Source organism: Lujinxingia sediminis, assembly GCF_004005565.1.
Lineage (GTDB): Bacteria > Myxococcota_A > Bradymonadia > Bradymonadales > Bradymonadaceae > Lujinxingia > Lujinxingia sediminis.
Map to the genome: position 1 here is coordinate 115,344 of NZ_SADD01000007.1, position 114,095 is coordinate 229,438.

Below are 114,095 nucleotides of genomic sequence, written 5' to 3' on the forward strand. Positions count from 1 at the left end.
GCGGAGCGCAAAGGGCTCCATCGCATCGCCACGCTCCCAGCTCGCATACGCCACCGCCCGGGCCAAACGACTGAGTTCCAAGCGCGTGAGCAGCCCCTGCCTCTCGTAGCGCACCTGGCCCAACCAGGCCTCCAGACGCTGTGGCCCCTCGACCACCTCCTCAACCAGCTCCACCAGGCGCAGCGCCGCGTAGCGCTGCAAGGGGTGAGGCGAATGCTCGCGAAGCATCGTCGAGAAGATCGTAAACGCCCGCTCTTTATCGCCCTCCCACAGCGCGATCTCCCCGGCGCTAAGCAACGCCTCCACCCCGGCGGCGTCCTCAAGACGATCGACCTCCGCGCCAGAAAGCCACGCCTTGAGCGTCGTCTCCGATGGGGAGTCGCTCTCAAAGCTCCACTCCTGGGGGACAGGACCAGGACCACCGGCACAGCTGATGGCCAGAGCCATGATCATCGCGAGCACAAGCGCTCGTACCATCTTTTGAGCACTCTTCATCGCACACCTCCCTCACCCACCAGGCGAATCGTCTGATTGAGCGCCGTATGAAGCTCACCGACGAAGGCCCGAAACGCCTCATACTCCTCGACCGGCACCCGCTGGACCTTAACGCTGAAGTCCACCTCAACCACCAGGTCCTCGCCGGCCGTCGAGTAGCTCACGCGCAGATCTCCGAACTTCGAGCGCACCTCCACCTCCTCGGGCACCCGCTCCACCCTGCGCCCCTGACCAAGCACGTAGCGCATCTGCGTGCTCTCGGCGAAAGGCACGCGGAACATCCGATCCTGGCGCCGTGTGCCCTCGGCCGCATACGCCCCGAGCGCATCCTCCGGCGAGGCCAGCGGATAGAGATAGCCCTCACCCTCACCACGCACGACGTCGCCCAGTTCGGCCTCAAAACGCACCTTCGCCGGCGCGCCCAGAGTCTCAATGCCCTCATATTCGGCGCGCGTGAGCCTGACCCCCGGGTAACGCCTGGCGAGCTCCCTCTCGAATGCCTCATCGCGGCGTTGGGGATCTTCGAGAAGTTGGCGATAGCGCACCGCCCGCGACCCCACAGCCTCGACCTCACCGCGCAGCACCGGGCGCTCGCCACGAAGATCGATCTCCAGACGCTGCGCCAGGCGGTTCGTCTCCGGCGCATCGATCGGCATGGCAACCCAGCGGGTCTGACCGCCGTCTTCGACAATCAGCGCCTGGGCCCCCTGATCCATCGAGGTCAGCTCAAAGGCCCCGTTGTACTCGGCGGTCGCATCCAGAAAGACATCGAGGCCGGGCACATAGGTCACCGCGTGGTTAAAGACGTGCATGCTCGCCACCGACCCGTCGACCTCCCCTAAGCGGCGGGTCCGCACGAGCACCATCTCGGCCTCAACACCGGCCTCTTCGAGCATCACCTTGAGGAGCGCGGCTTTGTCTTTGCAGTCGCCGTAGCGATTTTGCATCACCGCCGAGGTTCGGTAGGGCTTCCAGCCGTGGATGCCCAGTCCCACATGCAGATAACGGGTGTTGCGGGCCACGTAGTCGTAGATCGCCTCGACCTTCTCCTCATCATTGCCCAGCCCGGAAGTCAGCCGACGGACCTCTTCGCGAATCGCATCGTCGACGACGAGCTGCTCCTCGATGAGCCCCCACCACCAGCGCCCGATGGCGTCGTAGTCGGCTTTGTTGGAGACCATGATGTAGTCGTAGATCTCGGTATAACCGGGCTGGTCATGCTCGGTGTAGACCCGAGGCACCTCGCGCAGCTCAAAACTGCGCGACTTCATGCCCTCGACCGCCTCTCCGGCCGGAGTGACGCCATCGCGAACCTCGTGGGCCAGCGCCGGCGGCCGAAAATAGAGCTCCCAGCTCTCGGGATAGAGCAGCGCGTAGCGCACCAACGCCGCCGGCCGGCCGTGCTGCACGTAGCGCACCGCCCCAAAATAGTCGCCGCGGAAGTTCTCATTGGCCACCTGATGGACCACGTAGCGATACTCCACCAGATCGCCCACCTCCACATTGCTGGCGCGCAGGTTGATCTGCTCCCGATCGTTATACGTCGTCGACTGCTTGCGGGCCTGGCCACTTCGCCACGCGTCGTAATCTTCGCTGAGCGTGCCGTCGGCCTTATGCACGCGCACGCCCAGCACCTCCACGCGCTCATCGCCCGACTGAAAGGAGACGCCCAACTGCCGCGCGCTCTGAATGCCGCGCGCGTCGATCACCCGCTCCACCTGTTGCACAAAACGGCGAGCAAGCCCGGTGGGCCCGACCTCGACGACCGCCTGATCGATGAGGATGTCGTAGTCGTGGGGGCCAGGCGGGTGCGCGTCGGCCAGGGCGCGCACATCCTCTTCGATCCAGGCATCGTAGAAGTTCGCACCGGGCGGGCGCATCAGCTCGGCGCGGGCGCGCAGCGCGCTGTCCTGAGGCCGCAGGCTCAACGCCTGCTCCATCGCCTCGACCACCCCCGCCCGGTCCTCCTGCAGAAGTCGCAACTCGGCCTTACGCTCCCACAACGACGACTCGCCAGGGTTGCGCGCGATCAACGTCTCCAGCACCTCCCCGGCCTGCTCAAGCTCACCGGACGCCTGCAACGCCCGGGCCACCTGCAGCCCCCAGGCCGACGACCAGGGGTTGGTCGTCCAGCGCTCCCGGGCGATCGTCAGCGCCTGGTCAAGCTCCCCCTCGGCCAGGGCTTCTTTCATCATGTCCCAGCGGTACGCGCCGGAGAATTGCGTCTGGCTGAGCACCCTCTCGCGCAGCTCGCGAGAGCGTCGAAGATCGCCTGTAGCCTGTTGCACATCGATCATCGCGCGTGCCCAGGCCACAACCTCCTCGCGATCGCCCTCCTGAGGCCCCTGCCAGCTCTCCAGAAGCCCTAGAGCCTGCCCATCAAGCTCACGATCTTCGTAGAGTTTAGCGAGCGTCAGGAGAGCTTTGAGCGAGCCAGGGCGCGCCTTCACGACCTCTTCAAGAAGGGTGCGCTGACGCTGCCACTCAGCCCGCGCGCTGCCTTCGCCGTAGGCCGCCGCAAGGGCCAGCGAGACGCGCTCCCACAGCGCATCGTTGGCCGGAGCAAGCTCGCGGGCGCGCTCCAGGAGGCTGACCTGCCGCCAGCGCTCCTCAAAGAGCGGGGCGGCTTCAAGCAGCACCTCGGCTTCTTGCGCCGCGCTCGACGCGCCGCCTTTTAGCTCGGCGATGACCCCGCGTGCCACATCCCGCCAGGGAGCGGCGCTGTCGGCGGGTTGCAGGCGCTGCCAGGCGGCCGCAGCCCGGATCTTTGCCAGCGGGCTCGCGCGCCGCGACGCCGTGGCTTCGCGCACGGCATAAAGTGCGCCGGCGCGCGCCTCCGGCGCGCTTGCACGCATCGGACCGAGCGCCACCCGCGGGGCCTCGGCCCGGTGCTCCACCTCGGCCAGCGGCTGCCCCCCGGCATCGAGCAGGCGAGCTGACCACGCCAGGCTCCCCTGCCCGGTGGAAGCGAGCTTGACCACCACTTCATGGTCCCCGGGGCTCAGGCGCACAGGCCAGCTCTGCACATCGAGCCCCGCGCCCCGCTCCCCATCATCGCCGCCCACCTCTCGCCCGTCGATCCACACCCGGTAGGCACCCGCCGCCCCCACCAAAAGCTCCCCGCGCAAGGCTTCATTGAGATGCACGCGGCTCGCCAGAAACACCACCGCGGAGGTCGAAGGGGTCACGAAACTCCCCAGGCTAAAGGCACAAAAATAGTCGGCCGGCGCAAGCTCGCGCCAATCCACCTCCCCGAAGCGACCTTCATAGGGACCGCTCAGCTCATGCTGTGGTCCGATCTCCTTATAAAACCCCTCCATGGAGGGGTTTTCCAGCGGCCCGACCAGCGACCAACGCGTCAGACACCCGGCCTCACTGGCCAGAAGCTCGCCTTGCTCATCCCCTTGTTCCATGCGGGCGCGAGCCAGCTCGCGTTGGACCGCAAACGCCACGACCGGCCAGCGCGACGCCGCACCTGACGCACGCTCAAGCTCGGCCTGATACACCTCGGGCACCACCATCCCCCGCGCCTCTTCGAGCCGGTTGGCGAGCCCCAACGCCTCCCCCTCAAAGCGGGCCTCTTCAAGCGCATCGACCAGGCGCGCAAGCTCCTGCGCATCGCCCGACGTCACTTCGGATTGCGCCCACGCTGTCGCGCCCCAGAGGCATACCAGCGCCCCGCTCACCACCGCCCCAACCCTCGTGCCAACTCTCATCGCCGCTCTCTCGATAGAACTTCGCAGGTCTCGCTTACATGCACCTGCCAGGCGGACCGCCTGTTTCTAAACACCTGGCGCATGCTCCTGGCCACAACCCCACACCCTCCCCCGGATCTTCCAGCCGGGTCCGCTCAGCCCTGCGAGTTCATCGCCCCCGCTTTCGTCAGGCTAGCGCGTCGTGCGCTTCACCCACGTCCGGCCCGCCACAATCAGCGCCAGCACAAACAGGGCCTTCAGCCACCCGGCAACTCCGCCTTCGTCTGACGCGTCATCGCCCCCGGTCTTCGCATCGTCCAGGGCCCCATCGACTGACTCCACCGCCGCGCCCTCCTCCAACGGAAGGTTCACCACGTAGGTCGGAAAGGACACATCAAAGACCATCGGCCAGACCCGATCGCCGGCCTGCGCGCGCCCCATATGTCGGTAGCCTCCGGGCCCCTCCATCATCACCCGATTCTCCAGGGTGATCGCCCGCGCCCCCGGCTCACAGCGCGAGCCCACATGCAGGTGCACCCGGGCGTCCTGCCCCATCAGGTTCACGAAACGCGAGCTCTCCAGCTTGCAAGGCGCCTCATCGGCCCACACCCGCAGCCGCCTGACCATGTACGACTCCAGCTCCTCGGCCCCCTCTTCAAGCCGCGAGCGCTGGAGCTCCTCATCATGCCCCACCCACCCCATATGGTGCCCCAGATCACCCGCCGAGATGCTCACCAGCTGTTCGACCAACCCGCTCTCGGCGTGGATCTCCACCAGGTGCGTGCTCTCATCGCTCTGGTGGGCGAACGCCAGAGGCATCCCGAGCAAGAATCCCGCCACCATCGCTCCAACCGCATACATACTGGCCCATCGCTTCATATTCAGTCTCAACGTCTTCGCCGCTCCCTCTCAAAGATGTACACCGCACCTCCCTCACAGGCACAGACCAGACGCCGAGCCGAGAGGCTCAACGCGTGAATCGGCGCCGGCACCTGCACCTCCTGCACCGGCTCGCTGCCCCCGGGCGCATAGATGAGCATGCGCCCGTCTTCGCCGCCGGTCACCAGATACCCGTCCTCGCGGTAGGCCAATGCCCGCCCCTCACCATGATGCCCTTTGAGCTTACGCGCTCGACTGTCTCCCTGGCGCATCACGCGGACCGCCCCGCTGGCCTCCACCCAGGCGACCTCTCCCTCAAACGTGGCCAGCGCCGTGACGCGGCCCTGCCCTTCGAGCTGGTCGATCAAAAAGCCCTGGGCGTTCCAGAAGCGCACCTGTCCGTCGGCGCTGGCGCTGATCGCGCCGCGCGTGCCGAAGGCCACCGCTGTCACCGGGCTTCCGTGAGGCGCTAGCCTCCCCACGCATTGGCCGCTGGCTACGTTCCACAAGCGCACGCGCCCTTCCTCATTGCCGGTAAGCACGCGGCGCGCCGCCACATCGATGGCCGCACAGCGTAGCGCGGTATCTCCCGTGGCAATGGTCGCCTCGGCCACCCGCGAGGCCTTGCCCAGCGCGGCCCGGGGCAACATCCACATCCACAGCTCGCCAGACTCCGCCACCCCGCAGAGCGAGGCTTCATCGCCCAGAAAGGAAAGCGCCACCAGCGGCCCCTTCACCTCGAACATCATCTCAAGCTCACCGCGGGCCTGCCACAACGTCAGGTCCCGACTTCCGCCGCAGAGGGCCATCCGCCGACCGCTCTCCACGCTGGCCAACAGCAGCGGTCCACGCTCCTCAACCCGCAGCTGCCGGGCTGGCGCATAGTCGCCCAGCGCGCCGACTTTGCGCTTCAAGATCGCCATACCCGGTGCGGCCGCCGTGGCCCTGTCCCAGAACTCCTCCAGGCTCAGGCTCAGCCGCTGCGCACCCTTCTCGCGGGAGGCAGCCGCGACCTCGGGCACCACAAGCTCATCGGTGCGCGCCGCTCGCCCGGGCTGAAGTCGCGAGGAAACCTCCGAGTCGGCCGGCCCCATCAGGGGTTCCGGCACGCTCTGCGCGCTGGTCGACGCATCCCCCAGGGTCATCTCCGGCAGCGCCTCTTCGCTGCGCAACATCCCGCGGACCGGTTCGCTAAAACGGTCGCGCCGCGGCGCCTCCGCCTCACTGGCCCCGGGTCCTCGTCCGTGGGTCTTCTCGCGCCGCGCAAACGCGCTCACATCCTGCACCTGTGTCAGCTCTTGACCCGGTCCCGGGTCCCGCACACCACCAGGTGCATGAAAAAGCCCGCCCCACATCTGCGTGGAGTTACCGTAGGCTTCATCCACCTCGGCCCCGCTCTCCTCGGCCCCGCTCTCCTCGACGATGCTATCCGCCCGCGGAGCGACCGGATCATCGTCTTCGACCTCGAAGATCGGCGTCATCTCCTCGCCCGACACCGCCGGCTCAGCCCCCTCGCGAGCCGGGGCACCGCGGCGTGCGGTGCGGTGGAAGTTGCGCTCCTCGGCCCAGGGGGCCGAGCTGGCCACCGGAGGCAGCGCATCGGCGTCGAGCATCTGCGTGGCCCCCTCCCAGGCATCTACCCTATCCTCCTGTTCTTGCTCGACTTTCAGGGGATCCACCGTGTCCCATCGAGCCTCACTGGAGGCGGTCGGCCAGCGCGCTACGTCCTCATCATCACGTACCGCCTCATCACGCACCGCCGAGCCCAGAAACGAGGTCAGCGTGCGCGCCCCGGAGACCTCGCCAGGCCGCTCGTCCACCGCCAACACATCCGCGCGCTCCATGGCCGGGCCATGCTCACCAGCGCTCTCCCCGCCCGTCGCCTCCCTGAAGGGCATCCGGGCGTCACGCTCGTCATTCCCATCACGCTGGTCCGTGCCGACAGCCTCCTCGCCACTGACACTGGCGGCCACCTCCGGGTGCACCTCAACACGACCGGTGAGCGCATCGTCTTGCAGCGCCGCGATGCCTGGCGAGGTCACAGACGCGCCGTCTTCATCCATCTCCGCGGCGGCCGCCAGCGCCTCCACTTCGGCCACACGCAGCTCATGGGTACTGTCGGCACCCGACGCTTCCGGTGAATCCTCGTCCACTTCGGAGGGCGCAGAATCCCCCTGCAGCGAGGTCGCTGCCACCACGCGCTGCCCCGGCACCACCGACTCCGAGACAACATCTTGCCTGCGCCCCTTCGACCTCGCGTTTGCCTCCTCGCCGGCAGACACCTCATCAGCCTCATCCCCGCCCGGCAGGCCACCCTCGACGGCATCACTGGCGGACGCCTCCGGCACAACTTCCCCTGGTGAGTCCTCGCGACCAGGCTGTACCGCCTGGCCCTCTTCCCCCCCAAAGGCCCCGAAGACCTCATCAAAAGCCAGCTCGTCGGGCACCAGATCGGCGATGGCGTCCCCCGGCTTAACAGGCACCGGATTGTAATTCGGATCCACGCCCATGGGTTTCGGCATCGCGGCCGGGCTGGCCGCTTTCGCGCCCGGGCCCCGAACCGCCTCCGAGGGCAAGTCGAAGGCCTCCCCCATAATATCCAGAAGTCGACTCTCGGAGTCGGCTGCGGCCGCGCTCTCCCCCTTCATCTGCTGCTCAGCTCGCTCGGCCTCCTCTTGCTTCAACTTCAGCGAGACCGCCTTAAGTCGCGCGCGCAGCGAGCGTTTTACGGCTTTTGGGGGCTCGGGCTCGGGAGGAAGGGTTGCTGGCGAAGTCAGCACCGGCTCGACCGCATCCCGGGCAGCAGCTACGCCGCCGCCATCGTCGCCTTCCGCGCTCTCCTCGCTCTCCTCGGGCTGCGAAGGCTCCGTCTCTACGATCTTCGAGATGGCGTCACGCACCAGATCGCTGAGCCCGGCACGCGCTGCGTCCATGACGAGCGGCGAGTCTGCGGCTGGCTTGAAACGCGAGGAGAAGGCAGCGTCGGAAGGTCCCGACTCGGCCTGTGCCGCACCATGTACTGACGCTACCGGGGCGGAGGCCGGAGGCTCGGCAGGAGCAGCGAGCTCCCCATCATCGTCCTCGGGTGCCTGCTCCGGCATCGACTCCGAGTCAGCGCTCGCCACCATCAGCCCCGCGTCGGTCAGCTCGCGGACGCCTTCGGGTTCGCTGAGCGGGCCGGACTCACGGATCGCCGCGCCCGGGCTGATGTCGGGTTCGTCGGCGGACATCGTGCTCACAAGGGGCGATGTGGCGGGACGATCAAACGTGCCGCTGTCCGGGTGCTCGTTGCTCCAGGTGTTTAACCAGGAGTCCGCCTTGCCGACCTCCCCCACCTCACTGAGCGCATCAAGGGCGTCTTCGATCGCGTCGAGCTCCGCGTCGAGTTCATCCAGGGAATCGGACTCGACCGGAGCATCGCTTTGAGACTCGCCATCACCCTCGACAGATTCACCTATCTTTTCAGACAGATAACCCGAACCGCCCCCCTCTACATCCGCCACACTGGCGGCCTCATCCTCCCCATCGAAGCGCTCCACTGCAGACACGCCATCGGAGCCACCGGAAGGCGTCGAATGCTCTAAAACCTCGGAGCCCGCACCTGGCCGAGCCCCCTCGGAGTCCTGCGCAAAAACACTGCGGGCGGAGTCTATCGCGTCGTCCATCATCGCCAGAGCGGTGCGGTGCACGCCATCCTGCCAGCGCTCTCCACGGCCATCAAAGCGGCGCACCGTTGCCGTGGCCAGCTCCGCCTCATCGCCCGCCAGGCCAGCGTGAGAACTCTCCGTGCCCACCCCGAAAGAGGCCAGGTCAAAGCGGCCGCCCAGCTCAAAGCGCTCCACCGGCGCGCGTCCCAGCACCACCTCGCAACGCATGGTTTTCAGCGACCAGATTCGGGCGGTGCGGTCGCTGGAAAGACTCGCCAGGCGCCCGCGCCCCAGCCACACCATCTCGGTGACCCAGTCGGCGTGCCCGCTGAGGACGCCTTCGAGCTGCCCCAGGGCCCAGTCCCACACGGTGAGGCGGCCGTCGTAGCTTGCGGCCACCACCAGAGTGGTGCGCGGCACGGCCATCAGGCGCACGACGTAGTCGGCGTGAAAGCCCATCAAAAAGCGCGGTTTGAGCGGCGTGGCACCAAAAACCCCCACGCAATTATCCCAGGAAGCGCTGATGATGACGGCGTCGCCGCCGGCCCAACACACGTCGTCGACCCAGCCGGCGTGGTCAAAGCGCACGGCCTCCAGGGGCTCTTCGGCCTCCAGATCCCAGAGGTAGACGCCGTTATCCATACACCCGCTGGCCAGGCGACGATGATCGTCGGAGAAGGCCAGCGCCAGGGGCCAGCCCCCCGAGCCGCGAAGCTCGCGCACAAGGTTGAGCTCCCCCTCCTCGCCGAGCTGGGTGGACCAGATCGCGATGAGGCGGTCGCGGGCGGAGCTGGCAAGGCAGGTGCCGTCCTGCGCAAAACTCAAGACTTCGATTTTGTCGCGATGGACCGCGCCACGGGCCAACTTCGGGGCGCTCTCTCCACGGAGTCCCAGGAGCAGCACCTGGCCGGACTCGGCACCCATGGCGAGCTGAAGGCGATGCGAGTTACCCCGGTGGTGGGCGGCACAAACCAGCCTTAAGCCAGTGTCGACGCGCCATAACGAGCGCACCGCCGCCTCACTCCCCTCCTCCATCAGCTCACTCAAATCCCAGCCAGCGACCTCCCCGCCGCTGAGCACCGTGACCAGCACCTGCCCCTCAAGCGCAAGCCCCACGACCTGGCCTACCCCGTCGAGACGCAACTCGCCGGCGGCCTCTTCCTCTCGGGGGACCTCCCCTGCAGCGGTATCGGGTCGGGCTCTCCAGATCTGCACCGGCGAAGAGCCCACCGCCATGGCGAACAGACTCGACTCGGGGTCGTGTGCGTACAAGGGGCGCTGTACCATATCCCTCTACCTTCGACTGCGACGACACGCGCTTCAAGGGCGAAGCCACGCCTCCCACCCGACGCTGCCAGCGGCGACGAGCGCGTGGCCCCCGGCCGCCACACAGCTGTGGGGACGGCGAAACTCTACGACATCGCCCCCACGCTGAAAAGACCGCCACCGCATCCGCACCCGGCAACTCTCCCTCGACACCGCGCACCGAGTCGGCTTGAATATGACGAGCATCTCAACGTCTCTCGCCCACCGGGCTCGCCACACACCTCCCCCCCCGACGATCGAGCTTCCCCTATGTTTTATGCGCCCCGTCGGCCTGCCTTTGCCCCTCTGCATCTTCTGGCGTTGCTCATCGCGCTGCTCTCCTTGAGCGCCTGTGAGCAGCTCCAACAGGTCGCCGAGTTCGTCGACTCGATCAGCACCGGTGCCCCCTGCGAGAGCGGACTGGAGTGCCTGGGTGGGTATTGTTTTGAGGAGGAGCGGGGCTTCCCCGGCGGCTACTGCTCCGAGCTCAGCTGCGAAGAAGAGGGGTGCCTGGGATTCTCGTCCGAATGCCTGGTGCTGCCCCTGGAAGGCTCCAGCGGCGCGGCGGCCTGCTTTGAGCGTTGCGACCGCGATAACTCCTGCGAGCGCGCCGGCGAGGGCTACACCTGCACGCTGGTCGACGACACGCCGGTATGCCTTCCGGCCGACCTCGCGGTGGGAGGTGAGCCCGGCAAGCCCGGCGCGCCCTGCACCAGCGATGTGGCGTGTGAAGAAGGTCTGACCTGTCTGACCAACCTCTACGGCGGCACCTGCGCACGCATCGGCTGCAACCCCGACCAGGGCTGCGAGGATGGCGCCTGCGTCACGCTCAACCCGGAGGCCGCGGCCGACGACGTGGTCTTCGCCTGCATGGCCGCCTGTCAGCGCGACGAAGACTGCCGCTTTGGCTACACCTGCCTGGCCAATGACGAGAGCGAGCCGAAATACTGCCAGGAAAACGAGCAGCCCGAAGGCCCCCGAAACCCCGATGGCGCCGACGACGGTGAGCCCTGCGGCGCCAACCTGGGCTGCAAAGGCGGAAGCTGCATTCGCGAGGTCGAAAAAGACCAGGGCGAGGCCTCCTTCCCGGGCGGCTACTGCACCACGCGCTACTGCGGCGATGACGAGGACTGCAACGGCGGCATCTGCCTTGTGCAGAACAACCAGCCCACCTGCATGGCCGGCTGCGCCACCGATTCGGACTGCCGCCAGGGCTACAGCTGCCGCACCGGTCGCGAGGGCCGCTCCTTCTGCGACTCCACCACCGCCCCGCCCGAGATCGATGCCAGCGGCGCCCCGGCGCTCGAGCTGGTCTGCGGCTCCCAGAAAACCTACCCGGTCGAGGTGGAGGCCGGCGCGGTGGGGTTCTTGCTCACCCCCTTTAACCCGGGCGGACTGGCCATTGAGCCGCGCACGCTGCGCCGCCCCGACGGTTCCACGCTCAACATTCAGAACGACTACGCCTTTCACGCCATCAACCCGGCGATCCTCACAAGTCTTGCACCGATGCTCTTCCCGGCCACCAACGATACAAGCCTGGCCAACACGTTTGGCGGCGGCACCTATCAGATGGGCGTGGCCTCCAACGCCTCGGAAACCTGCCACTACGTCATCGCCCAACCCTCGGCCGGCCGCACCCTGCGCCTGCGCTTCTACCTTGTGGGCGTGCCCGGCTTAAGCGCGGCCACCGCTCCCTCCAACCGGGATCTGCAGCAGGCCATCGCCACCATGGCCACCATCTACGACGCGATGAATATCGAGGTGGAGGTCGCCGCCTACGCCGAGCTCTCCGATGAGCTCACAGCCTCCTACAGCATCATTCGCACCCTGGACGACGCCTTCGATCTGGTGGCGCTCTCCGAGGCCCCGGGCACCACGCTTGATGAGAACCTTGTGGTCAACGTCTTCCTCATTGACGACTTTGCCGTCGAAGACTCCCCGGGCCTTCTGGGCATCTCAGCCGGGCTCCCGGGGGCGGCCGGCCTGCACGCCAGCCCCGCCTCCGGCCTGGTCTTCTCGACGGCTGGCCTGGGCGAAGATAACGCCACCATCGGTCAGATCCTCGCCCATGAAGTCGGCCACTATCTGGGACTTCGCCATACCACCGAGCACCTGGGGAGCGCCCAGGATCCCATCACCGACACCCCGAGCTGTCTCTTTCCTAACCTGGGCTATTTTTGCGACGACGCCGAAAACTTCATGTTCCCCTTCTCGCTCGGGCCCGATCAGCGCCAGACCACCGCCGGCCAGTCCTTTGTGCTGCGACGAAACCCGCTGGTGCGCCCCTGACACGCGCCATTGAATCTTAAGGTCGCGCAGCCGGTCTTACCCCTGCGCGACCTGAATCGCCTCTACGTTGCCCACAGCCCTTCCCGGGAATGTTATGCATCCGACACCACGCACACCTGTCGCCCTTGCGCTTTTTCTGGGCGCGCTCCTGCTGGCCGCCCCCGCCGCCGCGCAGTCCTCACCGACCCATGGCGACCACGACCTCCCCACGCGCTCCGATCGCGATGAGCCCGCGCCTGACGCGCACGGCGCTCCCCACGCGCAGGGCGCTGAACGTCTGGCGTTCTTGCTCTCCGGCTTTGAGCACGTCCCCGATCGCCCTGAACTCGACCGGGTCGGCACTCCCACCGAGGTCGTCGGCTGGCTCAACGCATTCTTGCAAAACCCCGCCGAGCGCACCGTGATCCGCCTGCGCGCCCTCGATCTCCTCAGCCTCTATGTGAGCGAGGAGGCCCGCGCCCCGCTTGCCAGGATCGCCGCGGCCAACCACCTCGCCGACGACCACCCTCTCGATGCCTCGGCCCGCACCCGCGCGCAGGCTCGCCACCGCGCGCTCACCGCGCTGGCCCGAAACGAGCATCCCCGGGCCTTTGAGATCTGGCGCGAGGCGCTCGCCAGCGATGACATCCAGATTCGCATCACCGCCATCGGTCTTCTGCGTCGCCACGCCCCCGAGCGTGCCCTGCCCCTCCTGGAAAAGCTGGCCTCCGAAGACACGCGTCCCGCCGTACAACGCGCCTTGAATCGCCCGTTCGGGGGAACCCAACACGCCCCCACGCACCGGATCCCATAAACCCACAACACCCCGGAAAACCTCGACTTTTAGCGCCCTCTCTCGCCCACCTCACGCGTGCACAAGAACGCCGCCCCCCGGGTTGCCTGCACCGCGCAAGTTCAGTATCCTTCAGCTTGATGATGTCCCCCTCCATAGTGATACGTGATCTTCGCCCGCATCCACCTCGTTGACGGGCTCGCGAGCCATGCAACCCCGGCGCGTCCCTTAAACCCGCTGCTGACGGCGACCTGATGACCGACGAGCATCCCTACGACCACGACGATCTCTCGGAGAGCTCCGAGGCGACGATGATCGTCGACGCGAACACGTTGCGACAGGCCCGCGCTCAGCAGAAGCAGGGGCGCGACCAGGCCTACCTCATCGTGATTTCCGGGCCCCACACCGGCAAGATGTTCAAAGTCGACAAGGACCAGGCCACTCTGGGCCGCTCCTCGCGCGCTGAACTCCACGTCAACGATGTGGGCATCTCGCGCAACCACGCCCGCATCATCACCTACGGCGACGACGTCTTCGTCGAGGATCTCCAGAGCGCCAACGGCACCTACCTCAACGGTGACCGCCTGATGATCCGCCAGCAGCTCAAAGACGGCGACAAGATCACGCTGGGCTCCACCACCATCCTCAAGTTCACCTACCACGATGAGCTCGAGGAGAATTTTCAAAAGCAGATGCTCGACGCCGCCCTGCACGACGGGCTCACCGGCATCTACAATAAAAATTACCTGCTCAACCACCTCTCCACCGAGTTGGCCTTCGCGCTGCGCCACGGCACCTTCCTGAGCGCGGTCATGTTTGACGTCGACCACTTCAAGCCGGTCAACGACACCTACGGCCACCTGGCCGGCGACATGATCCTCAAAGGCCTGGCCGAGATCACCTCCGGGGTGCTGCGCAACGAAGACGTCTTTGCCCGCTACGGCGGCGAGGAGTTCACGATTGTCTGCCGCGGCACGCCGGTGGATCAGGCCCAGGCCCTGGCCGACCGCGTGCGCATGGTCATTGAGCGCCACGACTTCGTGTTCGAGGGCACGCACATCCCCATCACCATCAGCCTGGGTGTGGCCGGCCTGCCCCACCACACCGCCCGCACCCCCGAGGAGCTCATCGGCCTGGCCGACCAGGCCCTCTACGACGCCAAACGCGGCGGTCGAAACCGGGTGGGGGTGGCGCCTTTTTGACGGGGCGAGCCTCGGAATGACGCTTGGTGGCGATATGAGGGTTGGTGATGATGCAAGCCTCGGAGTGACGCTTCGCGATGATGCGAGGGCCGGAGTTACGCACGGCGAATTTGTAGGCGCACATCGAGATCGAGCGAACAATGGTTGGGCGTAAGACAGCTAGGCAGAGTTATTGGAAAAGCCCGGGCGGGAGCTGCGGGCTTTTTTGTTTTCTCACCCCATCAACAAACACTCGCACCTTTTCGTTGCCATACATAGATCCTCGTTGCCGCCTATCCAAGGCTTTGTCAGCTTAGCTGATGGATGTTGTCACCCATATTTCGCCAAATGTGGCGGACAAAGCCCGTTGTCCTCCATGGATGAGCGACAAACTCCGTTGTCGCTCATGAAACGCGAAATATGACGGACAAACCGCTTTGTCACCCACCGGTGAGAGGCAATAGCGTTTGTCACCCATGAAACGCGTTTCGTGGGTGACAAACCGGTTTGAGCTTTATGGGTGGGGGGACAAGTTGCGAGGTGGACGTCGTTTGGGTTTCCAGAATCATTTCGACTAATCCATTACGATGCGCCTCCGCCCATTCGGGGTAGACAAACGCACAGATTTCCGGCATTGTAACAACTCGTTCATTTGTGCATCCGGGTGTGAGATATACGTGGATTAAATAATCCACAATTGCAATCTTGGGATAAGTTTCATCCATCAAAACCTAAGCAATTATGGAGCAAAAATGACTGATGTAGTGTCATTTCATAATCCTGATCGATATATGACTGATTTACGACATATTCTTTCTCAAGGTCGAAAACGAATTGGTATTCTACTTGGCGCAGGTGGCCCAGTATCTGTAAGAACCGATGAACACGGCGAAATATGCACTAAAGGAGCGCCATTAATCCCCGCAATTGCAGGATTAACCAATCAAGTAAAACAAAGCCTCAAAAAGGACGATAAAGATCTGTTAGAACTTATTGAATCGGAACTCGATCCTCCTGCGAACATAGAAGCAATTCTGTCTCGTACACGAGCTTTCGCAAAATTATTGAAAACTGGCGAAATACATAATGCCACAGGACCCCGTTTCAGCAGTTTAGCTGAAAACATTTGTAAAATCATTGCCGACATTGTGGAGGTTGATCTTCCTGCTGGCGACAATGCATATACTCAATTAGCCGCTTGGATTTCAGGAACAGAACGCCCCTATCCAATTGAGATATTTACCCCAAACTATGATTTATTAATAGAGACGGCATTGGAGCGAAATCGTATTCCATACTTCGATGGATTTGTCGGCTCTAAGGAACCGTTCTTCGACCCCACAGCCGTAGCAAAAAATGCTTTACCAAGTCGTTGGGCTCGACTGTGGAAGTTACACGGCTCACTTGGGTGGGAACAAAATACAAAAGGAAGGGTAATCCGAAGAGGTAACAATAGTGCAGCAACACTCATTTACCCTGATCACCTAAAATATGATCATACACAAAAACAACCATACACTACACTATTTGACCGATTACGCACTTTTCTATCGTCGAGCGACTCTATTCTTATAACATCTGGATTTTCATTTTTTGACACACACATAACCGCCGTGATTGAAGAAGGACTTTCCGCGAATCCAAAGGCGAGTCTAATCGCGTTTCAATTTAGCGAATTGCACCACGAAAGATGCGCGATTGACCTAGCAAAACGGCGGCCAAACATGAGTGTATATGCATTAGACGGCGCTGTCATTAACACAATTTCAGCCAAATGGAAACCTGAAGAATATCCAAGTAAGAACTGGGAGCCTATTCGAGACACATTTTGGCGCAGCGGAGATCAACCTGGTTTTATCTTGGGAGATTTTACTTCTCTCACAAACTTTCTTATAAATTCCAACTCAACAGACTTTATGCATTCCCCAACACTTAAAAAAGACAATACTAGCGGACTTCTGGCATCAATAGCTACGTTAGCCAAGGCGGAAACATGAGTGCACTACCTACGTTCATTGGTCGGGTTACAGAAGTTAATGGGTCTGCCATTAATGTACAAATATCAGACTTTATTTCTTCGGGCCTCTCTATAATTCGAGGCACAACTTATAGGATTGGCCAGGTCGGCAGTTTTGTACGGATTCCTTTAGGGTATATAGACCTCTTTGGAATTGTCAGCGAAGTTGGCATGAATGTTATAAACACTACAACAGAAGACAATATAAGCGGTGGTGCTAAATGGCTACGAGTCCAATTGGTCGGCGAGGCACTTGGCAATCTATTTGAAAGAGGAATCGGACAATATCCAAATGTTAATGATGAAGTCCATGTCGTTACCGAAGAAGATCTACGTAAAGTTTACGGCGCTCCCGGTACAGGACAGATTCCTATTGGTAAACTTTCAGGCGCCGAGAGTATCGAAGTTTGTTTAGATTTGGACAAGCTAGTAACCCGACACTCTGCCATTTTAGGTTCTACTGGCTCAGGCAAGTCAACAACCGTCGCAAGCCTCCTCCGCTCAATTGTAGGAGAAGACAAAAAGTCTTACCCAAGTTCCCGGTTACTTCTTCTTGATGTACATGGTGAATACTCAAATGCCTTAAAAGATATAGCAAAAACATTCCAAATCAACGCTACTCATAATGCGGAAGAGCTGAACGTTCCATTTTGGGCACTTGAAACCAGCGATTTAATTCAATTCATAACCGGCGGCGTAGATGAAAAACATGAAATCTCGATTTCGGACAAAATTCTTTCGTTAAAAGAAAAAACTATTCAGCACCAACCAATCCTATTTTCAAGCAATCATCCTATCAACATAAATACCCCCATTCCGTTTAGCCTTAATCAACTTTGGTATGAGTTGATTGACTTTGAATTAATGACCTTTCATGACACCGCTTTAACACAGTCTACTCATATAAAAAATGGGAATGCTCTCACATTAACCCCTCCCTTATACCAACCTCACAATGCGGGTTCGAAAGGCCCTTATCTAAATCGAAATGCGTTGGGCATCAAAAGACAGTTAAACATATTACGCTCTAAACTTATAGATCGCCGCTTCGACTTCTTGCTAAAACCAGGGGCTTGGACACCTGATCTAAACGGAAAAACAAACAAGACCTTAAGTGATCTATTAGAAAGTTGGCTCGGCCACAACAAACCCATTACAATTTTAGACTTATCTGGCGTCCCCAGTGCAATAATGGAACGCCTTATCGGCTCAATACTTAATATTATTTATGAGGCGATATTTTGGAGTAGAGAGAAAAGCGAGGGCGGGATTGAAAGACCACTCTTAATTGTTATGGAAGAAGCGCATCGCTATTTATCTGGGTCTAATAAAAACTTTGCAAAGGAAGTTGTTCAAAGAATTGTTAAAGAGGGAAGAAAGTTTGGGGTAGGTGCAATGATAGTAAGTCAACGCCCATCAGAAGTCGACGAGACAATTCTTTCCCAATGTGGCACATTTTTTTCCATGCGCTTGTCGAACCCAACAGACCGCGGTAAAGTAGCTGGAGCAATGCCCGATAACTTAACGAGTCTCTCAGATATGTTGCCGGTGTTAAGAACTGGAGAAACGATTGTTGTTGGAGAGGCAGCACGCTTACCGTTGAGATGTAGAGTTCGATTACCCGCCAAAGATATGTGTCCAGATAGTGGTGATCCCTTGGTTTCTGAGAAATGGAAGCTAAAACGACGTCAAGAAGACTACCGTCGAGTGGTGGCATCATGGAACGCTCAATCTCCACGAGCGGTTACTCATAATCAGACTATTGTCAGGGTGCCCGTAAGCGACGGAATTGATACGCCTACCCACCAAGAACATACAGAACTTAAGGAGGATTAAATGGAAAGAGAATTTGTTCATTCATCAAATGTCGTTTCAGTTGGCTATTCAGAGTCGGAAATGATTCTTGAGGTAGAATTTCACGGCGGTTCTGTCTATCAATATTATGGGGTTCCTGAATTCGTTTACGAGGAGATGATGACTGCTCCCTCAAAAGGAAAGTTTTTAGCTGCGCAGATAAAGAATCAGTATGCTTTTTCCCGAGTGGAGTGAAGGACCACCAAGGCCACGGATCAATGTCCCTATCCAATGACGTGTGAATGTCAATTTATTATGTGGGTTAATCTTGAAAACTGCCTAATCTCGCAATTTGTTTTCTTGCCCTCCCCCCATCTCCCGGTACCCTGCCGGGGCCATGCATCCTTTACTCGCACATATCCATCCGGCCCTTCGCACAGCACTTCTGGCCTGGCTCACAAGTCGGGCGGCGTTGTGGGCGGCGCTCTTGCATACGGGCACCTGGGAGTCGCTGCGCCTCTCAAACTCGGCGCCTCTCTCCGGGGTCTTAAGCCACATCTTCGAGGTGGCTCTGCAGACCGCGCCGGCCGGTGCCGGAACCGCCGCGCTCACGCTCGCCCCCTGGGTGCTGCTGGAGCTTGCCACGCTCTGGGCCGCGCTGTGCGTCTACCGTTTTGCCCGCAACACCGAGCTTCCGCAGGTCGCCGAGCGGGCAGCGTGGCTCTGGTGTTTTAATCCCCTGCTGGCGCTCAACGCTACCGACTGGACCACCTCGATGGCCGCAGCCCTGGGCGCCGGTGCCCTCGCCTCGATGGTCACCTACGCGCCGCGCCGCGGAGCCTTTGCGGCGCTGGTGGCGATGGGACTTCGCCTGGAGTTTGTGGTGATGTGGCCGGCTATGATGATCGCGGGCTTTAAGGCGCATCGACCCGGCAAAGATCCGCAAGACACCCCCTGGCTGGGGGCGGTCGTGCCGCCTCTGGCCTTTGCGGGCTGGATGGCTGTGGCCTGGCATACCGGCCAACTGCGCCATCTTCATGGCGATGCGGCCTGGCGCGACTTCGGCGCGCTGAGCCTCCCGAAGACGCCGGAGATCTTACTGCTGGCCTGTGCGCTGGGCGCAGCACTGCTCGCCATGCGCTACGCCTCGCGCCACCCGGGCTGGTATCTGCTGGCGGCACTCCCCGCGCTGGCCTGGCCCTTTTTGCAGGTGCCGGCGGCCTTTGCCGCGGTGACCTTCGCCTGGGCTCTTCCCACCGCGGTGCATCTGGCGCTGGCCACCGACGATCGTGCCGTGGAGCGCCCCCTCTTCGCCGGGCTGATCATTGCGTTTATGCTGTGTCTGCCCGGGGTCTCCATCGGGCCTATCTAGCCTGCCGACGCCCGGCCGTCTTTCGGCGAGCCGCATCCCTCTTATCCCCGAGGCCTTATGGCCAGCGACCCGACCACCCGCATCTACACCATTGAGCGGGTGCAACACTGCGACGATCAGCAGCGACGCCATCAGCTCGACGACCTCCTCGTCATCGAAGAGCCCATGGAGCTGCGCATCGACTACGCCATCGCGGGCAAACGCGCCTCACGCAGCCTGGCGATCACGATGCGCACCCCCGGCGATGACGAAGACCTGGCGCGGGGATTCTTGCTGACCGAGGGCATCATCGCCTCCGAAGCCGATCTCGTAAGCCTCAAACGCTGCACCGACGGCCAGGGGGAAGAGAGCCCCAACATCTGGCGCGCCACGCTGGCGGCGAGCTGCACGTTTGATCCGGGCAAGCTGCAGCGCAACTTCTACAGCACGTCGAGCTGCGGGGTCTGCGGCAAGGCTTCCCTTGATGCTCTCCACCACCAGGGTGTGATGCCCGTGGCCCCCGGCCCCACCCTCAATGCGGCGCTCCTTTTGCAACTTCCCGACCTGCTGCGCGCCGCTCAGGCCACCTTCGATCGCACCGGCGGCCTGCACGCCTGCGCCCTCTTCAACGCCCGGGGCGAACTTCTCGATCTTGCCGAAGATGTCGGTCGCCATAACGCGCTGGACAAACTTCTGGGCCGCGCGCTGCGTCGAGGCGAACTTCCCTTAAACGATCGTATCCTTGTCTTGAGCGGTCGCGCCAGTTTCGAGCTGATCCAGAAGTCGCTGGTCGCAGGCATCGGGCTTGTGGCCGCCGTCGGCGCTCCCTCCTCCCTTGCCGTCGACCTCTCGGACACCTACGCTCAGACCCTGGTCGGGTTTCTGCGCGACGCCCGCTTTAATGTCTACACCCATCCGGCGCGCCTGACCTGATGGCTTCAATCATGCAGCACATCCACCGAGTGAGAGCAGCACGATGAGCGACGACACTTCGTCCAAAAATTCGCTGGCCCGAATCACGTCGGCCGATCTGAGCGACTACAAAAAAGCCGCCGGCGGCCTCGACGCGCTCATCTCCACCACCCGCCATGTTCTGGAGCAGCCGGGCCTGATTCGCGGCACCCGCGCCCTGGTCAGCCTCAACCAGACCGAGGGGTTTGATTGCCCGGGCTGCGCCTGGCCCGACCCCGACGACCGCTCCACCTTTGAGTTCTGCGAAAACGGCGCCAAAGCCGTCGCCGACGAGGCCACGCGCTTTAAGGTCGGACCCGGTTTTTTCGAAGCACACAGCATCAGCGACCTTCGTAAGGAGTCCGACCACTGGCTCAACAAGCAGGGCCGCATCACCCACCCGATGGTGCGCCGCGAGGGCGCTGATCATTATGAGCCCATCGCATGGGACGAGGCGTTTTCGCTGATCGGCGACGCTCTGCGCGAGCTCGATCACCCCGACCAGGCCATCTTCTACACCTCGGGGCGCACCTCCAATGAGGCGGCCTTTCTCTACCAGCTGCTCGCGCGCCAGCTGGGCACCAACAACCTGCCCGACTGCTCCAATATGTGCCACGAGTCCAGCGGCACGGGCATGAACGAGTCGCTGGGAGTAGGCAAAGGCACCGTCTCACTCGAAGATGTCGAGACCACCGACGCGCTCTTTATTTTCGGGCAAAATCCCGGGACGAACCACCCGCGCATGCTCAGCGCCCTGCAGGCTGCCAAACGCCGCGGCGCCACCATCGTGGCCATCAACCCGCTCAAAGAGCCGGGGCTTGTGGCATTTCAGCACCCCAAAGAGCTCTACCGCCGCCCCACCGACCTGGCTGACCACTACCTGCAACTTCGCACCGGCAGCGACATCGCGCTCCTCAAGGGCCTGATGAAATGCCTGCTCGCTGCCGAAGAAGAACGCCCCGGCGAAGTTCTCGATCACGACTTCATCAACGCCCAGACCTCCGGCTTTGAGGCTCACCTGGCCGACCTGGAGGCCACCTCCTGGGAGACGATCCTTGAAGAGACCGGCCTTGAGCGCGCCGAGATCGAGGCCGCAGCCCGGGTGGCCATTGAGGCCAAAAGCCTGATTGCCTGCTGGGCGATGGGTTTGACGCAGCACAAACACGGGGTGGCCAACATCCAGCAGGTCGTCAACTTTCTGTTGATGCGCGGCTTTATGGGCCGCCCCGGCTCCGGCGCCTGCCCGGTACGCGGCCACTCCAACGTGCAGGGCGACCGCACGATGGGGATCTGGGAAAAGCCGCCCGAGGACTTCCTCGATCGCCTGGGCGCACACTTCGGGTTTGAGCCTCCGCGCGAACATGGTTTTGATACCATCGCCGCCATTGAGGCGATGGAAGCAGGCAAGGCGCGGGTCTTTGTGGCCATGGGCGGCAACTTCGTGATGGCTGCCCCCGACACCGAGCGCACTGCACGGGCGATGGAGTGCTGCGAGCTGACCGTGCAGATCTCCACCAAGCTCAATCGCTCCCACCTGCGCACCGGCAAGACCGCGCTGATTCTCCCCTGCCTGGGGCGCACCGAGCGCGATATGCAGGCTGGCCGCCCGCAATTTGTCACGGTCGAAGACTCGATGAGCGTGGTACGCGCCTCCCGCGGGCATCTTCCCCCGGCCAGCGACGCGCTCTTCAGCGAGCCTCGCATCGTCCAGAAGATCGCGCAGGCTACCTTTGAGGCCGACACCTCGCCGGTGAACTGGGATCGCTTTGAAGGCCCCTACGATCCGATCCGCGATGCCATCGCTGCGGTGATCCCCGGTTTTGAAAGTTTCAACCGCCGGATCCGCAAATACCCCACGGGCTTTTTGCTGCCCAACGGCGCGCGCGATCGCGACTTCAACACAAGCACCGGGCGAGCGAACTTCGTGGTAAGCCCCATCGAGCCGGTCGCGCTGGACGAGGGTCAGCTGATCATGATGACAATCCGCTCCCACGATCAGTACAACACGACCGTCTACGATCTGAACGACCGCTACCGGGGCATCGCCAACAAGCGACGGGTGGTGTTGCTCAACCCCGGCGACATCGAGCGCCGGGGGTTGAGGGTGGGTGAAACGGTCGACCTCTTCAGCCATTTTGAAGGAGAGGAGCGTCGCGCAGATGGCTTCGAGGTCATCGCCTACGACATCCCGCGCGGATGTGCGGCGACCTACTTCCCCGAGGCCAACGCGCTGGTGCCGCTTGGCCACTACGCACGAAAGAGTCGCACGCCTGCCTCCAAATCGGTGGTCATCAGCCTGAAGACCTCGACCTGATTCATAAGCCTGTTCAACTTCTGAACAGGCTTTTTTTATCCGGGCAAAGGCTCACCGCGCCTGCTCCTCCTCGATCATCTGGCGGGTCTCATCGTAGGCGCGCTCGGCGGCAGCCTGGGCCTTTAAGCGCACTTCCCGAGCCTTCTGCGGGGAGATGCGATCAAGCAGGTGCATCTCCATCGTCACATCCCGCACCTCCCGGGCGGCCTCCCCGCCGCGCTCCGAGCGCATGAACTGCCAGGCACAACGCTGCGCGCCGGCGGCCCGACCGTACACCGCGTAGCGCTCCTCCACCGAGGGGCCACGAGCACGCCAGCCGGTGCGCACCTCCAGCGCGCTCAGATCAATGCTCACCCCCTCAAATCCCTCCTCCCAGAGGTGCTGCTCAGCCCAGGGCAACAGCGCGCCGCATCCCAGCGGATACACCATCGCGCGAACCCCCTGTTCAAGATGCGCCTCGTAGGTCTGATCGCGCACCTGGCGCGCGTATCGCTCCGGGGCGCTCACACACCCCACCATGGACGCAACCAGCACCAGGACCGCCACGGACCCCGCTCGCCACCTTGATCGCCCACCTCCCTCTGTCTTCATCACCCCTCCTCGCCGCCCCTGTTCACAGCCCCACAGACCTGTTCAAGATCCCTGCACCGCCTGCATAGTGCCTATCACACCTGTTCATACACCTCTTCAAAACACAACATTCGGCACTTGAACACCCCTGAAGAACGCTATTTTTGAAAACTATTAGGTAAATGACGCGTCGTGTCTAAATTTTAGAACATCGACAAAAAGCACGGACTTTCAACACCTTAACACATCAACCCCCTGTCTAAGCGGGGGCAATGGGGGAGAATCTACCGATCTTCGCTGGGAATACGTGCGAACTTTGAGTATGTTCTGAACAGGACATCGGGAGCAGGGCCTGTTCATAAGGCTTTCAAAATTCGCGAACCGTCAAACCTCGGACCTTCACCATGATGACGTAAGCGCAGTGACCACGACGTTTTCGCACCCAAATCACTTCTATAATGAACGGGATCTTGCATATGAACATCGAATCAAACGTCACTGAACGTCAGCCCTCCAACCTGGCCCACCTCTCGGGAGATCTGAGCCTGCCCATGCTCTCGGAGAGCAAGCTCAACATCAGCGCCGATACCGACGCGACCAGCGCCTACCTGATGCGTCTCAATTACATCGAGCCGCTTCCCGCCGAAGAACAGCAGCAACTCGCCGAGCGCTACGTCAACGAAGGCGACGGGGAGGCAGGGCGCATGCTCATCCTGACCAACCTGCGCCTGGTCGTGAAGCTGGCCCGCGAATACTCCCGCCGCTGGTCCAACCTGCTCGATCTGATACAGGAAGGTAACGTCGGTCTGGCCGAGGCGCTCAAACGTTATGACCCGTACCGCGGCGTCAAGTTCACGAGCTATGCCCAGTACTGGATCCGCGCGATGATCCTCAACTACCTGATGAATCACGTGCATCCGGTTAAGATCGGCAGCTCGCGCGCCGGCCGCAAGCTCTTCTACAACCTCAAAAAAGCCCGTCGCGCCCTGATCAAAGAAGGTCATGAGAAGCCTTCTCCGGCGCTGATTGCGGAGTACCTGGATGTGGATGAGAGCGAGGTGGTGCGCGTGGCCGCCCAACTCGACGCTCCCCCGGTGCGTCTGGATGCCGAGGCTCCCGGTTTTGAAGCCACCACCATCGGTGAGCGCATGGAGTCGGATGCGGCCACCCCCGAGGAGCTCGCCAGCGACCGCGATCTTGCCACCCGCCTGCGCGGGGCCATCGACGCCTTCGGCCGCCAGATCGATACCGATCGCAAACGCGCCATCTGGTTTGAGCGCATGATCGCCGAAGATCCCAAAACCCTCGTCACCCTGGGCGGGGAGTGGGATGTCTCCAAGGAGCGCATCCGTCAGGTGGAGGTGCAGATCCGCGAGGAGTTCCGCAACTTCCTCTTCGAAAATCTCGGTGAGAGGGTGGAACTGGAGTTCCTCGAAGCGATTTAAACCTTCAAGGATCCCCCGGAATCTCTCCCACTGCGCCGCCGGGGTCGCCACCGTCGGCGCCGAGCTCCGGGAGAGTAACGACCGCCCCCACTCGGGGGCGGTTTTTTTGTTCACGCTGGCTGCCGGCATGAAATCATTTCGCTTCAGGTCCTGCATACGGTAACCTTGCGCCATACTTGAGGCTTTCCGGTCCGCTGACTTTTCTCGCCAGGCAGGCGACGTCGGGCCGTACCTCCAGAAGTTTCATAGCCTGCGCCAGAGCCAGCCGTGATGCCTTCTTCCCTCAACGCCACCCTGCGCCCCGCTCGCATCGCCACGATGCTCTCGCTGGGCTACCTCCTCCCCTCCCTGCTCTACATCGTCGTATCCTCCACACTGACCTCGGAGGTTGCCACCGACCCGGAGAGCGCTGCCACCATTGAGATGCTCAAGGGCTCGCTCTTTGTCCTCGTCAGCGCGATGCTCATCGGGGCGCTCTCCTACTGGATGCTCAGCCTGGTGCAACGGCGCCAGTCCGACAGCCAGCGGCTGCGCGAGGCGCTGCTCAGCGCGGAGCGGCGCGCCACCACCGCGCTGCTGTCGGCCTCGGTGGCCCATGACGCCCGCAATGAACTTGCCGTACTCAAGAGCAACCACCAGGTGCTGGTGCAAAACCCCGACCTCTCCCCCGAAGATCTCGAAGATCTCTACAACGACCAGGCCCTGGCCATCGAGCGCCTCGAAGCGCTCACCGAACGCCTGGTGTTGAACTGCCGCAACAGCATTGGCAACACGCCCCACCAGGCCGACATCAGCGAGCTGATCCGTCAGGCCACTACCGCGCTGCACACGCACACCAAACTTCGCGACGTCGATCTCCGGCGCACCCTGCCCAAAGCGCTCTCGCTGAAGACCTACCCCATCCTCGTTCACCAGATCATCATCAACCTGGTGCTCAACGCCGCCGAAGCCATCGACGCCGCCACCATCAAAGATGGCGTCATCCACGTCATCGCTCGCAGCGAGGGGCAGAAGGTCATCCTGGAGGTGCATGATAACGGCCCGGGCATCCCCGAAGATCTGCGCGAGGCCATCTTCAGCGCCTTTGTCTCCACCAAAGCCGAGGGCAATGGTCTGGGGCTGATTTCAGTGCGCGCCTGCGCGTCGAGCCACGATGGCGAGGTCGACATCGCCACATCCCCCCTGGGCGGCGCGCTGGTACGGGTGAGCCTCAACCCGGTGGGAGATGCCCCCTTTGACAGCGCCCGTTTTCATCGCGCGCTTCTGGCGGCCTCTGCCTGATCGGAGGCGTCGCACCCGGGTGCGACGGCCTCTTCTAAGACCGCCCTCATAACGCTATGCTTGCGGCGATCCCTTTTGAACCCATGTGTATTATCACCTACCGGGAGATCCTTATGCATACCCTCCGCACCCCTGCGCTCGCCATCGTGTTGGGCGCAGCGCTGCTGGGCCCTGTGGCCTGCCAGGACGATGATCCGACCACCGAGGCCGACACCGGCACCGATGTTTCCACCGACACGGGCACCGATGCCGACGCCGATCCCCTCAGCGATGACCAGCGCACCTTGCTTGATATCGAAGAGGTTGAGCGCTGGGAGCTTCCCGCGCTCAGCGCCCCGGTGCACGTGATCCGCACCGAGGGGAACATCCCCCACATCTATGCGGAGAATGACGTCGACGCCGCGCGCGTCCAGGGCTTTATCACCGCCCGCGACCGCTACTTCATGATGGACCTCACCCGACGCCTGGGTCTGGGAGAAGTCAGTGCGTTGCTGGGCGACGCCGCACTGAGCATGGACCTTGAGACGCGGCTCAACGGCTCGCGCCACGTCGCCGAGCGCATCCTTGAGCAGGCCACCCCCGAGATGCGCCAGGTGATGGAAGCCTACGCCGATGGCGTCAACGCCTACATCGCCCAGGTCGAGGCCGGAGCACTCCCGGCTCCCAGTGAGCTGGAACTTCTGGGCGGCATCCTCGGGGCCAGCGATCCGGTTGACGCCATGCAACCCTTTGAGGCGCGGGACATCGCCGGGCTCTTTGCGACCTTCATCTACGAGTCCAGCTACGAGACCGGAGACATGGGCCGGGCCGCGGCGTATGCACAGCTCGAGACGCTCTTTGAAGGCGACGCCTATGAGGAACTTCGCCGCGCCGGCGCTCTCGAAGACATCTGGCTCAACGCTCGCCCGGTCAAGCCTCTGGCCGCAGGCACGTGGGGCCCGCCCAACACCACACCTTCCACCGGGCTTACGCTGACCCCGCGCGCCGGCACCACTCCGAGCGTGGAGAGCGGCCTGATGGCGCGCCTCACCGCGAGCCTCGACGACTTCCAGGAGCGGCGAGGTCTGCGCAGCCACGAGAAGGGCTTTGGCTCCAACGCCTGGGCAGTCAGCGCCGAGGCCTCGGCCACCGGCACGAGCCTCTTTGCCGCCGACGGGCACCTCTCCCTGGGCATCCCCTCGATTCTCTACCACGTCGGCCTCGACACCACGGTCTTCGGCGGCACCGACCGTCCCCACCAGTTTGGCCTGGCCATCCCGGGGATGCCCGTGGTGCCGGTGGGCACCAACGGGCAGGTCGCCTGGAGCTTCACTCAGCTCTCCGGAGACATCACCGACTGGTACTCCGAGCAGATTCGCCTCGATGAGAACGGCCTGCCCGCCGAGACGCTCTTCGAAGGGGAGTGGCGCGCAACCACGCGCATCAATGAAGTCTATGAGATCGCCGACGTCCCCACCCTGGACAGCGAAGGCCGAACCGAGACCATCGCCCGCTATCAGACCTTCGACGATCGCTGGATCATCGATATGGAGGGCGTACCAGCCGACCCGGACGAGGAGCTTGAAGCGGGTACGTCACTGGTGCGCACCCACTCCGGCTGGGTGATCCCGGCCGATGTCAACAATGACGGCGCCATCGACGCCATCAGCTTCGCCTACGTCGGCCTGCAAATTGGCGACATCATCGGCACCTTCGATCGCATGGCCCGCGCTGGCAACATCGAGGACTTCCGCCAGGCCACGCGTGGCATGATCGCGACCTCGCTCAACTTCGTGGTCAGCGACGCCCAGGGCAGCGTCCTCTTCTCCGGGCATCAGGCCGTGCCCTGCCGTGACTACCTCCCCCGCTCCGAGGACGGCGTCTGGGGCGAGGGCGCGCACCCGGCGATGCTCCTCGATGGTACGACCTACGGGAACTTCCAGATCCCGCTCATCGACGGGGTCATCGACAGCTCCCACCAGGATGATCCCTACCGCTGTGTGATTCCTCTCGATGAAAGTCCGGCGCTGGCCAACCCGCCTCAAGGCTTTGTGGCCACGGCCAACAATGACCCGGTGGGCGTCTCGCTCGACAGCAACCTCTTCAACGGCCAGCGCTACATTGGCGGCCCCTGGGATGTGGGCTTCCGCGCCGACCGCATCAGCCGCGAGCTCACCCGCTATATCGACGAAAACAGCGCTGATATCGATGCCATGGCCGCCCTTCAGGCCAACACCCAGTCGGCCCTTGGCGAGCACTTCTCCCCGGCGATGATCGCGGCCATCGACACGATGGAGGCTCTTCGCGCGCTCGACCCGAGCGAGCTCGAGGCCTGGGAGAGCCGTGCGCTCGCAAGCTATGAGCCCATCCGCGACAAAGCCCTCGACGTGCAGACTCGCCTCCAAGCCTGGGCCCAGCGCGGCTACTGGGCCCGAAGTGGCGTGGAGACCTTCTACAACTCGCCCACCGAAGACGACCGCCTCGATGCGGTGGCCACCACCCTGTTTAACGTGTGGTTTGGCGACTTCCAGCGCGCGGTCTTCGACGATGAGGGCCTCCCCGGGATCTGGCAGAGCGGCGGAACCGGCGGTCGCATCCGCCTGCTCTCCTCGATGCTGGAAGGACGCGGCGAAGGCAACCCGGCGGGCCTCGCGAGCTACAATGAGGAGAGCGGGGAGTCGATCTTCTTTGATGTGCGCGCCAGCGCGGAGCTCGAGCGCAGCGAAGAGATTCTCATGGGTGCACTCGTCGACGCGCTCGACTTCCTGGCCAGCGAACCCACCTCGGCTGGTGTCGGTGGCTTTGGAAGCGAGGACTTCGACACCTACCTCTGGGGGCTTCGTCACCACGCCAAATTTGAGAGCTTGCTGGCCGACTTCCTGCGCGACCAGCCGGCCTTTGCGCCCCTGGCTGATCGCTTCTCAATCACCGCGCGGCGCCTGCCCCTGGCCGAAGACCTGGGGCGCAACGATCCGCGCCGCGGTATTCAGTGGTTCCCCCGCGACGGCGACCAGTACAACGTTGATGCCGCCAACCCGGGCATCTCCGGGCGCTCCTTCACCTACGGCTCCGGCCCGGTCAACCGCCTGGTGGTCAGCCTGGGGGGTGAGCGCGTGGAGGGACGCACGATCATCCCCGGCGGCCAATCCGGTCTGATCGACTCGGAGCATTTTGACGACCAGGCCGCGCTCTGGCTGGGCGACCAGGCGTTGCCGCTGCGCTTTGAGCCCGATGCCGTGGCACAAGGGGCCACCGGCCGCGAGGTCTTTGCTCCATGAGCCTCCCGAGGTCTGAAAGGCGAGCCACCCGGACCTCCTGAGCAACAAAAAAGGGCACCCCGAAGGGGGTGCCCTTTTTTGTTATTTTTCAATCACTTATACAAAAAACCATTCATTTCGTTCGCATCACTCATCCAGCGTCATGCATGCCACACCCTTCCAGACTCAGCCGCTGATCTCGACCTGCAGCATCTCGCCAAGGTCGGTGCCCGGCACGCTCAGGCTGATCTCGCAGGCTCCCGCGCTCAAGCCCTGCACGTTCACCACATGCACCCCCAATCCGTAGGTGTAGTAGGGCTCGCAGACCTCCGGGGTCTGGGAGACCAGCTCAATGATGCCCTCGGCATCACCGCACACCGTCTCACCGGCCGGGCCGGCCATGGCAAAGAACGAGATCGGCGAATCTTCGCCTGTGGCGATGGTGGTGATCGTCTCGCCATCGACCTGGTTGGCGACGTCGAGTTCGGTGATGTCGGCGGCGGCGACGAGCGTCATCACAAAGGGCTCCTCCAGAAGGTCGGAGCTCAGGCTGATCGAGCCGGCCTCTTCGCCGGTCATCACCTGAATGCGACCGAGGCTGCTGAACGCCTGGTTGATTTCCCCGCCGGTGGCCGGTTCCACGGCCACAGGATAGTAGCCGTAGCCGTTGAGCGAATTGCTCATCGCGTCGCGCATCCGGTAGCGAAACTCCGGGGCGCTGTTGACGGCGTAAACGCTGCTCTCGTTGCAGATGGCCTCGATCTCGATGCTGTCGACCTCGGCAGCGCGCAGCTCCACGCTATCGCTGAGGCTTCCACTCTCTGCGGTAGCGCTCACCGAGACGCGGGCCACACCCTCGCTATCTGCGCGCAGGCTGAAGACCTGTCCGCTGATCTCGCTGACAGCGATGACCTCTTCAGACGAGCTCGTCGCCGACGCGATCGGCAAGAAGTCGCTCTCGGAGGTCTCGCGCACCTTGACGTCGATCATCGATCCGACCGCCAGATCTTTACTGAATGCCCCGGAGAGCGCGCTGTTGTCGTACTCAAAGCGCAGGTTACCCTCCTCGCCCTCAATGGCCACGCCGCAGGCGCTGCTCATCGCGCCGATGGCGACCATCCCACCCAGAACCATGCCTCGCTTCCACATCGACTTCATACGAACCTCACTTCAAGAACCTTCAGAAACGTGGGGTGGCCGCAACGACCACCGGCGATCTCCGCAAGCCTACTCCGCTCGCGGTCAAAACATACTCCGATCCCGCCGCGGCTCCGCGACCTGCCCCGACATCGCAAGCCGGAGAAAGCGCCGGACAGCGCTCTCAGACGAGCGCAATGGCAAACAAGCGTGCCGCTTCGGCACCCGGGATTCATCCGCACCATGTTGCAAACACAGGGCCAGCGCAAACTTTCCGGGTGTAAAGAATGTGTCAGGGGAGGTTCGAGCCCGGTGACTCCGGGGCGTCGGAGGGGGGCTCAGGCACGACCGGCGTTCGCGCGGGGCGCGGTGGCGATTCAAGCTCGACAACTTCCACCGGCAGTCCCAGCTCCTCGCGCACCTGCTTGTTGCCGCTGCGGTTGAGCTGCCAGTAGGGGAGTCGTTTATGACTGACACGCTCAAACACGCTGCCGTCGCCTGCGCCAAAGCGCACGATGCCTCGCGGCGCCTCACGTTCCACCTCAAAAAAGCGGGATCCGCCGGGCCAGGTCACATCAAATCGCGTCAGCAGCTGCCCCTCTCGCTCCAGAGTGGAGCGGGCGATGGTGGCCAGCACCACCGTCAGCGGTTGATGCTCCACACGTGCCTGCCAGAGCGGCACCACCATCGGACCGGTCCAGGTGGCGGCCCCTTCCAGAAACGAACCATCGAACTCGCGTACATGAAGGGGGAGCGCATCGGCGTAGAGCGCGCCCATTTCAACATCGGCCACCTCTTCCTGATCGCCTTCGGAGTCAAAGTAGGAGGAGAGACGGCTTAAGTACTGCGAGCGCCCGGGCCATAACGCGTGGAAGACCTGCCCGCACCATTCCTGCACGCTCAGCGTAATTTTGACCGGGGAGGAGCGTTCGCGCTCCGCGTCCCAGTGATCGACAGGCGCAAACACGCTGTTCATCACACGATAGGGGTAAACGCCGGTCTGAAAATCAAGGAGGTAGTTGAGCTTCATGACCTCGACCCGGTGCAGCTGCTCCACCGAGTCATCTTTGAGCCAGGTGCGGCGGTCATGGGGTTCGGTCACAAAAATGAGCGTGGCCTGCGCCTCACGCAGCTCGCCATAGCGCGTGATCTGGCCGCGGTACACGCTAACCTCGCCGCGTCCATCCCCCCAGCGCTCCCAGAACTCGGACGATGCTCGCTGATGCACCTCATGAGGCAGCTCCGCGATGCTACCCACCTCGCGGGGAAGGGGCGGCTCGGGCGTGGTGCAGGCGATCGTGGCTGCCACGAAGAACTTCAGCACTCCGGAGAAGACAGCCGCCCACCTCATCGTTTGCTCTGGGCTCGCTCAGCCAGCCAGCCGAGTTCGGCGACAAGCTCATCGAGCGACGCGTAGGTGCGTGACATCAACCGCACATAGACCGGAGTCTCCTCAGACTCGGGCTCGTTGGAGGCGGCCGGTTGCTGCTCGACCTCATCTTCGTGATAGCCACGCGCGCGAAATGCCGCGAACTCCTCGGCCAACTCCTCCTGGCCGGCGGCCCGGAGCCTGTCACCTTCAAGCTCCGGGCGATCGGCAAACTCCGCTCCGAGCACAACCCTCAAAAGGGAGGACCCGGGATGAACCTCTGCCAGACGACGGCGCGCCTGCACGTAGTCGACGCTCACGGCGTCGTCGATCACCGCGACCTCAAAGGTCGTATCAAGGGCCTGCCCCAATGCTTCTGCCAGTTGTTTCGCCGACCGGATCATCGTCACGCTCCATCGCCATAACACAGTGAACGGGAGGGCAAACCTGCGCACCGAACAACGTCCTTCCAGCCATGGTCAAACCGCCTTACAGGAGGTTGCGCTGCAGACTCACCCCCAGTCGGGGGCCCACCTGAGCGACGCGATAGGCACCAAAGGGCCCCACCCAGTCGGAGAGCAGGTGCGCGCTGAGCTCCCAGTGCGGCGAGCCCATCATCCATTTTGAGAAGATCCCGACCTCCGCCCGAAGTTGGGGCCCCCGGCTGCGAAGATGAACATCGGCCTTAAGACCGGCTGCCCACCGCATCGCCTCGACCCGCGTCCAACTGACCCCCGCGCTCCATGCAACGCCGCCCGCCCCGTAGCCGCCCGCCATCCGAAGCCCCACCGCATCGCGGTAGGTCATGTACTTGAGCGCGTGCACCCCGGCGCTTGCCACCAGCATCGTGCGTTGCGAGTTCTCCAGCTCGCGCCGCGCGACGGGCGATTCTCGACGAAGATGCGTGTACACCTCCAGAAAGGGGCGGCGGCTGGCGCGAAGACTGCGATCAAAGCCCAGCTTCAAATCTTCGAGCCATGTCCAGCGTGCCCCCACACGCCCTCCTGTACCGAGTGTGGCCTGGCCCGATGCGCCGCCCGGGGCAACGAGCAGCCCGGCGTCGGCATGAAGTTGCAGCCGACCTGCTCTCTCTCCCGGCAAACGCAGCCCACCGCCCACGCGCAGAGCGCTCAGGCCGGGCCGCAGCGCCTCGGCCTCAAATCGCCCCGCCTCATTGTAGCTTCCCAGGCTTACGCCGCTCTCCAGCTCCGCCATCAGCACGCCGCGCTGGCAAAAGCCCGCCACCCCGAAGTCGATGGCGGCGGTCGCACTGCAGCCCCCCTGAGCCTGCGCCTCACGAGGCTCCCCGCCTCCGACCACCATCATCACCACCATCGCGATGGCCGCTCGCCAGGCTGGCCTCATCCCTCTTCCCCTTCCCATCGTCGGGTCGCCCCCGGGCCCTGTTCTCCCCATGAGCAACGCGCCCTATGACAAAAGGCCGACACTCTCGCGCCGGCCCTTTTGCCTTTACCTTCAAAGACTCACACGGCATCAACCGCGTTCAACATGCTCCTCACCGGCCTCAATCGCCGCCAGCGTTCCCCCGGCCACGTTGATGCACTCCTTAAAACCGGCCGACTCAAATGCCTGAGCGGCCGCTGCGCTGCGCGCGCCGGAACGGCAGATCACCGCGATCTCGCGCTCATCTTCCTCGGGCAGCTCGCCGGCGCGAATCTCGGAGAGGGGAAAGAGCTCGGCGCCCTTAACGTGAACGTCGGCAAACTCATCTCTCTCGCGCACATCGATCAGGCGCAGGTTATCCGCCTCGCGACGCGCGGCGAACTCCTCATAGCTCAACTCTTTCATCATCTCCTCCGTCGTCGTATCGAACTCAAAGAAGTCCGTCGGACTTTAGCTGCGCAGATTCAGCTTGCCCTCGCCAAGACCCAGCGGATCTTTCGGAATCACCACGCCGGTCAAATCATAGGCCCCGGCCTGCTGAATCTCCACCTCCACAAACTCGCCAGGCACCGGCACATCACCGCCGTAATCGAAGGAGAGGTAGACCACCCCGTCGATATCGGGGGCCTGGCCGTAATGGCGGCCCTCCAGCACGAGCTCGTGCTCTTCGCTGACGCCGTCCACAATCACCTCGGTGGTCTGACCGACCCACTCGGCGTTCTTGCGCTCGCTGATGCCCTGCTGAAGCTCCATCAGCGCGTCACGACGCTCGACTTTCACGTGCTCCTCGACCTGATCTTCCATCGCACCGGCCGCGGTGCCCTCCTCCGGGCTGTAGACGAAGACGCCCACCCGGTCGAACTCCACCTCTTTGACCCAGTCGTAGAGCTCGCGGAACTCCGCGTCGGTCTCGCCAGGGTAGCCGGCGATCAGGCTCGTACGTAGCACCAGATCGTCGATGCCCCGCAACTTATCGATAAGGCGCGCCTGAGCATCGCGCTGGATGTTGCGCTTCATCGACTTGAGGATGCGCCGGTTGATGTGCTGCAGCGGCATATCGACATAGGGCACGAGCTTCTCAGAGGTCTGGAAAAACTCCACCAGATCGTCGGTGAAGTTCCACGGGTACATATAAAGCAGGCGCACCCAGCTGATCTCGTCGGCCTCTTCATCGAGGCGGCGGAGCAGGCGCAGCAGGTAGTCGCGATTATGTTTGGGGTCGAGGTCGATGCCGTAGCTGGTCATATCCTGAGCCACCAGAATGACCTCATTGACCCCGGCGCGCCCCAGTTTGCGGGCCTCGGCGACCACGTCGTCGATCGAGCGGCTCTTCTGGGTGCCGCGGATCGTGGGAATGATGCAGAAGCTGCACGAACGGGAACATCCCTCGGCGATCTTCAGGTAGGCGGTGCCGCCCCGCACCGTGTTGGTGCGGGCGACCTCGTGATCCATGATGAAGCTGCCGGGCTGAATGTAGGTCTTCTGCGAGAGCCTGCCGTGCAGCGCCTCATTGATGGAGGTGAAGGTCTGGGTACCCAGGATCGCGTCGACCTCCGGGATCTCCGTCTCCAGCTCGCCGGAGTAACGCTGCGAGAGACAGCCGGTGACCACGACCTTGCCCAGGAGGCCCCGCTTTTTCAGGTCGACCATCTCCATGATCGTATCGACCGACTCTTCTTTGGCCGCGTCGATGAACCCGCAGGTATTGACGACCACGATCTCGGCGTCTTCGACATCGGCGACCATCTCAAAGGCGCCGTCGCCCTGGATCATGCCGACCATCACCTCGGAGTCGACCCGGTTTTTGGGGCAACCCAGCGAGATCATATGAACTTTTTTAACCATGTCCGGCTCTTCTTAAAGGTGATGCGCTCGGCGCCGCCGTACGGCCTCAAAGGTCCGAGATCGCGTGCGCTGCAAGCGGGAATTCCGCAGGCCTCATAGGCCAATCAACCCGATAAATCAACGCGCGCCCCAGATCGACTCGCCCATTCGCTCCAGAAAGCCGCTCTGGACGAGCACCTGACCGAACTCCGCGCACACCCGGGCGCTGCCCTCGGCGGCCGCCCTCCAGGTCTGCCTGGCTACGGCCCCCGGAAAGCGGGTGGCTTCGACGATACGCCGGCAATCCTCCCGCGCGTTGCCGGGCGTATACCAGCGCTCAACCTGCCCCAGAAACGCCCCGCGCGCCGCCGGGTCTGAAAGCGCCTCGGTGTTGCCCAGCGTGGCCAGAAAAACATCTTCTTCGCTGCAAAAGGCGATCTCTTTGAGCACCGTGGCGCATTGCGCCTCACTGCGCGCCAGATATCCCCCCGGCAAGAAGCGCTCCCAGCCTTCCACACCGGGTGCTTCCGGCGCCGGTTCGGTCTGGGCAACCACCGGATAGGTCTCCAGCCTCTGGGCTTCCGGCTGCCACTCCGACTGGCAGCCGGCGGCCACCACAAGCAGCGCGGCGCTCATGCTCAACTCCCAACGCATCAGCTCTCCCCGGCGTCTTCTGGCGCAATCTCATGACGCTCGATCTTGCGGTAGAGCGTGGTGCGGTCCATGCCCAGAATCTCGGCTGCCCGCGACTTATTGCCCCCGGTACGACCGAGCACATAGCCGACGTAGCGGATCTCAAGCTCTTCGAGCGTGGGCAGCCCGTCGAGACCCAGGATCGACTGCCAGGTGAGCATGTCCAGATACGGCGCGTCGCGACCGTCTCCGCCGGCGCCGCGCACCCGGGGAGGAAGATCCTCTGGCGAGATCTCTTCCTGAAGCGCCAGCACCACCGCGCGCTCAATGTAGTTGCGCAGCTCCCGCACGTTGCCCGGCCAGTGGTACTGCATCAGCGCACGACCGGCCTCCGCCGACAACCCGCGGATGGCCTTGTCCGAGCGCTCGGCAAAACGCTCAATGAAATGCTGCGCTAAAAGCAGCACATCTTTTCCACGCTCGCGCAGAGGCGGCAGGCTGAGCTCGATGACGTTAAAGCGGAAATAAAGATCTTCGCGAAACTCCCCCTCACGCACCTGATGCTCCAGGTTACGGTGGGTCGCGGCCACAAGACGCACGTCGACCTCCACCTCCTGACTGCCCCCGACCGGGCGCACGCGCCGCTCCTCAAGCACCCGCAACAACTTCGGCTGCAAGGAGAGCGGAAGATCGCCGACCTCATCGAGAAAGAGCGTGCCGCCGTGGGCGCGCACAAAGAGCCCCTCTTTGTCTTCGCGCGCGTCGGTAAAGGCCCCTTTCACATGCCCGAAGAGCTCGCTCTCAAGCAGGCTGCCCGGGAGCGCGGCGCAGTTCACGGCCACAAAAGGCTTCTCGCGCCGGTCGCTGCGCTTGTGCAGCGCGCCTGCCACAAGCTCTTTGCCCGTGCCGCTCTCCCCGGTGATCAGCACCGACGCCGGGGAGCGCGCCACACGATCGATCATGCCGAAGAGCTCGCGCATCGGAGCGCTCTCGCCAATCATTGCCGTGTCACCGCCGGCGCCCTCCCCGTCAACCTGCTCGCGCAGGCGTTTGACCTCCTCGCGTAACTCCCGGTGCTCCAGGGCGCGATCCAGGGCGATCGTCAACGCCTCAATATCAACCGGCTTGGTCAAAAAGTCGTAGGCGCCGGCGCGGATCGCGGCCACCGCTGTCTCCAGGGTGCCGAACGCCGTGATCACGATCACCGGGAGATTGGGCCGGTGGTCGACCAGACGCCGGCAAAAATCAATGCCGTTGACCCCGGGCATATTCAAATCGGTGATGACCACCCCGGCATCCTGCGCCTCCAGTCCGGCAAAGGCCTCCTCGGCACTGGTGTAGAAGCGGGCGTTATAACCGCGCTTATTCAGCCGTTCCCCGAGCACCTCGGCCATGCTGGCATCATCGTCGACAATGACCACATCGTACTTACTCATGCACGCTCCTCAATCGGCAGGTACACCCCAAAAGTGCTTCCCTGACCTTCTACACTCGTCACGTCGATCCAGCCGCCGTGCTCACGCACGATTCCATACGAGACCGAGAGCCCCAGCCCGCTGCCCTCACCGACGGCCTTGGTGGTAAAGAAGGGCTCAAAGATCTGCTCAAGCGCGTCCTCACGCATGCCCACGCCGTCGTCTTTGACCTCCACCAGCACAAAGTCGCGCTCCTGGCCCTCATCCTCTTCGGGATGCGACTGGCGCACCGCTCTGAGCGCAACCTCCACCCGACCGCCCTCCTTTTGACAGGCGTGCATGGCGTTGACCAAAAGGTTTGTGAGCACCTGGGTGATCTGATCGGCATCCACATCGCTGGCAAACGCCTGCGGCTCGGCACTCAATTCCATCGTAACCTGACGCTTCTCGGCGATGGGCCGAATCAGCTCAATGGCCTGCTCGACCACCGGGCCAACCTCCATACGTGTTTTACTGAGGTGTCGCACCCGGGCAAAATCCATCAATTGACGGATGATCTTGGTGATCCGCGAGGTCTGCTCCCCGATGATGCGGGCGTTGCGCTCGATCTCATCGCCCTCCACTTCGCGATCTTCGATCATCGCCGCGCGCATCGAGATGACGTTAAGCGGTGTGCCCAGCTCGTGGGCCAGGCCGGCGGCAAGCGTGCCCACCGTTTTGAGACGGTCCGCGTGACGCAGCTGTTGGAGCGCCTGAATACGCGCAGCTGTCTCTTCTTCCAACTTCTCACTGGCGCCGACGAGCTGGTCGCTCATCAGGTTCATCTCCATGGCGAGCACACTGAGCTCACCGTGGCCGTCGAGCTTCAAGGGTGTCTTCAGGTCCCCCTTACCAATCGAGCGCGCGCGGGCCACCAGCGCGTCGACCGGCCGGGCGATAAAGAGCAGACCGGTGACCATCGCCAGCCCGCTGGCCATCACCAGCATCAGGAGCGTCGTCCAGACGATGCGCCACTTCGAGGCGCGCACGTACGCCTGCTCGCGGGCAAAGGACTCCGAGAGTTCCACCGCCCCCACCCTTTCCTCTTCCACCACCACGGGCACATAGGTGTAGAGGCGGCCGGCGTCGATCTGGTCGCGGTCGATCCAGCTGACCGCCCGCCCCTCCTCCAGCAACACATTGAGGTCCAGAGGCGCCTCCGGCCGCAGCCGCTCCAGAGTGCCGGTCTGCGCCCACACCCAGCGCACCCGCAGCCGCTCGCTGGCCTGGTTGGAGCGCTCCACCAGCTCCAGCGCAAAGTCCTCCCCGAACTCCTCGCGGCCGTAACGCACCATCACCGCCAGGGGTTGCCCCAGCGCATAATGATCCCGCCGCATCTGAGCCTCAAAGAGCCCCGACTCGCGGTCGATCCGCGAGTAGCCCTGCCAGGCCATAATCAGACAGATCCCGCCGATGAAAAAAAGCGTGATCTTAAACGTAAGACGCATGGTCTCCTCGAAAGCGCGCGTCCCGAACAGCGCGCATTCTCTCCCAGCGCCCGATCTGGCGCAAACGCCCTCGTGCCACGCCACCGCCCGAGTGTGGCGTTATGCAACATGTGGTCGTTTTCTACGATCCCGGGAGCCCCTTCGAAGCGTTGCCGCCCCGCACCCCTCGGGAAACCTGAATCAAAAAAACCAAACAAATCCAACACAATAGAACGTCAATGTTAAATTTATGGCGATTTTTGAACTCCTGGCACAGCGTCTGCATTACCGGGAACCGTCAGCCGCGAGGTGCCCTCCCGAAGAGGATTCCCCCGCTGGCAAACAGGTAGTGAAAGGGTCCTCCCAGAACCTTTCAGACCCGATGCGCCGGTGGCGGCGCGATGAAAATTTCCGATCTGTTCCCGAACGTCCTCGCGCCGCCACCGCGTCTTAACTTCGTTGAGGAGCCCGACTGGCGCGGCTCCCCTTAGAGAAAAGCAGGAGATTTCAATATGTCTACCAAGCTCTCGACTCGCCTGACCGCCCTCCTCTGCGCCCTCGCCATAGCTGTACCGGCCGCCTCGGCCTTCGCCGCAACCCCCGACGCTTCCGCCACCATCGCCTGCGGCGACCACGGCGGGGACGATGACGACGACTCGACCTTCGCCGAAGACGACGACGGCGATGACGACGACGACGAAGAAATCGCCTGTGATGGCGACGACGGCGACGACGACGATTCGACCTTCGCTGAAGGCGATGACGACGGCGACGATGACGGCGACGACGAAGAGATCGCCTGTGATGGCGACGACGACGGCGACGACGACGATTCGACCTTCGCTGAAGGCGATGACGACGGCGACGATGACGGCGACGACGAAGAACTCTTCTTCGCCGAAGGCGATGACGACGGCGACGATGACGGCGACGACGAAGAACTCTTCTTCGCTGAAGGCGATGACGACGGCGACGATGACGGCGACGACGAAGAACTTTTCTTCGCCGAAGGCGATGACGACGGCGACGATGACGGCGACGACGAAGAACTCTTCTTCGCCGAAGGCGATGACGACGGCGACGATGACGGCGACGACGAAGAGCTCTTCTTCGCCGAAGGCGATGACGACGGCGACGATGACGGCGACGACGAAGAGCTCTTCTTCGCCGAAGGCGATGACGACGGCGACGATGACGGCGATGACGAAGAACTCTTCTTCGCCGAAGGCGATGACGACGGCGACGATGACGGCGATGACGAAGAGCTCGTCTAAGTTGTCTTAAGATGGCCCTTCGGGGCCTGATCGCGACGCCGGAACATTGCGGGCTGCAGAGCCGGCGTCGTGTGAATTCGTCGAAGCCCGAGGGTCCCCATCGTCCCTCGGCTTCGACGTTTTTTTATGCCCGCCTTCCCACCCTTTCTTCCTCTTAGCCGAGCGGCGCAAAGCCAAAGCTCATCTTCACCGCCCGATACTCGGGGTGAACCTCGCCATCGGCGTCGCGAATCATCAGCGGTGGCTCTTCCCAGGTTTGCCCGCGCACGGTCTCGGGAAGATCGGCGTTTCGCATCATCACGAAGAGCCCGACAAGCGGGGGATTCCCCTCGCGGAAGATCACCGGTCGCCAGCGCACGATGGTCATGTCTGCGTTGTCTGCAGCCTCCCAGGGACGCACTTTCTGCTGGGGCCTGTCCACGGGAAAGACGCAGGCAAAGACCCCGCCCGGGTTGAGGTGGGCGGCAGCCACCTCGGCATAGTCGGCCACCGAGCCGCGCACCTCAAAACGGCACGCCACCTTCTGAGGGTGGTCCCCCTGGGTGCCATCACTCAAAGGCCAGTAGGGCGGGCTGCCCAGCACCAGGTCAAAACGCTCATCTTCGGCCAGAACCTCTGGATCGCGAAAGTCGCCCTGGCGAATCTCATAGCGATCTTCCAGGCCATTGTACGCCGCTGAGCGGCGCGCCAGCGCCACGCTCTCTTGCTGCGCTTCGACGGTCACAAAGCGCGCGCCGCGCAAGCGCCAGGCCGCCGTCATTCCCACCGAGCCAATGCCACTCCCCAGATCCAGCACCGTACCGGCGCTCGGACACCAGGACGTGCCGTACCAGGCGGTGAGCACGTCGTCGGTGGAGAAACGATGGCCTTTCTTGAGCTGGAAGATGCGAAAATGACCGCTGAGCGCGTCGAGCGATTCGCCCTCGCCAGCTTCAAACGCCATCATCCGCGCCACATCGGGCAGCGGACCGGGCACCGCCCACCCCTTAAAGGTCGGCTCCACATGTCGAATATCGCGCTTTTTTCGGGCCATCACACATACCTTCGCCCCGCGCGGGTAAGGCGCCAGGGAGCACAGTGGTGTTAGAACGTTGTGAGGATTCGGGGTCCTAGTACCCCAGCGAAATCAGATCGCGACCATCCAGGATAGCCTCGCGCATCGCTTCGAGCAGTGCCCACCCGCGCAGAAGTTGCCACACCTGGGGGGTATCGCGATCGGCACAGGTGTTAAAGAGGTCAAAACGCGCCTCGCGATCCATCGCTCCCGGACGCGTGAAGCGGCGCTCCAACTGCGTCTCGCTCCACTCCAGGCCCACCTCGCGGCCCAGGCGCACGAGCAGCTCAGCCAGGTAAGGCGCGTACGCCTCGCACTCGTCAAAGCTCAGCCAGCCATGTGGCCAGCTGGCCAGATAGCGCACCGCCTCGGGCATCTCCGGCTGGGCGTGGCGAAAAAACACCCCGCGCAGCGGTCGGCAGGCCACTTTCCAGCCCAGGTCGCGCGCAATCGGGTACCAATCCAGGCTCACCCAGCGGGAGCGCTGCCAGCCCGGCCACACATCCAGCCCAATATCCTGGCAGACCAGACGCAAAAACTGGCTGTAGAACCCGGTCAACGCCGAGTACACCTCCCAGCTTTCCTGCTTGAGCGGCGCCACATCCCAGAAGACGCCCTCCCCGTCGAGGATCTTTTCAACGTAGGGTTGCGCCCGCTCGGGCACCTGATCGCGAATCACCACCCGCAATGCCGGCGCATAGATGCTGGTGCGATGAAGCTGCTCATGGATCCGCTCCAGGCTCCCCAACATGTACTGATTACCTTCACCCATCGCCGCGCCACCTGCTCATCATCTCGGACCACCCGCCCCATCTCTTACCATCAACATCGCCATCGGCAGGTCATCGCCCCACCCCATCTTCTGACGTGTGGCTACTACAGCACCGGCTCTGATGAGGTAAAGGGGCCGGAGGCCTGCGCCCGGGAGCAAAACTGCTGGAAACGCACCCGGTTAACCTCGATCTGGTCGCCCGGGATGGTGAGCACCTGCTCTCCAAGCACCAGAATCAGCCCGTCACGCTGCAACCTGCGCAGGCAGCGGCGTAAAAACGCCCCCACATCATGGCGGGTGCGGCGCTGTCCCACGTTGAGATCGTGCAACTCCAGGATCTCGCAGGTCTCCAGCCGGGGTTCCTCCGCGCTACCTCCCACCCGCGCGCGCACCACCGCCCCATCGCAGGCGTACTCGCGCAGCCCGGTGAACACGCCACCGGGCGGCACGTGAATCTTTTGATAATGCTCGGAGGGCTCGATCACCCGGGATCCTTTAAGCGCTCTGCTTCTCGTAGACCAACATCGGCTTCTCGCGATGCAGCACGCTCTCTTCGGTAATCACGCACTCGCGCACGTTCTCCAGGCTGGGCAGCTCGTACATGATATCGAGCATAACCTCCTCGATGATCGCGCGCAGCCCGCGGGCGCCGGTCTTGCGCTTGATCGCCTCGCGCACGATCGCCACCATCGCGTCCTGGTTGAAGCGCAGCTTGACGTTCTCGAGTTCAAACAACTTCTGGTACTGCTTGACCAGGCTGTTTTTGGGCTTCCAGAGGATCTCGACGAGCATATCTTCGCTGAGTTCGTCAAAGGCCACGATCACCGGGAAACGGCCCACGAACTCAGGGATCATCCCGAACTTCACCACATCTTCGGGGCGCACATGGCGCAGCAAATCGTTGCTGCTCTCCAGGCGCTTGGAGAAGTCGGCACCAAAGCCCATCTGGCTCTTGCCGATGCGTCGGGCGATGATGTCGGTCAGGCCCTGGAAGGAGCCGCTGGCAATGAAGAGGATATTGCCGGTGTCGACCTGAATGAACTCCTGCTGCGGCCGATTGCGCGAGCCCTCCGGGGTGATCATCACGCGCGAGGATTCCACCATCTTCAAGAGGGCCTGCTGCACGCCCTCACCGCCCACATCGCGGGTGGAGGAGGGGCTATCGCCGCGACGGCTGATCTTGTCGATCTCGTCGATGCAGACGATCCCGCGGCTGGCGCGCTCGACATCGCGGTCGGCGGCGAGCCAGAGGTTTTTGACGACGTTTTCAACGTCTTCGCCCACGTAGCCGGCCTCGGTGAGGCTGGTGGCGTCGGCGATGGTGAAGGGCACGTCGAGCTTCTTGGCCAGCGACTGTGCCATCAGGGTCTTGCCGCTGCCGGTAGGACCGATGAGCAGGATGTTGCCCTTGGTCAGCTCCACGCCCTCATCTTCTTCGTGGGGCTCGGCACCGGCGGCCTCCAGCTCCGCGCTGCGGATGCGCTTGTAGTGGTTGTACACCGCCACTGAGAGCGCACGCTTGGCGCGATCCTGCCCGACGATATGCTCGTCGAGGAAGGTCTTGATCTGGGAGGGGCGCATCTCCTTGAGCTCTTTCTTCTTCTCGGGCTCGCGGTGACGGTCTTCCTCGATGATCTCGCGGCAGAGGGAGACGCACTCATCGCAGATATGCACCTTGGGTCCGGCGATGAGCTTCTGCACATCGCGGGCCTCTTTACCGCAGAAGGAGCAGCGCACCTTGCTTTCAGAATCTGTGGTCTTCATCTCGCTCTCGTTATTCTGTTCGGGGCAGCCCACCTGTGGGCTTTCGATCACGACGGCAAAACGAATGCCGAAATCGATTTACTCCCCAACGCATCGGGGCCAGCCCCTTGCGAGAGGGCGCTGGCGAGTTGGGCGAGGCAGTCTGCATGTTGCGGGGCCGGGGTGCAAGCGCCGCCGGGGGGCGGCGCCTATGCTCCTCTCAGCCCTCCCCGGTCAGCGACTCCAGGCGGCTGCGCACCACGTCAAACTCGCGCACCATCTTCAAGGTAAGCTCGGCGTGGCCGTGGGCGTAACCGTTGCCGATGAGCAGGTCGACGTCTTTGCCCACGCCCTCGCTGCCGAGCGCAGCGCGGGAGAAGTCAGTGGCCATGTTGAAGAAATAGACCACGCCGCGGTCCCGCGCCGGCAAAATCGCCGACATCTCAGTGCCGCTGACGTTGCAGGTGTTGATGACCACATCGACCAGCTCCCCGCCGGTCATCGATTCGACGGCCTGGAGCACCTCGGTGGGGACTCTGGCGTTGGCGGTGCGGAAGTCGTCAACGATGCCCGCCTCACGCAACAGTTTGAGGTTGGTGTCATAAAGATCGAGGGCGTAGACCTTACCCTGATCGCCCAGGGTGGCGCGGGCGCTGGCCGCGCAGAGCATCCCGGACTTGCCCGCGCCCAGGATCAACACGCGCTTTTGGCCGGCGACCAGGCGCGCGGTCTGCGCCGGGGCCCCGCAGACATCGAGTGCGGAGAGCGCCACGCGCTCGGGCAGATCGTCGGGCATCGCCACAATGGGCGAGGAGGGCCAGAGGTAGGCGGTACCCTCGATGTCCATCTGGTCGGCGTCGAGGTGCACCTTGATGACGCGGTCGATCGTAAGCGGGGTCAGCGTCAGGCTCACAAGCGAAGCCACACGCTGGCCGACCTTAAGCTCGACCGGTCCCTTGTAGTCTTTGCCGATGGCTTTGACGGTGCCCAGAAGCATGCCACCGCTTCCGGTGACCGGGTTTTGCATCTTGCCGCGCTCGGCGACGATCGAGCACACCCGCTCGGCGACCTTGTCCTCATCGCGGCCCAGCTCGCCGATGATCTGGTGGAAGCTGGCCGAATCGATGTTGAGCGTCTGCACATCAATGACGATTTCGTTATCGAAAGCCTCGCTCTCGGCATCCAGGCGCTGTGCAGCCTGCGGAAGCGCCCCTTCGGGCTCAAGGACTCGATGCAACCCCAGATCATGACCACGTCGCTCGCTCACGCTCGCTCCTTTACGTATCGGGCGGGCTGCCAGGCTGGCGTCGACCTCGATCGCCACCGCACACCCACCATATAAACCACTGAATTCATTGAACTTTAAACTCGACCCAACCCCTTACCCCAGACGCTTCATTACCTTTTGCAGGTCCTCCCAGGCCGGGCGCTTTTTGCTTCCATCACGCAGCAGATCGTCGGGATGAAAGGTGGGCAAGAGCGCGATGCCCTCGAAAGTCTGCCAGCTCCCGCGCACCTCCGGGCGACGCGCCGCCTGGCCGAGGAGCGCCAGGGTGGCAAAGCCGCCCAGCGCCACGATGATCTCGGGCTGCACCACCTCGATCTGCTTTTTCAAGAAGGGCAGGCACTCGCTGACTTCGCCGGCCTGCGGCCGCCGATCGCCCGCGGGGCGACATTTGACGACGTTGGCGATGTAGACCTGCTCCCGCGAGAGCCCCATCGCTTTGATCATACCGTTCAGCAGCTCGCCCGAAGCGCCGGCGAAGGGACGACCGGCGCGGTCATCGTCGCCGGCGGGCGCGTCGCCAATGAACATCAGGCGCGCGGTGGGGTTACCCTGACCAAAGACGATCTGCGTGCGGGACTCGCAGAGGCCGCAGCGGCGGCAGCTACCGAGGTAGTTTTGCAAAAAGTCGATCTTCTCGGCCGGCGTCATCGACGCGGCCGACTTCTGCGCAGACCTGTTCTGTGTGGGCCTGTTCTGTGCGGGAGTGGCACGTGGAGCGGGTGCGTCGACCGGGGCAAAAGCCTCGTGGGAGTAGTCCTCGTAGGCAACCTCATCGTACATGGGACCGTCATAATCGTCGTAAGGAGGCGGCTCGTCGTTGAGCGAGACCGGCGGCGAGGACGAGGACGAAGGCTTAGCGGGGGCTCGGTGTTGCGAGGGGCCGGACGACGTCGACGAGGCACGGCGATCATTAGTGTGCGCGTCCCGGGCGGGCGATGCCGCGCCGCGTTCCGGTCCGCTTGCGCCGCCACGGAAGGTGGGCATGGTGCGGGCGCCGAGCTGCGCCCAGATCGGAGCGCCGGCGTCGGAGTTACCCCCGGCGGTGGGGGCCGAAGGCGCGGATGTGGGCGCCGGTGCCTCGTTGAACGAAGGCCGCTGAGGCTGCGAGGAGGGCGAAGGCCCCGTCCCCTGCAGCTCGGGCCTCTGCGGCCCTGCTGCCGCGGGTTGGGAGCGAGACGGACCTGGCCGAGAAACCTCACGATCTGGCGAGCGCAAGGGGCCCGAAGACGAGGAGCCTGAGCCCAGGTTTGCGCGCATCGTCGCAAGCTGACGCTCCTGGCGCGCTTCCTTAAAAACCTCAAACGCGGCGCGATCGGCTTCCGACGCCGGGCTCGACCCGATCACACCCTGGGCCTGCTGCCATTGCAGGTAGCGGCGAAGATCCCCGACCAGGGCTTTGACGTACGCTCGTTTCGTCATCACGGCTCTCGTTTAACCATAGATCCGACCGCGAACACAACGGCCCGCGCCCTCGATCACCCAATCCAACGCATCCCGAACGCTCAACGTTGAAGATGCCCTGCGAGTGCCTCCCACAGCGCGCGGGCGACCTCGGTTTTGGTGCCGCTGAAGGTTTGCGGCTCGTCCTCGCCAGCCAGAAGATGCACCGTGGCGCTCTCGGCCCCGAAGGTGCTGGTGGGCCCGCCGATACGATTGGCCACAATGGCGTGCGCGCCCTTGCGGGCGCACTTGGAGCGGGCTCGCTCGATCACATCGTGGCTCTCGGCGGCAAACCCCACCACCAGCGGCCTACGCTCGTCACCGTCGCCCTGACGTCCATGGCCATATCGCTCGCCAAGATCGGCCAGGATGTCCGGGTTGCGCTCCAGCTCAAGCGTGGCAGCCATCTGCGACTTGGGCACCTTTTTGTCACTCGGGTGGGCCGGCCGCCAGTCCGCGACCGCTGCGACCATCATCGCCACATCCACCGAGGCTGCGCGCGCCATCACCTCCCGATGCATCTGCGCGGCGCTCACCACATCGACGCGCGTCACTCCGTAGGGCGTCGCCAGAGCTGTAGGGCCGCTGACCAGCGTCACCTCCGCGCCCAGCTGGCGGGCAGCGGCGGCCAACGCATACCCCATCCTGCCGCTCGACGGGTTTGACAGAAAACGTGCGGCGTCGATCGCCTCGCGGGTCGGTCCAGCGCTCAAAAGCACGCGCTTCCCCTTGAGACGTTGCGGGGAAAACGCCCGATCGAGCTCCGCCAAAATCACCGGCGGATCCGGCAACCTCCCGGCGCCGACCTCCCCACACGCAAGTTCGCCGGCATCCGGCTCAATCACCAGATGACGCTCGGTCTGGCGCAACGTCTCCAGGTTCGCCTGCACCCGGGGGTGCAGGTACATCTGCGTATTCATCGCCGGCGCCACCACCACCGGCGCTCGCGTGGCCAGAAGCACCGTCGTCAGAAGATCATCGGCCATCCCCTGGGCCATCTTCGCAATGGTGTTGGCCGTGGCCGGCGCGAGCAGCACCACATCGGCCCAACGCGCGAGCTCAATATGGCCGATCTGCGCCTCATACCCCGCATCAAAGGTGGCCACGCCCACCGGCTGCTGCGTCAGCGCCTGAAAGGTCAATGGGGTGACAAACTCCTGCGCGTTACGCGTCATCACCACGCGCACCTCGTCGCCGCGTTTGACCAACGCCCGCACAAGCTCGCAGGCCTTATAGGCCGCGATTCCGCCGCTTACGCCCAGCACCACCTTCAACGCCACAGTCGCCTCACTTCGCCGTCCACCGCCCTTCATCGAGGCGGCGACCGGCCAGAAAATCCAGGAGCACGCTCACCATATACCCGGTCGCTCCCCAGATGGTGTGGCCCTCAAACTCATAAACATGCAGATCGTAGGAGACGCCATCCCAGCTGCGCGTCTCAACGCGCTGAAACGCCGGATCGGCCAGGTGCTCCAGCGGCACCATAAACATCTCCTCGATCTCCGCCGGGTTGGCCACCAGGTCATAGGGGTGAATGAACTCCCCGACAAAGGTTGTGACCTCGTAGCCGCTGATCGTGGGCATGCGCACAAGGGACCCGTAAAGCTCCACATCGCCGGGCAAAAGCCCGATCTCCTCATGAGCTTCGCGCAGCGCCGTGTCGCTCAAGCGCTCGTCCTCCGGGTCGCGACGACCTCCGGGGAAGCTCACCTCCCCGGAGTGCTGACGCATGGAGACCGGGCGCTCGGTGAAGACCAGGTGCAGCTTCTGGCCGACCTCGCAGAGCGGCGCGAGCACGGCGGCCTGGCGCAGCGGGCGGCCCTCCAGGCCCGGCACCCGGTCGAAATGCACCGCCGGCTCCCAGCCCAGCTCCCCCAGGCGCTGGCGTACCCGATCTGGCGCAAAGCGCGAGCTCATCTTCGCACTCGCGCTTCGAAGACGTTGCGGCCGTCTTCCTCGCCAACGAAGCGGATATCGAGGACCTCCATCATCATCTTGCGGATCTTTCCGCGGGGCAGACGAATGTGGCAGTAGTCCTCATCTTCGACCTTCATCACCCGGCAGCGCCCGAGCTTGGGGTGATCGAGGATGTCGCCGGCTTTGAGCCAGGGGCCCTCCGGCTCGTCATCAAAACTGACGGCTTTGGCGGGCTTCTTGGGGGCGGGGCGCCCCTTTCGGGCCTGCTCGCGACGGGTTTCGGTGGAGTCGGCCTCGGCGATGGCGTCGGCCCAGGAGAGGCCCGGAGCGCCGTCTGTTGAGGCGGCCGGCGCGCTGGTCGCCGGCGCGCTCGGTGCCGCGCTCGCTGCTGGCGCAGCCGGCTCGCTGCGCTCCGCCTTGCGCTCAATCTGCTCGATCGTCTCCAGATCCAGGCGACCGCTGGCGGTGTCCAGACGACGCTTCATGCGCAGATCGCCAAAAACCTCGATCACAAACTCGGCGCTCAGCGCTTTGGCCCGGCGCAGCTGCCCGGCCACAAGCTGCGGGCCGGCCGGCCCCAGCGCGTTGAACACCGCGTCCAGACGCAGCACCACCTCGTCGCCCAGCGTGGAGACATTGCCGTTGAGGCTCACCAACTCAAAATACCCCTCTCCCTCCACGACTTTGACGTACTCGCCACGGCGCGGGTCGAAGGCTGCAAGCTCGATCTCGGAGAACTGCCCGACGGCGCGCAGGTCGGCGGCTGCCACCCCATTACTCCTGCAAATCCGCGTGAGCTCCGTCACCAGCTCCTCGCCCTCATCCACTCGCCCCACCAGCTTTTGCTGGCTCGTTGAAACTCGAAAAATCACGTTCATCCTCAGGTGCTAAGTTGGCGCGAAGGCTCGGCTTTCCGACCTCTCCGCGGCCGCTCAAAGAGCGCTCTACGACGCCCGCTTCGGGCGCAATCTCCCACACTCATCCGCCCCTTACAACTTCCGAGCCGGGACGCACACTCCCGCCCCCCGGCGCGCGCCACAGCACGACGCTTAAAGAGCGATCACCACCAGATATCCTGATCCTCGGTCACCCCCACCAGGCGCACCGCATAGCTGGTCGAGCCTACCCGGACCTCCCCCTCAAAGACACCAGCGGGCTGGATAAAATAGCTTCGGACCGGCCCCAGGTTGCGCACCTCGCGGTGCACAAAGATCGAGCGAAAACCAAGCCTCACCCGCCCGCAGGTGGTCTGCACCTCCCAGGGACGCTCGGGGTGATTTTTCTCAAAGGCAAAGCGCGCGCGCCCAAGCCCGATGAGCTCCTCGCCAACCCAGAGCGCATTCTCGTTGGCGGTGGGGTGGGTGTCATTGAACCCCTCAACCAGGTTGAGCCCCAGGCGACGCCCGTCAGGGAGACGCCCCATGCCCATCGCCCAGCGCCAGGCGGTCTGGCGGCCCAGATACCCCTGGGTGTAGTCCAGCGCGCCCAGCCCCCCGTCGAGCCTGTAGGAGCGCGAGCCCACTTTGAGATGGCCTTTGACGGGCAACGCGGTCCATTTCTGCGTCACGTTAATACGCCCGGGAGCAGGCACCGGGGAGATCACGGTGAGCGCCGGAGCGGCACCCCGGGTGTGCAGTTCGGCTCGAAAATCGGTCTTTCCAGACGCCGGCGCAGCCCACGCCCCCAGCCTCCCCCCCATCTCATAGGGCGCCCCGCGGGGCTCACGACGCGTGTAGAGATGTGCGCCGGGACGACGGTAGTGAGCCGCAAGCCCGACTCCGGGACGATCGCCGACCTCCACCTGCAGCCCCGGCACGCCCAGCCCGCCAAAACGCAGCACCGGGCGCTCCTCCAGCAGATCAACGGCGTACATAAAGGTGTGTGCGGCGTAGCCGGCATGCACGATCGCCTGAGCGATAAAGATCTCATCGGTGCAGATCGCGCTGTACTGCCAGCGTTTGCGCCGCATCAAGGCGGCCGCGCCTTCAAGCCCCTCGGCACCGCGCAGGCGATCGAGCTGCACCGCCGACAACTCCCCGCGGTAGGTCCCAATGCGGGCAGCTCCCAGGCGATCCACCATCGCGTTGGGCACCTTCTCAAGCCGCTCGTTATGTACCGTCTCCACCATCGTGTTGCTCCCTGATTCGCCGCGCGGCTGCGCCGGAGTTCTCAACCCATCACCACTTCCTGGAAGGAATTGACGATAACCCGGCCCCCTCACACGTCAACGATCGCACATCCGCGATCGCCGGGCCCCGGCACGCATGCCAGCGCGGTGTATCGACGATGCCTTCCAACGCCTTAAAACGCGACATGTTGGCACAGACCATCGCCTCGAAGGCAAGGGGGTGGCGTTTTGCGACATGGCATCGCCTTGCTCCCACCTCACCGTGACAGGTTGTCATCGTTGATACCTTCGGGCCGACCAGAATTGGATTCGGAGGCATAGGGCATCGCCTTCGGTGCCCCGCGCCTCCTGTTTAGGTCATGCAGCCCCCCCCTGAAAACCTGTAGCGCTGCACTTGCGAGCAGTAAACCTGTGCATAGGTTCTCCCCTGTCCAGAAAAAATCGACGTTCACCTCCGGGGACCTCATGATTTTTGAACGCCTCTACGACAGCGACCTCGCTCAATCCTCCTTTCTGATCGGCTGCTCGGATACCGGGAAGGCGCTGGTGGTCGATCCGCGCCGCGATCTGGAGCCTTACTTTAGGCTCGCACGGGAGCACGACCTGACGATCACCGATGTAGCCGAGACGCATCTACACGCGGATTTTTTAAGCGGCGGCCGTGAGCTGGCGCGCGCCACCGGCGCGCGTTTCTGGCATAGCGCCGAGGGCGATGAGAGCTGGCAGTACAGCGGGCTCGATGGTCTTGATGCACAGGCAATGCTCGATGGCGATCGCATCGAACTGGGGCGCTGTTCCATCGAAGCGGTGCACACTCCGGGGCATACCCCCGAGCACCTGAGTTTTTTGCTTTATGACGGAGAGCAGGCCATCGCGGGGCTCACCGGCGATTTTCTCTTCGTGGGCACGCTGGGCCGCCCCGATCTCATCGACGCCACCGGTCTGGGGCAGAATCAAAGCGAGAAGGCCGCCCGCACCCTCTACGCGAGCGCCCAACGTGCGATGGAGCGCTTCCCGCACGAGGTCCCCCTGTGGCCGGGGCACGGGGCGGGCTCGGCCTGTGGAAAGTCCATCGGAGCGCTCCCCACCACCACGCTGGCAATGGAACTTGCCGGTGCCGAGTGGGCTCTCTTTGTGCAAAAGGGCGATACGCAGGGCTTTATCCACCATATCCTCTCGGAGCAGCCCGAATCCCCCACTTACTTTCGACGCATGAAGGAGGAGAACCGCGACGGCTTTGAGCTGCGCGAGCGCTCCGCCCGCCCCTCCCGCGCCTACCCCCACCTGATCCAACGCGCGCTCTGTGGTGACTTCAAGGTGCTCGATCTGCGCCCCCGCGATGACTTCCAGCGCGCGCACCTCAAAGGGAGCCTGCATCTTCCCCTGGGTCCGCATTTTGCGACCTGGTCGGGCTGGGTCTTGCCCGAACGCGAGCCGCTTTTACTGATTACCGGCTCTGGCATGGAGGCCGATCGCGCCGCCGCAGCGCTTCTTCACGTTGGCCACGACGCCATCGTGGGGTTTCTGCCCTTTGAGGCGCTCCCCCGGGCCGAGCTCACCTCCCAGCCCCATCTGGAGATCGAAGAGGCGCATCAGAAGTGGCAGGCCAAAGAGGCCACCTTTCTCGACATACGCGGAGCCTCAGAGTGGCGCCAGGGCTATATCCCGGGCGCCTTACATCACCCCCTGCCTCTCCTGACCACCGAGATCGATGCTATCCCCCGCGATCGCGATCTGATCGTCACCTGCGGAAGCGGCCGGCGCGCGGCGGTAGCCACAAGCCTCTTGCACGCCCACGGCATCACCCGCGCGAGCGTCTTCCACGGAAGCATGGAGGCCTGGACCAAAGCCCATCTTCCCACGGAGACGCCCCGGCACGATGCCCGGGCGGCAGAATGAGGCGAGCGTTCGCCGCCTTACTCTCCGAGTTTGGCCACGTGAAACATCGCCTCGCCCTGATGCACCAGGGGGTGAGTCACATGCGAGAGCACAATGCCATCAAAAGGCGCCTTCAGAGGTGCAGCGCTGGTATCAAAGGCATCGCCCACGGTGCCCAGACGCTGGCCTTTTTTCACAAAAGCTCCGCTCTCGACCTCCACACGCAGGATGCCGGCGCGACGCGCGCGCACCCAGCTCGTCTGGGAGCTCTCGCGCCTGGCTCCCGGCTCTCCGGCATCCTTAAAGGTGGTGACCCCCAGGGCCTCCAGCACGCGTTTGGTGCCCGCAAGCCCCACTTCCACCACCGGGCGGTCAAAGCGCAGCGCCTCTCCACCTTCAAAGAGCACAATGGGGATCTTTTTCCTGGCCGCCGTCTGGCGCAACGAGCCTCGGGGGGGCGCGGCATCCATCATGACGTCGGCTCCGAAGGCCTCCAAAAGCTGGCGGGTGGGGGCGTCGCTCAAGTCGCCGCGCACATGCGGGAAGTTGTAACGCCCCACCGCCGCCGTATGCAGATCGATGCCGTGAGTGCAGCATCCCACGATCTCATCGAGAAACAGACGCGCCAGACGTCCGGCCAGGCTGCCCTTTTTGCTGCCCGGGAAGCTGCGGTTGAGATCTCGCCGGTCCGGCAGGTAACGGGACTGATTGATAAAGCCAAACACATTGACGATGGGCACCGCAATGACCGCACCACACATCTGCTTCGGATCGAGCTCATTGAGGAGCGCGCGTACAATCTCCACCCCGTTGACCTCGTCGCCGTGCAAGGCCGCGCTCACCCAGACGCGCGGGCCGGGCTCCACCCCGCGCACGATCTCCACGGGCAGGGCCAGCGGCGTCTGGGTGGGAAGCCCCCCTACCGGAATCTCCACCCGGCGCCGCTCCCCGGGCTCCACGCTCACCCCGTTGACGACCAGCGCGCGGCGCACCTTCGGCCCCGCCATGGCCAGCTCACCTTCAGAAATGGATCGTGTCACGGGCAGCTCCTCGGGAGACGTTCTCCTCAATGAAGGAGACGATATGACCGGCGACATCAATGCCGGTGGTCTGCTCAATGCCCTCAAGCCCCGGCGAGGAGTTGACCTCAATGACCATGGGCCCGCGGCTGGAGCGCAGAAGATCGACACCGGCCACGCTCAGCCCCATGGTCTGCGCCGCCAGGATCGCCGTCTCGCGCTCCTCATCGCTGAGCTCGGCCACCGTGGCATAGCCGCCGCGGTGGAGGTTGGAGCGAAACTCCCCGGGCTGGGCCTGGCGCTTCATCGCCGCGACCACCTCATCGCCGACCACAAACGCGCGAATATCGGCTCCGGCCGACTCGGCGATGTACTCCTGGAGCAGAATATTGGCGTCGAGCCCTCGAAAGGCCTCGATCACCGACTGCGCTGCCTTACGCGTCTCGGCCAGCACCACCCCGATGCCCTGGGTGCCCTCCAGCAGCTTGATCACCAGCGGCGCGCCGCCAACGGTATCGATGACGCCATCGACATCCTTGGTCGAGTGCAGAAAACCCGTCACCGGCATCCCCACCCCGGCGCGCGCCAGCAGCTGCATCGCCCGCAGTTTGTCGCGCGAGCGCGAGATCCCCTGGGAGGTATTCGCCGAAAACACCCCCATCATCTCGAACTGGCGCACCACCGAGAGCCCGTAAAAAGTATAGGTCGCCCCGATGCGCGGGACGATCGCCTCCACATCTTTAATCTCCTCGCCGGCGAGCATCACCCGCGGGCGTTTGGAGGTAATATCCATAAAGCAGCGCAGGTAGTCGACGATCTGCACTTCGTGGCCCCGCTCCATGGCGGCCTCGCGCAGACGACGGGTGGAGTAGAGCGAGCTTTTGCGCGAGAGGATGGCGATCTTCATGGGGTGGTGCTCCAGAATACCTTAAGGGGTTGCGCCGCTCACCTGGCGAGCGGCGAAGAGAACAAGGTCAGCGCCGGGGGGTGGTGCCCCCCAGAAAAGATGCGGCCGGATCGACCAGAAAACGCCCCCGGACAGCGTGACGCCCGAGCAGCATGCGAAAACCCATATCTTTGCGATTGGTCAGCGTCAGCTCAATGGCGTAGCGCTGGCCCAGCACTTCGACCACCGGGCGAATCACCACACGAAACTCCTCGTGCCCCGAAGAACTGCGGACCACCCGCCGATCGTAGACGGGATACTCGGCGACCGCTCCATCACGAGCGCTGCGTTGGTGCGGACGCACCTCAAAGCGCACCCAGAGCTCGTCATCCTCAAGCTCAAAGAGTTCGATGTTTTCGGCGTGCAGAGCCGAGGTTCGCGCGCCGGTGTCGATCTTGGCCTTGATGCGCCCCAGCCCCAACTCGGGCAATCCCACCCACTCGCGCCACCCGATGATCGGGCGCGGCGCTTTCGAGCTCTTCTTATCTGTCATAACCTCGCCGGGGTGAACGTCAGGGATCTGGCCCCAGAATGTTGCGCGCGCGTACTTTGTCAACCATCCTCGCGCAGCGAAAGTGAATTCACCGGTGAGCGCTTTGCGCGATCCGGCACACGGACACCGCCAACCACCCGCTAAGCCCCGGGGATACGATGTCGAAACGCAACTTGCCCACCGAACTCTGGAAGCGCTTTCAAGAGGCCAAAGAGGCCCCCGCGCTGAACCTACGCGACGCCGAGGGCACCCTGCACCAGCCCACCTACTGGGAGTGGACGCGCGGGGTGCAGCGCCTGGCGATGGGGCTTGTGGACTGGGGGGTAACCCCTGGCGAGCGCATCGGATATGCAGCGCCGAACAGCGCGGCCTTGCTCGATCTGATGGTGGCAGGCTGGCTTGTGGGCGGGTGCGTGGTGCCGCTCTTGCCGGGCCAGGAGCGCCGCGACACGCTGCGGGCGCTGGCCCGCTCAGGATGCTCGGTGGTCGTGGTCAGCGATGAGGCGGAGCGCCAGCGTTTGAGGGGCCCGGGAGGCCAACTTCCCGCCGACTTAAAGTTTGTGCTCACCGAAGGTTCAGCCGACGCTGAGGCCTGCCTGGGCGTTGAGGCGCTCTCGGAGCGGGGGCGCGATCGTCTGCGCCGCGGCGGCCTCAACCTGCTGGCCGAGCGTATGTTTGCGCAGGAGGCCGACGCCCTCTCGCTCATCCTCTACGACGCCACCCCGTCTGAGACGATGCGCGGCGCATACTTCTCTGGCGAGAAGGTGCTCTTGATGCTTGAGCGCATCGCCCACCAGATGCATCTGAACACCGAGGAGCCAGTGCGCCTGGGCGCGCTGCTCTCGTATGGCTGGCCGGGCTCGTTTTTGCTCACGATGAGCGTGCTCTACGCCGGAAAGGAGCTGGCCGTGGCCGAGTCGGCGCGCCAGCTTCACGAGCATCTGCGCACGCTTCAGCCCACCCACCTTCTGTGCGGGCCGGCCTTCCTGGAGTCTCTGGCCACCCGCTGGCAGGAGCGTCTGGAGGCCGCCCCGGAGATTCTCAAGCAGCTCTCCGGGCCAGCGCAGGACGACGCCTCGCCATCGCGCGCGCCTCTGGGGCGCCTGCTCGGGGGGCTGGGTGAGAAGGCCACCGACCGACTGCTCTACGCGCCGATCCGATCGGAGCTCGGAGGCAGGCTGCGCGCCATCTACGTGCCCGAGGGCCAGGCCGATCCGACCTGGCGCCAGATTCTGGAGCGCGCCGGCACCCACCTGCTGGGCTACCTGGCGCTCCCGGAGGCCGGCGTCTCCCATCTGGAGCATCCCGAGGCCGCTCGCCAGGGCTCGGCCGGACGCCCCATCGAGGGCATCGCCACCCGCCAGGCCCACGCCCGCCAGGGCGAAGTCGGCGAGCTGTGGCTTCGAGGTGAAACCCTCTTCGATGGCTACTGGGGAGGCCCAGGCCCCCGCGAGCGCAACGAGGAGGGTTGGCTTGCCACCGGCATCCACGTGCGTCTGGAGAGTGGCTTTGCCTTTGTCGAAACCACTCCGGCGACCGCCCCACTCACTGAGCCCTGAGGCGCTGCTCATACCGTTACATACACCGGTTTGCGCCCGGCAGCCCCCTCCCCTAAGATGCGCGCGGCCGCAGCCCGCGCCGACTTTGCAGACCCTCTTTGTCGAAGATCCCTATGACACCCACGCATCCGCTCCTTTTGCTTCGCCTCCTCGCTCTGACCACCCTGCTGCTTATCACCAGCGGCTGCGGCGAGCTGCTCGACGCGCTGCCCGGCACCTCGATCTCGGGTACAGTCTATGGCGAGAGCTTCAGCGCCCTCAGCTCCACGGCCGAGGTCAGCAGCGATGGCACCTACTTTCTGACCTTCTCCGACAAGGCCTCCTACAGCTGCACCTCCACCCCGCCGGGCAACTACCTGACGGTGGTCGTCGGCCAGGTAACCACCGCCGGCACGCTGAGCGCTGCGGGCAACGTCAGCTTCAACCTCGTCGAAGATGGCACCACCTTCACCGAGAGCGCGTCCGCAGGGAGCGTGACCATCGATCGTCTGGATACCGACTTCGATCAGGTCATCGAAGGCTCGATCAACGCGGTGGGCCCCTCCAGCGATGTTGCCGGACGTTTCAGCACCCCTATCTGCAACTGATCCCACCTCTTTATAGGCGCGGTGCAAAAACCGCTAACGCGACCCCTGGCCCTATGTTTCGGCCTTGAACGCTCGCCCGAATCGCCTTGTCGGGGTCGGGGCCATCTGGCATATTTCGCGCCATTCCCGGGCGAAAGCCCGCCAGGTGCCACCACCTGAGCGTGCCCGCCTACTGAAACGATCCGAGATGTCATGACGCCGTTGCTCATCGTCTTGTTGCCCTTCGTCGGCCTGATCCTTCCGATCATTCTGGCCCGCCACAGCCACACCGCCGCCACCGTCGGTGCGCTGATCCCCACGACCCTCTCGTTTGGGCTCTTATTGAGTCTGGCCAGCGATGTCTTCGCCGGCGAGGTCTTTGTGGCGAGCTGGCCCTGGATTGAAACGCTGGGGATGAACCTCTCGTTTCGGGTCGATGGCCTGGGGATGCTCTTCGCCATCCTGATCTTGGGCATCGGCACACTGGTCGTGCTCTACGCGCACTTCTACCTGAGCGACTCCGATCCGCGCGGGCGCTTCTTCGGCGCGCTCCTGGCCTTTATGGGCGCGATGCTCGGGGTGGTGCTGGCCGAAAACGTGCTCCTGCTGGCGTTCTTCTGGGAGATCACAAGCCTGAGCAGCTTCTTGCTCATCGCCTACTGGACCCACGTGCCCCTGGCGCGTCAGGGTGCGCGTATGGCACTGGCGATCACGGGGATGGGCGGCCTGCTGCTCTTTGCCGGCCTGCTGCTCGTCGGCCATATCGTGGGCAGCTACGAGCTCAGCGCCATTCTTGCCAACGGCGCGCTTATCCAGGGCCATGACCTCTACGTGCCGGCGTTGATCCTTGTGTTGATGGGGGCGTTCACCAAGAGCGCGCAGTTCCCCTTCCACTTCTGGCTTCCCAACGCCATGACCGCGCCGACGCCGGTCAGCGCCTACCTGCACTCGGCCACCATGGTCAAAGCCGGCGTCTTTTTGCTGGCGCGCATGCACCCGGCGCTGAGCGGCACGCCGGAGTGGTTCTTTATCGTCACCGGTGCCGGCCTGGTGACCCTGACCTTTGCGGCCTACGTCGCTCTCTTCAAACACGACCTCAAAGGCCTTCTGGCCTACTCGACCATCAGCCACCTGGGCCTCATCACGGTGCTCTTTGGCTTTGGCACCCCGATGGCCGCGCTCGTTGGCGTCTTCCACATCCTCAACCACGCCGCCTTTAAAGCCTCACTCTTTATGAGCGTGGGCATCGTCGACCACGAGACGGGCACCCGCGACATGCGCATCCTGGGCGGACTTCGTCACGCCATGCCCATCACCGCCACGCTTGCCACCCTGGGCGCCGCGGCGATGGCGGGCATCCCCGGCTTCAACGGGTTCATCTCCAAAGAGATGTTCTTCTACGAGTCGTGGAAGCTGCCCTTCATTGAGCAGGACTGGGTGGTGCCGGTGATCGTGACGGTGGCCGGTCTGCTCTCGATGGCCTACTCGGTGCGCCTGGTCATCGACACCTTCTTTGGTGAGGTGGGCGAGACGCCGGCCAAACCTCATGACCCGCCCTTTGGCATGTGGCTTCCGGTGGCGCTTCTGGTGACCATCTGCCTGGTGGTCGGCGTCTACCCGAGCATCGCCGAGCCCATCGTCAACGCCGCCGCCCTGGCCACCATCGGCGGGGTGATGCCCGAGGGATACGAGCACCTCTCCCTCTGGCACGGCTTCAACGCCGCCGTCGTCATGAGCCTCATCGCCATCTTCGGCGGTGTGGCCTTCTTCACCCTGCGCTTTAAGCTCTTCGCCCTTGCCGAGCGCTACTGGCCCAACCTCCGCGGCAAACTCGTCTTCGAAGGCCTGGTCGAGCGTGTTGTCGACGCCACCCGCGCCACCACGGCCTCCCTGGAGAATGGCTCGTTGCAGCGCTACGTGATGCTGCTCATCGCCTTTGTGGTCGCCGCCGGCGCGCTGCCCTTCTTCCTCTTTGACTTTGCCCCGGGCAACCTCCCGGCCACCGAGCTTGAGCCGGTGACCATCGTGATCTTCGGCATCTTTGTGGCCGCCTGCCTTGGCGTGGTTGCCAACCACAAGCGCCGCCTCACCGCGATTGTTACCCTCTCGGTGGTCGGCCTGGTGGTGAGCCTGAGCTTCGTCAAATTCTCCGCACCCGACCTCGCGCTGACCCAGCTCTCGGTCGAGGTCGTCACGATTCTCCTTCTGCTGCTTGCCCTCTACGTGCTGCCCAAAGAGACGCCCAGCGAGGGTGGTTTTAGCCTTCGTAAAGTTCGCGACGGCATCCTCGCCACCGTCGCAGGCCTGGGCACCGGCTGGATGAGCTACATGGTGATGACCCGTCCCCAGGACTCCATCAGCATGACCCACCTGGAGAAGGCCTATTACCCGGTGGGCGGCGGCACCAACGTCGTCAACGTCACGCTGGTCGACATCCGCGGCTTCGACACCATGGGAGAGGTGGCCGTGCTCGCGATGGCGGGCTTAGGCATCTTCGCCCTGCTCGCTCGCCTCAACCCGGAGCATATCCACGGGGTGACCCGCCGCGTGCTCGATCGTTACCCGGTGATGCTCACCTCGGCCACGCGCCCCCTGCTCAGCCTGATTCTGGTGATGGCAGTCTACATCTTCATGCGCGGTCACTACCTGCCCGGCGGCGGCTTTATCGCCGGCCTGGTCGCCACCGTTGCGTTGATCATCCAGTACATGGCCAGTGGCCAGCAGTGGTCCTCGGAGCGCATGCCCGTCAATTTCCGAATCATGGCGATTGTCGGCGTGACCATTGCGGTGCTCTCCGGGGCAACCTCGCTTGCGCTGGGCAAACCCATGATGACCATGCTCGTTCCCCTGGGTGAGCCGGGCACCGTGATGACCCTCTACTTCGACCTGGGCGTCTTTTTGGGCGTGGTAGGCGCGATGATGACCATCCTCACAAGCCTGGGTGTGTTGAGCCGCCCGGCATCGGCCGAGACCCTCGCCCACAGCAAGGAGACCAATCCATGGAAGCCCTGATAGCCTCTGCCATCGCCGTTCTGGTGGCCTGTGGGTTCTACCTGGTGCTGCGCGCGCGCACCTTCCCGGTCATCATCGGCCTGGCACTCTTTTCGTACGCCGCCAACCTCTACATCTTCTCCACCGGGCGACTGACCTCCGGGATGCCCCCGGTCTTGCAAAAAGGCGTGCCCCTTGAGGCCTACGCCGATCCGCTGCCTCAGGCCCTGATTCTCACGGCGATCGTCATCGGCTTTGCCATGACGGCCTTTATCCTGGTCCTGGCCATCAGCGGTTATGTGGAGCTTGGCACCGATCATCTCGACGCGAAGGAGCAGAGCCGGTGAACAACTGGATCGTCATACCTATCCTGCTGCCGATGCTCACCGCGCTTGTCTGCGCGCTGATCCCGGCCTCAAAGATCGCCATTCAGCGCACCCTCTCGCTGACCGCCTCCCTGGCCCTTATGGCCACCGGCTTCTTCATGGTCAGCCAGACGATGTCCGGCGAGATCTTCAGCTACGCGATGGGCAGCTGGTCGGCGCCTTTTGGGATTGTGGTTGTCGTCGACCGACTCTCAGCGATGATGGTCGCGCTGACCAGCGTGGTCGCCCTCTGCGTGCTGGCCTATGCCTCCCAGGGCTCCGATAAGCGCGGGCCCTACTTCCACTTCCTCTTTCAGTTTCAGGTGCTGGGGATTTGCGGGGCGTTTTTAACCGGCGATATCTTCAACCTCTTTGTCTTCTTCGAGATCCTGCTTCTGGCCTCCTACAACCTGCTGGTCTACTCCGGCGGCAAGAAGCGGCTGAAGGCGGGCATCCATTACGTGATCCTGAACCTGGTGGGCTCGGCGCTCTTTCTGATCGGCGTGAGCACGCTCTACGGGATCACCGGCACGCTGAACATGGCTGATATGGCGATTCAGGTCGCAGCGTTGGGCCCCGAAGATCAGGCGATTTTGCAGGCCGGTGCGCTGGTTTTGATGGTGGTCTTCGCGCTGAAAGCCGCGCTGCTTCCCCTCTACCTCTGGTTGCCCGGTGTCTACGGCGCGGCGACCGCGCCGGTGGCCGCGCTCTTTGCCGTGCTGACCAAGGTGGGGGTCTACGCCATTCTGCGTACCTCCACGCTGATTTTCGGGCCGGAGGCCGGCGTCGGTGCCGATCTCATCGCGCCTTACCTCTTCCCGCTGGCGCTGATGACCCTCTTCTTCGGAATGGTCGGCGCGATGGGCAGCCACAGGCTGCGCCACATGACGGGCTACCTCATCATCGCCTCGCTGGGCACCATGCTGGCCAGCATCGGCCTCTTTACCCAGGCCAGCATCTCCGGCGCGCTCTACTATCTGGTGCACTCGACGCTGATCATGGCGCTCTTCTTTTTGCTCATTGAGCGCGTTTCCGCCCAGCGCGGTCCTTTCACCGACGAGATCCGCATCGGCTGGAAGCTGACTCAGCCCACCCTGCTCGGACTGATCTTCTTCGGCGCTGCGGTGGCCGCCGCAGGCCTTCCGCCCTTCAGCGGCTTTCTCGGCAAGCTCCTGATGCTTCAGGCCGCCATCGGCGAGCCCGGCGGCTTCTGGATGTGGGCGGTGATCCTCTTTACAAGCCTTCTGGGCCTTGTTGCCCTGAGCCGCGTCGGCACGCAGGTCTTCTGGAAAGGCACCGAGATCTCCGCCGAGCGCGCCGATCAGGTCGAGCGTACCACCACTCTACAGGCCGCCCCCCTGGTCGCCATCCTGGCCATCCTGGCGGCCTACTCCGTCTTCGCCGGCCCCGTCACCAGGTACACCGACGCGGCCGCCGCCCAGCTGCTCGACCCGCAGCAGTACATTGACGCGGTGATGGTCCAACCGGCCTTCTTCCCCGACACAGGCATGAGCGATGACCTCAGCAACAAGGACCACTGACGTGATCAGCATTCGACAACGCGTTCTGCCACAGCCCCTCTTCAGCCTGGTGTTGCTGGCGGTCTGGCTTCTGGCTCAGGGCAAGCTCGAGCTCTCCACGATCATCGGTGGGGTGGTCCTGGCGCTGGTGCTCCCCGCGCTCACCTACCGCTTTACCGATTCCTTCCCGAAGGTGCGTCGGCTCCGCCCCCTGATTCAGTACGTCGTCATCGTGATGTGGGATATCCTCGTCGCCAACCTCGTCGTGGCGCGGCTGATTCTGGGCTCAAGCCGCAAGCTCAAGCCCACCTTCCTGGAGGTGCCGGTGAAGCTGACCAACCCTTATGCCATCACGATCTTCGCGGCCACCATCTCGCTGACCCCCGGTACGGTCTCATCGAACTTGAGCGGCGACCGCAAGACGTTGCTGGTTCATGCGCTGACCTCCGATGACCCCGACGCCGAGATTCAGCTGATGAAGGCCCGTTACGAGGCACCGCTCTTGGAGGCCTTCCAATGATCCTGACCTACGCCATCGCTACCGCCTTCGGCATCGTCTCAGCGGCCATTCTTCTCAACGCCTACCGCCTCTTTCAGGGCCCGGATGTGCTCGACCGCGTTGTGGCCCTGGACACGATGAACATCAACGCCATCGCACTCCTGCTCCTGGCAGGGATCTGGTGGTCGACGGACCTCTTCTTCGAAGCAGCCCTGCTCATCGCCATGATGGGCTTTGTCGGCACCGTAGGCATCTCCCGCTTCCTGCTGCGCGGCGACCTCATCGAGTGAACCTCCACCGGATGAACCGCGTTTCAGTCCGCGTCATCCGAAGCCTTTTGAGACCATCATGGAAGAGCTTCCTCTTTACCTTCAAAGCATCATTGCCGCCCTGCTCATCTTCGGGGCCGTATTTGCCTTTATCGGCTCGCTGGGCCTGGCGAAGTTGCCCGATTTCTACATGCGCCTGCATGGTCCCACCAAAGCGACCACCCTGGGGCTGGGCGCGATGCTGGTGGGCTCGATGATCTACTTCAGCGTCACCAAAGGTAGCCTGACGCTGCACGAGATCCTCATCACCCTCTTCCTCTTTATTACCGCCCCGGTCAGCGCGCACATCCTCTCGAAGTCAGCCATCCGTTCGCGCATCTACGACTCCACCGGCATGGTCGAGGAGAAAACCCGCGAGCTCTTCTGAGCAGCGCTCGCGACAGGCTCATTCAGCCTCACCCTTCTCCCCGCTCCTCTCTCCCCCCGCAGGCCCCCCGAAGATGCCCTACGCCGAACAGGCGGCGATGTTCGAGAACCGTCTCCAGAAGAACATCAGCCGCATCGAGAACGCCGCCCAACGCCTCAACCAGAGCTGCTACCGCATTTACGACGCCGACATCCCCGAGATCCCGCTGCTCGTTGACTGGTACGAGGGCTATTTGCACGTGGCGCTTATGGCCCGGCGCAAGTTCCGCGATATGGACAACGAAGCCTGGCTCGACGCGATGCTTGAGGTCTTAATGACCCAGCTCGACGTCCCGGCTGAGAAGCTTTTTGTAAAGACGCGCCGCCGCCAGAAGGGCTCCTGGCAGTACTCGAAATTTGCCCACGAGCGCAGCGAGATCGCCGTTCACGAGGATGGCCTCAAATTCAAGGTCAACCTCTCCGACTACCTCGACACCGGCCTATTCTTAGACCACCGCATCACCCGCCAGATGGTCCGCGAGGAGTCGCAGGGCAAGAGCGTGCTCAACCTCTTCGCCTACACCGGCGCCTTTACCGTGCACGCGATCGCCGGCGGCGCTCGAAAGACCGTCACCGTCGACATGAGCAACACCTATTTACGCTGGGCCCGGGAGAACCTCGCGCTCAACCAGATGAGCCTGCGCGGAAACCGCTTTGAGCGCGCCGACATCCTGCAATACCTGGCAAGCCCGGACCGCGCCCGAGAGCACTATGACCTGATCGTGCTCGACCCGCCCACCTTCTCCAACTCCAAGAAGATGGATGACACGCTGGAGATCCAGCGCGACCACCCCTGGCTTATCAACACCTCGCTGGGCCTGCTCAAACCCGGCGGTGCCCTTTACTTCTCGACGAACTTTCGAAACTTTAAGCTGCAATCCAGTCAGCTCCACGGTGCCGTCATCGAGGAGCTCACCCAGAAGACCATCCCTCACGACTTCCAACACTCCAAACCCCACCAGAGCTGGCGCATCACCCGCGCGTAACGCTCTTCAAGCGCTCGCGATCTATGACCTCTGAAAACCAAGCAAAAGTCGTCCCGGCCGGACCACGCCGCAGCCTCTCGGGCATCAAGCCCACGGGCTTTCCCCACCTGGGCAACTACCTGGGCATGATCCGCCCGGCCATCGATCTCCAGGAGGACTATGAGGCCTTCTACTTTGTGGCCGACTACCACGCCCTGACCTCGGTGCGTGACCCCGAGGCCCTGCGCCAATCGGTCTACCAGATCACCGCCTACTTTCTGGCCTTTGGTCTCGACCCGGCCCGCGCGGCCTTCTTCCGCCAGTCGGACATCCCGGAGGTCACCGAGCTGACCTGGCTCTTAAGCTGCGTCACGCATATGGGCCTGCTGGAGCGCGCCCATGCCTATAAGGCTGCAAAAGACCAGGGCATCGAGAAGGACATCAACCACGGCGTGTTCACCTACCCGGTGCTCATGGCCAGCGATATCCTCATCTACGACTCCGACGTCGTCCCGGTAGGCGCCGACCAGATCCAGCACATCGAGATGACCCGCGACATGGCCCAGAAGTTCAACTCGGCCTTCGGCGGGGATTTCCTCAAGCTGCCCGAGGCCCGGGTGCGTGAAGACGTGGCCACCGTCCCCGGCCTCGACGGCAGAAAGATGAGCAAGAGCTACGGCAACATCATCGAGCCGCTCCTGCCGCCCAAAAAGCTGCGCAAACAGATCATGAAGATCGAGACAGACTCGAAGGGTCTTGACGACCCCAAAGATCCCTCGACCTGCAACATCGTCACCCTCTACAAGCTCTTCGCCTCCAAAGACGAGCTCGCCGAGATGGAAGAGAATTACCGCGCCGGTGGCTATGGCTACGGCCACGCCAAGCAGGCCCTCTTTGAGAAGATGGACGCCCACTTCGCCCCCTTCCGCGAGCGCTATGAGGCGATCATCGACGACCGCGACTACCTCGATCAGATCCTCGATGAGGGCGCCGAAAAAGTCCGCCCCATCGTCGAAGAGGTCATGGTGCGAGTTCGCCGCGCCACCGGCCTTCGCCGCTAAGTTACCCCACGTCTTCGCTCTTAGCTTCGCGGGGAGCTCGCCACATCGTACCTCCCCCGAGGACTTCAGCCTCACCTCTCTCCAAGGCAACCGACATGGCCTCCAAAGACGACAAGACCCAGCCCGTGCCTCCTCGCCCCCGCAAGAAAAAAACCGAAGGCGAAGCCAGCGCTCAAGGTGTGAAGCCCGACGAGAAAGTCGAAGTCATCCGCGCCCCCAGGCCCCCCACCGCGCCCAATGCACCGAAGAAAGAGGCTCCCAAAAAAGATGCGCCCGCAGCCGAGTCGAAAAAAGAAGAATCGAGCGCCGGCATGAAGTTCGGGGACACCTCGGCCACCATGGACGACTTTGCCGCCATGTTCGAGAGCCATGAGGCCGCCGCTCCCTCCCGCCAGCGCTTCGACATGGGCGACCAGGTCGAGGGCAAGGTCATCTCGGTGGGCACCGCGGCGATCTTCGTGCAGATCGGCGCCAACCAGGAAGGCGTCGCCGATCGCGCCGCCTACGAAGACGAAGAAGGCAACGTCACGCTTGAGCCCGGCCAGACCTACTCCTTCTACGTGCTCGGCTTTAAGGGCGGCATCCAGCTCGGCAAAGAACTCGGTGCCGGCCGCCAGGGCCTGGCCGCTGTCGAAACCGCCCACGACACCGGGCTCCCCATCAGCGGCAAAGTCACTGGCACCAACAAGGGCGGCTTTGAAATCGATCTCTCCGGCGTGGAGGCGTTCTGCCCCATCAGCCAGATCGAGCTCGGGTTCACCGAAGAGCCCGACGCCCACGTCGGTCAGACCTACCAGTTTAAGGTCCAGGAAGTTCGCGACGGCGGCCGCACCGTCGTGGTGAGCCGCCGTGCCCTTCTCGAAGAGCAGCAGAAAGAGGCCCGCGAGCAAACCCTCAAAACCCTGGACGTCGGTCAGGTCATCGAGGGCGTCATCACGCGGGTGGCCGATTTTGGCGCCTTTGTCGACATCGGCGGCGTCGAGGGTCTGGTGCACGTCTCCGAGCTCAGCCACACCTTCTTCGACCACCCCACCGACCTGGTCAAAGTCGGCCAGGAGGTTAAGGTTGAGGTCTTGAGCCTTGAGGAGCCGGTGGGCGACAAGCCCATCCGCATCGGCCTGAGCATGAAGGCCACCGAGCAGGATCCGTGGCTGGAGGTAAACGAAAAATTCGCCGTGGGAACCCGCGTGCTCGGCCGCGTGGTGCGTCTGGCTCCCTTTGGTGCCTTCGTGGAGCTGACCCCGGGTGTTGAGGGCCTGGTGCACGTCTCCCAGATGAGCTGGGAGCGCCACGTGGCCAACCCCGCCGACGTGGTCTCCGTGGGCGAAGAAGTCTCGGTGGAGGTGCAGGATATCGACCTTCTGCGCCGCCGCATCGGCCTGAGCATGAAGGCCGCCGAGGGCGATCCCTGGGCCAACATCTCCGAGCGCTTCGCCATCGGCCTGGAGGTCAGCGGACATGTGGCCAAAGTCGAAGATTTCGGTGCCTTCATTGAGCTCGGCGGCGGTATCACTGCGCTTCTACCCCGCAGCGAGATGAACCTCTCCAGCGACTCGACGCCCCATCGCCAGTTCACCGCCGGTCAGGAGGTCAAAGCCCGCGTGCTCAACATCGAGCCCGAGCGTCGCCGCATGGCGCTGAGCCTCAAAGACGCCGAGACCATCGCCGAGCAGGCCGATCCCTCCAAAGCCGCCCCCACCAGTTACAAGGACGATAGCCTCTCCTCGGGCGGCGGCATGGGCACGCTGGGTGATCTGCTCAAGGCTCGTAAGAAGTCCTGAGCGACGCTGGATCACGGCGCAACCCCGCACTGCCAGCGCTCACTCCGCGCACCTCCCGGGTGCGCGGCGTAGACCTCTCGCAGACGCGGCGGCAGGGCTCTTTTCACAGCGTCGTAGCATCAGGCCCAACGTACAATTACCGTGGGCCGAGCTCGCATACCGCGATTCAAGCCTCTGCAAAAAAGAAGCGCTCGCCAGGTCCTGGCGAGCGCTTCTTTTTTGCAGGTGGCTCAGCGCGCTGACCCGCATCAACGGCCAACTTCTCCGCCTTCAGCACAGGCCTCTCTCCTCCCGACGCTGAAAGCCGCTGCCCGTCTTATGGCTCCTGCGGCTCACGCAAAAAGACGTACTCGCGCTCGCTGGAGCGCTCGTCGCTGAAGTAGTAGCCACCGCCGGTGAAGCCCTTAAGCCGCTCGGGGTCGGTGATGCGCTCGCGCACGATATAGTCGGCCATCATGCCGCGGGCACGCTTCGCCCAGAACGCGACGATCTTGTATGTGTCGCCCTTCCGATCGCGAAACACCGGGGTAATCAGCTTCCCTTTGAGCGATTTCTTGTCCACGGACTTAAAGTACTCGTTGGACGCCAGGTTGATCACCACCTGACGCTCCTGCTCGGCGAGCTTTTCGTTGAGCACGTCGGTGATCCTCTGTCCCCAGAAGTCGTAGAGGTTCTTGCCCCGGGCGTTCTCAAGGCGAGTGCCCATTTCCAGACGGTAGGGCTGCATCAGGTCCAGCGGACGCAGCACACCATAGAGCCCCGAGAGGATGCGGATATGCTCCTGGGCGAAGGCCACATCGTCGTCGGTGTAGGCGTCGAGCTGGAAGTCGGTGTAGACGTCGCCGGTAAAGGCCCAGAGCGCCTGACGGGCGTTCTCCGGGCTGAAGGGCAGCTCGAAGTCGCGGTAACGATCGTAGTTGAGATCCGCAAGCTTCGAGCTAATTCCCATCAGATCTTCGAGATCGGCACGCGAGAGCTCGCGCAGCCTCTCGATAAGCGTTTGAGAATCGTCGAGAAAAGGCGGCTCGCTATGCTCGGAGACGGGCACCGGCGATTCGAAATCCAGGGATTTGGAGGGGGAGAGTAAGACCAACATAGACGACCTGCTGCAGACGACTTGGAATGACGAACACGGCTTATGCGCACTGGCGAGTATCTCGCCATAACCAGCGGCGCCAGAGAAAAAGCGCGCCGGGCGAAGGCGCGCCTCAGGATTAAGAACCATCCGACCATCTGGCAAGCTCCGCCCGCCCCGCTTACACAGTGCCGGTCACACGCGGCCGTGGTTCGGGCCTGGCGAGGCTAGAAGGGGTGAAATCCGGAGCGATCCTCGTGCGCCGCATGCCTCTCCCCCCACTCGTTGCCGCCCGACTCCGCCGCACCGCGCTCGATCGGCATGATATCGACGGACGTGGCCTCCTCGGTACAGAGGCGACGCAGGGTCTGACGGCGACGCACCTCGGGGAGCACCCAGCCACCGATCACAAAGCGTTGAAAACGTCGATTCACGCTGATCTTCCGGGTCAGCCCGGCCATCACATCCGAGAAGATCGCGCGGTAGAGCTGCGCGAGATCACGACGCGCGAAGTTTCTGCACGCCAGGCTCACCGCGTCGACGGTGCGGGCGACCTGCTCCTTCATCCCCAGAAAGTCGATCACGAAGGCCTCCCCGCCGAAGGCATCTTCGAGGATCTGGGAGGCGTCGACGCCAAAGGGAAGGCCGCGGCCCAGGCGCGCGCCGCGCAGCGCGTAGAGGGTGCGAAGCCTGGCGATGGGGCGCTGATAACGAAGCTCCAGCATCGGTCCGGCCACATAGCGGGCGACACCTTGCTCGTCGTCGAGGATCTGGTCGAGCAGGGTCTTCTCGCGCTGCGCAAGCTGGCGAGCGGCACCGGGACGATTGAGGATGGCCTGCATCGCCAGCACGCTGTCGTGAAGCGCCTCACAGACCATCTCATCAATACGCCCGAGCACATCGATGTAGAGACGGCTGAAGGTATCGCAGCCGTAGCGTTGCAGCCCTGCCTCCACCGCCTCCTCCAACCAGAGCTCTCGGGACTCGCCGACATCATCACCCACGTCCCCGAAGTCGTGCAGCGCGGGGTGCATCGCGATCAAATCGCGCGTGCTGATGGCAGTGGTCCAGCGGTCGCCGTGGCCCGGCGCGTCGGCAAAAACAAAGAGCTCTTCCATGGCTTTCTCCCGGGGCATCCCTGCCCCTTTCTTGAGGAACGCACCTGGTACGGCTCGGCGCAAGTCTTTCAAAAACCCAACACATTCAACAGGTTACACGCACAACACTACCTTTCGCCACGAATGCAGCGCGCGCCACCTCATCTTCACCCCTACTGCTGGTCTGAATAGAACCACTCTAACTCGCCGCGGCCCGGAGTTCAACGGGTGCACGTCGGGAGACGTGCGCAGATGGAAAAAAAAAGACGCGCCCCTTCAGGGGCGCGCCTCTACGTACAACGCTCAAAAAGCCACACCACGCGGAGAACACCCGCGGCGGTGCGGCTCAGGCTCATTTGGAGCCGAAGGTCTGATTGAAGTCCGGGAAAAACTCCCAGTCGCCAACCTGACGGTACTCTTTGGCTTTAATCAGCAGGAAGGCGTCGAGCACCGAGGCGATCGAGATCAGCCCCCCACCGCACCCGGTAACGATCGCCACAGCCAGAATCACAAGCCCCTTGGCGGTCTGCCCCATCATGATCTGGCCGACGCCGGGGATTAAGAACGAGAGCACCAGCGCGATGATCTGATCGGTACTCAGCCCTCCCGGGTTGTTCTGGTTATTCTGCTGCTGGGGCAGATGATCCTGCGGCGGGCGATAGTCCTTAAAATTGCCCGCGGGCGGCGGCTGATGCGAAGGCGCAGCCCAGTCGTTTTGCGATTTATCCTGATTCTGATCGTTCATCGACTTCTCCTGCAAACATGCGCGTAAGAACAACGGGAAGACGCCAGGCCAGAACCCACGCCAACCGACCGTGGGTGTGACTCGAGTGATGCGGCGCTTATACGCTGCCGCATCGCACCTGTCTTTTACAAGTTGCAGCGTCCCGCATCAAAACGCGAGCGCCCTGGTATCGGCCGAGCCCACCAGCGCCTCGACCTCGTCGATCGCTTTGGGACACATCGCGGTGAGGTTCTCATAACCTTCGGCGGTGACCAGAATATCGTCTTCGATACGCACGCCGATGCCACGCAGCTCTTCGGGGGCATTCTCATCGTCGGCGGGCACATAGATACCCGGCTCAATGGTGAGCACCATGCCCGGCTCAAGGGGGCGAGAGGTGTCTTCGTCGAGCTTGTAGAGTCCAACGTCGTGGACGTCCATGCCCAGCCAGTGACCGATGCCGTGGGGGTAATACTTGCGGTAGGACTTCGACTCGAGGGTCTCTTCCAGGGTCTCCTTGACGATGCCCAGGTCGATCATCGCCTGCGCGAGCATCTTCGAGGCCTCCTCCTGAAGCGAATCATAGGGGAGTCCGGGCTTGATCATGGCGGTGGTCGCCTCCAGCACGTCGAGCACCGCCTGGTAGAGGCGTCGCTGCGGCTCGGAGAAGCGCCCGCTGGCCGGGAAGCTGCGGGTGATATCGCCGGCGTAGTAGCCGTACTCGCAGCCGGCGTCGATGAGCACCACATCGTCTTCACCGATGCGATCTTCGTTTTCGGTATAGTGCAAAATCGTGGCGTTATCGCCGCCGCCCACGATCGAGGCGTAGGCCGGACCGCTGCCCCCGCTGCGGCGGAAGTGGTATTCGATGAGCGCCTGAAGCTCGTACTCCATCATGCCCGGGCGGCAGTGCTTCATCGCCAGGATGTGCGCTTCTGCGGAGATCTCGCAGGCGCGGCGCAGGACGTTGAGCTCGGCCTCCCCTTTGATCAGACGTGCCTCAAAGAGCAGGTCGCGCGCATCGGCGATGGCCGCCGGCATCGCCAGGTGCTGGTTGCGGCGATGGCGCAAGGACTGCACCCAGCCGATCACCCGCTGATCAAAGGCCTGCTCCACGCCCAGGGTGTAATAGAGGGTCTGGCGGCCTTTCAGAAACTTCGGAAGCTCCTCATCGAGCTGACTCAGCCCGAAGGCGACATCCGCCCCGAAACGCGCCACGGCCCCCTCGGGGCCGGCGCGGCGGCCTTCCCACTGCTCCTTGCTCGGGTCACGATCGGGCACAAAGAGCCCGAACGCCCCCTCTTCGCGGCCCGGGGCCAGCACGAGCACCGACTCCGGCTCTCGAAATCCGCTCAGGTAGAGAAGATCGCTTGAGGGGCGGTAGGTGTACTCAGTGTCATTGGAGCGCTGGCGCATCGAGGGGCCCACCACGATCAGCACGCCCTCGGGGCCGATCTTCTCCATCAGTCGCGCGCGGCGCGCCTCAAAGACCTCTTGTTCGATCATGACCATCGTTGCCTCATTGCGTTTTCTGTGATTTTGGCATCCGAACTCAGGCGGCATCCTGCCACCCTGCGGGGCATCTGTCGAACCCTGCGCACCAGGTGCCCTGTCGCCGAGCGCCACGATGTGCGCTGGCCGGCGCGGTGACGCGCCACCGGGCGGTCTTCGCCCTTTGCCGCAGGCCCCCTTCCTTTGCTACACCCACTGCAGATGATGGCTTTCCTTCCCCTTCCGACAGGAGCACCCATGGCCCCGACCGACCCCTCCGACACTCTGGCAACGACGCTGCAAACCTGGCTTGAAGTCGACTCCACCAGCGGCGAAGAGAAGGCGTTTCTGGAGCTTCTGGAGGCCGAGCTGAAAGAGGCCGGCTTCAGCCGCATCGATCGCCAGGATGTCGCCCCGGGGCGCTACAACCTGCTGGCGCGTACCGAGCGGCCGGCGCGCCTGCTCTACTCCACCCACGTCGATACGGTTCCCCCCTTTTTACCGGTTCGACGCGAGGGCGACCGCATCTTCGGACGCGGAGCCTGCGACACCAAGGGCGGGCTTCTGGCGATGCTTCAGGCCGCAAAGCGCCTGCTGGCCGCCGGAGAGCGCGACCTGGGATTCTTGTTGGTGGTCGGCGAAGAGGTGGACCATTGCGGCGCAAAGAAAAGCGTGGCGTTGAGCCACCTGAAGGAAGAGGGGCTTGAGCGCATCATCCTCTGCGAGCCCACCATCAACCGGGTGGTCGCCGCGCAAAAAGGCATGCTCAAATTCACCCTGAAGACCGAGGGCGTGGCCGGCCATTCGGCCTTTGTGGACCGGGGCACCTCGGCGATCAACAAACTCCTCGATGTGCTTGAGCGCATGCGCCAGCACGACTGGCCCACGGACACCATTCTGGGGCCGACGACGCTGAACATCGGCACCATTGAGGGGGGTGTGGCGGCCAACGTCTTTGCGCCCTCGGCGCAGGCGCAGGTTCTGATGCGCGCCGTCAGCCCGATCGCGCCGCTGCTCCAGAGGGTTGAGGCACTGGCCGGCGAGGAGGCGCGGGTGGAGGGGGCGGTTTACAACGACCCGGTCTTCTTCGATCCGCCCGAGGGTTACGAGGTGGCGACGGTGCCTTTCAACACCGACGCGACCTACGTCAGCGAGCTTGCGCCGGTATGGCTTGTGGGTCCGGGCGATATTCGCGTGGCCCACGCCGACCACGAGCATATTGATGTGAGCGATCTTCAGGCGGGCATCGACCTCTACACCGAGCTCGGCACTCTGGCGCTCCGAACGCAACGCTGAGATGCCCCCGCGCGCAGCGCGGACGACGCGCAGCGCCCCTGTGGCCGCGTCGCCCCCGAGGGCGCGCCGAGCAAACCCGATCGCTGGACATTTCAATAAAGGTGTACAAGTTCGCTTCCGACGGAAATTGACCGGGTACATTCACGTACCCGACCTCTTCGCCAACGCGGTCCATCCCACGTCGATCGTAGCACCCGACAGGAGCTTCTTTGGGACGCCGCCCCGAGCGTTTCTCGCCAGGAGGACTCATGACACGTACACAGCACACAGAGCATACCCGGGTCGTCTTCGACGCACTCGACTCGCTGGCCGGCTTCGGCACCGGCACCCCCACCATCACCGCCGAGCAGAGCCCCCACGCCGCGCTGCAGGCGCTTCTTCCGGCGCTCGCCACGCTCAGCCCTCAAAAGGCCCCCAGGCCCACCTTTGAGCGCCGCGGCGAGGCCAAATTCTTTCTCGATCACTTCGCGCTGGGCGAGGAGGTGGCGGTGGTGCCCCTGTGGCATATTGAGCACCACGATCTGCACGCCAGTGCGATCGTAGGCTGGACCTACGCCCGACACCTCTGCTAACGCCGGGTGACCGGAAGACGTCTTAAGGCGCCCGGGGCCCTCCCCGGGCGCTTCTCTGCACAAGCGCTACCCCCCTGCCTGTGAGATCATCCTATGGCCCTGCTCGAAACCCAGGCCCCCGCGCTCGGCACCCCCGCTCCTGACTTTGCGCTCCCCGACACCGAGGGGGTCACTCGCCGCCTCGACGACTTCGCCTCCAGCCCGGTGCTCGTGGTGATGTTCATCTGCAACCACTGCCCCTATGTCAAAGCGGTGTTCGACCGGCTGGTCGCCCTCCCCGACGACTTCCCCGAGGGCAACGTGGCCTTTGTGGCCATCAGCGCCAACGACGCCGAGCGCTACCCCCAGGACGGCCCCGACGCCATGGCGGAGCTTGCCCGCGAGAGGCGTTTCCCCTTCCCCTACCTCTACGATGAAACCCAGGAGGTCGCCCGGGCCTACGGCGCGGTGTGCACGCCGGACTTTTTTGTGTACGACCACAATCGCCAGCTGGCCTACTGCGGCCGCCTGGACGATAACTGGAAAGATCCCCACGCGGTAAAACGTCGCGAACTTCACGACGCGATCGCCGCGCTGCTTGACGGAAGCCGTCCCGTCGAGGAACAACACCCCTCGATGGGTTGTAGCATCAAGTGGAAACCCTGAGCGCCCCGACACCGGGCGCCTCTGACGACGCCAGAAGCAGAAGCCGATGTCGCCGGATGCGATAACGAGCGTGACGCAGGCAAGGCGCAAAACTTCAGGCGGTGCTTTCGCATCGACGAGACTTTGCAACGCTGCACGCGCTACCCTCGATGCAGCAGACGCGGCGTCAACACTGGCTCACGGCGTAAAATAAGGCCAATAGACCCGGGCTTTCGATGTTCGGCATCTCCTTTCCAGAATTAATGATCATCGCCGCACTTGTGTTGGTGGTGGCCGGTCCCGAGAAGTTGCCGGAGTTCGCGCGCTGGGCCGGTAAAGGCATGCGCGAGCTGCGCAAGGCCTCCAACACCCTGCGCGACGCGTTGATGATCGACGATCTCGACCTCGACAAACCCAGAAAACGCATCACGTCCAGCGCACCTGCGGCCAGCTCAGCTCCCTCCTCATCGGCGGTATCAGATGGCGCCGAGTCGCCCTCACCCGCTGCCGATGCCGCGCCCACCACGCGAGTCTCCACCGCCTCGGCGCCGCGGGATCGCTACCCCAGCGCGGAGCCCTCCGGCCTGGACCAGCTCGATGAGGCCGACTTCGATCGCCTGCTCGAGCAGCAGTACCTGCTGCATCATAACCAACTCAAAGCTGTGGCGCTCACCCCGGCGCTCCCCACCTCCGAGATCCACGCGGTGAGCCTGAGCGCTTCACGTAGCGCGGCGGAGTCCGACACGATGACGCGACACCCTGTGGCGCTGGTCGCCTCTCAGGCTCCGGAGCCGATGCGATGAGCCCGAACCACGATGTTGAGCCCCGCTCGGAGGCCTCCGCCGAGAGCCTGCAGGAGATGCGCATGAGCTTTATGGCGCACCTTGTAGAGCTGCGCCGGCGCTTTCTCTACAGCTTCATCGCGATGGTCATCGCGTTTCTGATCTGCTGGGGCTTTGCCGCCGAGATCTTCGACTTCTTACTGCAACCCCTGATCAAAGCCGCCCCCGAAGGGGAGCTGGCCAACATGCATAACACCGATCTGGCAGAGCCCTTCTTCACCCTGCTCAAGACGGCGCTTCTGGCCGCGGTCTTTCTGGCCTCTCCGGCGATCATCTACAACGTCTGGAAGTTCGTCGCCCCGGGGCTCTACCCCGACGAAAAACGCGCAGCCGTGCCCTTTGTGGCCGGCGCGACCCTCTTCTTTTTGCTGGGCGCGAGCTTTTGTTATTACGTGGTCATTCCCTTCGGCTACGCCTTCTTGCTGGGCTTCTCGCTGGAGGTCTCCAACCCGACCTTGATGATCAAAGACTACTTCGCGCTCACCACCAAGCTCCTGCTGGGCTTCGGGATGGTCTTTGAGCTTCCGGTGGTCACCTCCCTGCTCTCGGCGGTGGGGGTGCTGACCCATCGCCACCTGCTGCAGCACTGGCGCATCGCGGTGGTAGCCGCCTTTATCATCGCCGCCATTCTCACCCCCCCCGACGTGGTCACGCAGCTGATGCTGGCCGCTCCGCTGATGCTCCTCTACGGCATCTCCATCGCGGTGGCCTACGTCATCACGAAACGTCGTGAGCGCCGCATTGCAAAAGAGCTGGCCGAGTTATCCTGACCCGGTGACATCTCGCCGGAAGAAGAAGCCGACCTGAAAAGGTCGGTTTTTTTGTGCCCGAGAGAGCAAAACCAGCCCCCCGCTCGCGATAACAACATCAGGACGCCTGGATACTTCAACCGGCTTCGGAGGGGGCTATGCCTGATTGCACGCAGATGACTTGCCAGATCGTCGATGCTTTACGTGGCTACGGCGAGCGTTGTCCCCGCCTGGGTCGTCGTCGCGGGCACCATCCGGGCGAGTTCTGGCTGACGTTTCTCCTGATAGGGGTGGTGATCTTCAGCGGCTGCGAGAGCGCCAACGCCAGCGAGTCGGGCCGTACCTACCGCCCGCTCCACGCGAGCTGCCCCACCCCACCGAGCGCCTCCGGCGACGCCCTGCAACCAGCGATCTTTTTCGATGATGAGGAGACGGGTCGAGACGACCTCAGCGACACGGAGAGCGAGGAGCTCGATTCCGTCGACGGCATGCTCGCGCTGAGTGACATCGACGATGGTGAGCCGCGGCTCTTCGAGCACGGCATCGACGATGGCGCTCCGCTCGTCGAGAGCGCGGAGCATGAGCTACGTGTGTTCTCCAGTGATTCGCTCGTCCCACTCATGTCGAAGGAGCCTTCCGATGATCTTCTCCACGAGCTCCACGCCCTTGACATCGTAGAGCTCGATACGCACTCAGCGCCCGATCCCCACGCCCACCACCCGCGCGCCGAACCCGCGTCTGACCCCGGCCCCACGACGCCCACCGCACAGAGCGAACACGCGGCCGAAGACGACGATCCCGCCGCGTCCGCCCCATCACCCGGGCTTGCCGAAGCGCCAGCGCCGATCACAAAGGTCAACATCAACACCGCCACCGAGGCCGAGCTCACCTCCATCCGCGGCATCGGCCCCGCACTGGCCGGGCGCATCCTCGACTACCGCAGCCAGCGGCCCTTCACTCGCCTGAGTCACCTCAAACGTGTCAAAGGCATCGGCCCGGCTACCTACCGGCGACTTCTGCCTCATATCACTCTGGAAGACCTGGCGAACGCGCCGGAGTCGAACGCGCAGAATTGACGACTGCCCCCAACTCCAGCGATAGTACTTCGTATGGTGGAGACCTTTGAGATCCTCGAAAAACTGGGCGAAGGCGGTATGGGGGAAGTCTTTCGGGCCCGCAACCGCGCCACCGGTGTCGAGGTCGCGATCAAGGTGCTGCGCGCAAACTTCGCCACCGAGACGCGCTACCGTGAGAGCTTCAACCGGGAGGTGCGCGCGATCGCCACGCTCAACCACCCGGCGATTGTCAAAGTCCTCGATTACGGCACGACCACCGAAGACTGCAAAGCGGCGCTGCCAGACGCCCCGCCCGGCTCACTGTGGCTGGCCATGGAGCTGGCTCACGGCGCGCTGGAAGACGCCCCTCTGCCGCCGGACTGGACGAGCCTGCGCCGCCTGCTCCTGGAGGTGCTCGACGCGCTGGCCCACTCCCACGCCCGGGGCATCATTCACCGCGACCTGAAACCGGCCAATGTGCTCTGGACGCCCGATGAGGCCGGCCACGCCCGCTGGATGCTCTCCGACTACGGCATTGCGCACATTCAGGATCCCTCGTTTTCCAGCCAGACCTCCGACATTCACTCGCGGGCCGCCGGCACCCCGACGTTTATGGCCCCGGAGCAGCTTCACGGCCACTGGCGCGACTACGGTCCCTGGACCGATCTTTATGCGCTGGGATGCATGAGCTACCTGCTCAGCAGCGGCCGGGCGCCTTTTGAGGGCGATTCCCTGATGGCCATTGCGATGCAGCACCTCACCGCCGAGGTGCCGCCGCTGCAAGCTCGCATCGCTCTTCCCGATGGTTTTGAGAACTGGGTCAGACGTCTGCTCTCCCGCGATATCTCCCGGCGCTACCGCCGCGCGGCCGACGCCGCCCGCGGGCTGCTTTTGCTCGGCGAGCCCGAGCCCACATCCGATGCACCGGCGACCGAGACGATGGTGGAGGCGTCCACCCTTTCCCACGCGCCCACCCTGGCCTTCTACCGCGACTCCGAGACACTCGACGCCGTCGAGCTCCCCGCGCTTGCCATCAAGACCGCCCTGCTCGATACCCATCAGCTCGAAGCGATGGCGCACCACGACCGCGTTGAAACCAGCCCGAAGCCGGCCCCCAGCGGCCCGCAACGCCCGGTGCGCATCGCCCGCAGCGTCGCCCCGCCGCCGGACTGGCGCGCCCCGGAACTTCCCCAGCTCAGCGAGCTCACCCTGGGCCTGGGCAAGGGCCTCTTCGGCATCCGCGACGCCCGCTTTATCGGTCGCCAGGAGGAACGCGACCTGCTCTGGCACCAACTTCGTCGGGTGCACAGTGAGAGCAAAACCCGGGTGGTCCTGCTGCGCGGCGACGCCGGCATGGGCAAAACACGCCAGATGCACTGGCTGGCCACCCGCGCCGAAGAGCTCGGTGTGGCCACTGCGCTGCGCGCCACCCACAGCCCGATCATGGGTCCACATGACGGCCTGCCCCGCGCCCTGCAGACCTTCTTCGGGGCCACCGGGCTCTCTGGCGAGAAGACCGCGCGGCGGCTCGACCACGCCCTGCAAACTCACTGGGAGCTCGCGCCAGCGCCTCACCTCTGCCAGGGCCTGGCCAGCTGGATTGCCCCCGACGCCGAGAGGCCCCCCTCGCTGACCTCCCCGCTGGAGCGCTACGCCCTGCTCGAAGAGGTCGTTCACCTCATCGGCGCGGAGCGCCCGATCATCCTCGGTCTTGATGATGTGCAATGGGGCCAGGAGGCCCTGGGCTTTGCGCTGCACGCGCTCAACACCCGCGACGAGAAGAACCTCCCCCTGCTCATCATCGCTACGGTGCGCCCCGAGGGCCTTGATGAGCGCCTGGCCGAGCGCCAGCTCCTCGATCTTCTCATCGCCCACGAGCACTGTGAGACCCTCGATTTGCAAGCGCTGGACGCTTCCCACCAGCGCCAACTGGTGCGCGATCTTCTGGGCCTGGAAGACACACTCGTTCGCCAGATCTGTGGTCGTACCGCCGGCAACCCCCTCTTCGCGGTGCAGCTCATTGAGGATTGGGTGCACACCGGCGCGCTGCAATCCTCGCCCTACGGCTATGTGCTGCGCCAGGGAGCGCCTTTTGACGACACTCTACATGCGCTTTTAACCCGACGCATCGACGCGCTGATTGAGAGCCGCCCCGATCCGCAGGCGGCACGCTGGGCACTGGAGGTCGCCGCGGCGCTGGGCATCGACATCGACCAGCAAGAGTGGCAGCTCATGTGCGATGACCTCGATATTCCTCCCGATCCGGGGCTTCTCGACGAGCTTTTAGTTCGCGCGATGGCCGGGCTGCGACCGCGGGGATGGCATTTTCGCCTGCCCCTTTACCGTGATGTCATCGAGAGCATCAGCGCCACAACGCCGCGCTGGCGTCGTATTCACCACTGCGCAGCCTCCGTGCTTACCGGCGTCTCCCATGGCTCAACCTCGCTTGCGGAGCGCCGCGCCCGCCATCTCCTGGCGGCCGAGGCCTTTGAGGAAGCCCTCCCGCTTTTGTGGCAGGCCAACCAGCATCATATCCTGCGCAGCGCCTATCTGCCCTCCCTGGCGATCCTGGAGCGCATCGACCGCTGCCACGACGCGCTGCGACTCGAAGCCAACCATCCCGAGCGCGCCCACGCCTGGATCGCACGCGCCGAGGCCGAGCGCTATATGGGAGCCTTTCGCTCCGCGCGCGACCTACTGGACCGAGCCCTCGCGTTGGGCGAATCCCTGCCTGCGGCCTACCGCGCCGACGCCCACCGCGTGCTGGCCAATATCGAGAACTTCTCCAACCAGCCCGACCTGGCGCTGACCCACTACCGTCGCGCACTCGACCTCTTTCACCGGGTTAACGATGATCGCGGCACCGCGCGCTGCCTCCACGGCCTGGGCTGGATTCTGGCCGGCCTGGGAGATATCTCTGCAGCCCGTCAGGCCTTTGTCGACGGCCATCACATCGCCGAGCGCTCCGGTGAGCTTCTGGAAGCGGCCTGGTGTACGCACGGCATCGCCGAGACGCATATCCGCACCTGGGACGCCAGGGGCCTGCCCTTCGCGCAGCGCGCCCATAAGCTCTTTGAAGCCGCCGGAAGCCGCAGCGGCCTGGCGCTGAGTCTGCGCACCCTGGGCGACTTCGCCCGCTACCACGGCGATCTGAGCCAGGCCCGCCAGCATTACCGCCAGGCCCGTCACCTGGCCCACTCCATCGGCCACGTGCTCGCCAGCCTGACCGATTCCCTCCTGGGATTTTGCGACCTGGAGGAAGGCAACTACGCCGAGGCCGAGCGCCGCTTTGCCGCCTTTGAGACCTCCCCGCAGAACCTGATGTTTCCGCTCTACCGCCCCATCGGCGCCATTGGCAGCCTGGTGGTCGCCGCCCGCCACGATGACCTCTGCGGCGTCGACACCCACCTCAACGCGCTCCAGACGACCCTGGACGCACGCACCCCGATGGCCCGCGACTTCTCCGTCTTCCTGGAGCAGGCCGCCGAGCTCCTGCTCAGCCGCCAGCGCGTGGAGCGCGCCGCACACGCCCTGGAGCTCTCCGCACTCTGCGTGGAACGCGTCGCCCCGGCGCGCGCCGAGGCGCTGCGCGCGCGCCGAAGCGAGCTCCTCGACTCAGCCCCCGCAGGGTAGCGCCACAAGGCCCAGCACCTCCTCCCCATCCTCAAGCTCTACGACGCGGCTTCCCTTGGCCGAGCGGCCCATCAGCGAAAACTCCGCCGCCGGCAAACGCCACACCCGACCGCTGCTCAAGATCAGCCCCAGATCTTCGCCCGGGTTGCACGCCACCACACCCACCACCCGATCCCCCGGGTTCAAGCGCAGCACCTGCATCCCCGCCCCGCCACGCCCCTGGGTGCGAAACTCCCCGAACTCCACACGCTTGCCCAGCCCCTCGGCGGTGACCACCGCCAGCTGCCGCACCCGCGTGCCCTCAAACGCGCTGATGACGGCGTCGTCCTCACCGCCCAACTTCATCAGGTTAACCCCCACGGCCTTTCGCCCCATCGAGCGCAGCTCGGAAGCCTCAAAATGAATGCCCTGCCCCTGAGCCGACGCACAAAAGATCGTCGCCCCTCTTCCGACCGCCATCACCGCCACAGCCTCATCCCCCTCATTGAGCAAAAACGCCTCACGCCCCGAGCGGTCCAGGCCCTCGCCCTTATCAAACTCCCCCCCATCACTGGCCTTGCCCTTACCCTGAGTCGTCACATGCACCACGCGCCCGGTCGCAATCTGGCGCCGCGGCACCAGAAAACGCGCCTGTTCCTCCCCCGATAACCTCAACACATCGCGAATCGTGCGCCCCTCCCCCCGGCGGTCCCACAGCGGAACCATCCGCGGGTCCACCCCGTAAAACCTCCCCTCATTGCTGAAGATATAGAGCGCATCGCCCTCCCCCACCCACGTCACATCCACCACCTCACCAATGCCCTCCGGGCTCTCGATGTACTCCGGCCCCTCCCCCACCTCCAGATCCGGCCCGTGCATCGCGTAGAGCATCCCCTGGCTCGTCTCCACATAAAGCGGATGCTCAAACGCCTCTCCCACCACCCGCTCCACCTGCGTGGGCTCGCTCTTTGCCCCGCGCCTTTTGCCCCCCACGGCCTCCACAAGCGCCGCCCAGAGCGCTCCCTCCACCTCCCCGAACACCTCCTGCGCCTGAGCCCTCACCTCCGCGGGCATCCCACGCTCTTCGTCCGCCGCTGCCTCTTTCGCGGCCTCCACCAACGCTTTGACCACCGCCTCTTTTTCAACCATCACAACCTCCCATTCAGACGTCACATGTTCACCCGCGACCCCATCCCTCGTAGGGCCGCCGCACGCGCAGCCTACTCGCGATTGCCCGAGGCTTCCAGACGGCACTCCCCCAACACGCAACCACCTTCCCCCGCACACCAAACTATCCGAGCGCAGCCAGGGCGACGTCCAGCAAGGAGGAAGCTGTAGCTTTAGCTACCGCGACGACGCAGCCAACTTCCCCGCACACCAAACAATCCGAGCGCAGCCAGGGCGACGCCCAGCAAGGAGCAAGGAGGAGCGTGTAGCAGCGCTACCGCGACGACGCAGCGACACCGCTGGCGTCGTCCTGGGGCGCTCGGCACCCGAGCGCATCCAGGGCGACGCCTGACAAGGAGCAAGGAGGAGCGTGTAGCAGCGCTACCGCGACGACGCAGCCAACTTCCCCGCACAATAAAAGCCCCGAGCGCAGCCAGGGCGACGCCCAGCAAGGAGCCAGGAGGAGCGTGTAGCAGCGCTACCGCGACGACGCAGCGACACCGCTGGCGTCGTCCTGGGGCGCTCGGCACCCGAGCGCAGCCAGGGCGACGCCTGACAAGGAGATAGGGATGAAGCTGTAGCAGCGCTACCGCGAATCCCTATCGACGCCGTCAGCGTCGTCCTGGCTGCGCTCGGCACCTTGACAGTTTTGGAGAGGAGCCCGTAACGTCCCCAACTTGAATCGCAGCGGGTCACTCTAGCGTGGCCTCTCTGACAGGGCGAATCCGCCCCGCACGAATGGAGCACAGGCACATGTCTGACGACACCAAAAGCAAAGATAAAAAGCCCAAAACATCCGACGACATGATGTCCGGAATCGGTGGCATCTTTGATGTCCCCGGTGGCACCAAGAAAAAGAAGAAAAAGAAAAAAGCTGCCGACACCTCGCCCTCTCCCGCCGCCGATGCTATCGGCGCGGCGATCGAGGAGGAGCTTGCCGCCGCCTCTCAAGGCGCGGAAGTCGACGACGACGATGACGTCGTGAGCGCTGCCGATGAGAGCAGCGAGGTCGAGGCCGCCGATGAGAGCAGCGAGTTTGAGAGCGCTGCCGATGAAAGCAGCGAAGTCGAAGTGGCTCCGGCGCCCAAAAAGGCGAAGAAGAAGGCCGAACCCAAAGCAGCCGAGCCCAAAAAGACGAAAAAGAAAGCCGCTCCCGCCGGCATCGAGGGCGTTTTCACCCCCTCGAAGTCCGACGATGACGACGACATCGACCTCTCCTCGACCTACCTCGATGATGACGACCTGGGCGACATTCCCGCGCCCAAAAACCCCATGACCAAAGTGCTCGTGGGTGTGGTCCTCGTGCTGGTGGTCGGCATGCTGGCGATGCTGCATCACTTCACCGGCTTTGGCGACGACTTCATGCTGCTGCTTCAGGGCAACTACCAGGAAGAGATGCTTCGTCGCGCCCAGCAAGCCGAAGAGGAGCACCTGGCCGCCCAGCTCGCCGCAATGCCTCGCTATGGCAACCTGACCATCACCGGCAACCCGGTGGGCGCCACCATCAAGCTCAACGGCCAGATCCAGTACGGACAGGTCGGCGGCGAAGACGGCCCCTGGCGTGCGCTGGAGCTGGGTCCGAGCACCGCCATCCAGAACCTCTCGGTGCGCGACACCCACCATATTGAAGTGACCGCCCCCGGCCACCAGCCCGCCACCATCACCCTGACCGAGGGCATGTGGCAGGACGGCGGCAACGGCGACTACCGCTTCAACTACAACGCCAACCTGGTGCCCATCGACGCCAAATACGGCCAGGAGTTCGCCCAGCGTATGGAGTCGGACCTGGACAACGACTTCTACGGCGAAGCCACCATCAACACCATCCCCTCCGGCGCGCAGATCCTGCTCAACAACACCATCGCCCTCAACAAAGATGGCGAAGAGCTGCGCACCCCGGTGACCTTTGGCACCTACTACGTCAAAGATGAGGAGAGCGGTGAGCTCAAAGAGATGCAGCTGCGCGTGGACACCCCGCCCGACCGCGGCGACCGCCTGGAGCTGGCCTTCCCGGACAACGACGAGCTGCCGAACTTCCTGACCTCGATCAACCGCCGCACCTGGGAGTGCAACTGGAAGGATGAAGCCGAGACTCGCCGTCTCCCCGACGACGCCAGCATCCAGCTGCAATGCGACTACACCTGGAAGCTCGAAAAAGACTTCAACGCCATCAACCGCTACATCGCCGATCGCGAAGCGGAGTTCCAGCGCATCCAGGCGCAGCAGGAAGAGGCGTTGAAGAAGGCCCAGGAGGCCGCCGCCGAAGCCGCCGGTCAGCAGGGCTAAGCCAGATATCATGCCACGACACGAACGTTGTACCCGGCTGGTGCGCATCGCGCATCCAGCCGGGCGTCGCCCTGTTTACGCCCGCTGCGATGGCGAGCACTTCGTCACCCTCGCCGGAGATGTCGCCGAGCTGCATCAGGCCATCCTGGAGGGCCGTCCCCTCTCGGAAGACGGCGCGCGCATCCGCAAAGATCGCGCCCAGCTGCTCGCCCCGGCCTGCCCCACCAAGGTGGTCTGCGTCGGGCTGAACTACCGGGCCCACGCCGAGGAGATGGGCAAAGCCATCCCTCAAGAACCCCTGATCTTTCTCAAGCCCTCCACCGCCGTCATCGGCCCCGATGAAGCCATTGAGCTCCCGGCTGCCTCCGAGGAGGTCCATCACGAGGGCGAGCTCGCGATGATCGTCGGCGAGCGCCTCAAAGGGGTGAGCGCCGAGGATGCGATGCGGGGGATCTTTGGGTTTACGTGCGCCACCGACGTGACCGCGCGCGACATCCAGCGCCGCGAGTCGCGCTACACCCGCGCCAAGGGATTTGACACCTTCGCCCCCCTGGGCCCGGCCGTCGCGCTCACCGCCGACTTTATCCCGGCCGAGCACACCCTGACCTGCCGCGTCGATGGCGAGGTGCGCCAGCAGACGCGTCTCAACGACTTTATCTTCGGGCTTCCCGAGGTCGTCGCCTTCATCTCCAGCGTGATGACGCTCCTGCCCGGCGACGTCATCCTCACCGGCACACCCGCCGGCGTCGGGCCCATCACCGAGGGCCAGAGCGTGGAGGTGACCATCGACGGCATCGGCACCCTTCATAACCCGGTACGCCGCGCCCCATAGCCCCACCGGGTAACCCGCTGCGCCGCGCTCTCGGCCGGGGCCTCTCCCCCCCGATCCACACGCCTCGACACACCCTGCCGGGATAGACGCCCCTGCCCCCCTGTGTTACCTTCCCGCGACGCTTGAGCGCGCTGCCCCCGGCGAGCCTCAACTCGCCATCCCGGGGCTTCCGGCGTGCTCCTCTGACGATCGCTGACCGCGCGCTCCTCGTCGCCTCGCCACACCCTGGCGAGCACCTCTTCGAGCGCCCTTGTTGGTTGTGACCCACCGACCCAGGCTAGACGTACCATGGCCCAAGATAACCAGACCCCTCAAGACGCCGCCCCCCAGGGCTCCGACTACAACGCCGAATCCATCCAGGTCCTCGAAGGACTGGAGGCGGTGCGCAAGCGCCCCGGCATGTACATCGGAGACACCGACGACGGCTCCGGCCTCCACCACATGGTCTACGAGGCCGTCGATAACTCCATCGACGAGGCCCTGGCCGGCTACTGCGATCAGGTCACCATCACCATCCACACCGACGAGTCCCTCTCCGTCGAAGATAACGGCCGCGGCATCCCGGTCGATATGCACAAAAAGCAGGGCCGCTCCGCTGCCGAAGTTATCATGACCGTGCTCCACGCCGGCGGGAAGTTCGACCAGAACTCCTACAAAGTCTCCGGCGGCCTCCACGGCGTCGGCGTCTCGGTGGTGAACGCCCTCTCCACATGGCTCACCCTGGAGATCCGCCGCAACGGAGAGATCTGGACCCAGACCTACGACCGCGGCGTCCCCCGCGAGCCCCTGCGCGCCATCGGAAAGGCCAAGACCACCGGCACCAAGATCACCTTCTTGCCCGACCCGGAGATCTTCCAGATCACCCGCTTCTCCTTCGACGTGCTCTCCCAGCGCCTGCGTGAGCTCTCCTACCTCAACAGCGGCGTGCGCATCGTGATCGTCGATGAGCGCGACAACAAACGCCACGACTTCAACTACGAAGGCGGGCTTAACTCCTTTGTTGCCGACCTCAACAAAAACAAAGCCCCCCTGCACGACGAGCCCATCTACATCACCAAAGAGCTCCCCGAGCAGGGCATCACCGTAGAAGTCTCCATGCAGTGGAACGACTCCTACAACGAAAACATCTTCTGCTACACCAACACCATCCGTAACCGCGACGGCGGCAGCCACCTCTCGGGCTTCCGCGGCGCGCTTACCCGCACGGTGAACCTCTACGGCGTCTCCAACGGCATGCTCAAAGAGTCCATCACCGGCGACGACATCCGCGAGGGCATCGCCGCGGTGCTCTCGGTGAAGATGCCCGACCCCAAATTCTCCAGCCAGACCAAAGACAAGCTCGTCTCCAACGAGATTAAGGGCGCGGTCGAGTCGGTGGTCAACGAACGCCTGTCGATCTTCCTCGAAGAGAACCCCTCGGTGGCCAAGGCCATCATCGAGAAAGCCATCGCCGCCTCACGCGCCCGCGAGGCCGCCCGTAAGGCCCGCGAGATCTCCCGCAAGAGCGCCCTCCAGATCTCCGCCCTCCCCGGCAAACTCGCAGACTGCCAGTCGCGTAAGCCCGAGGAAAGCGAGCTCTACATCGTCGAGGGTGATTCCGCCGGTGGCTCCGCCAAGCAGGGCCGAAACCGTAAGTTCCAGGCCATCCTCCCCCTGCGCGGTAAGATCCTCAACGTCGAGAAAGCACGCTTTGATCGCATGCTCTCCAACAATGAGATCTCCACGATCATCAGCGCCCTGGGCACCGGCATCGGCCAGGAGTATTTCGACATCGAGAAGCTGCGCTACCACAACATCGTCATCATGACGGACGCCGACGTCGACGGTAGCCACATCCGCACCCTGCTTTTGACCTTCTTCTACCGGCAGATGCCCGAGATCATCGCCCGGGGCTACCTCTACATCGCCCAGCCGCCGCTCTTCTCCATCAAGCGCGGCCGCACCATGGAGTACCTCAAGGACGAGCGTGAGCTCAACGATCGCCTCATCGAGAACGCCAAGAGTGCCCTGACCCTGCGCGGCGAAAACGGCAAAGAGCTCGCCGGCGACGAGCTGGCCACCTTCATCGACGACCTGCTCAAGTACCGCAGCGTGCTTGAGCGCGTCGCCCGCAACCACGATGACCGCATCGTCGAAGAAGCCGTCAAAGCCGACTTCACCCTTGACGACCTTCAGGATCGGGAGCGCCTCACCACCCGCAGCCAGGAGCTTCTGGAGCGTCTGCGCCAGAGCTACTCGACGGTGCCCTGGCGCACCCCCGAGATCCTCGACGATGCCGAGCTCGATGACCTCTTCGTCGCGCAGTGGCGGAGCCGCGTCTCCGGCACCTCGATCACCTCGCGACTGGACCGCGCCTTCCTCTCCGGCGTCGACTACAAAGAGCTTCTGCGCATCCGCCGCGCCTTCGAGTCCCTCGGAGAGCACGTGGTCGTCGACGACGGCAAAGAAACCGAGCCGCTCACCTCGATCGCCCAGGTGCTCAACCGGGTGCTCGCCGCCGGTCGTAAGGGTCAGTCCATCCAGCGCTACAAGGGGCTGGGTGAGATGAACCCCGACCAGCTCTGGGACACCACCATGGACCCGGAGGCCCGCACCATGCTTCAGGTCCGCATCGAAGATGCGGTCGAGGCCGACGCCCTCTTCACCGTCTTGATGGGCGACCAGGTCGAGCCGCGCCGTGAGTTCATTGAAACCCACGCTCTCGACGTGCGTAACCTCGATATTTAACTCGACTTCGGGCGCCTGCGGGGCGGCCTGGCAGCTCTCTCCTCCTCGCCAGCGCCGCCCCCTTACATGCAGGTTGCCTGTGTCCCGCATCCGACTCTTAAGCGGCCCGGCCGTCCAGCAGACCCTCAACGACGAGCCCGGCGCAAAACTCTTCCGCTACCAGCTCAATATCCCCGTCATGGGGCTGGCCCTGGGCCTGGGGCTTTTAAGCCTTCTGGCCGCGGTGATCCTCTATTTTGTCGCCAGCCTGGGGGGCTTCTACACCGCGGCGTTCATCGTGCTCATCACGCTGGGCCTCGCTCTGTGCAGCGTGGTCTCGTACGGCTCCAACTACGCGCGTAAGCATTTTGTGGCCACCTCCGAGCGCTGCCTGCTCGTCGGCACTAACACCAACGCCTGGCGCGTCGAATGGCCGCTGATCACCCGCCAGACCCTGGACTTTGAGGGCATGACCCTCTCCCCGACCAGCGCGCGCCTCGATCTGCGCACCGCCGGCCAGCATATCCAGATTCCCATCTTCACCCCCTTTGCGTTTCTCATCGATCTCGAAGATTTGATGGCGGAGCTCCTCCAGCATCTCGACGCCGAGGTGGAGGACACCGACGACGAAGACGCCGCCGACGAGGACACGCCGCAAGGGATCGATGCGCCGGGTATGGAAGCGACCGACGACGCGCACCCCGACGCCGAGACCAACACCTCCGAGACCAGCACCTCCGAGGCCAGCACCGAAGCCGGGGACGACGCCGACGCTACATCCAAAAAAACCTGAGCGCTTCGTCCGGCCTTTTCGCCACCGTGTTCATCCTCCTTCTCCTGACCAGCCGAGGCTCCCATGGCCAGCCCCCGGGTGATTCGACCCAACGCGCGCCCCTTTCTACTCCGCCCCACCCTCTGGGCTGCGGCTTTTAGCTCCGGCGCCGCCCTGGTGGCCATGGTCGCCCACGCCGCCATGTTTGAAGCCTCCGCGCTGCTGCTGGGCTGGGCGCTGCTCTTTCCGATCATCACGATCCTCGTCTACGTCGAGCGCCAGGCCGCGCTTAAGAAGACCTACGCGGAGATCTTTGACGACCGCATCATCTGTCACTACGGCTCGCTCTTAAGCGAGAACGCCCTCGATCTCCCCTTTCGAAACGTCACCCAGATCGAGTTGACGCTGCCCTGGCTGGAGCACCGCATCTACCAGACCGGCCACCTCAAGGTGCATGCCGCAGGCTCCGCCACAGGCGCTCCGCTGATCTCGGTCGACGCCCCCGAGGCCCTCTACCAGCTGCTCGAAGAGCGCCTGCGTCACAACGGTTTTGTCATCACCCGCCAGAACCTCGTCCAGCGCGAAGAGCCCCACTTTCTGGGCACGCTTATGGACGCCGGCTCCAGCAATAACCCCGTGATCGGCATCCCCCTTTTGCTGCTCATCGCCCTCGGCCCGCAGCTTCTGGATAACCCCTCGCTGCTCGAATCCGCCCTGGTCATGGGGGCGGGCGTCGCGCTCCTGCTCACCTTCGTCGCCGGCGCGCTGGCCTTTCAGATCATCCGAATCATCGATCTCAACCAGCGCGTCTATTCGCTCTACGACGACGTCGTCGACTACGAGGACGGCTTTCTCACCCGCAGCCGCCGCATCATCCCCATCGAGAACCTGGCCGACACCAGCATTCACCAGCCCTTTTTGAAAAACCTCCTGGGCATGGCCGACGTCATCATCAGCTGTCAGGGAAGCAGCGCCGACATCCACTTCCCCTCGATGCCCAACGCGAAGACCTTTCGCGAAAACCTCGGCCACCTGATCAAAACCACCGACGGGCCGGCCTCTCACCACGGTGAGGAGCGCGACGCCGCCGGGTTCGCACAGGCCAATGGCGACAGTCAGGTATCGCCCTTCGCCCCCTCACCGGCCCGGAGCGATGTCGATGTTGCGACCGCCTCGCCAGCCATGGCGGCCTCCGCGCCACCCACGGCCGCCCCGCCTGCCTCCTGGATTCCCGCGGGCCTCCCGGCGATGAGCCTCAAGCCGGGCATCGTCTCGGTCTTTCTCTCCAACCTGATCGTGGCCCCCTTTGTGGTTGTGGGCGCAGGCGCGCTCTTCCTCGTCTCCATCGCCGGCGAAAGCGAGCTCCCCGCGCTCGGCGGCCTGGTCGCTGTGATCGCGCTGGTGGGGATCGTCTTCGGCTCGCTCGGAAAAGCGATCCAGGAGTATCTGCTCGTCGACGCTCAGATCACCGACCAGAAGGTCGCCCTGACCCGCGGCATTTTTAATAAAGAGACCACCGAGTTCACGCTCGAAAAAATCACGCGCCTCTCCATCTCGCAGTCGCCCATCGACCGCTGGCTTAACACGGCCACCTTCCGCTTCAGCTCCATCGGCGCGTCCAGCGCGCTCAAGCTCTCGCATATCCCCGACGCCGACCGCGTCATCCCCCGCATCGAAAAGGGCCTGGGATTTGGCGGCACCTCCCCGCACCAGACCCTGAGCGCCGAGCCCACCACGACCACCCTGCTCTACAGCCAGCTCTCCCTGCTGGTGATCTGCGCCATCGCCCTCATCGCCACGATGGTCGCTGTGATCTTCTTTAAGCCTGCGCTGCTGATCGGCGCGGCGCTTCTGCTTCTGGCCTTCGGCTTCTTTGCCCACGAGGCCCTCTACGCGCCGACCCGCCGGCTGGAGATCTTCGACCACCACCTGGCCACCCGCGGGGGCGTGCTGATTCACACCCGCGAGCTGATGGCGCTGCACCACGCCAAAGACCTGCGCACCACCCGCTACCCCGACCTCGACACCGGCACGCTGACCATCTCCGGGGGCGGTGCCTCCAGCTCGCTGAGCATCGGGCACCTTCCCGGGCTCAGCGCTCTGCACGAGCACCTCGACGACCTGCTCTTTACCCACCCGCCACGCCAGACCCGCCAGGCCCCCCGACGTCGCGCCGAGATCACCCACGAGTTCACGCCGGTGATCCGCGCAGCGGCCATTCAGGCCAGCGCGGCCACGGCCGCCGCCGTGGTCACCATCCCCCTTCTGCCCCTTTTCTTTGCCTACTTCCGGCTGAGCGCCGCGCATACCACCTACACCCTTGAGCTCGACCGGGTGCGCGTCGACCAGGGCATCTGGTTTAAAACCCGCGCCACCGTGCTGCTCAACCGCATCGACCAGGTGCAGACCTCCCGCGGCCCCCTCGACACCGCCCTCCAGGTCGGCCACGTGCAGATCTCCACCGTCGGCAGCGCCTCCCCCGAGATCTCCATGGGGCCGGTCACCGACCCGCGCACCATCTACGAAGCCATCGATACAAAGAGCGGCTACGCCCCCAGCCAGCCCAGCGCGTAGGCCATCCCCACCCCCAGATAATTGCCCAGGGCAAAGCCCAACAACCCCATGGCAACTCCGGGCAAAATCAGCGCGCGCCGCCCCAGCCGCTCGGCGATCAGCGGCACAAAGGGCGGCCCGTAAATCGCGGCGGTCGAGGTGATCAGAAAGGTGTCGGCATCCACCCGCATCACCTTCGCCAGCAGCGCATGCAGGGCCACCGAGCCCACCATCACAACGCCCATCGCCACACTCACCTCCGCCCCCACCCCCATCAACGCCGAGGGCCTCGTCAACGCCCCGATCCCCACGCAGAACACAAGAATCAGATACTCGCCGGCCTCATACGTCCCCCTCAAGGCTCGCACCCTCGGCCACAACGACCCGGCGATGCCCCCGGTGGTGATCCCCAGCATCACCAGCGCCACCGAGATTCCCCCCGTCAGCCCCCACGAGAGCCCCGCACTCAAGAGCACCACGCCCACCGACACCCCCAGCCCCAGCGCAACCTCCCGCCAGACCCGGCGCACCTTCACCGGCGCCTCCCCCTCATCGCCCCTCGCCAGCCCCACCCCCTTTGCAACCCCCAGCCACCTCCGAAACACCACCTGCCCCACGCTCAGCAGAAACACGAGGTACACCCCGCCCACCACCACGTCGGCGGCGTTCATCGCCACAAACACCTCCTGGCTCACCTCCAACGCCCTCCCCACGCTCAGCATATTGGGCGTTCCCCCGGTGTAGACCCCCACCATCATCCCGGCGACTTTTGCCGACTCCTCCGACCACCTCGCCATCCACCCGCTGGCCAGCGCCACCACCACCAGCACCGAGACCACCGCGCACCCAAACGACACCAGCACCGCGCGTCCCTGCTTCAGCCACGCCCGCACATCGCTCGAAAACAAAAGCAGCGGAATCGCCAGCGGAATCGCCGCCTCGCTGATCGTCCGCGCCACCGCCTCTTCCACATCCACCCCCGGCGTATTCGCCAGGATGATGCCGGCCGCATAGCAGAGCAGCACGGGATGAAAGACCTCGAACGCCCGATGCCTGCCCTCCAGATAACGCGCCAGAGCGGGCATTCCCAACGCCACCACCACCAACACCGCCGTCCACAGCATCCTCACCACCTTGTTCGATCACCTTTGATTCGCAGTCCCCGCCATCATCCCCCGCCGGGGGGGCCAGGGGCAAATGGGGGCCAGGGGCACATGGGGGCCGGGGCTCGACCTCGGGCTCGGGCTCGGGCTCGGGCTCGGGCTCGGGCTCGGGCTCGGGCTCGACCGCGAACTCGCGAACCCCAACCGACCATTACGAATCGACCCACATCGCGAACCACCGGCGCCCCAAAACCACCCAACCACCCAACCACCCAACCACAACCCGCGCCCCCCCCCAACGTCCACACGAATCGACCCACATCGCGAACCACCGGCGCCCCAACCCGAGTGATCAAATGCCCTCCCGCGCTTCATCGATGAACGCATTAAGGGTTCGCGAGCCCTCCTCCGCCTCATCGATGAACGATTTAAGGGTTCGCGAGCCCTCCCCCGCCTCATCGATGAACGATTTAAGGGTTCGCGAGCCCTCCCCCGCTTCATCGATGAACGATTTGAGGGTTCGCGAACCCTCCCCCGCTTCATCAATGAACGATTTAAGGGTTTGCGAACCCTCCCCCGCTTCATCGATGAACGATTTGAGGGTTCGCGAACCCTCCCCCGCTTCATCGATGAACGATTTAAGGGTTTGCGAACCCTTTTTTTATCAACAATCTTGAATGGACGTTCAGTATCAGGCCGGCTGCCGCACCTCGCCGCCGAGAGCCGGAGCGTCCGCGTTGGCCTGGTCGTCGACGACGGACGCCTGGCACCCGATCACGGATGAACGGACGCCTGGCACCCGATCACAGATGAACGGATGCCTGGCACCCGATCACGGATGAACGGACCCCTGGCACCCGATCACGGATGAACGGACGCCTGGCACCCGATCACGAATGAACGGACGCCTGGCACCCGATCACGGATGAACGGACCCCTGGCACCCGATCACAGATGAACGGACGCCTGGCACCCGATCACGGATGAACGGACGCCTGGCACCCGATCACGAATGAACGGACGCCTGGCACCCGATCGTCGGTCAAGCTCGAGCCCGTGATCGCGATCGAGATCGAGCCCCTGGCGTCGTCCCGGGGCGCTCAGCACAAAAAAATGAAAAACCTCTGTCACACACACCCGACCCTCCCGACACTTATCTACGTTCCACCGGCGCTACGGGCTGGCTCTCGGACTCATACTCAAACCGCGAACCACCGACCGCCCACACGAATCGACCCACATCGCGAACCACCGGCGCTCCTCAACAACCCAACCACCCAACCACCCAACCCCAACGAAAACCACCGACCGCCCACACGAATCGACCCACATCGCGAACCACCGGCGCACCTCAACAACCCAACCACCCAACCACCCAACCACAACGAAAACCACCGACCGCTCACACGAATCGACCCACATCGCGAACCACCGGCGCTCCTGATGAATGAACTCCGCCACCATATCAAGGCCCTGCACGCCGACGCCTTCCGCTGGGCTATGCACCAGGCTGGCGATCGCCAGCTGGCCGAAGACGCGCTCCAGGCGGCCTACGAGGCGCTTCTCGACGGCTCGGCCGCCTGCCGCGACCCGGAGGCCTTTAAGAGCTTTCTCTTCGGGCTGGTGCGCAACAAGGTGCGCGCGCTGCGCCGACGCCAGACCTTTAGTCGCTTTGCCGCCCTCGACTTTAAGGCGCTGCAAAAGACACCGACCTCGTCGCTCGAAACAGACCACGCCGACCCGCGCGTCGCTGCCCTTCGACAGGCCCTGCTCACCCTCTCGCCACGCCAGCGCGATCTCATGGAACTGGTCTTCTACCACGAGCTCACCCTGGACGAGGCCGCCCGCACCCTGGGCATCAACCCGGGCACCGCCCGCACGCACTACGACCGCGCCAAACGCGCCCTTCGCACCCACCTCAACGCCCTGGAGGACGCATGTCTCACCAACCCGACCCGCTAAAAGAGCTCTACCACCAGGCCACCGACGACGCGCTCGCGGTGGACCCTCCAGACTTCGAGACCACCTGGGCCGCCGCATCCTCTTCCCCCTCAAGCCCGGGGGCCGTGACCTTCAAGGGCCTGCACACCGCCGGTGGCGGCCCCCCCGTCCTGGCCGCGCTGCTTCTTATCCTCATCGTCGCCGCGGCCCTCCTTCGCCCGACCGCCGAGGCCCCTCGCGTTGAGGAGCCCGGCACCAAACCCGCTGCGGCCCTCGCCATCGCCCCGACCACCATCGCCCCGAACACCACCGAGCCTACCGCCACCGAAGAAGACTGGGACGAGCTCGCAAGGCTCGCCGACGATATCTGGAGCTGGCAGGCCCCCACCGATGACTTCTTGCTCGACGAGACCCTCGACGCATCCTCTGGAAACCCCGGCTGACCCCCTGAATCCTCGCCACACATAACGCCCATCTCACGCCACACCCCACATAAGGAGTCACCATGAAACGCCTCATCATCACCCTCTCGACGCTCATCGCCCTGGCACTCGTGCTCCCCGCTACCGCCTCCGCTCAACAAGGTCCGCAGCGCCATCAGGACACCGTAGAACGCCTCCTCCCCAACCCTCGCCACCTCATCGCCCTGCGCGATGAACTCGGCCTGAGTGAGGCGCAGAAGACCCGAATCCGCACCCTCCTCGAAGGCAAACGCGACGCCCATCAGGCCCGCCGCCAGGGGCTGCGCGAAGCCCACCAGGCCATGCGCGAGCTCATCGCCTCCAACGGCTCCGACGACGCGATTCGGGCGAAGCTCAACGAAGTCCTGGAACTCGAAAACCGGCTCAAGCGCGAGCGCCTGGATCTGGCCCTTGAGCTTCGCGCCGTCCTCACCCCGGAGCAGCGCACGCAGTTCCAGGAGCTCTCCGCCCAACGCCGGGAGCAACGCCGAGAGCAACGCGGCCCTCGTGGCAAACGCCGCCAGGGGCCGGGCCAGCCCGCCACAACCTTCTAACCCTCTCTTAAAAACACAGACGCGGGGCGCTCGGTGGAGCGCCCCGCTTCTCTTGATGCAAACGCGTTCGTCCTGCCTGGCCCGACTCAGGGGGACCAGGGATCGCTCAAATCCTCACCCTCGCTCAGATGCGGATTGAGCATGTTGGCCAGGCGCAGCTGATCGCGACAGAGCAGCTCATTCGTCTCCTGCACCTTGCACACCCGCACATGGGTGGAGCGCGCCGTCACCGTGCTGATGATGCCCGTCGACTGCTGGCGTTCATAGACCAGGATCAACGTCTCGTCGTCATGCCAGTGGGTAAACGTCGCGTCGCGAAGCGTCGTCTTCCCGGCACAGCCCACCGCCGAGGCCATCACAAGGCCCGCCAGACAAGCCTTCATCCACGTCATCATCTTCATTGGTACTCCTCGGTCCTCAGCAGCACCGTCTCCCGGCACTCCGTCTCCTCTCCGGGGTTCTGCGCATCCACCGAACACACCTCCAACACCAGCGCGGAGTCGCTTATCGCGCCTCCGGCCATCGAGGGGTAAAGCGGGTTGTAGATGTATTTCACGCTGCGATCGCTCACGACCTGATAGTCGGTCACGTACACATACTCGGGCATCGCACAGCCGACGCCGGCCGCCAGCACCACCGCGCTCAAAAGCGCGCCTCGCATCCATCGTGTCATCACTGCACCTCCCCGGGCTCCGAAGCCTCATCCACCGGAGCCTCCTCCGGACTACCACCCTCAGCCGGTTCCGCCTCGGGCTCAACCTCGTCCTGACCTTCACCCTGATCGTTAACCGATGACCGGACCGACGTCGCAATAGCCGGCGGAAGATTAACCCGACCAAAATGACCGGCCAGATAGGGCGCACAAACACGAGAGCCCATATCTTCACAGACCTTGGTGCAGCTCATCTGCCCTTCGACCCGGCCGCAGCGCCAGTAGTTGATGCCCTCGGGCTCCACACTCTCGTAGAAAGGCCCCAGACGCGTCACCCGCTCAGCGGAGGTCTGCATCGTAAAAAAGCCGCCCTCCCGATGGGAGTCGGCCTGCCGAATCGTGTAGCGCACCTCGGTGCACCCCATCCCGAGCACCAGGAGCACGCCCAGCGCCACGCTTTGCGTCCACCTCATCATTTGTACTCCACGTCAAGAATCTGGCACTCCGAGAGACGATCGCCCTCAATCTCACACGAGATCACGCCCCGCTTACTCTCCTCACCGGTGTTCTGACTGAAGAGAAACGTGACCGAATCTGCCGACGAATCGACCGCCTCCACTTCCCGCATCCCCGGGGTCACACACCCCACCAGGCTTAGCGAAACCACCGTCAGCCCTAACGCCCGTCGAAGCGCGCTGCGGCTCCATCCTTTTTCTGTCATGTACTCCTCTCCACACATCACGTTATCGGCAACATCGAACCCATGACCACGTCCTGTCGGTCCATTATCTCGTCCCCGCAACAAGCCCGCTTCTACGCCGTGGTGCCCCCTGAGCCTAGCGCACGATCGCCATTTGGAACAGGGATCTCCCCCCCGAGAAGGCTCCTCTCCCTCGAAGACCGGGCGGCCGTGAAGCTCCCGCTCAGACGGCACAAAGCCGTCCCCAAACGTGGGTCGGCAGAGCGCGGCGAATGATGCCTTGAACAGCCGCACCGCCCGCTCCTCAGCACCATCCCCCCCGTGCGACTCTACGTGTGTGTCATACTCCCCCCTGGCCCCCGACAACCGGGAGACCACCAACGAACCTGCCATGTCCCCGCAGGCCACACGCCTTTTTGCGACGTCCCTCGCCACGCAGGCCCTGCCCCCCTCCCCCGGACAGGGGAGCCCCCCCCCGGAGCCTCGTGCCCTGACGAGGCGCATGGTTACTGGGCTGCAGGCTGCTCCACCTGCAACCAGCCGCGACCGCCCTCTTCGACGATCTCAGCAAGATCACGACGCATCACCGTGACCTCCTCACCGCGGTACGTCTCCACCGAGACCACTTCCCAGCCCAGGCGTTCGTAGAGCGGTGCCTGATCCGGGGTGTAGAGGTAGAGCTCTTCGACCCCCTGACTGGCAGCCACCTCTTCCACGCGCTGCACCAGCCGACTGCCAATGCCCTGCCCGCGCTGAGATGCATCCACATAGACCGTGGAGAGCCAGGGTGAAAACTCCGGATGCGTGGACAGATCCTCTTCGGCCAGGCTGATCGTACCCACGATCGCCTCGTCCTCGACGGCAACCAGCGTCAGCGGAAGCCCCTCCTTGACCGCACTCTCGCGCAACTCTTCCACGCGCGTGCCCACCGTTTTATCGGGACTCAAATGCGCCCACTCGTCCTGATGCCAGCGCGCAACCTTCTTCATCTCCGCGAGCTCCTGGCTGCTGAGCTCCTCGGCGGCGGGCTCTTCCACCCCGAGGTGGTCCGAAAGGTACGTAATTTTCACCATCTGCGTGTCTCCTTGCTTAAGATTCACTGAACACATGACACTGTGTAGGGCATCAACCTACCCATTTCAACCCCATCCCCCCGATATCCCGGACATGCCCCCGTCTGTGATCCGGGCATCAGCGGTCGTTCTCCCCCCTTGTATGGGTCGCTGCCCCCGGTGTGTGCGCCCGAGCGTTGTCTGGGGGCACACTCCCTTCCCGGCGACCAGGGCCGCAGCGGGGGCGGAGCTTTGGGGGGCAAGCTGATCACCCCTCACGCGGTGTCCACCCTCGACGCTTTACCCTTCACATCGCCCTCTGCTCAGCCCTCAACGCTTCCGGCGCTTGCGTTATCGTAGCGTGAGCTGGCGTTGATGCCGTGTCTGCGGCATGGAGAGCACCTTTTGCTGCGTTGCAATGCCTCGACGATGGAAGCATCGTCTTACGTTTTGCGCTTTGCCCCGGGCACGCTCAAGCTCGCCTCCATCCGCATCTACATCTGCTCACGGTCTGGTACCGGTTGATGACTTCCAGCACGATGCCTTATGAACGGAAGGTCCTTCCCCTCCCGAGGCCCCCCCTCACGCTGCTCCGGAGACTCCATGCACGCCCCTTCCCCCGACCTCCTCGCACGTCTCACCGACACCCTTCGCGACAACACCGATCGCCTCATCGAGCTGCGCCGCTATCTCCACACCCATCCCGAGCTCAGCCAGCATGAGTTTGAAACGACCGCGCACATGGTCGCACGCGTCGAAGAGCTGGGCTTTGAAACCTTCGTGCGCCCGGAGGGCACCGGCTTCTATGCAGATCTCACGCCGGCGAACTTTGACCCGACCCTTCACCCCACCGTCGCCATCCGCTCGGACATCGACGCGCTCCCCATCGAGGAGCTCAACGACATCCCCTACACGTCGCAAAACCCCGGGGTGATGCACGCCTGCGGCCATGACGTGCATATGGCCACCGTCTTCGGCAGCGGGCTCAGCCTCCGAGAACTCAAAGACCAGCTGCCGGGCCGCCTGCGCCTGATCTTCCAGCACGCCGAAGAGACCGTGCCCGGCGGTGCCACCGAAATGGTGGATTTCGGGGCCATCGACCACGTCGACGCCATCCTCGGCCTGCATTGCGACCCGGAGCGCCCCATCGGTGAGATCGGCGTACGCCCGGGCCCCTTCACCGCATCCTTCGATCTCTTTGAAATTCACATCGAAGGCAAAGGCGGACACGGCGCTCGCCCCCACCAGTGCACCGACCCGATCTTCGTCGCCACCCAGGTTGCCAACGCCCTCTACCAGCTTCCGGCCCATAACTTCGATGCCCGCATCCCGGCGGTGATCACGCTGGGGACCTTCCAGGCCGGCATCGCCGCCAACGTCATCCCCGAGACCGCGTCGCTCTCCGGCTCCATCCGCACCATCTCCCCGGAGCATCGCGACCAGCTCGACGATCTGCTGCGACGCACCATCGGCGGCATCTGCCTGGCCCATGGAGCCTCCTACGAGCTCAAGCTGATTCGCGGCGCCCCGGCCATTCATAACGACGCCTACATCACCTCGGTGATCGCCGACGTCGCCACCGACATCCTCGGTGACAATGGGGCCCAGCACATCCCCCTCCCTTCGATGGGCGGCGAAGATTTCTCGGTGTACTGCGAACGCATCCCCGGCGCGATGTTCCGCCTGGGCACCGGGGCTCAGGCTCCCCGAAACTTCTTACATTCCCCCCACTTCAATATCGACGAGCGCGCCATCAACGTCGGCGCCTCCATCCTGGCCCGCGCTGCCCTGCGCCTTCTCCATGAGAAAGCCATCGAGAAGAAGACCGACCGCATGGTCCAGCCCCTCTGAGCGAGCTACGAGGGCTCCAGACCTCAGCGTCGCAGCCCTCCCCGCTCCCCGCCATCATCGGCCTCCTCACCGCCCCCGGAAACCTCGTCCACAACCTGACGCAACCCATTTAAATCAAAGGGCTTTTGCACAAGACGCAACCCGGCATCTTTCACGAGCTCCCCGGCCCGATCACGCTGGCTGATTCCACTCATGATCACCATCCGCTCAGCCTGCTCCGGCCAGCGTCGACGGATCTCCTGGTAGACCTCCATCCCCGTACGTTCGGGCATCATCATATCGCATAAAAACACCGCGTAGCGCTCCCCCTCCTCCAACGCCGCCAGTGCCTCGGAGGGACGCTCAAAGATATGCACCTCCCACTGCCGCTTGAGCGCCCGCGAGACGATGTCCCCGATCAGCGGCTCGTCATCGAGCACCGCCACCTTCTTTGATGTGATCATCGCCTCTCCCTTTGGGGGCCCACGCCTCGAGCCCGCTCTTCTCAACTTAAGCAACTTTACGCCCCCCGCTACCACTTAGAAAGAGCCGCACCCAGGTATCCTGCGCCCCCACACCCAGCGCTCCTACCCGCACCCCCTCCAGAGCCCGAGGATTCACCGCGATCCCTCGCCCGATATCCCAGCGCACCACCCCGGCCGGCACCAGGACCTCATCCATCAACGCCCACACCGCATGCTGAACCGCTCGCCAGCATACCCTGTCGACCAACACCTGCAATTGACCTGCGTCCTCGTCATCATCCTCATAGGCGACCACCCGAGAAAAGCGCATCGCCTCCTCCACCAGCCTCACCAACGCACCCACCTCATACATCCGCCCGCTACTGAGCCGACGCAGCACACCGACGACCACCGCCATACTCACAAACACATGCCGGCGGACCCCCTCCAGGCGCCGAGCCCCCATGATCCCGTCATCGCGAGACTCCCGGCCAGGATCAAACCCCATCAACGCCCCCTCCCGATGAACCTGTCTGGCGAGCTTGAGCCCCCAGAGCGGATGAACCCCCAGGGCCACAAACCAGCCCGCCGCGGTCGCCGGCGGTACCAGAGATCGCGTAAACCCCTCGACCAGGCGCTGCTCCAGCTCGCGCTCCGACCACGCGCTGACCTGCCCCAGCGCAGGCCCCGCCTCAAACCCTCCCCCCCGGGCCACCAGCACCCCCACACCGGCACAGAGCCCCACCAATCGCGCCCAGCCCCCCTCCGGCACCACTCCGCTTCGCTGCGCCAGCCGCACCGCCTCCCCTTCATCGAGTTCCCAGGCCCCCCGGGTGCGCAACCTCCCCTCGGTGCCCACAAATGCTGCCAGCGCCTCCACCGCCTCCACCACCGGCGCGCCCATCGCCGCGCATTCGCCGCGCCCTCCGCTGCTCAACAACGCCTCAAACCTGCCCATCCCGTCCATCATCACCCCTCCTCATTTTGAGCTGAGTTTAACTGCCGCTTATGCCGAACGCCCTTTACACCCCGGGGCGCTCTGCTCTACCTGAGCCCGGCGGTGGATTATCCTCGCCAGGACGCTAGTTTTACTCCTCGACGCAAGCTGCTTCTTTTGTGTGCACCTCCTTTTGTCTCCCTGTCCCAGGCCTTCAACGATGCGTATCCGTCAACCTTCGGGCCCCCGCTGGAAACTCGCGACCTTCGCCGGCCACACCATCTTCATCGAGGTCTGGTTTCTGGCTCTGGTCGCCTTCTTCGTCTTCTCCGGGCTTCAATCCGCTCAGCAGCTGCCCTACCAGCTGATGTGGGCCCCGATCCTCTTCTTCGGGGTGCTTCTCCACGAACTGGGCCACGCCGCCGCCTTCAAAAAAAGCGGCTTTGGCAACTCCACCATCGTGCTGCAAGGCATGGGAGGGGTCGCCATCAACCACCGCGCCAACCCCAACCCCAACCAGGGCATCTTCATCGCCCTGGCCGGCCCGGCGGCCACCCTGCTCATCGCGCTGACCTCCTTTGCAGGCCTGATGGCCCTCAACGCCCTGACTCCCGCCGACTCCTGGCCCCTCTTGCGACACCTCTTGCGCCTCTCAGCCATCGTCAACACCTTCTGGCTCGTCTTTAACCTCCTGCCCATCTTCCCGATGGACGGCGGCCAGGCCCTCTTCCACTTCCTGCGCCGCTCCAAAACCCAACGTCAGGCTCTGGCCACCACCGCAAAGGTCGCCATCGGCGCGCTGATCATCACCGGCGCCATCGCGCTCTACGCGCTTCAAGGGGGCATCCTGATCTTCTTGATCCTCGGCTACTTCGCCTACACCAACTGGCAGCTCCTCGAACAAACCCGCAGCGCGTAGCTCCGCGCTCTCCCCGGCCGCGCTCCACCCCAGCGCGGCGACCACCTCCACACGCACCGGCTCACTGAGCGGCTCGGGAAGCGCCCGAACCTCCTGCCAGAAAGCGCTCACATCGGCCCCCATCGCCAGCATCCCCTCCCAACGCCGCAACACCCCGGGCGGCTGCTCCCCGAGCACCCGCTGGCGAAACACTCCGAGTTCCCGGGGCGTCTTACCCAACGCCCCACTCCGAGCGGCCTTCACCAGAAGCTCCCACACCCGCACCCCGGCTGACCCCCGCTCCACCACCGCCGGCGCAAGCCGCGCGGCCTCAAGCTCCTCACGACGCTCCCGGGCCCACGTCTGCACCACCTCCCAGCAGGGCTCCGCCCCCGGCGTCCACGCCTCCACCTCCAACCCCGCCTCGCTCAGAGCCACAAGCCCCCCCAGGCGCTCACTGAGCCTCCCCACCCGGGCCTCTTGAGCATCGGCGCTCACCCACACATCCCGCTCCACTGCCGCCCGGATCCGCACCCGCGCAAGCACCCGCTCCACCTCGCCAGGGCCCACCTTCCCAAAACTCACCGCGCCCTCCCCCTCCCCCGAAAGCTGCTCCCGCAGGCGCTCTTCCAACGTCATCGCCTCCAGAACCCCGATCCCCACGTCTGCCTCGCCACCCTCCCCCGAACCATCCCGCTGCCCCAACCCCAGCCACACCCCGGCGGCCAGCCCCGGCGCAAGACCCACCTCCTGTGCCCGAACGATCTTCGCCTCCAGCCGCCGACGCATCCCCAGGGTGTCCGCCCACACCGTCGGCCGGGGTACATACACCCGCACCTCACCGCCCGCAGGCCCCGGCCGCACCACTCGCCCCACACGCTGCTCCAACTTCAATGGCGAATAGGGAAGATCGGCCAGCACAAGCCTCTTGCAGCGCTGCAGGTTCACCCCCTCTGCCAGACAATCCGTCGCCACCAGCACCCTCACCCTGTCGCGCGCTGCCACATCTTCAGAAAAACGCTCCACAAGCTCGGCGGCATCAAGCCTTCCCACCCCCGTGGCCCAGGCCTGAGCCCCGGTCATCAGCCCCACGCCCACCCCACCTCCCAGCCTTCGGCGGATCGCCCCGAAAAGCGCGCGCGCCGCGCCCTGATAGCCCGTAAACACAAGCCACCGCTCTCCGGGCTCCTCCCGCACAAGCGCCACCACCGCGCCGGCCACCCCGCCCCCCTCCTCCCGCATCGCCTCCAACCTCCCGAGAAGCCCCCGCACCCGCTGAAGATCGGCTTCAACACCGGGCTGCGACGCGGCCAACGCTCCGGGCTCCGCCCGACGTTCGCCATACACAAATCCCATCACCTCCTGGGCGCGGCTCACGCCCTCAAACCCCTCCCGAAATGCCCCGGCCTCCAACCACCGACCCCGCTGCGCCGCCTCCAGCCACCGCTCAAAATAATGGGCCAACCGCTCCAACGCCTCCGACAGCGCCCCGGCTCCCCCCTCCCACTGACGTAACCCCGTGGCCACAAAAAGCCCCCGCGGCCACCCTCCCTCAAAAGCCGCCAGTGTCATCGCATGCAGCTCCCCCTCAAGATGCCCCCACACCCAGCGCTCCCCGGCTTCCGCTTCATAACGCACCACCTCAAAACACACCTTCGGTCGGCGGACCTCCCCGAAATCCGCTCGCCAGCGCCGGATCACCACCGCCTCCAGTAGCTCCGTCAGGTCAAAGCTGCCCGCCAGTGCTCGCTCAAACGCCTCGAAAAGCCCCATCCCCACAAGCCCCCGCGTGCGCGTGTCGCTCATAAAATACGAGAGCAGCCCCCGCACATCCTCAAGCCCGTTGCACACCGGTGTGGCCGTCACCAACACCACCGGCGCATCCGCACTCAACCGCATCAACGCCCCACCGCGCCGGGTCGTCACTCGCCGAAACCGATGCGCCTCATCCACCACGACCACCGACCATCCTCCCCCCACCCGGCCATGGCTCATCCTGTGATGCGTCACCACCTCAACATGCCTCCCCTCCACAAGCCCCATCTCCGCGGCCACTCGCCGCCAGCCCCCCTGCAACCTCGATGGAACCACCAGCAGCATCCTCCCCTCATCGCCTCGCCAGCGCCGCACAGCCCTTCCCAGCGCCAGCGCCTCGCGCGTCTTACCCACCCCCACTCCGTCGGCCAGCACCACCCCGCCAAAAGCCTCGACCACCTTCACCCCCCGGGCCACCGCCTCCTGCTGCTGACGCGAGAGGAGCCCTTCAGCGCCTCCCCCGTCAACGCCGGCCCCTTTATGATCTCCGGCGACAGCGTCTCCGGCGACAGCCTCTCCGGCGACAACGCCCTCCCCGCCGACCAACGCCGCGGCCAGCCAGCCACGTACCCCCACCATCACGCCACCTCCCGAACCACCGCACACGCCTCGCCACAGCGATAGCCTCGTAGCACCGACACATCAGCCCCGCTCAGCCCGAACGCCTCCTCAAACGCCCCGACCTCCTCCCAGCGCTCCAGCCCCTCGCCGGCACGCACCGCCTCCACAAATGCCAGGGGCACCGGCAACAACCTCACCACCCAGGCAAAATGGCGCCGCCACTCCCCGCGCGCCCGCTCCCCCAGCGCATACGCCACCGTACGCACCGCCTCCGAGTTCAAATACGCCGCCAGCGCCCGCGCCTCCCCCTCGCTACTTACCCCGGCGTAATACACCGTGTTCAGCGGCACCTCGTCGCCCGCACTGGCCACCGCGTCGAGCTGCTGCCCCAGATCCGACCACATCACCTTCGGCCCCGTCACATCCTCATGCAGCCGGTACAGCTGCCACAAAGGCTGCCCCTCCCGGTAGTCACTGCGCGTCTCCAGGGCGCGCCGATGGCCTTCAAAATGCGCCTCCAACGACGCCGGCAACCGCTGCATCACCCGGCCCTCTTCATCCACCGGCCAGATGATCGTCCGGCCTCCCTTCACCTCCCCCTCCCCGATCGCCCGGCCCCCCACCGCCTGACGCAGATAGGGCGCCCAGGTCTCACTGCCCCCCCGGGGCGTAGCGCGCTCATCCAGCAAAAATGCGGCGTTGTTGCCCGTCATCACCCCCCGGCGAACTTCCCACAACCCGCTGCCCCCCAGCGCCACCGACACGCTCTGCATCCGACGAAAGAGCGCGAGAACCGGGTCATCCACCAACACCCAGGGCTCCCCCGCCGCCTGCCCCCACACCCCCAGCTCGCCAACCTCCCGGCTAAAACGCCGCACCTCATCGCCTCGCCACACCGCCACCTCCACCCCCGCAGACACCTTCGGCGCCGCACTCCGAGCGACCTTCTTCACCCGCACCACCGCCGGATAGGTCGTCGCCTCAAACATCGCCTCGGCCGCCTCCGAGCGATCCTCAATCGCCTCCACCTCATGCTCGGCCAGAAGCCGGCGCAGCCCCGCCCCGTTGAGCGAACGCAACACTTTGGCCGGCAACAACGCCACCACCCGTCCCCCCGGCCTCAAAAGCTCCAGAGAGCGCTCCACAAACATCGCCGCCAGATCGACCTGCGCCCCAAACGTCGCCTCCACCCCGGCCTCCTTCGCCCCGGCCCACAGCCCCGGCTCTCCCACCCGGTAGCGCGCCCGGTACATCCCCTTCACCACCCGATCCTGGCGCGTAGCACGCACCCAGGGCGGGTTGGTCACCACCAGGTCAAAGCCCCCCCTCCCCATCACGCCGCCAAAGCTCTCCCCGTACGCAAACGCCAGCCCCTCCCGACGTCCCTCCTGCAGATCCCGCAACGCCTGCGCTACCGCCCGATGCTCCCGCTCCAGGCGCTCCCGCACAGCCCGCTGCCCCGCGTCGAGTCCCACCTCCTCGCCAAAGAGATCCGTTGCGGACGCGACCTCCTCCCAGCGCACAAGCTCCTGCGCAATCTGCACACGCCTCCCCTCCAGCACCTCCCGCTGCACCCCGCGCTGGGCCTCTTCCATCGCCACCTTCAGCGCCCGCTTCTCCTCCCCATGCGCCGCCGTATACGCCTCCTCCAGCTGCGCCAGCCGCTCCAGCCCCTCCCGGCTCACCTCCCCCATCTCCCCCCACGCCCTCACCTCTCCGCGCACCCGATACCGCGCCAGATCCAGCGGCTCCAAAAGCGAGTTCCCCGCACACAAACGATGCGTCAGGTTCGGAAGCGCCGGCATCGCCTCGGCCGGCAACGCCTCCAGCGCCGTCAACATCGCCAGCCACAGCCTCAGCTCACATAAACGCACTGCGGTGGGCTGCACATCCACCCCGTAGAGATGCTCATGGATCAACCGTCGCATCCGCTCATAACGCTCCCCGGCGGTGCGCACCACCCCGGCGGCCTCATCAAGTGCCCCGTCCACGCGACGCAACACCCCTAACACCTCCAGCAAAAACGCCCCGGTTCCCACCGCCGGGTCCAACACCCGCACCCGCCACAATGCCCCCCTCAGGCCCGCGCGCTCCCGGGCACCAAGCCCGCGCACATCCCCCTCCAGCGCCCGACGTGCCGCCTCCCGGCCAAGCCCCACCTCATCTTCCAGGTAGCCCCCCAGCCCCTCCAACACCATCCGGCGAACCACCTCCCGGGGCGTATAAAAGCTCCCCGAGGTCCGCCGCGACCCGCCATACATCAACCCCTCAAAAACCTTGCCCAGCATCTCCGGATCCACCGCCGGGCTCAGATCCCCCTGGCTGCTCCACTGCGCCACAAAGCGATGCCGCTCAAACACCCCCTCCACAACCTCCCCCCACACCGCATCCGGCCAGTCCAGCCCCTCAAAACGACGCTCCAGCGCCGTCGCCTCAAAAAGCCCCCCGTTCAAAAAGGGCAACCTCCCCAGCCCCCGGGCCTCCTGGCCTCGCTCGGCCACCGGACAGTTCAGCGCCCCGAAAAAAAGCGGCCGCAGCACGCGCTTATAAAAGCTCCCTTCTCCCCCCTCCCGAAGTCGCCGCACCACATAACGCCGATCCCCGTCGAGCGCCCCGCGGGCCTGCAAAAAGTACAAAAAGACCACACGCAGCAACGTCCCCAGCGCCACCTCATGGCGAAGTTTTGCATCCTCCGGCCCCCCCTGCATCGTCGCTACAAGACGCGCCAGCACCTTCGAAAACGACGCAAAAAACGCCCGCGTCACCCCCTCCTGGTCGAGCACCTCCCGCACATGCCGACGCATCGCCTCACCCATCCCCGCCACATCCCCCTCCACCACCTCCGATGGCCCCAGCGCCCACCACTGCGATAGCCCCACCTCATCAAGCGCTTCCACCTCCAACTCCAGCCGCCGCACAAAACGCCGCTCCCCCTGCCCATCGACCATCGCCGCCACCCAGCGCTCCTCACAAACCCACCACCACACAAGCGCCACCCCCTCACATCGCGCGGCCACCTTCACCATCACCGCCCTCGCCCGCTCCCAGCTTCCCCCTCTCAGACACATCAGCCGATACCCCTCCCCGCTCCCCACCACCTCCATCGCCTCCATGCCCGCCAGATCCCCCTCCCACAACCCCCACGCCCCCAACGCCGCGCCCCGCACCTCAACCCCCACCACCTCATAGCCCATCGCAGCGGCCAACCCCCGTACATCCCCGCTTCTCACAGCCTCCGATACCTTCGCCGCACCGCTCCGCGCTCCCTGCTCGATTCCCGTCATCATCCTCGCCCCTCGCGCTTTATCGAAACCAGGCCGCGTGCCATCCTCCCCGCGCCGCCTCGGCTTGCTCATCATTGGGTTTTACACCTACACCTCCTCACACCTGCTGATTGTGTTGTCGGCTCTTTTTCCAAAACTTTGCCTCTCAGCCCCATTTTTTCCCCGGTTTTCTCATGAGCACCTCCAACCCCATCCCCCCCGACATCTCCTGGGCTCGCCGCATCGCCACCACCACCGCCTGGTTCACCCTGGCCGTGCTCATGCCCATCACCCTGCCGATCACCCTTCCCCTGGCCGCCCTCTACGGCCTCTTTCGCCACGATCGCTTCTCGGCGGCCCGCGCCATCCTCTTCTTGACCTACTTCTTTGTGCTGGAGTGCTCCGGCCTTGTGGTCGCCCTCATCCACTGGCTGCGCTTTCATCTGCTGGGCCTCTCCTCCGAGGGTTACGAGTTGGCCAACCGCACCGTCCAACGATGGTGGTCGCGCGGGCTCTTCTGGAACGCCCTCAACCTCTTCGACGCCCGCGTCAGCGTCGAGGGCCTCGACCACCTCGATAATCCCCACCCGGCCATCGTGCTCTGCCGACACGCCTCCACCCTCGACACCATGCTCCCCTTAGGCATCGCATCGTCTCCCCGCATCTTCGCCTACGTCATCAAAGCGGAGCTTCTGGCCGACCCGGCCCTCGATTATGTCGCCCAGCGCATCCCCAACGTCTTTGTGCGCCGCGGCACCGACAACCCCGAGGCCGAGATCCAGAAGATCCTCACCCTGAGTCAGGACCACCGCGATCGTTTCTCGCTGGTCCTCTACCCCGAAGGCACCCGTTTTTCCCCCGCCAAGCGCGAGCGCCTGCTCGAAAAATTTGCTGACGATCTCGAGCGCCTCCCCATCGCGCAATCGCTCACCCACACGCTTCCCCCCTTGCGCGACGGCGCCCTCAAGCTCATTGAGCACACCCCCGATAAAGATCTCGTCTTCATCGCCCACCGCGGCATCGACCAGGTCGGCTCGATGGCCGAGCTCTTCTCAGGCGCGCTCACCGGTGCCCACCTCGAGGTCAAGATCTGGCGCATCCCGGCCGCTCAAGTCCCCCGCGACCCCGCCCTCATCCCCGACTTCCTGCTCGAACACTGGCAGAGCATCAACGACTTCGTCGCCGAAACATCTCCCCGACTCGCCACGAATTGACCTGCGCCCCCCCCTCGGCTAAACCTCATCCCATCATCGAAACCCCGTGCGCGCACGCCCTCCCCCGGCCACCCCTGTCGTACCCGGAGCCGTCATGCTTTTGCCCTCGCCACTGCACGCTCTTCGCCTCTCCCTCTGCCTGGCCATGGCCCTGAGCGCCACAGCCTGCTCCCCCGAACACTCCCGGGCCTGCGAGGTCGACGCCAACTGCTTTGTCGACGAGCAATGCATCGCTGGCTTCTGCCAGTTCGACCCCACCCCCGAAGGCGATACCAACGCTGACGCCGAAGCGCCCGACGCCGAAGAAGACACAGACGCCAGGGAGCCCGACGCAGAAGACGACGCAAACACAGACGCGGAAGAAGACACGGACGTCGAGGCACCCGACACAGAAGAAGACACGGACGTCGAGGCGTCCGACGCGGAAGACGCAACCATCGATCCCTCCCCGATCTGCCTTGATCACCAGTCCATCTGCGACAACCGCTGCGTCGACCTCCACTACGATTCAAGCGCTTGCGGAAACTGCGCCATCACCTGCAACAGCGACCAGGAATGCATCGAAGGCTCCTGCGCCCAACGCCTCGACACCGCCCCCCAGACCGGGACCATCGGCACCGACACCAGCGGCGGCTTCGGCATCGATATGACCCTCGACGATGCAAGCCGCCCCCATATCACACACATCAGCAACGCCACCGACACCACCCTCCACTACCTGCGCTGGGACGGCCAGCAGTGGCGCGGCGAGTTCTCCCACCCCGTCGAAGGCCTTCGCCCTACCCGCATCGCCCTGGATGTCAACAACCGCCCCCACATCCTCTTTGGAGATCCCACCTCCACCACATCCGAAACCCTCCGCTACGCCGCCCCCTCCGATGGCGTCTGGCACGTCGAGACCGTGGCCACCCCGCGATTTGCCCGCGACTTCGATCTTGCCCTGGCTCCCGACGGAAGCCCCCGCGTCGTCTTCGTCAACGCCAATGACGAAGTCACCCTGGCCACCCGCACCTCCCCGGATCTCTGGGAGCATACCCTGGTCGATCACCAGAACACCGCCGGCTCCTCCGTCGCCATCGCCGTCGACCAGCAGGGCCTCACCCACATCGCCTACCAGCGCTTCACCAACGGCGGCGAACTCATCTACGCCACCTCCACCTCCACCGGCTGGGACAAAACCTCGCTGGCCAGCACCCACAACGGCGGCCTGGGCATCTCCATGACCCTCGACCCGCAGGACCGTGCCCGCATCGCCGCCCGCGCCAACACTCCTGCGAACCCCGCCATCCTCTACCTGCACAACACCTCCGAAGCAGACCCTCGTGTCTGGAGCGAGCTTGTCTTCCCCCTGGAATCCAACGCCACGACAGCCTCCACCTCCATCGCCCTTTTTCTCGGCACCCTTCCCCTCATCGGATTTCAGCAAGACACCTCAGCTCGCATCATCCTCTACGACGGCTCCTTTTCGGCGCTCGACGCCATCGACGCCTCCAACACCGGGCGCACCGCTCTTAGCGCTGGCGCCAATCAACTCATTCAGGCCGCGCTGCAGGCCCCCGGCGGAGGCCTCTACTACTTCATCAATCGGTAACGCATCCCCCCGGCCGAGCGCATAGAAACGCAGCCTTCTCCCTCTCTCGGTCGGACCACACCCCACGTTCACCTTGATCACGGGCAGCGCATCAACGACCGGGTCGTCGAAACAGCTCCACCGACCCGCCACCCATTGACCTGCCCTCCCCACCCGACCCCCGGCCCTACCCGGATCCCCCATGCTCTTATCCTCGCCACTGCGCGCTCTCCACCTCTGCCTCTGCCTCGCCATGGCCCTGAGCGCCGCAGGCTGCACCACCGAAAACTCCCGCGCCTGCGAAGTCGACACCAACTGCTTTGTCGACGAGCAATGCGTCGCCGGCTACTGCCAGCGCAACATCGAGGATACCGAAGATCCCGACACCGACATCGACCAGCCCGACGTCACAGACGCGGACGACGCGGACGACGCGGACGACGCGGACGACGCGGACGACGCGGACGACGCGGACGATGCGGACAACGCCTGCGCGCCCGGCCTCAGCCTCTGCGGCACCACCTGCGTCGATCTTCAACAAGGCCCCAACTTCTGCGGCGACTGCCAGACCTCCTGCTCCGGCGACGAGAGCTGCGTCGGCGGCAGCTGCGCCCCCGTGTTTGACGTCATCACCGTCGACCAGGAATCCGAGACCGGCTTTTTCAACGACCTGGCCCTCGACAGCCAGGGTAACCCCCACATCATCTACTACGCCGAAACCTCGAATGAACTGCGTTACGCCACCTTCGACGGCAACGACTGGCACTACTCCGTCGCGGCGCTCCCGCCCGTCCCCTCCATCCCCGTCCTCGCCATCCCCGCCCACATCTACCTCGACGCCGACAACATTCCGCATATCGCCTATATCCAGGCCACCGGAACCCCGACCCCTGTCTACGGCACACGCACACCGGAGGGCTGGGAGCTCGAAGAGGTGTATTTTGCAGGCGATGGCCCCCTCGGCTTAACCCCCGGCATCGATGGCCGCCCCACCATCTCCTTTCAACTCATCTTAGAGAGCCCCGCTCTCTACTCCCGGCACGCCGGGGATTGGCTCTCCGAAGATTCGCCGGCCTCCGGCAGCACGATCACCCTTCGGGCCATCGCCGGTGACGCCATCACCCCGCTGGCCATCGCCTACAAAAACACCGGCAACGACCTCCTGCTCGCCACCTACGACCCGACCAGCCCCGACTGGCAGCAAAGCACCATCGCGTCCGACCTCTCCACTGCCAGCACCCTGGCGCTGACCCTCTCCCCCTCCTCCTCGCCGGCCCTGGCCACCCTGAACGCCGCGCAAAGCGAGCTTCTCGTCTTCCGCCGTGACGGCAACGCCTGGAGCGATGAGAGCCACCCCGTCGGTCCCACCAACGCCGACACCGCCTCGACCCGGCTCTCCCTGGCAAGCACCGACACCACGCTGGTCGCCGGACTGCATATCAGCACCACACACCACGCCCGCGTCCTGCAGCTCAACGCCTCGAGCTCCAACTGGCAACGACTGCTTCACGCGCCTGCCCATGCCGACTCCAACACCTCGGTGGCCATCGACGCGCAGGGCCGCACCCACGTCACCTTCGTCAACCCCGAAGGGCAACTCTCCTACGTGCGCCTGCCATGACCTCCCGGCTGCTCCGCGCCCAAAACCTCACCTGGACCCCGCCCGAGCACACCTCCCCCCTCTGGAAAAACGTCAACTTCGAGCTCCACCCCGGCGAATGCGTGGCGCTCAGCGGCGAGAGCGGCTCCGGGAAGAGCACCCTGCTGCGCGCGCTGGTCGCCCTGCTCGGTACCGACCGCGGTGAGGTGTATTGCGGAGAGCTCCTTCTGAGCCCGGAGACAGTCCTCGCCTTTCGCCGACGCGTTCTCTACCTCCACCAACGTCCCGCACCTCTGGCAAAAACCCTCGACGACGAGCTCCGACTGGCGCGCCACTACGCCTCCCGTAACATCCCCGCCCTCACCCGGCCCTTAAGCGAAGACCAGCAGCTCGCCCTCCTCGAACGCCTGGGCCTCTCCCACATCCCGCTGAACCGCACCTTCGAGCGCCTCTCCCCCGGCGAACAGCAACGCTTTGGGCTTGTCCGCGCGCTCACCCTCCAGCCCCCGGTTTTGCTGCTCGACGAGCCCACCGCCTCCCTCGACTCCCGCAGCACCGAGCGGGTCGAAGTGCTCATCCACGAGCTGCTCAACGACCACCCCGAGCGCGCCATCCTCATCGTCACTCACCACACCGAACAACGCCGGCGCCTGACCTCTCGCACCCTCAACATCGCCCGCTGGCAGCCCACCCCCACACCCACCGACCCATGACCTACGTCGAACTCTCCCCCCTCGACCTGGCTCTGGCCGCCTTCCTGCTACTCATCCCGGCCCTCATCAGCATCGCGCTGAAGCTCGGTCTTCAAAAAAACCTCATACTTGCCGCAGTGCGCACCACCGCCCAGCTCACCCTTCTGGGCCTTGTGCTCGAATGGGTCTTTGAGGCCAACCGCTGGTTCTACGTCCTCCCCATGCTGCTCGTCATGCTCCTGGCTGCAGCTCGCGCCGCCATCGCCCGCTCCTCCAAACGCTTCCCCGGCGCCCACCTGGCCGCCTTTGCCTCGCTCACCCTGGCCACCACCCTGACCACCTTTGCCACCACCGAGCTCGTCATCGGCGTCGATCCCTGGTTCACCCCGCAATACGTCATCCCCCTCGCAGGCATGCTGCTCGGCAACGGCCTCACCGGCATCAGCCTGGGCCTTGATCGCATGCTCAGCGATCTAATCAAAGAGCGCCCCTCCCTGGAATCTCACCTCGCCATGGGCAGCACGCTCTGGGAGGCATCCCTCCCCCACCTTCGCCAGGGTGTACGCAACGGCATGATCCCCATCATCAACGCCATGATGATCGTCGGCCTGGTCTCCCTCCCCGGCATGATGACCGGCCAGATCCTCGCCGGCGCCGACCCCACCCACGCCGTCGCCTACCAGATCCTCATCATGTTCATGATCGCCGCGGCCACCGCCCTGGGCGTCATCCTCCTCTGCCTCATCGCCTTCAAACGCATCGCCCACCCCATGGCCCGCCCCCGCTGGGAGGCCATCTCGCATCACGACTAACACGCCGCAGCGCCGCATATCTGGCGGGGTTTGTCCGTCTCTCGGACGGTCATCTCGGGTGTCGCAACCGGGTCAGGTTCTGGTGTCGTTTGACACACAGACCCCTTAGCTCTGCTTTTACTCAGGTAAATCGACAACTCAGACCCCCTTACCTCCGCTTTTACTCGGGCAAATCGACAACTCGGACCCCTTAGCTCCGCTTTTACTCAGGTAAATCGACAACTCAGCCCCCTTACCTGGGAGTGTAAGACTTTCTGTGTACGGCGTGTTCTAATCCAAAGCTGGTCAATTTTTGGAGTTGGTCATGACGAAGAAACGCCGTGGTGGTCGCCGAAGAAGTGCTGATGAACGGATGCTCCCCGAAGCACTTGAGGAGTTGTTACGGCCGATGGCCCGTGAGGCTGCCAGAGAGCAGATGACGCTGGGTCAGGTCGTGAGCTCTTCGCCGATGTCAGAGCTGTTGGGGAGGTTCGTGGAGCTCATGTTGGAGGCCGAGCAGGAGCATCATCTGGGCTACGGATGGGGGGAGCGCGAGAGTGAGGCTCTGCGCTTTGGCAACCGGCGAAATGGTTATGGAAGCAAGGTCTTAAAGACGCAATTTGGGGAGGTGCCCATCTCGGTGCCGCGGGACCGGGAAGGCAGTTTTTTGCCCCGGGTTGTGCCCAAGCACGGGCAGCTCAGCGAGACTATCGCCGGGCAGATTCTCTCACTTTACACCAGTGGTATGTCGCAGCGAGACATTCACCGTCATGTTGAGGAACTCTACAATATCGAGGTCGACGACGGACTGGTGAGCCGGGTGGTGGCCAGGGTTGAGCCGGAGCTTATTGCGTGGCGAAACCGTCCTTTGGAGGCAGTCTGGCCCTGTATTTTTGTCGACGCCCTCTATGTAAATACACGCCACGAGAGCGGTGTTGAGCGCACCGCGGTCTACACAGCAGTAGGCTACAACTGCGAGGGCATCCGCCAGATTCTCGGGGTCTGGATGGCCGGCGAAGGGCAGAAATCGGAGAGCGCGAGCTTCTGGCATCAAGTGTTGCTCGACCTGAAGCGGCGAGGAGTGGAGGACATTTTCATCCTCTGCGCCGACGGTCTCAGCGGGATGGAGCAGGCCGTGGCCACGAATTTCCCACAGACTCGCTTCCAGCGTTGCGTGGTGCATCTGATTCGCAACAGCATGCGCTATGTGCCCAGCAAACTACGCCAGGAGGCCTCCGCCGATGTACGCGCTATCTATCAGGCCGTCTCCTTCGAAGCAGCGAAGTTTGCGCTGCAACAACTCCAGGAGAAGTGGCGTCGAAAAGAGCCCCACCTCTGCGATGTGTGGAAAAATGCCCTGCCTCACCTGGAGAACCTGTGGACCTACGGCTACGCATTGCGGCGGATGGTATACACCACAAACATGGTCGAAAACCTCCACCGCCAGATACGCAAAGTCACCAAAACCAAGAGCAGCTTCCCCAATCACGACAGTGCTCTGCGTCTGATTACCCTGAAGCTGCGTGAGATTCACGACGGATTCAAGCTACCCCGCAGCGACTGGGCTGCCATTCGCTCTGAGCTTGAACTGACGTTTCAAGACCGCGTTCCAAACTACGTTCCGTGGGAAGGCCGCGCAGATAGTTAAGAAGAGCCGAAGGGTCGTACACGAAATTGCTTGCACACCCCCTTACCTCCGCTTTTACTCAGGTAAATCGACAACTCAGACCCCTTAGCTCCGCTTTTACCCGGGTAAATCGACAACTCAGACCCCTTACCTCCGCTTCTACTCAGGTAAATCGACAACTCAGACCCCTTAGCTCTGCTTTCGCTCCCATCCACACCATCGCTTCGTACGCCCCCCAACCCCCACACGAATCGCCCGACATCGCGAACCCCCGGCGCCCCACAACCACCCAACCACACAACCACCTAACCACAACCCGCATCCCCCCCAACCCGAGCGCATCCAGGGCGACGACTGGCAAGGAGCCAGGAGGAGCGTGTAGCAGCCGCTACCGCGACGACGCAGCGACACAGCCAGCGTCGGCCTGGGGCGCTCGGCAAGGAGCCAGGAGGAG

89 protein-coding genes and 1 pseudogene (1 of these 90 only partly in view) are annotated in these 114,095 nt (G+C 64.1%); 48 read left to right on the forward strand and 42 right to left on the reverse strand.

The window, feature by feature from the left end; genetic code table 11:
* The 4 genes from EA187_RS13140 to EA187_RS13155 all read right to left on the reverse strand — a co-directional run.
* Window positions 1-495 carry the 5' end (the start) of a DUF3858 domain-containing protein gene (locus tag EA187_RS13140; RefSeq protein WP_127780551.1) on the reverse strand. 3,372 nt of this gene lie to the left of the window's left edge, so 495 of the gene's 3,867 nt are visible here — the first part of the coding sequence; the start codon lies at window positions 493-495; its stop codon lies off the left edge, out of view.
* On the reverse strand, window positions 492-4,211 hold the full coding sequence (locus EA187_RS13145; protein WP_127780552.1) for a transglutaminase family protein: 3,720 nt from the start codon (window positions 4,209-4,211) through the stop codon (window positions 492-494). Before EA187_RS13145 ends, EA187_RS13140 begins: the two co-directional genes overlap by 4 nt.
* 171 nt (window positions 4,212-4,382) lie before the next feature.
* Window positions 4,383-5,069, reverse strand: coding sequence for a hypothetical protein (locus tag EA187_RS13150; RefSeq protein WP_127780553.1), 687 nt, complete (start codon window positions 5,067-5,069; stop codon window positions 4,383-4,385).
* An 8-nt stretch (window positions 5,070-5,077) separates the two neighbouring features.
* A complete protein-coding gene (locus EA187_RS13155; protein ID WP_127780554.1) occupies window positions 5,078-10,003 on the reverse strand; it encodes a hypothetical protein in 4,926 nt (1,641 codons plus the stop codon).
* Window positions 10,004-10,291: 288 nt separating this feature from the next.
* Here EA187_RS13155 and EA187_RS13160 point away from each other — a divergent pair, with 288 nt between their 5' ends.
* From EA187_RS13160 to EA187_RS13200, 9 genes are all read left to right on the forward strand, one after another.
* Entirely contained in the window at window positions 10,292-12,310 is a 2,019-nt protein-coding gene (locus EA187_RS13160; protein ID WP_127780555.1) for a zinc-dependent metalloprotease family protein, read from the forward strand.
* 94 nt (window positions 12,311-12,404) lie between these two features.
* Window positions 12,405-13,103: a HEAT repeat domain-containing protein gene (locus tag EA187_RS13165; protein WP_127780556.1), complete on the forward strand. Its 699-nt coding sequence runs from the start codon at window positions 12,405-12,407 to the stop codon at window positions 13,101-13,103.
* A 233-nt stretch (window positions 13,104-13,336) separates the two neighbouring features.
* Entirely contained in the window at window positions 13,337-14,284 is a 948-nt protein-coding gene (locus EA187_RS13170; RefSeq protein WP_115605441.1) for a GGDEF domain-containing protein, read from the forward strand.
* Between the two features lie 731 nt (window positions 14,285-15,015).
* A complete protein-coding gene (locus EA187_RS13175) occupies window positions 15,016-16,260 on the forward strand; it encodes an SIR2 family protein (RefSeq protein WP_127780557.1) in 1,245 nt (414 codons plus the stop codon).
* Window positions 16,257-18,116, forward strand: coding sequence for an ATP-binding protein (locus EA187_RS13180; protein ID WP_127780558.1), 1,860 nt, complete (start codon window positions 16,257-16,259; stop codon window positions 18,114-18,116). Before EA187_RS13175 ends, EA187_RS13180 begins: the two co-directional genes overlap by 4 nt.
* Entirely contained in the window at window positions 18,117-18,329 is a 213-nt protein-coding gene (locus EA187_RS13185; RefSeq protein WP_127780559.1) for a KTSC domain-containing protein, read from the forward strand.
* A gap of 142 nt (window positions 18,330-18,471) precedes the next feature.
* Window positions 18,472-19,446 (forward strand): hypothetical protein, encoded by a 975-nt coding sequence (locus EA187_RS13190; RefSeq protein ID WP_127780560.1) that lies wholly within the window; start codon window positions 18,472-18,474, stop codon window positions 19,444-19,446.
* A gap of 57 nt (window positions 19,447-19,503) precedes the next feature.
* On the forward strand, window positions 19,504-20,358 hold the full coding sequence (gene fdhD / locus EA187_RS13195) for a formate dehydrogenase accessory sulfurtransferase FdhD (protein WP_127780561.1): 855 nt from the start codon (window positions 19,504-19,506) through the stop codon (window positions 20,356-20,358).
* Window positions 20,359-20,401: 43 nt separating this feature from the next.
* Complete coding sequence (locus EA187_RS13200; protein ID WP_127780562.1) at window positions 20,402-22,690, forward strand: FdhF/YdeP family oxidoreductase; 2,289 nt, start codon at window positions 20,402-20,404, stop codon at window positions 22,688-22,690.
* Between the two features lie 51 nt (window positions 22,691-22,741).
* Here EA187_RS13200 and EA187_RS13205 read toward each other — a convergent pair whose 3' ends face one another.
* Window positions 22,742-23,281 carry a hypothetical protein gene (locus EA187_RS13205; protein ID WP_164856253.1) on the reverse strand — a complete coding sequence of 180 codons (540 nt, stop codon included), beginning with the start codon at window positions 23,279-23,281 and terminating at the stop codon, window positions 22,742-22,744.
* Window positions 23,282-23,736: 455 nt separating this feature from the next.
* Here EA187_RS13205 and EA187_RS13210 point away from each other — a divergent pair, with 455 nt between their 5' ends.
* The 3 genes from EA187_RS13210 (at window position 23,737) to EA187_RS13220 (ending at window position 29,243) form a co-directional block, all read left to right on the forward strand.
* Complete coding sequence (locus EA187_RS13210; RefSeq protein ID WP_164856254.1) at window positions 23,737-24,705, forward strand: sigma-70 family RNA polymerase sigma factor; 969 nt, start codon at window positions 23,737-23,739, stop codon at window positions 24,703-24,705.
* Between the two features lie 270 nt (window positions 24,706-24,975).
* Window positions 24,976-25,986, forward strand: a complete 1,011-nt coding sequence (locus EA187_RS13215; RefSeq protein ID WP_241250200.1) for a sensor histidine kinase — start codon at window positions 24,976-24,978, stop codon at window positions 25,984-25,986.
* A 113-nt stretch (window positions 25,987-26,099) separates the two neighbouring features.
* The gene (locus EA187_RS13220) at window positions 26,100-29,243 is read left to right on the forward strand and encodes a penicillin acylase family protein (RefSeq protein ID WP_164856255.1); all 3,144 of its coding nucleotides are present in this window, start codon (window positions 26,100-26,102) and stop codon (window positions 29,241-29,243) included.
* Between the two features lie 165 nt (window positions 29,244-29,408).
* Here EA187_RS13220 and EA187_RS13225 read toward each other — a convergent pair whose 3' ends face one another.
* The 9 genes from EA187_RS13225 to EA187_RS13265 all read right to left on the reverse strand — a co-directional run bounded on the left by EA187_RS13225 (window position 29,409) and on the right by EA187_RS13265 (window position 38,491).
* Window positions 29,409-30,380, reverse strand: coding sequence for a hypothetical protein (locus EA187_RS13225; protein WP_127780566.1), 972 nt, complete (start codon window positions 30,378-30,380; stop codon window positions 29,409-29,411).
* 271 nt (window positions 30,381-30,651) lie between these two features.
* On the reverse strand, window positions 30,652-31,710 hold the full coding sequence (locus EA187_RS13230; protein ID WP_127780567.1) for a hypothetical protein: 1,059 nt from the start codon (window positions 31,708-31,710) through the stop codon (window positions 30,652-30,654).
* A complete protein-coding gene (locus EA187_RS13235) occupies window positions 31,707-32,132 on the reverse strand; it encodes a hypothetical protein (protein ID WP_127780568.1) in 426 nt (141 codons plus the stop codon). The genes EA187_RS13230 and EA187_RS13235 overlap by 4 nt, the downstream gene beginning before the upstream one ends.
* An 85-nt stretch (window positions 32,133-32,217) precedes the next feature.
* A complete protein-coding gene (locus EA187_RS13240; RefSeq protein ID WP_127780569.1) occupies window positions 32,218-33,093 on the reverse strand; it encodes a hypothetical protein in 876 nt (291 codons plus the stop codon).
* Between the two features lie 129 nt (window positions 33,094-33,222).
* A complete protein-coding gene (locus EA187_RS13245) occupies window positions 33,223-33,537 on the reverse strand; it encodes a rhodanese-like domain-containing protein (protein WP_115605464.1) in 315 nt (104 codons plus the stop codon).
* A 45-nt stretch (window positions 33,538-33,582) separates the two neighbouring features.
* Window positions 33,583-34,977, reverse strand: coding sequence for a 30S ribosomal protein S12 methylthiotransferase RimO (gene rimO / locus EA187_RS13250; protein ID WP_115605465.1), 1,395 nt, complete (start codon window positions 34,975-34,977; stop codon window positions 33,583-33,585).
* A gap of 117 nt (window positions 34,978-35,094) precedes the next feature.
* A complete protein-coding gene (locus tag EA187_RS13255) occupies window positions 35,095-35,610 on the reverse strand; it encodes a hypothetical protein (protein ID WP_127780570.1) in 516 nt (171 codons plus the stop codon).
* Window positions 35,610-37,025: a sigma-54-dependent transcriptional regulator gene (locus tag EA187_RS13260; RefSeq protein ID WP_127780571.1), complete on the reverse strand. Its 1,416-nt coding sequence runs from the start codon at window positions 37,023-37,025 to the stop codon at window positions 35,610-35,612. The genes EA187_RS13255 and EA187_RS13260 overlap by 1 nt, the downstream gene beginning before the upstream one ends.
* Complete coding sequence (locus EA187_RS13265; protein ID WP_127780572.1) at window positions 37,022-38,491, reverse strand: sensor histidine kinase; 1,470 nt, start codon at window positions 38,489-38,491, stop codon at window positions 37,022-37,024. Before EA187_RS13265 ends, EA187_RS13260 begins: the two co-directional genes overlap by 4 nt.
* 491 nt (window positions 38,492-38,982) lie before the next feature.
* On the opposite strand from EA187_RS13265, the gene EA187_RS13270 reads away from it, so the two are divergent.
* A complete protein-coding gene (locus EA187_RS13270) occupies window positions 38,983-39,744 on the forward strand; it encodes an AAA family ATPase (RefSeq protein ID WP_127780573.1) in 762 nt (253 codons plus the stop codon).
* 154 nt (window positions 39,745-39,898) lie between these two features.
* Here EA187_RS13270 and EA187_RS13275 read toward each other — a convergent pair whose 3' ends face one another.
* The 10 genes from EA187_RS13275 to EA187_RS13320 all read right to left on the reverse strand — a co-directional run bounded on the left by EA187_RS13275 (window position 39,899) and on the right by EA187_RS13320 (window position 50,086).
* On the reverse strand, window positions 39,899-40,777 hold the full coding sequence (locus tag EA187_RS13275) for a tRNA1(Val) (adenine(37)-N6)-methyltransferase (protein ID WP_127780574.1): 879 nt from the start codon (window positions 40,775-40,777) through the stop codon (window positions 39,899-39,901).
* Between the two features lie 76 nt (window positions 40,778-40,853).
* A complete protein-coding gene (locus EA187_RS13280; protein ID WP_115605475.1) occupies window positions 40,854-41,570 on the reverse strand; it encodes a hypothetical protein in 717 nt (238 codons plus the stop codon).
* A 104-nt stretch (window positions 41,571-41,674) separates the two neighbouring features.
* Window positions 41,675-42,055, reverse strand: a complete 381-nt coding sequence (locus tag EA187_RS13285; RefSeq protein WP_115605476.1) for a hypothetical protein — start codon at window positions 42,053-42,055, stop codon at window positions 41,675-41,677.
* 10 nt (window positions 42,056-42,065) lie between these two features.
* Complete coding sequence (gene clpX, locus EA187_RS13290) at window positions 42,066-43,334, reverse strand: ATP-dependent Clp protease ATP-binding subunit ClpX (RefSeq protein WP_127780575.1); 1,269 nt, start codon at window positions 43,332-43,334, stop codon at window positions 42,066-42,068.
* Window positions 43,335-43,533: 199 nt separating this feature from the next.
* Window positions 43,534-44,580: an L-erythro-3,5-diaminohexanoate dehydrogenase gene (kdd, locus tag EA187_RS13295; RefSeq protein WP_127780576.1), complete on the reverse strand. Its 1,047-nt coding sequence runs from the start codon at window positions 44,578-44,580 to the stop codon at window positions 43,534-43,536.
* Between the two features lie 114 nt (window positions 44,581-44,694).
* A complete protein-coding gene (locus EA187_RS20645; protein WP_206524332.1) occupies window positions 44,695-46,020 on the reverse strand; it encodes a uracil-DNA glycosylase family protein in 1,326 nt (441 codons plus the stop codon).
* Window positions 46,021-46,103: 83 nt separating this feature from the next.
* Entirely contained in the window at window positions 46,104-47,354 is a 1,251-nt protein-coding gene (gene coaBC, locus EA187_RS13305) for a bifunctional phosphopantothenoylcysteine decarboxylase/phosphopantothenate--cysteine ligase CoaBC (protein WP_127780577.1), read from the reverse strand.
* Entirely contained in the window at window positions 47,329-47,958 is a 630-nt protein-coding gene (locus EA187_RS13310; RefSeq protein ID WP_115605480.1) for an NUDIX hydrolase, read from the reverse strand. Before EA187_RS13310 ends, coaBC begins: the two co-directional genes overlap by 26 nt.
* On the reverse strand, window positions 47,955-48,836 hold the full coding sequence (locus EA187_RS13315; RefSeq protein WP_127780578.1) for a PPC domain-containing DNA-binding protein: 882 nt from the start codon (window positions 48,834-48,836) through the stop codon (window positions 47,955-47,957). The genes EA187_RS13310 and EA187_RS13315 overlap by 4 nt, the downstream gene beginning before the upstream one ends.
* A 182-nt stretch (window positions 48,837-49,018) precedes the next feature.
* Window positions 49,019-50,086: a DUF2804 domain-containing protein gene (locus EA187_RS13320; protein ID WP_127780579.1), complete on the reverse strand. Its 1,068-nt coding sequence runs from the start codon at window positions 50,084-50,086 to the stop codon at window positions 49,019-49,021.
* 465 nt (window positions 50,087-50,551) lie between these two features.
* On the opposite strand from EA187_RS13320, the gene EA187_RS13325 reads away from it, so the two are divergent.
* Entirely contained in the window at window positions 50,552-51,985 is a 1,434-nt protein-coding gene (locus tag EA187_RS13325) for an MBL fold metallo-hydrolase (RefSeq protein ID WP_127780580.1), read from the forward strand.
* Window positions 51,986-52,002: 17 nt separating this feature from the next.
* Here the strand turns inward: EA187_RS13325 and EA187_RS13330 are convergent, their stop codons facing one another.
* The 3 genes from EA187_RS13330 to EA187_RS13340 form a co-directional block, all read right to left on the reverse strand.
* Window positions 52,003-53,004: a succinylglutamate desuccinylase/aspartoacylase family protein gene (locus EA187_RS13330; RefSeq protein ID WP_206524345.1), complete on the reverse strand. Its 1,002-nt coding sequence runs from the start codon at window positions 53,002-53,004 to the stop codon at window positions 52,003-52,005.
* Window positions 52,985-53,890, reverse strand: a complete 906-nt coding sequence (gene rimK / locus EA187_RS13335) for a 30S ribosomal protein S6--L-glutamate ligase (protein WP_115605490.1) — start codon at window positions 53,888-53,890, stop codon at window positions 52,985-52,987. The genes EA187_RS13330 and rimK overlap by 20 nt, the downstream gene beginning before the upstream one ends.
* A 67-nt stretch (window positions 53,891-53,957) precedes the next feature.
* Window positions 53,958-54,422: an ATP-dependent zinc protease family protein gene (locus EA187_RS13340; protein ID WP_115605492.1), complete on the reverse strand. Its 465-nt coding sequence runs from the start codon at window positions 54,420-54,422 to the stop codon at window positions 53,958-53,960.
* A 158-nt stretch (window positions 54,423-54,580) separates the two neighbouring features.
* On the opposite strand from EA187_RS13340, the gene EA187_RS13345 reads away from it, so the two are divergent.
* From EA187_RS13345 to EA187_RS13395, 11 genes are all read left to right on the forward strand, one after another.
* A complete protein-coding gene (locus EA187_RS13345) occupies window positions 54,581-55,981 on the forward strand; it encodes an AMP-binding protein (protein WP_127780581.1) in 1,401 nt (466 codons plus the stop codon).
* 113 nt (window positions 55,982-56,094) lie between these two features.
* Window positions 56,095-56,568, forward strand: coding sequence for a hypothetical protein (locus EA187_RS13350; protein ID WP_115605495.1), 474 nt, complete (start codon window positions 56,095-56,097; stop codon window positions 56,566-56,568).
* A gap of 192 nt (window positions 56,569-56,760) precedes the next feature.
* Window positions 56,761-59,559: a monovalent cation/H+ antiporter subunit A gene (locus tag EA187_RS13355; protein WP_115605497.1), complete on the forward strand. Its 2,799-nt coding sequence runs from the start codon at window positions 56,761-56,763 to the stop codon at window positions 59,557-59,559.
* Window positions 59,547-59,885 (forward strand): Na+/H+ antiporter subunit C, encoded by a 339-nt coding sequence (locus EA187_RS13360; RefSeq protein WP_115605499.1) that lies wholly within the window; start codon window positions 59,547-59,549, stop codon window positions 59,883-59,885. The genes EA187_RS13355 and EA187_RS13360 overlap by 13 nt, the downstream gene beginning before the upstream one ends.
* The gene (locus EA187_RS13365; protein ID WP_127780582.1) at window positions 59,882-61,444 is read left to right on the forward strand and encodes a monovalent cation/H+ antiporter subunit D; all 1,563 of its coding nucleotides are present in this window, start codon (window positions 59,882-59,884) and stop codon (window positions 61,442-61,444) included. The genes EA187_RS13360 and EA187_RS13365 overlap by 4 nt, the downstream gene beginning before the upstream one ends.
* Before the next feature lies 1 nt (window position 61,445).
* Window positions 61,446-61,943 carry a Na+/H+ antiporter subunit E gene (locus EA187_RS13370; RefSeq protein ID WP_206524347.1) on the forward strand — a complete coding sequence of 166 codons (498 nt, stop codon included), beginning with the start codon at window positions 61,446-61,448 and terminating at the stop codon, window positions 61,941-61,943.
* On the forward strand, window positions 61,943-62,212 hold the full coding sequence (locus EA187_RS13375) for a K+/H+ antiporter subunit F (protein WP_430687899.1): 270 nt from the start codon (window positions 61,943-61,945) through the stop codon (window positions 62,210-62,212). Before EA187_RS13370 ends, EA187_RS13375 begins: the two co-directional genes overlap by 1 nt.
* Before the next feature lie 58 nt (window positions 62,213-62,270).
* Window positions 62,271-62,618 (forward strand): Na+/H+ antiporter subunit G, encoded by a 348-nt coding sequence (locus EA187_RS13380; protein ID WP_115605507.1) that lies wholly within the window; start codon window positions 62,271-62,273, stop codon window positions 62,616-62,618.
* 73 nt (window positions 62,619-62,691) lie between these two features.
* Complete coding sequence (locus tag EA187_RS13385; protein WP_206524349.1) at window positions 62,692-63,642, forward strand: class I SAM-dependent methyltransferase; 951 nt, start codon at window positions 62,692-62,694, stop codon at window positions 63,640-63,642.
* Between the two features lie 23 nt (window positions 63,643-63,665).
* Complete coding sequence (gene trpS, locus EA187_RS13390) at window positions 63,666-64,682, forward strand: tryptophan--tRNA ligase (RefSeq protein ID WP_115605508.1); 1,017 nt, start codon at window positions 63,666-63,668, stop codon at window positions 64,680-64,682.
* A gap of 95 nt (window positions 64,683-64,777) precedes the next feature.
* Window positions 64,778-66,463, forward strand: coding sequence for a S1 RNA-binding domain-containing protein (locus EA187_RS13395; RefSeq protein ID WP_127780583.1), 1,686 nt, complete (start codon window positions 64,778-64,780; stop codon window positions 66,461-66,463).
* Window positions 66,464-66,779: 316 nt separating this feature from the next.
* Here the strand turns inward: EA187_RS13395 and yaaA are convergent, their stop codons facing one another.
* The 4 genes from yaaA to EA187_RS13415 all read right to left on the reverse strand — a co-directional run bounded on the left by yaaA (window position 66,780) and on the right by EA187_RS13415 (window position 70,871).
* Window positions 66,780-67,559: a peroxide stress protein YaaA gene (gene yaaA / locus EA187_RS13400; protein WP_127780584.1), complete on the reverse strand. Its 780-nt coding sequence runs from the start codon at window positions 67,557-67,559 to the stop codon at window positions 66,780-66,782.
* Window positions 67,560-67,765: 206 nt separating this feature from the next.
* A complete protein-coding gene (locus tag EA187_RS13405) occupies window positions 67,766-68,656 on the reverse strand; it encodes a hypothetical protein (RefSeq protein ID WP_115605514.1) in 891 nt (296 codons plus the stop codon).
* 331 nt (window positions 68,657-68,987) lie between these two features.
* A complete protein-coding gene (locus EA187_RS13410; protein ID WP_115605516.1) occupies window positions 68,988-69,380 on the reverse strand; it encodes a hypothetical protein in 393 nt (130 codons plus the stop codon).
* 147 nt (window positions 69,381-69,527) lie between these two features.
* Entirely contained in the window at window positions 69,528-70,871 is a 1,344-nt protein-coding gene (locus tag EA187_RS13415) for an aminopeptidase P N-terminal domain-containing protein (protein ID WP_164856257.1), read from the reverse strand.
* A gap of 237 nt (window positions 70,872-71,108) precedes the next feature.
* On the opposite strand from EA187_RS13415, the gene EA187_RS13420 reads away from it, so the two are divergent.
* The 7 genes from EA187_RS13420 (at window position 71,109) to EA187_RS13450 (ending at window position 79,621) form a co-directional block, all read left to right on the forward strand.
* Window positions 71,109-72,146: a M20/M25/M40 family metallo-hydrolase gene (locus EA187_RS13420; RefSeq protein WP_164856258.1), complete on the forward strand. Its 1,038-nt coding sequence runs from the start codon at window positions 71,109-71,111 to the stop codon at window positions 72,144-72,146.
* Between the two features lie 248 nt (window positions 72,147-72,394).
* Window positions 72,395-72,718 (forward strand): hypothetical protein, encoded by a 324-nt coding sequence (locus tag EA187_RS13425; protein ID WP_115605521.1) that lies wholly within the window; start codon window positions 72,395-72,397, stop codon window positions 72,716-72,718.
* 93 nt (window positions 72,719-72,811) lie between these two features.
* On the forward strand, window positions 72,812-73,363 hold the full coding sequence (locus tag EA187_RS13430) for a thioredoxin family protein (protein ID WP_127780586.1): 552 nt from the start codon (window positions 72,812-72,814) through the stop codon (window positions 73,361-73,363).
* 215 nt (window positions 73,364-73,578) lie between these two features.
* On the forward strand, window positions 73,579-74,145 hold the full coding sequence (locus tag EA187_RS20650; protein WP_206524352.1) for a Sec-independent protein translocase subunit TatA/TatB: 567 nt from the start codon (window positions 73,579-73,581) through the stop codon (window positions 74,143-74,145).
* The gene (gene tatC, locus EA187_RS13440) at window positions 74,142-74,954 is read left to right on the forward strand and encodes a twin-arginine translocase subunit TatC (protein ID WP_127780587.1); all 813 of its coding nucleotides are present in this window, start codon (window positions 74,142-74,144) and stop codon (window positions 74,952-74,954) included. The genes EA187_RS20650 and tatC overlap by 4 nt, the downstream gene beginning before the upstream one ends.
* A gap of 137 nt (window positions 74,955-75,091) precedes the next feature.
* On the forward strand, window positions 75,092-76,009 hold the full coding sequence (locus tag EA187_RS20655) for a ComEA family DNA-binding protein (RefSeq protein WP_206524360.1): 918 nt from the start codon (window positions 75,092-75,094) through the stop codon (window positions 76,007-76,009).
* A gap of 33 nt (window positions 76,010-76,042) precedes the next feature.
* Window positions 76,043-79,621, forward strand: a complete 3,579-nt coding sequence (locus EA187_RS13450) for a serine/threonine-protein kinase (protein ID WP_127780588.1) — start codon at window positions 76,043-76,045, stop codon at window positions 79,619-79,621.
* Here the strand turns inward: EA187_RS13450 and EA187_RS13455 are convergent.
* Window positions 79,604-80,749, reverse strand: coding sequence for a DNA gyrase C-terminal beta-propeller domain-containing protein (locus EA187_RS13455; protein ID WP_115605532.1), 1,146 nt, complete (start codon window positions 80,747-80,749; stop codon window positions 79,604-79,606). The two genes, EA187_RS13450 and EA187_RS13455, sit on opposite strands and share 18 nt — an antisense overlap.
* A 771-nt stretch (window positions 80,750-81,520) precedes the next feature.
* Between EA187_RS13455 and EA187_RS13460 the strand changes: the two genes are divergently transcribed.
* The 5 genes from EA187_RS13460 (at window position 81,521) to EA187_RS13480 (ending at window position 89,937) form a co-directional block, all read left to right on the forward strand.
* Complete coding sequence (locus EA187_RS13460; protein WP_127780589.1) at window positions 81,521-83,053, forward strand: hypothetical protein; 1,533 nt, start codon at window positions 81,521-81,523, stop codon at window positions 83,051-83,053.
* A gap of 10 nt (window positions 83,054-83,063) precedes the next feature.
* Window positions 83,064-83,885 carry a fumarylacetoacetate hydrolase family protein gene (locus EA187_RS13465; protein ID WP_115605535.1) on the forward strand — a complete coding sequence of 274 codons (822 nt, stop codon included), beginning with the start codon at window positions 83,064-83,066 and terminating at the stop codon, window positions 83,883-83,885.
* Between the two features lie 288 nt (window positions 83,886-84,173).
* The gene (gyrB, locus tag EA187_RS13470) at window positions 84,174-86,612 is read left to right on the forward strand and encodes a DNA topoisomerase (ATP-hydrolyzing) subunit B (RefSeq protein WP_127780590.1); all 2,439 of its coding nucleotides are present in this window, start codon (window positions 84,174-84,176) and stop codon (window positions 86,610-86,612) included.
* Between the two features lie 79 nt (window positions 86,613-86,691).
* Window positions 86,692-87,384, forward strand: coding sequence for a hypothetical protein (locus EA187_RS13475; protein WP_127780591.1), 693 nt, complete (start codon window positions 86,692-86,694; stop codon window positions 87,382-87,384).
* A gap of 63 nt (window positions 87,385-87,447) precedes the next feature.
* Window positions 87,448-89,937, forward strand: a complete 2,490-nt coding sequence (locus EA187_RS13480) for a PH domain-containing protein (protein ID WP_115605539.1) — start codon at window positions 87,448-87,450, stop codon at window positions 89,935-89,937.
* Here the strand turns inward: EA187_RS13480 and EA187_RS13485 are convergent.
* The gene (locus tag EA187_RS13485) at window positions 89,910-91,040 is read right to left on the reverse strand and encodes a DUF819 family protein (RefSeq protein WP_127780592.1); all 1,131 of its coding nucleotides are present in this window, start codon (window positions 91,038-91,040) and stop codon (window positions 89,910-89,912) included. The genes EA187_RS13480 and EA187_RS13485 overlap by 28 nt on opposite strands.
* A gap of 1,422 nt (window positions 91,041-92,462) precedes the next feature.
* On the opposite strand from EA187_RS13485, the gene EA187_RS20435 reads away from it, so the two are divergent.
* The 3 genes from EA187_RS20435 to EA187_RS13505 all read left to right on the forward strand — a co-directional run bounded on the left by EA187_RS20435 (window position 92,463) and on the right by EA187_RS13505 (window position 93,975).
* Complete coding sequence (locus EA187_RS20435) at window positions 92,463-92,981, forward strand: RNA polymerase sigma factor (protein ID WP_164856259.1); 519 nt, start codon at window positions 92,463-92,465, stop codon at window positions 92,979-92,981.
* Complete coding sequence (locus EA187_RS20985; RefSeq protein WP_127780595.1) at window positions 92,957-93,403, forward strand: hypothetical protein; 447 nt, start codon at window positions 92,957-92,959, stop codon at window positions 93,401-93,403. Before EA187_RS20435 ends, EA187_RS20985 begins: the two co-directional genes overlap by 25 nt.
* Before the next feature lie 62 nt (window positions 93,404-93,465).
* On the forward strand, window positions 93,466-93,975 hold the full coding sequence (locus EA187_RS13505) for a Spy/CpxP family protein refolding chaperone (RefSeq protein WP_127780596.1): 510 nt from the start codon (window positions 93,466-93,468) through the stop codon (window positions 93,973-93,975).
* An 86-nt stretch (window positions 93,976-94,061) separates the two neighbouring features.
* On the opposite strand, the gene EA187_RS13510 is transcribed toward EA187_RS13505, so the two are convergent.
* The 5 genes from EA187_RS13510 to EA187_RS13530 form a co-directional block, all read right to left on the reverse strand.
* The gene (locus EA187_RS13510) at window positions 94,062-94,376 is read right to left on the reverse strand and encodes a hypothetical protein (RefSeq protein ID WP_127780597.1); all 315 of its coding nucleotides are present in this window, start codon (window positions 94,374-94,376) and stop codon (window positions 94,062-94,064) included.
* Window positions 94,373-94,648, reverse strand: coding sequence for a hypothetical protein (locus EA187_RS13515; protein WP_115605550.1), 276 nt, complete (start codon window positions 94,646-94,648; stop codon window positions 94,373-94,375). Before EA187_RS13515 ends, EA187_RS13510 begins: the two co-directional genes overlap by 4 nt.
* Window positions 94,648-95,100 carry a hypothetical protein gene (locus EA187_RS13520; protein ID WP_127780598.1) on the reverse strand — a complete coding sequence of 151 codons (453 nt, stop codon included), beginning with the start codon at window positions 95,098-95,100 and terminating at the stop codon, window positions 94,648-94,650. The genes EA187_RS13515 and EA187_RS13520 overlap by 1 nt, the downstream gene beginning before the upstream one ends.
* Window positions 95,100-95,348: a hypothetical protein gene (locus EA187_RS13525; RefSeq protein ID WP_115605552.1), complete on the reverse strand. Its 249-nt coding sequence runs from the start codon at window positions 95,346-95,348 to the stop codon at window positions 95,100-95,102. The genes EA187_RS13520 and EA187_RS13525 overlap by 1 nt, the downstream gene beginning before the upstream one ends.
* 485 nt (window positions 95,349-95,833) lie before the next feature.
* Complete coding sequence (locus tag EA187_RS13530) at window positions 95,834-96,400, reverse strand: GNAT family N-acetyltransferase (RefSeq protein WP_164856260.1); 567 nt, start codon at window positions 96,398-96,400, stop codon at window positions 95,834-95,836.
* Window positions 96,401-96,982: 582 nt separating this feature from the next.
* On the opposite strand from EA187_RS13530, the gene EA187_RS13535 reads away from it, so the two are divergent.
* Window positions 96,983-98,230: a M20 metallopeptidase family protein gene (locus EA187_RS13535; protein WP_164856261.1), complete on the forward strand. Its 1,248-nt coding sequence runs from the start codon at window positions 96,983-96,985 to the stop codon at window positions 98,228-98,230.
* A gap of 23 nt (window positions 98,231-98,253) precedes the next feature.
* Here EA187_RS13535 and EA187_RS13540 read toward each other — a convergent pair whose 3' ends face one another.
* Both EA187_RS13540 and EA187_RS13545 read right to left on the reverse strand, forming a co-directional pair.
* Window positions 98,254-98,673 carry a response regulator gene (locus tag EA187_RS13540; RefSeq protein WP_115605558.1) on the reverse strand — a complete coding sequence of 140 codons (420 nt, stop codon included), beginning with the start codon at window positions 98,671-98,673 and terminating at the stop codon, window positions 98,254-98,256.
* Window positions 98,674-98,719: 46 nt separating this feature from the next.
* Window positions 98,720-99,643: a hypothetical protein gene (locus tag EA187_RS13545; protein ID WP_127780600.1), complete on the reverse strand. Its 924-nt coding sequence runs from the start codon at window positions 99,641-99,643 to the stop codon at window positions 98,720-98,722.
* Window positions 99,644-99,830: 187 nt separating this feature from the next.
* On the opposite strand from EA187_RS13545, the gene EA187_RS20820 reads away from it, so the two are divergent.
* Window positions 99,831-100,529, forward strand: coding sequence for a site-2 protease family protein (locus tag EA187_RS20820; RefSeq protein ID WP_241250198.1), 699 nt, complete (start codon window positions 99,831-99,833; stop codon window positions 100,527-100,529).
* A gap of 843 nt (window positions 100,530-101,372) precedes the next feature.
* Here the strand turns inward: EA187_RS20820 and EA187_RS20825 are convergent.
* Window positions 101,373-102,902, reverse strand: a pseudogene (locus EA187_RS20825) (SNF2-related protein); the annotation flags it as partial.
* Window positions 102,902-106,171, reverse strand: coding sequence for an Eco57I restriction-modification methylase domain-containing protein (locus EA187_RS13555; protein ID WP_127780602.1), 3,270 nt, complete (start codon window positions 106,169-106,171; stop codon window positions 102,902-102,904). The gene EA187_RS13555 and the pseudogene EA187_RS20825, both read right to left, overlap by 1 nt.
* A gap of 170 nt (window positions 106,172-106,341) precedes the next feature.
* Between EA187_RS13555 and EA187_RS13560 the strand changes: the two genes are divergently transcribed.
* The 6 genes from EA187_RS13560 to EA187_RS13585 all read left to right on the forward strand — a co-directional run bounded on the left by EA187_RS13560 (window position 106,342) and on the right by EA187_RS13585 (window position 113,662).
* The gene (locus EA187_RS13560; protein WP_127780603.1) at window positions 106,342-107,361 is read left to right on the forward strand and encodes a lysophospholipid acyltransferase family protein; all 1,020 of its coding nucleotides are present in this window, start codon (window positions 106,342-106,344) and stop codon (window positions 107,359-107,361) included.
* A gap of 94 nt (window positions 107,362-107,455) precedes the next feature.
* On the forward strand, window positions 107,456-108,952 hold the full coding sequence (locus EA187_RS13565; RefSeq protein ID WP_127780604.1) for an eL24 family ribosomal protein: 1,497 nt from the start codon (window positions 107,456-107,458) through the stop codon (window positions 108,950-108,952).
* A gap of 181 nt (window positions 108,953-109,133) precedes the next feature.
* On the forward strand, window positions 109,134-110,552 hold the full coding sequence (locus tag EA187_RS13570; RefSeq protein ID WP_127780605.1) for a hypothetical protein: 1,419 nt from the start codon (window positions 109,134-109,136) through the stop codon (window positions 110,550-110,552).
* Window positions 110,549-111,244 (forward strand): ABC transporter ATP-binding protein, encoded by a 696-nt coding sequence (locus tag EA187_RS13575; protein ID WP_127780606.1) that lies wholly within the window; start codon window positions 110,549-110,551, stop codon window positions 111,242-111,244. The genes EA187_RS13570 and EA187_RS13575 overlap by 4 nt, the downstream gene beginning before the upstream one ends.
* Entirely contained in the window at window positions 111,241-112,035 is a 795-nt protein-coding gene (locus tag EA187_RS13580) for an ABC transporter permease (protein ID WP_127780607.1), read from the forward strand. The genes EA187_RS13575 and EA187_RS13580 overlap by 4 nt, the downstream gene beginning before the upstream one ends.
* Window positions 112,036-112,339: 304 nt before the next feature.
* Window positions 112,340-113,662 carry an IS256 family transposase gene (locus EA187_RS13585; protein ID WP_127780608.1) on the forward strand — a complete coding sequence of 441 codons (1,323 nt, stop codon included), beginning with the start codon at window positions 112,340-112,342 and terminating at the stop codon, window positions 113,660-113,662.
* The last annotated feature ends 433 nt before the right edge of the window (window positions 113,663-114,095 follow it).

Excerpts from the sequence above, each read along its gene's own strand:
- EA187_RS13170 (WP_115605441.1), top strand. The coding sequence starts at position 13,337 with ATGACCGACGAGCATCCCTACGACCACGACGATCTCTCGGAGAGCTCC.
- EA187_RS13310 (WP_115605480.1), bottom strand. The coding sequence starts at position 47,958 with ATGAGCTCGCGCTTTGCGCCAGATCGGGTACGCCAGCGCCTGGGGGAG.
- EA187_RS20650 (WP_206524352.1), top strand. The coding sequence starts at position 73,579 with ATGTTCGGCATCTCCTTTCCAGAATTAATGATCATCGCCGCACTTGTG.
- EA187_RS13380 (WP_115605507.1), top strand. The coding sequence starts at position 62,271 with ATGGAAGAGCTTCCTCTTTACCTTCAAAGCATCATTGCCGCCCTGCTC.
- EA187_RS13385 (WP_206524349.1), top strand. The coding sequence starts at position 62,692 with ATGCCCTACGCCGAACAGGCGGCGATGTTCGAGAACCGTCTCCAGAAG.
- tatC (WP_127780587.1), top strand. The coding sequence starts at position 74,142 with ATGAGCCCGAACCACGATGTTGAGCCCCGCTCGGAGGCCTCCGCCGAG.
- EA187_RS13460 (WP_127780589.1), top strand. The coding sequence starts at position 81,521 with ATGTCTGACGACACCAAAAGCAAAGATAAAAAGCCCAAAACATCCGAC.
- EA187_RS13355 (WP_115605497.1), top strand. The coding sequence starts at position 56,761 with ATGACGCCGTTGCTCATCGTCTTGTTGCCCTTCGTCGGCCTGATCCTT.
- EA187_RS13540 (WP_115605558.1), bottom strand. The coding sequence starts at position 98,673 with ATGATCACATCAAAGAAGGTGGCGGTGCTCGATGACGAGCCGCTGATC.
- EA187_RS13560 (WP_127780603.1), top strand. The coding sequence starts at position 106,342 with ATGAGCACCTCCAACCCCATCCCCCCCGACATCTCCTGGGCTCGCCGC.
- clpX (WP_127780575.1), bottom strand. The coding sequence starts at position 43,334 with ATGAAGACCACAGATTCTGAAAGCAAGGTGCGCTGCTCCTTCTGCGGT.
- EA187_RS13425 (WP_115605521.1), top strand. The coding sequence starts at position 72,395 with ATGACACGTACACAGCACACAGAGCATACCCGGGTCGTCTTCGACGCA.
- EA187_RS13410 (WP_115605516.1), bottom strand. The coding sequence starts at position 69,380 with ATGAACGATCAGAATCAGGATAAATCGCAAAACGACTGGGCTGCGCCT.
- EA187_RS13340 (WP_115605492.1), bottom strand. The coding sequence starts at position 54,422 with ATGACAGATAAGAAGAGCTCGAAAGCGCCGCGCCCGATCATCGGGTGG.
- EA187_RS13150 (WP_127780553.1), bottom strand. The coding sequence starts at position 5,069 with ATGAAGCGATGGGCCAGTATGTATGCGGTTGGAGCGATGGTGGCGGGA.
- EA187_RS13275 (WP_127780574.1), bottom strand. The coding sequence starts at position 40,777 with ATGGCCCGAAAAAAGCGCGATATTCGACATGTGGAGCCGACCTTTAAG.
- EA187_RS13345 (WP_127780581.1), top strand. The coding sequence starts at position 54,581 with ATGTCGAAACGCAACTTGCCCACCGAACTCTGGAAGCGCTTTCAAGAG.
- EA187_RS13585 (WP_127780608.1), top strand. The coding sequence starts at position 112,340 with ATGACGAAGAAACGCCGTGGTGGTCGCCGAAGAAGTGCTGATGAACGG.
- EA187_RS13405 (WP_115605514.1), bottom strand. The coding sequence starts at position 68,656 with ATGGAAGAGCTCTTTGTTTTTGCCGACGCGCCGGGCCACGGCGACCGC.
- EA187_RS20645 (WP_206524332.1), bottom strand. The coding sequence starts at position 46,020 with ATGACGAAACGAGCGTACGTCAAAGCCCTGGTCGGGGATCTTCGCCGC.
- EA187_RS13240 (WP_127780569.1), bottom strand. The coding sequence starts at position 33,093 with ATGAGGCCAGCCTGGCGAGCGGCCATCGCGATGGTGGTGATGATGGTG.
- EA187_RS13235 (WP_127780568.1), bottom strand. The coding sequence starts at position 32,132 with ATGATCCGGTCGGCGAAACAACTGGCAGAAGCATTGGGGCAGGCCCTT.
- EA187_RS13520 (WP_127780598.1), bottom strand. The coding sequence starts at position 95,100 with ATGAGGTGGACGCAAAGCGTGGCGCTGGGCGTGCTCCTGGTGCTCGGG.
- EA187_RS13270 (WP_127780573.1), top strand. The coding sequence starts at position 38,983 with ATGTCTACCAAGCTCTCGACTCGCCTGACCGCCCTCCTCTGCGCCCTC.
- EA187_RS13155 (WP_127780554.1), bottom strand. The coding sequence starts at position 10,003 with ATGGTACAGCGCCCCTTGTACGCACACGACCCCGAGTCGAGTCTGTTC.
- EA187_RS13450 (WP_127780588.1), top strand. The coding sequence starts at position 76,043 with ATGGTGGAGACCTTTGAGATCCTCGAAAAACTGGGCGAAGGCGGTATG.
- yaaA (WP_127780584.1), bottom strand. The coding sequence starts at position 67,559 with ATGTTGGTCTTACTCTCCCCCTCCAAATCCCTGGATTTCGAATCGCCG.
- EA187_RS13455 (WP_115605532.1), bottom strand. The coding sequence starts at position 80,749 with ATGGTTGAAAAAGAGGCGGTGGTCAAAGCGTTGGTGGAGGCCGCGAAA.
- EA187_RS13160 (WP_127780555.1), top strand. The coding sequence starts at position 10,292 with ATGTTTTATGCGCCCCGTCGGCCTGCCTTTGCCCCTCTGCATCTTCTG.
- EA187_RS13210 (WP_164856254.1), top strand. The coding sequence starts at position 23,737 with ATGAACATCGAATCAAACGTCACTGAACGTCAGCCCTCCAACCTGGCC.
- EA187_RS13565 (WP_127780604.1), top strand. The coding sequence starts at position 107,456 with ATGCTTTTGCCCTCGCCACTGCACGCTCTTCGCCTCTCCCTCTGCCTG.
- EA187_RS13420 (WP_164856258.1), top strand. The coding sequence starts at position 71,109 with ATGGCCCCGACCGACCCCTCCGACACTCTGGCAACGACGCTGCAAACC.
- EA187_RS13215 (WP_241250200.1), top strand. The coding sequence starts at position 24,976 with ATGCCTTCTTCCCTCAACGCCACCCTGCGCCCCGCTCGCATCGCCACG.
- EA187_RS13165 (WP_127780556.1), top strand. The coding sequence starts at position 12,405 with ATGCATCCGACACCACGCACACCTGTCGCCCTTGCGCTTTTTCTGGGC.
- EA187_RS13260 (WP_127780571.1), bottom strand. The coding sequence starts at position 37,025 with ATGAGTAAGTACGATGTGGTCATTGTCGACGATGATGCCAGCATGGCC.
- fdhD (WP_127780561.1), top strand. The coding sequence starts at position 19,504 with ATGGCCAGCGACCCGACCACCCGCATCTACACCATTGAGCGGGTGCAA.
- EA187_RS13245 (WP_115605464.1), bottom strand. The coding sequence starts at position 33,537 with ATGAAAGAGTTGAGCTATGAGGAGTTCGCCGCGCGTCGCGAGGCGGAT.
- EA187_RS13280 (WP_115605475.1), bottom strand. The coding sequence starts at position 41,570 with ATGGGTGAAGGTAATCAGTACATGTTGGGGAGCCTGGAGCGGATCCAT.
- rimK (WP_115605490.1), bottom strand. The coding sequence starts at position 53,890 with ATGAAGATCGCCATCCTCTCGCGCAAAAGCTCGCTCTACTCCACCCGT.
- EA187_RS20985 (WP_127780595.1), top strand. The coding sequence starts at position 92,957 with ATGTCTCACCAACCCGACCCGCTAAAAGAGCTCTACCACCAGGCCACC.
- EA187_RS13265 (WP_127780572.1), bottom strand. The coding sequence starts at position 38,491 with ATGCGTCTTACGTTTAAGATCACGCTTTTTTTCATCGGCGGGATCTGT.
- EA187_RS13315 (WP_127780578.1), bottom strand. The coding sequence starts at position 48,836 with ATGAACGTGATTTTTCGAGTTTCAACGAGCCAGCAAAAGCTGGTGGGG.
- EA187_RS13525 (WP_115605552.1), bottom strand. The coding sequence starts at position 95,348 with ATGACAGAAAAAGGATGGAGCCGCAGCGCGCTTCGACGGGCGTTAGGG.
- EA187_RS13200 (WP_127780562.1), top strand. The coding sequence starts at position 20,402 with ATGAGCGACGACACTTCGTCCAAAAATTCGCTGGCCCGAATCACGTCG.
- EA187_RS13465 (WP_115605535.1), top strand. The coding sequence starts at position 83,064 with ATGCCACGACACGAACGTTGTACCCGGCTGGTGCGCATCGCGCATCCA.
- EA187_RS13255 (WP_127780570.1), bottom strand. The coding sequence starts at position 35,610 with ATGCGTTGGGAGTTGAGCATGAGCGCCGCGCTGCTTGTGGTGGCCGCC.
- EA187_RS13575 (WP_127780606.1), top strand. The coding sequence starts at position 110,549 with ATGACCTCCCGGCTGCTCCGCGCCCAAAACCTCACCTGGACCCCGCCC.
- EA187_RS13395 (WP_127780583.1), top strand. The coding sequence starts at position 64,778 with ATGGCCTCCAAAGACGACAAGACCCAGCCCGTGCCTCCTCGCCCCCGC.
- EA187_RS20820 (WP_241250198.1), top strand. The coding sequence starts at position 99,831 with ATGCGTATCCGTCAACCTTCGGGCCCCCGCTGGAAACTCGCGACCTTC.
- EA187_RS20655 (WP_206524360.1), top strand. The coding sequence starts at position 75,092 with ATGCCTGATTGCACGCAGATGACTTGCCAGATCGTCGATGCTTTACGT.
- EA187_RS13350 (WP_115605495.1), top strand. The coding sequence starts at position 56,095 with ATGACACCCACGCATCCGCTCCTTTTGCTTCGCCTCCTCGCTCTGACC.
- EA187_RS13570 (WP_127780605.1), top strand. The coding sequence starts at position 109,134 with ATGCTCTTATCCTCGCCACTGCGCGCTCTCCACCTCTGCCTCTGCCTC.
- EA187_RS20435 (WP_164856259.1), top strand. The coding sequence starts at position 92,463 with ATGAATGAACTCCGCCACCATATCAAGGCCCTGCACGCCGACGCCTTC.
- EA187_RS13505 (WP_127780596.1), top strand. The coding sequence starts at position 93,466 with ATGAAACGCCTCATCATCACCCTCTCGACGCTCATCGCCCTGGCACTC.
- coaBC (WP_127780577.1), bottom strand. The coding sequence starts at position 47,354 with ATGAAGGGCGGTGGACGGCGAAGTGAGGCGACTGTGGCGTTGAAGGTG.
- EA187_RS13430 (WP_127780586.1), top strand. The coding sequence starts at position 72,812 with ATGGCCCTGCTCGAAACCCAGGCCCCCGCGCTCGGCACCCCCGCTCCT.
- EA187_RS13510 (WP_127780597.1), bottom strand. The coding sequence starts at position 94,376 with ATGAAGATGATGACGTGGATGAAGGCTTGTCTGGCGGGCCTTGTGATG.
- EA187_RS13580 (WP_127780607.1), top strand. The coding sequence starts at position 111,241 with ATGACCTACGTCGAACTCTCCCCCCTCGACCTGGCTCTGGCCGCCTTC.
- EA187_RS13360 (WP_115605499.1), top strand. The coding sequence starts at position 59,547 with ATGGAAGCCCTGATAGCCTCTGCCATCGCCGTTCTGGTGGCCTGTGGG.
- EA187_RS13225 (WP_127780566.1), bottom strand. The coding sequence starts at position 30,380 with ATGAAGTCGATGTGGAAGCGAGGCATGGTTCTGGGTGGGATGGTCGCC.
- EA187_RS13530 (WP_164856260.1), bottom strand. The coding sequence starts at position 96,400 with ATGGTGAAAATTACGTACCTTTCGGACCACCTCGGGGTGGAAGAGCCC.
- EA187_RS13230 (WP_127780567.1), bottom strand. The coding sequence starts at position 31,710 with ATGAGGTGGGCGGCTGTCTTCTCCGGAGTGCTGAAGTTCTTCGTGGCA.
- EA187_RS13145 (WP_127780552.1), bottom strand. The coding sequence starts at position 4,211 with ATGAGAGTTGGCACGAGGGTTGGGGCGGTGGTGAGCGGGGCGCTGGTA.
- EA187_RS13320 (WP_127780579.1), bottom strand. The coding sequence starts at position 50,086 with ATGGTGGAGACGGTACATAACGAGCGGCTTGAGAAGGTGCCCAACGCG.
- EA187_RS13415 (WP_164856257.1), bottom strand. The coding sequence starts at position 70,871 with ATGGTCATGATCGAACAAGAGGTCTTTGAGGCGCGCCGCGCGCGACTG.
- EA187_RS13325 (WP_127780580.1), top strand. The coding sequence starts at position 50,552 with ATGATTTTTGAACGCCTCTACGACAGCGACCTCGCTCAATCCTCCTTT.
- EA187_RS13220 (WP_164856255.1), top strand. The coding sequence starts at position 26,100 with ATGCATACCCTCCGCACCCCTGCGCTCGCCATCGTGTTGGGCGCAGCG.
- EA187_RS13185 (WP_127780559.1), top strand. The coding sequence starts at position 18,117 with ATGGAAAGAGAATTTGTTCATTCATCAAATGTCGTTTCAGTTGGCTAT.
- EA187_RS13515 (WP_115605550.1), bottom strand. The coding sequence starts at position 94,648 with ATGACACGATGGATGCGAGGCGCGCTTTTGAGCGCGGTGGTGCTGGCG.
- trpS (WP_115605508.1), top strand. The coding sequence starts at position 63,666 with ATGACCTCTGAAAACCAAGCAAAAGTCGTCCCGGCCGGACCACGCCGC.
- EA187_RS13535 (WP_164856261.1), top strand. The coding sequence starts at position 96,983 with ATGCACGCCCCTTCCCCCGACCTCCTCGCACGTCTCACCGACACCCTT.
- EA187_RS13205 (WP_164856253.1), bottom strand. The coding sequence starts at position 23,281 with ATGAAGACAGAGGGAGGTGGGCGATCAAGGTGGCGAGCGGGGTCCGTG.
- rimO (WP_115605465.1), bottom strand. The coding sequence starts at position 34,977 with ATGGTTAAAAAAGTTCATATGATCTCGCTGGGTTGCCCCAAAAACCGG.
- EA187_RS13545 (WP_127780600.1), bottom strand. The coding sequence starts at position 99,643 with ATGATGGACGGGATGGGCAGGTTTGAGGCGTTGTTGAGCAGCGGAGGG.
- EA187_RS13190 (WP_127780560.1), top strand. The coding sequence starts at position 18,472 with ATGCATCCTTTACTCGCACATATCCATCCGGCCCTTCGCACAGCACTT.
- gyrB (WP_127780590.1), top strand. The coding sequence starts at position 84,174 with ATGGCCCAAGATAACCAGACCCCTCAAGACGCCGCCCCCCAGGGCTCC.
- EA187_RS13180 (WP_127780558.1), top strand. The coding sequence starts at position 16,257 with ATGAGTGCACTACCTACGTTCATTGGTCGGGTTACAGAAGTTAATGGG.
- EA187_RS13485 (WP_127780592.1), bottom strand. The coding sequence starts at position 91,040 with ATGCTGTGGACGGCGGTGTTGGTGGTGGTGGCGTTGGGAATGCCCGCT.
- EA187_RS13555 (WP_127780602.1), bottom strand. The coding sequence starts at position 106,171 with ATGATGACGGGAATCGAGCAGGGAGCGCGGAGCGGTGCGGCGAAGGTA.
- EA187_RS13175 (WP_127780557.1), top strand. The coding sequence starts at position 15,016 with ATGACTGATGTAGTGTCATTTCATAATCCTGATCGATATATGACTGAT.
- EA187_RS13480 (WP_115605539.1), top strand. The coding sequence starts at position 87,448 with ATGGCCAGCCCCCGGGTGATTCGACCCAACGCGCGCCCCTTTCTACTC.